This is a genomic window from Kineococcus xinjiangensis, from assembly GCF_002934625.1.
GTDB classification, from domain to species: Bacteria; Actinomycetota; Actinomycetes; order Actinomycetales; family Kineococcaceae; genus Kineococcus_A; species Kineococcus_A xinjiangensis.
The window spans coordinates 1-98,112 of sequence record NZ_PTJD01000017.1; the positions used below are offsets into that span (position 1 = coordinate 1).

The window sequence follows — 98,112 nt, forward strand, 5'->3', positions numbered from 1 at the left end:
CCCCCCCCGCACCACCCACCCGCACCGACCGGGCACGAGATGCCGCCGCGGGCGGGGACTGCGAGCATCCACGCTGTGCAGATCTTCGGACGACACCTCGTGAGTGCGACGTGAGCGAGCGCCCGGCCGGGCCCCTGACCGACGAGGACCCGCCCGTGCCCGTGGCGGCGACGGGCGAGCCCACCGCCACCGTGGTCGGGCGCAAGGTCGCCTCCTCCGCCCAGTGGGCGCTGCGCCTGCTCATCCTCGGCGTGGCCGCCTACGCGCTGCTGTGGCTGATCGGCAAGGGCTGGTCGCTGATCTTCCCGCTGCTGCTGGGCGTCCTGCTCGCGGCGGTGCTGTGGCCGCTCGCCCGGCTGCTGCGCCGCTTCCTGCCCGCCGCCGCAGCAGCAGGACTGTCGCTGCTGATCCTGCTGGGGGTGCTCGCCGGCGTCTTCGCCTCGATCATCCCCAGCGTGGCCGACCAGGCCCCGGCCGTGGCGGAGAGCGCCAGCGAGGGCCTCGACCAGGTCCAGCAGTGGGTCGCGGGACCCCCGCTGAACCTCGGCGACGAGCAGCTCGGCGGCCTCATCAACCAGGGCATCGAGAAGCTGCAGGCGAACGCCCAGACGATCGCCATCAGCCTCGCGGGGGGCCTCGGGACCCTGGGTTCAGGGCTCATCACCACCCTGCTCGTCCTCGTGCTGGCGTTCTTCTGCCTCAACGACGGCGACAAGCTGCTGCCCTGGTCGCGGCGCTGGCTGGACGAGCGCACCTGGCGCCACACCGACGCCCTGGGGCGGCGCCTCTGGACCGTGATGCGCGGCTACATCCTCGCCCAGGCGGCCGTGGCGCTGGCCGACGCCATCCTCATCGGGATCGGCCTGGTGATCGTCGGGGTGCCCTTCGCCCTGCCGCTCGCCGTGATCATCTTCTTCTCGGCGTTCATCCCGATCATCGGGGCGATCGTCTCCGGGCTGCTGGCCGTCCTGGTGGCCCTCGTCACCGGCGGCCTCACCTCCGCGCTGATCATCCTGGGGGTCGTGTTCGTCGTCCAGCAGATCGAGGGCAACGTCCTGCAGCCCCTGCTCGTGGGCCACACCATGAACCTCCACCCGGCCGTCGTCATCGCGGCCGTCACCATCGGCGGCACCCTCTACGGGATCACGGGGGCGTTCCTGGCGGTGCCGGTGGCCGCCGTGATCGCGGTGGTGCTGCGCTACGCCCGGCACACGCTGCACCCCGACGAGCCGGAGAACCCGGTGCGGGGCGAGCGGGAGCAGCAGCGGATCGAGCGCATCCGCCGGCTGCGGCGGGCGGAGCGGCCCCAGCCCGCGGAGACGCCGCAGGCACCCGCCTGACCCACCCCGGCGGTGGCCGCGGTCGCGGTCGCCGCCGGGCAGCGGTCAGGAAGCCTGCGGAACGACGAGGGCGGTGGCGATCGCCGCCAGACCCTCACCGCGGCCGGTGAACCCCAGCCCGTCCGTGGTCGTGCCCGCGACGCTCACGGGTGCGCCGCACGCCTCGCTGAGGGCGGCCTCCGCCTCCGCGCGCCGGGACCCGATCTTCGGCCGGTTGCCGATGACCTGCACCGACACGTTGCCGATGCGGAAGCCGGCGGCCCGCACCAGGCGGGCGGCCTCGGCGAGCAGCACCACGCCCTCCGCGCCGCGCCACTGCGGCCGGCCGGTGCCGAAGTGCAGGCCGAGGTCGCCGATGCCCGCGGCGGCGAAGAGGGCGTCCGCGGCCGCGTGGGCGGCCACGTCGCCGTCGGAGTGGCCCTCGAGCCCGGCCGGCTCGTGCGGCCACAGCAACCCGGCCACCCGGCAGGGGCGGCCACCGGAGAGCGCGTGGACGTCGACGCCCGTGCCCACCCGGGGCAGGGGCGCTGCGGCGGTCTGCGGCTCAGCGCTCACGGTCGGTGCCTCCCTCGGGGACGGGCGGGTCGGCGTTCCCCGCCGCCAGGAGCGCCCGGGCGAGCACGAGGTCCAGCGGGCGGGTCACCTTGAAGGCCTCCTCAGCGCCGGGCACCACGTGGACGCGGTGTCCCGCGGCCTCCAGGAGGCCTGCGTCGTCGGTGGCCGGCGCACCGCGGGCGGCGTCGTGCACGGCGCGCAGCACGGCGGTGCGGAAGCCCTGCGGGGTCTGCACCGCCTGGAGCTCCGCGCGGTCGACGGTCTCCACCACCCGGCCGCCGCGGACGCGCTTGACGGTGTCCGTGACGGGCAGGACCGGCACGACACCGGCGGCCCCCGCGCGCACCGCCCGGACGACGTCGGCGAAGACGGCGGGGGGCGTGAGGCAGCGGGCAGCGTCGTGGACGAGCACCACGTCGGCATCGGCGGGCAGCGCCGAGAGGGCCGCCCACACGGAGGCCTGCCGGTCACCGGCGCCCTCCACGAGCAGCGGCTCGACGGGCAGCGCGCCCTCCAGCAGGATGCGGACGTGCTCCACGGCGCCCGGCGGACACGCCACCGCGATCACGTCGATGACCCCGGAGGCGACCGCACGCTCGAGGGCGTGCACCAGCAGGGGCCGCCCGTCCAGCTCCACGAGCGCCTTGGGGCGCCCGGCCCCAAGCCGCTCACCACGACCGGCGGCGGGGACGACGAGGGCGGTCCTCAGGAGGCGAGGACCTCGTCCAGCAGGGACTCCGCCTTGTCCTCGTTGGTGTTCTCCGCGAGCGCCAGCTCGGACACCAGGATCTGGCGGGCCTTGGCGAGCATGCGCTTCTCACCGGCGGAGAGACCGCGGTCCTGGTCGCGGCGCCACAGGTCGCGGACGACCTCGGCGACCTTGATCACGTCACCAGAGGCGAGCTTCTCGAGGTTGGCCTTGTAGCGGCGCGACCAGTTGGTCGGCTCCTCCGCGTACGGGGTCCGCAGCACGGAGAAGACCCGCTCCAGGCCCTCGCGGCCGACGACGTCGCGCACGCCCACCAGGTCGACGTTCTCCGCCGGCACCTCGATGGTCAAGTCGCCCTGGGCGACCTTGAGGACGAGGTACAGCTTGTCCTCGCCCTTGATGGTCCGGGTCTTGATCTCCTCGATCAGTGCGGCCCCGTGGTGGGGGTAGACAACTGTTTCGCCGACCGTGAAAGCCATGGTTGATGAGACCCCTTTCGTAGCTCCAGATTACCATGCGAACCGCTTGCCGAACAGCCCCCGATGCCGCGTTTGCGCAGGTCAGAGGCCCTCTACCGACGGATCCCGCCTTGACAGCTCCGCAGTGACGTGCTCCCGGCGGCACCACGGGGCGCCTCGGTCGCCTCCCGTCCGGGGCCTCCCGGTAGGCTCGCGGGTGTGAAGCGCCGCCTCCGTGGACCCGCCGCCGTCGCGATCGCCGCCCTCGTCACGGCGGGCGCATCCGGCTGCGCGATCTTCTCCCCCGTGCAGACCGCCATCCCCTACGAGCCCAGCGACGGCTTCAGCGCCGAGGTGGGCGACGCGATGGTGAGCAACGCCGTCATCGTCTCCGAGGGCGAGGGCGCACCCGGCGTCCTCTCCGCGACGCTGATCAACACCACGCCCGAGGACGTCACCGTCACGATCCTCCCCGACGGCGGCCGCAGCACCGAGGTCACCGTGCCGTCCGGCGTCGCCGTGGTGCTCAGCGACCAGGACCCGCGTCCCAGCGCCACCGAGGGCCCGGGCGGCGGCGAACTCACGCCCGAGTCGGCCTTCATCCAGATCCCCTCCGTCGAGGCGATCCCCGGCGAGCTGGTGCTCGTCGGCTTCCAGTCGGGCGGCGAGGAGATCGAGCTCAGGGCCCCCGTGGTGCTCCCCCGCCACGAGTACGCGCCGTTCACGCCGACGCAGAGCCCGACGCCCACTCGCACGGCCACCCCCACCGCGACCCCCACCGCGACCCCCACCGCGACCCCCACGGCGACCGCTGAGCCGGCCGAGCCGCTCGAGGGCGCCGACGAGGGCCCCGCGGCGCCCGCCGGCTGACGACCCGAACGGTCCGCACGCACGGCACGGGCCGGGCGACCCTCCGGTCGCCCGGCCCGTGCCGTGCGTGGCGGCGGCGCCGCGGCTCAGGCCTCGTACTTGTAGCCCAGCCCCCGCACGGTGACGAGGTGCTTCGGGGAGGACGGGTCCGGCTCGATCTTCGCCCGCAGCCGCTTGACGTGGACGTCGAGGGTCTTGGTGTCGCCGACGTAGTCGGAGCCCCACACGCGGTCGATGAGCTGGACCCGGGTCAGGACCCGCCCCGCGTTGCGCAGCAGCATCTCCAGCAGCTCGAACTCCTTCAGGGGCAGGGAGACCTGCTCGCCGTTGACCGTGACGACGTGACGGTCGACGTCCATCCGCACCGGACCCGCCTCGATGGTGGCCTGCACCAGGTCCTCCGGCTCCGCACCCCGGCGCAGCACCGCCCGCACCCGGGCCAGCAGCTCCCGCGAGGAGTACGGCTTGGTCACGTAGTCGTCCGCGCCGATCTCGAGCCCCACGACCTTGTCGATCTCCGAATCCTTCGCCGTCAACATGATCACCGGGACGCTCGAGCGTGTGCGCAGCTGCCGGCACACCTCGGTGCCCGGGATGCCGGGGAGCATCAGGTCGAGCAGCACCAGGTCCGCACCCGTGCGGTCGAACTCCTCCAGGGCCGCCGGGCCGGTGCCGGCCACCGACACGTCGTAGCCCTCCCGCCGCAGCAGGTACGACAGCGGGTCGCTGAACGACTCCTCGTCCTCGACCAGCAGGATGCGGGTCACGGTGTGTTCTCCTCACTCACGGCGGGCTCCACGGCCCGGCTCTGGGGACGGCTCCCGGGACGGTTCTCGGCCCGGCTCCGGATGGTGGTCTCAGGGCTCACCGCGCGGCCCGTCCCGGCGCCGCGGCCGGTGCGGACACCCCCGCCGGGGAGACGGGGGAGGCGACGGTGTCGGTGGCGTCGGGCAGGCGCAGGGTGAAGGTCGACCCCTCCCCGACCACGCTCCACACCGTCACCTCGCCGCGGTGGTTGGCGGCGATGTGCTTGACGATGGACAGACCCAGGCCCGTGCCGCCCGTCAGACGGGAGCGCGCCGGGTCCACGCGGTAGAAGCGCTCGAAGATGCGGTCCAGGTCCGCGGCGGGGATCCCCACACCCCGGTCGATGACGGCGATCTCCACCGATCCGCCGACGCGTCGGGTCTCCACGACGACCTTGCTGCCCTCCGGGGAGTAGGCGACCGCGTTGTGCACCAGGTTGCGCACCGCCGTCACCAGCAGCTCGTGGTCCCCGACGACCTGCACCTGCTCCTCGCCCGCCACCACCACCTCGGCGTCGCGGGCCTTGACGACCGACCCCGTCCGGTCGACGGCCTCGGTGATCACGTCGTCCACCGACAGCAGCTTCGGCTGGACCACGCCCGGGGAGGACTGCAGCCGGGACAGGTCGATGATCTCCTTGACCAGGTCGGCCAGCCGGACCGACTCCCGCTGCATCTGCGAGGCGAAGTGGCGCACCGCCTCCGGGTCGTCCGCGGCGCCGTCCACCGCCTCCGCCAGCAGCGACAGCGCACCCACGGGCGTCTTCAGCTCGTGGCTGACGTTGACGAGGAAGTCGCGGCGGACCTCCTCCACCCGGCGCGCCTCGGTGTGGTCCTCCACCAGGAGCAGCACGTGGTGGGCGCCCAGCCAGGAGACCCGCGCCCGCACCACGCTGGCCCCGCGGCCCATCGGCCCGGCCGGCAGCTCCAGCTCCGCCTCGTGGACCTCGCCGTCGCGGCGGCACTGCCGGACCATCTGGCGCAGCGGGGCGTGGACGAGCTCGCGGCCGCTGACGATGCCCGTGGCGTAGGCGGCGGCGCTGGCGCGCACCACCTCGTCGGCATCGCCCATGACCACCGCGGAGGAGCGCAGCGCGGCGAGGACGTCACCGACGCCGGCGGGGAGGTCGGCCGGGCCCGGCTGAGCGCGCGGCGCCTCCTGCTGGTGCTCGCTGAACCAGAAGGCCAGCACCGCACCCGCTCCCACCACGGCACCGACGCAGCCTGCGAAGATGGCCAGGATCTCCGGTGTCACCGCTCCCCCACGGGCATGAGACTACGTGCGCGGCACGACGGCGAGGAGCACCCGAACCCCGGGAACCGGCGCGGAGGGGTCTCCTGGCAAGATGTTCATCCCTGCGCTGCGCTTCGTTCACTCCCGCCTGTGAGCGTACCGTTGGCCGGAGCACACTCATCGTGACGGGGCGGAAGGGGCGCACGTGCGCGAGCAGTTCCACGGCGAGCTCAACCTGGTGGTCGAGACCCTGCTGGAGATGGCCCACCTCGCCGAGTCGGCGATGTCCCGGGCCACCACCGCGCTGCTCGACGCCGACCGCGAGCTCGCCGAGAGCGTCATCGCCGCCGACCAGCGCATCGACGTCCTGCAGCACGAGCTCGAGCAGCGCTGCCTGCACATCCTCGCGCGGCAGCAGCCCGTGGCCACCGATCTGCGCATCGTCGTGACGGCCCTGCGCATGAGCCTCGACCTGGAGCGCATGGGCGACCTCGCCCGCCACGTCGCCAAGCTCGCCCGGCTGCGCCACCCCAACCCCGCGGTGCCGCCGGAGATGCGCGCAACCATCCGGCAGATGGGTCAGGTCGCCGAGCGCATCGTCGCCAAGGCCGGCAGCGTCATCGCCACCCGCGACCTCGACCTCGCCGGGGAGCTCGAGGTCGACGACGACGAGATGGACCAGCTGCACCGCAGCATCTTCGCGTTCCTCCTCTCCGGCGACCGCTCCCACCAGACGGAGTCCGCCGTCGACCTCACCCTCTGCGGGCGCTACTACGAGCGCTTCGCCGACCACGCCGTCTCCGTCGCGCGGCGGGTGGTGTTCCTCGTCACCGGTGAGTACGACGACGAGGCGTCGACGGCGGCGCCCACCACCGCCTCCACGCGCACCTCCACCACCGGCCGCGAACGGCGCGTCGCCGAGCGCGAGCAGGACCAGTCCACCGCACAGGTCTGAGACCGGCGCCCGGCCAGAGGGAGGCCCCGATGCTGCGACGACGCGGCGTCCTGCTGGCGCCCGCCCGGCTCCCCGCGCTCGCGCTGGCGCTGGTCCTCACCGGGTGCACCGGCTCCCCGGCTGTGCCCCCGGAGGGCCCCGGCACGTCGACGGGCGCCTCCCCCACCGCCACGGACGGGACGGCCGGCCCGTCGCCGTCGACGTCCGCCGGCGACCCGACGTCCACCCCCGCCACCGGCGTCGACTGCGAGCGCGTCGAAGCCGCCAAGGACGCCCTCGACGCGGCCGTCCGCGAGGAGATGGACCGCCTCGACGTCGGCCGCGACGACCCGCGCGCCCCCTCGGTCGCCGCGCTCGTCACCACGATGCGCGGGCAGGAGTACTACGCCGCACTCGTCGACGCCACCGACGGCGCCCTGCGCGCCGACGCCCGCCTGGCCATGGACTACTACGAGTCCCTCGCCGCGCAGGTCGGCTCCGTCGACGTCGGCACCGGCGGCGCCGCGGAGATCGCCGCCGCCCTGGAACGGGTGGACGCGCTCGGCGCCGACCCCGACGTGGTGGCCGCGCAGCAGCGGGTCGCGCAGGAGGTGGAACTCGCCTGCTCCGACGACGCCCCCGCCCCCGACGCCTCCGCCGGCACCGCGGCCGAGGCGGGCACGGGCGGCTGAACCGGCCACCTGCGGGCGCCGCCGCGACGGCGCCCGCAGGGTCCGATCAGCGACCCTGGTTCGCCACCGCCGCCGCGGCCGCGGCCGCCGCCTGCGGGTCCAGGTACTCCCCGCCGGGCTGCACCGGGCGCAGCTCGTCGTCCAGCCGGTAGAGCAGCGGGATGCCCGTGGGGATGTTCAGGCCGGCGATCGCCTCGTCGGAGATGCCGTCCAGGTGCTTCACCAGCGCCCGCAGGGAGTTGCCGTGCGCGGCGAGCAGCACCACCTTGCCCGCGCGCAGGTCGGGGACGACGGCCTCCTCCCAGTACGGCAGCATCCGGGCCACGACGTCCTTCAGGCACTCCGTGCGCGGCATGTCCCCGCCGAGGGCGGCGTAGCGCGGGTCGCCGTCCTGGGAGAACTCCGCGCCCTGCTCGATCTCCGGCGGGGGCGTGTCGTAGGAGCGGCGCCACAGCATGAACTGCTCCTCGCCGAACTCCGCCAGGGTCTGCTTCTTGTCCTTGCCCTGCAGGGCGCCGTAGTGGCGCTCGTTGAGGCGCCAGGAGCGGCGCACGTCGATCCAGTGCCGGTCGGCCGCGTCGAGCGCCAGGTGCGCAGTGGTGATCGCGCGGCGCAGCAGGGAGGTGTGCACGACGTCGGGGAGCACCCCGGCCTCGACGAGCAGCTCACCGCCGCGGGCGGCCTCCGTGCGGCCCTTCTCCGAGAGGGGGACGTCCACCCAGCCGGTGAAGAGGTTCAGCGCGTTCCACTCGCTCTCACCGTGGCGGAGCAGCACGAGGGTTGCAGTCATGGCCGACAACCTAGTGGGCGGCCCCTGCGGTGGCGGCGGCCCTCCCGCGGCCACCGGGTCGACCGCTCAGGTGCGCCGGCGGGCCCCGACGACCGAGCGGTACACCCGCGCGGTGGCCTCCGCCGTGGCCGCCCACCCGAACCCCGACGCGTGCGCCACCGCACCGGCCGCCAGCTCCCGCCGCCGCACCGGGTCGTCCAGCAGCGCCTCCAGCTGCAGCGCCCACACCGCCGGGTCGTGGGAGTCGACGAGCACGCCGGAGACCCCGTCGGCCACCGCGGTGCGCAGGCCGCCCACGCCGGCCGCCACGACCGGCGTCGCGCACGCCTGCGCCTCCAGGGCCACCAGGCCGAAGGACTCGCTGTACGAGGGCACCGCGACCAGGTCCGCGGCCCGGTACCACTCGGCCAGCTCGACGCGGGAGACCGGCGGGTGCAGGCGCACGACGCCCTCCAGGTCCTGCGACCGCACCAGGTCCGACAGGGCGCTGGGGCGGTTGCGTCCGGAGCCGCTGAGGCCGCCGAGGACCGCGACGAGCAGGCGCCCGCGCCGCCCCGGCTGCCGGGCGAGCAGGCGACCGGCCGCCCGCACGAGCACGTCGGGCGCCTTCAGCGGCTGGATGCGACCCACGAAGAGCAGCAGCTCCGCGTCCTGCGGCAGCCCCAGGCGCGCCCGCGCCGCCGCCCGCGGGTCCGGCTCCGGGCCCGGCGCGAAGGTCGCCAGGTCCACGCCCGGCGGCACCACCGACACCCGCTCCGGCGCCGCCCCGTACAGCTCGACGAGCTCCCGGCGCTCCTCCACGGTGTTGGCGACGAGGTGGTCGGCGGCGTCGACGACCTGCTGCTCGCCGATGACGCGCCCCGGCGGCTCCGGCACGTCGCCCTCGGCGAGGTTGGCGTTCTTCACCTTCGCCATCGTGTGCATGGTGTGCACCAGCGGAACGCCCCAGCGCTCTGCCGCGAGCCACCCCACCTGCCCGGACAGCCAGTAGTGGGAGTGCACGAGGTCGTAGTAGCCGGGCTCGCGGCGGGCCTCGGTGTGCAGCAGGCCGGCGGCGAAGGCGCACAGCTGCCCCGGCAGGTCCTCCTTCGCCAGGCCCTCGAACGGTCCGGCGGGGACGTGGTGGACCAGCACCCCCGGCACGTGCTCCACGACCGGCGGCTGCTCGGAGGAGGTGGCCCGGGTGAAGACCTCCACCTCGGTGCCCCGGCGGGCCAGCTCGGCGGCGAGCTCCAGGACGTAGACGTTCATGCCGCCCGCGTCGCCCGTGCCCGGCTGCTCGAGGGGGGAGGTGTGCAGCGACAGCACGGCGACCCGCCGGGGAGCCGCCGCGGCCGCCGGTGGGCGCGGCCGGGCCACCCGCGGGACGGGCCGGGTCGTCTTCGGGCTGCGCCCGCTCACCGCTGCACTCCGCCACCACATCCCGACGTCGTCCTGAATCCCCGGTCCCTGCCTGCCGGGGCCTGCCGCCGTCCCGACGTCGCTACGGTTCGCCGGTGCCCGCTGCCCCGCCCCCCGCCCCCCGCGGCCCCGGCCGCGGGGTCGAGCCGTCGGCAGCTGCGGGAGCCGGCCCGGAGCCGGTTCCCGCAGCGGCCGGCGCCGCTCCCCGCGGGCAGTCTGCCCCCCGCGGCGACCGGCGCGCACCAGCAGGGTCGCCGGGGCGCCCCTCCCGCCTGCGCCCCGTCGGCGCGATCACCCGGGGCACCACCGGGCCGGGACGGCTGCGCCGGGTCGAGCGCTGGCTGGCGGGACCCGCGGCGGGGGTGCTGCGCGCCGCCGCCGACCCCCTCGTGGTCGACCTCGGCTACGGCGCCGGCCCGGTCACGGTGCTCGACCTGCAGCGGTGGCTGCGCCGGGTCCGGCCCGACGTGCGCGTCGTCGGGCTGGAGATCGACCCGGCGCGGGTGGAGACCGCCCGCGCCCGGACCCGTCACCTCCCCGCCCCCCCGGAGTTCGCCCACGGCGGCTTCGAGCTGTCGGTGCCGGGCGGTGGGAGCCCGGTGCTGGTGCGGGCGTTCAACGTGCTGCGGCAGTACCCCGAGGCGGAGGTCGCCGCCGCGTGGGACCTGCTGCGCTCGCGGATGGCCCCGGGCGGGCTCCTCGTGGACGGCACCTGCGACGAGATCGGCCGCCGCGCGTCCTGGATCGCCGTGGACGCCGGGCGGGGGCCGCTGTCGCTGACCGTCTCCGTGCGCCTCGGCGGTCTCCAGCGGCCCTCGGACGTGGCGGAGCGGCTGCCGAAGGCGCTCATCCACCGCAACGTGCCCGGCGAGGGGGTCCACGCGTGGCTGCAGGCGCTGGACGCGGCCTGGGCCCGCGCGGCCCCGCTGGGCACGTTCGGGGCGCGGCAGCGGTGGCTGGCGACCTGCCGCGAGGTGGCGGGCGACTTCCCGCTGCTGGACTCCCCCGCCCGCTGGCGCCTCGGCGAGGTGACGGTGGCGTGGGCTGCCGTGGCCCCGGCGGGCGGGGCCCTCAGCGCCGGCTGAGGATCACTCCGCCGGGACGTCCACCTCGCGCAGCCGCCCGCCGCTGACGTCGACGACGAAACCGCGGACGTCGTCGTGCTGGGCCAGGAACGGCTCGGCGCGCAGGCGCCGCACCCCGCTGCGCACGCTGTCCTCCAGGTCGGCGAAGCCCCCGAGGCGCCACGACGGGCGCCGGCCGGTGTCGCGCTCGAGCTGCTCGGCGAACGCGTCGTCGTCGGCGGCGAGCATGCCGCAGCGCTCGTGCTGGACCAGCATCACCGAGCGCGTGCCCAGCAGCCGCTGACTGACCGACAGCGAGCGGACGACGTCGTCGGTGACGATGCCGCCGGCGTTGCGGATGACGTGCGCCTGCCCGCTGCTCAGCCCGAGCACGCGGTAGACGTCCAGCCTGGCGTCCATGCACGTCACGACGGCGACCCGGTCCGCGGGCGGGCTGGGCAGGTCGCGCGGCAGGAGGTCCTCGTGCGCCTGGTTGTGCGCGAGGTAGCGGTCGATCGGGGATCCGCCCTCGACGGTGGAGGGGGCGGCGGGCTGCTGCTCGGGGCTCACGCCGACAGGGTAGGCGCCCGGGCCGCCGGGGGCCTCACGCCTCCAGCAGGATCGTGACGGGCCCGTCGTTGACGAGGTCGACGGCCATGTCGGCCCCGAAGGCGCCCGTCTCCACCCGCAGTCCGCGCGCACGCAGCGCCGCGACGACGTCCGCCACCAGGGGCTCGGCCACGGGGCCGGGCGCGGCGGCGCTCCACGTCGGGCGGCGGCCCTTGGCGGTGTCGGCGTAGAGGGTGAACTGGCTGACCACGAGCACGGGCGCCCCGGCGTCGAGGACGGAGCGCTCCCCGCGGAGGACGCGCAGCTCGGCCACCTTGCGGGCGATCCGCTCCACCTGGGCGGACCCGTCGTCGTGGGTGACGCCGACGAGGACGAGCAGCCCGGGCTCCGCGATGGACCCGACCACCTCCCCCGCGACGGTGACGCCGGCCCGGGTGACGCGCTGCACGAGTGCCCTCACGCCGGGCAACTCTGCCGCACCCGGCGGGGGGAAGTGCGTGCAGGGACTACGGGGGACGGGTGAGCGCGGCCGGGTCCGGGACCGGCCCCGACCTACCCTGGCGGGGTGGTCCTCATCCCCGCGACGGCGCTCGCCGTCCTGCTCGCCTGCGCCGCAACCCTCGTGCGGCCCCGCTGGGACGTGGCCGTGCTCACGGGACTGCTGGCCGCCATCTGGTCACGGGTCAACGGCCCCGTGGAGGGTCGGGTGCTGCACGAGTTCACCCCCGGCCGCGGGTTCACCGAGGCCGACATCGTCTCCGTGGTGGCCCTCGCGATCGCCGTCACCGGCCTGCTCCGCTGCACCACCTCGGCGCTGCGGCGCTCGGACCCCCGCGGGGTTCACCAGGGGCCGTAGGGCCCCGCGGTGGTGCCGCGGCCGCCGCCGCGCCCCTTGTACGGGCGCAGGGCCGGACGGGCGTCGGTGAGGTAGACGACGGCCGCCACGACCGCGAGGGCGTCGAAGAACAGCATGCCCATCAGGTTGCCGAGGGAGATGACGCCGATGGCGGTGGCCACCCCCAGGATGGCGACCCACTTGGTCTTGGTCAGCTTGCCGGCCGCGGAGTAGGCCTCGGGCCGGTGCCGCACGGAGTCGACGAGGGCCCACGCCTGCAGGCCCAGTGCGCCCGCGGAGAGGGCGAACAGCAGCAGTCCCTGGACGGTGGCGAGGCCGGATGCGATCACAGCACGATCCTACGAGCCGCGGGCGCGTGACGGCGGGGCGTGCGCCGCGGTGTGGACGCGGGGTGGGCCGTCCGGGTCCGCTGCCACCCGCTCGGCGCAGGTCCGGGCGCCACCGCTGCGAGCCGCACCGCCTCGCCCGCGGGAACTCCGGCCGGCGCGGGGGTGCGCGCCGGGTGGACGCCGGTGCCCGTCAGCTGCCCGGGACGCCGAGGGTGTCCTCGACACTCACCACGCCCTCCCGGTAGCGGCGGGTGATCTCCTCCGTGCAGGCGTCCATGACGTGCTGCACGCGGTGGCGGTCGGCGCTGAGCTCGCGCTCCATGTCGCGCAGCGTCTCCTGGGCCTGCGCGAGCTCGTCGTCGCCGAGGGCCGCGAGGTCCGACAGCCGCGGGTCGGCGACGGCGGCCTCGGCCTGGCGGCGGTGCTCCCCCACGCGGCTGGGCTCGACGAGGCTGTGCCGGCCGTAGCCGTGGTTCATCCGGCGCGGCTCGGCGAGGACGTCGGTCAGCGCCTCGACCAGCTCCGCGTCCGAGCGCACCGACGGCAGGTCGACGGCCCCGTCCGCGCCGGCCCGGCGGGCGGTCTCGGCCTGCATGATGTCGAGGCGGCCCTGGAGGAGGCGGCGCGCGTACGAGAGGTCGGCCTCCTCCTGCTCGGCCAGCGTGCGCCGGCTGCGCAGGTCCTCCAGCGGGATGCCGTCGAGGTCCTCGAGGAAGGCCGGGGACAGGATCCGGTCGATCGCGCGCCGGCCGCCCTCCTGGTAGCCGCTGGACTCATCGCTCGCCATGTCCGCCCCCGATCAGCCGCACGCCCGGCAGTCGCCCGCTGCGATGCCTCTTCCACGCTCCGTACTGACCGAGACTATGCGATCCACCGCGCCGGAGAGCGGCGGACGGGCCGGTCCCGGCCTGCGGGACCTGTCGCGGGCGGCCGAGGGGCGCCCCGGCGCCGGTCAGGGGGCCACGACCGGCTCCTGCGCGGCGGCGATCCGGCGGACGGGAACCCCGTCCTCCCCCGCGCCGCCGACGACGACCAGGTCCGCCGCGGGGTCCGCGCTGCGCTTGAGCATGGCCAGCGCCACGGGACCGAGCTCGTGGTGGCGCGCGGCCGAGGTCACGAAGCCGATGCGCCGCTCCCCCAGCAGCACGTCGTCGCCGGGCACGGGCACGTCGTGGCCGGAGCCGTCGAGGTGCAGGAACGCCAGCCGGCGCGGCGGCCTGCCGAGGTTGTGCACCCGCGCCACGGTCTCCTGCCCGCGGTAGCAGCCCTTGTGCAGGTGGACGGCGGTGCGCAGCCAGTCCACCTCGTGCGCGATGGTGCGGTGGTCGGTCTCGAAGCCGGCGCGCGGACGCCAGGCCTCCACCCGCAGGGCCTCCGCCGCCCAGGTGCCCGCCAGGGGTTCCGCGCCCACCCGCTCGGCCAGCTCCGCCCGGGGCACGAGGAGTTCGCGCCACGGGCGGGCGCGACCGGGGTGCTCCGCGGTGCTGACCACGGCGTAGCTGGCGGTGTCGGCGCTGCCGCCCTCGGCCAGCGGCGCCTCGCCGGGCCAGGGGTCGCTCCACGCGAGCGGCTCCCCCGGCGCGGACTCCGCCCGCACGGGCTGCCCCAGCACCGCCCACTCCGCCGTCGCGTCGCGGACCTCCACGCGCAGCATGAACCGCATGGAGTGCAGCCAGTCGGCCAGGGCGCCGGCGGCACCGGGCTCGACGGTGATCCAGGTGGTGCTGCCGTCGTCGACGAGGTGCAGGTCGTGCTCGACGTGCCCCTTGGGGCTCAGCACGAGGGCCTCGGTGCTGCGGTGGGGCGGCAGGTCGCGCAGGTGCTGGGTGGTGAGGCTGTGCAGCCAGGACAGCCGGTCGGGTCCGGAGACGGTGACCACCCCGCGGTGGGACAGGTCCACCAGTCCGCGCCCGGCGGCCAGTGCGCGCTGCTCGGCGACGGGGTCGCCGTAGTGCCAGGCGACGCCGGCGTCGGGCCCGGAGCCGTCCACCGCCCCGCGCCGCGCGAGCAGTGGCGAACGCCACCGCGCCGTGTCGTCCTGCGCCGTGTCGCCCTGCGCCGTGGTCGTCGTGTCCTGCACCTGGTGCCTCCCCGTCCGGCCGCCCCGGCTCGCCGCGGCCCTGCACGCTGCAACCGCCGCGCCCGGGCCCATCATCCGCCGTCCGCGACCGCCCACCGTCCCGGCCCGTCGTCCCGCGGCCCGTCAGCTCCCGGGGGGCGACTCCCGGCAGGCCGGGCAGCGCCCGCGCAGCAGCAGGTGGCGCACGTCGACGGCGAAGCCGGACAGCTCCTCGATGCGCGCCGCCAGCGCCGACGCCTCCGCGCTGGAGACCTCGGCCATCGCGGCGCACCCCTCGCACAGCACGTGCAGGTGGTCGGCGTGCTCCACGAGGTGGTACGAGGCCGCCGCCCGGTCCAGGTGACCGCGTGCGACGAGCCCGACCTCCACCAGCGCGTCGAGGGCGCGGTAGACGGTGGAGAGGTTCACGTCGGGCGCCTGCCGCTGCACCCGCCCGGCGATGTCCTCGGGGGTCGCGTGCCCGAGGTCGGCGAGCGCGGCCAGCACCAGCTCCCGTTGCGCCGTCCGCCGCAGCCCGCGGGCGCGCAGCACCTCGCCGAAGCCCCTCGCCCGCTGCACCCGGTCAGGGTACGGCGGGCGGGGGGCCGGACGTGCGGCTCTCGCGGCGCGGACGTCGCGCTCCGCTGGCGGCAGCCGGCTCAGATGCCCGCGGTCTGCCCGGGGGCCGCGCCCTCGCGGTGGACGAGGGGCCCCTGCGCGGGGTCCACCTCCTCCGCGTAGCCGGGAGGGGTGTGCGTGCCGCCCGTGGTGGCGTCGTCGCCGGCGTCCTCTGCCGGGCCGCCCGCCCCGAGGTCGGTGGCCGCCTCGTCGGGCAGCGCCGCCCTGGGGTCGGCGGCGTCCTGCTGCGCGCCGCCCGCGCCCCCGTCGATCAGGGGCGCGTCCTGACCGGGACGGCCCGCTCCGGACTCCGTGCTGGAAGTGCTCACCGGGATCCCTCCTCCACTCGTCGGCGGCTGCCCCGTACCCGGGGCGCGGGGGCGCAAACGCCCGCGCGGTGCCTACCCGACGCGCTTGAGGCGCGCGGAGGCGTAGGACTGCAGGGGGTGCCCGCCCGCGGAGACGTCGAGCGCCCACAGCAGGTCGCCCTCGACGAGGCCGTACATGCGCTGCCCGGCGGTGTACTCGGCGGCGCCGGCGGTGCGGGCGACGACGTCGGTCGACACGTCGATCCGCGGACCCTTGGCGGTGCCGACGTAGACCTCCACCACCCCGGTGGGGTGGGCCAGCAGCACCTCCAGGCCCACGCCGGCGGGACCGGCGGCCCCCGGCTGCTGCACCGGCGGGCCGGTGGGCCGCCAGTAGCCCGTCTCGGCGTCCAGCGGCTCCTGGGGGGTGCCCGACTCGTCGAGGCGCCACATCCGGCTGGTGTAGTGCAGGAAGGGACGGCCGTCGGTGGAGAACTCGACCTCCTGCCCGAAGCGGACGTCCTCGCCGCGGGTGGGGTGGCCGACGACGCCGGCGCCCTCCCAGCGGCCGATCAGCCACGCCAGGGGGAGCAGCTCCGGCGGGGTGGAGGCGTCGATGGAGAGCACCACGACGTCAGCGCTGACCCTTGTAGAGCCGGTACACCACGAAGACGGAGAACCAGGCGATCACGATGCTCACCAGGACCAGCAGGACCAGGTAGAAGGTCTCGAGGGCTTCGATGGACATGTTCAGGACACTACAAGGGAAGGCGCGCCGTGCCCTGCCGCAGTGGCGGAGGTCGCACGCCGGGCCGGCACCTCAGGCGAGCAGCACCCTGGCCAGGACGTAGGCCCCCGGGCCGCACAGCGCGACGGGCGCGGCGGCCACGGCCAGCACCGCCCGGCGGCTGCCCACCGCGGGCAGCGGCGCGACGAGGGCGCGCCAGGTGGCGGTGACGACGCCGGCGAGCAGCCCGACCAGCGCCCCGGCCAGCAGGTGGGCGCGCGGCAGCACCGCGTCGTCCGGGCCCGCTGCGAGGGCCCACACCAGGGCCAGCACGCCGCCGCCGACGAGGACCGCCACCGCCACCGCCAGCGGCCCGGCGATCCGCAGCGGCAGCCGCACGGCGCAGGCCAGGGTGGCCGCGGCGACGGCCGCGGCGGCACCGGCCAGGAAGGGGCGCCCGTTCGCCGCGGCGGGCAGCGCCACCCAGGCCGCCGCCCCGATGACGAAGGCCTGCCCGGTGACGACGGCGGTCACCGACTCCACGAGCCGGGGGCGCCCGTCGCGGCGCAGCAGCTGGTGGCCGAAGGCCGCGAGCAGCGCGATCGCCATGGTGACGGGCAGGCGGGCGAGCAGGCCGCCGGGGCCGGCGGTCCCGGCGGTGGCCGCCTCGACGGCCACGACCGCGGCCGCCGCCAGCGCGGCGGCGGCGATGACGCCCGCGCTGCCCCGCGGCGTCGGGAGCGCCAGCAGCGCGGCCCAGCCCGAGGCGAGCAGCACGCCGAGCAGCGCGACGGCCGCGGCGAGCGCCACGACACCGGCGTGGGCGGAGAGGACGAGGAGCGCTGCCAGGGCGACCGTGGTGCCGGCCGTGGTGCCGGCCGTGGCGGGAGCGCTCACCGGGGCATCCTGGCAGAGTCCCCGCCGCGGCCCGGTGAGCGTCCTCGGGGCGGGTCCGCGACGAGGTGCGTCCGGCGCGGGAGCGGGCCCGGCTATCCTGGCCGCCCCGACGGCGGGCGCACGGTGGACGACCGGGGCAGCCGCCCGGACGCGCACCGGCCCGCCGCCCGGACACCCGGCGAGCGGAGGTCGAGACAGCCGGTGGCCCAGATCCTGCTGCTGACGAACGCGCTGTCCCCCTCCAGCGAGGTGCTGCCCGCGCTCGGCCTGCTGCTGCACTCGGTGCGGGTGCTGCCCGCGGAGGCGTCGGTGCTGGTGGACGCCCCCTCCGCGGACGCGGTGTTCGTGGACGGGCGCCGGGAGCTGGCGGCGGCGCGGTCCCTGTGCCGGCTGCTGCGGACGACGGGCCTGACCCAGCCGCTGATCCTGGTGCTCACGGAGGGCGGGATGGCGGCGGTGGCCGCGGACTGGGGCGCCGACGACGTCGTGCTGGACACCTGCGGGCCCGCGGAGCTGGAGGCGCGGCTGCGGCTGGCGACCGGGCGGCTGCGGCTGGCGGTGGAGGAGTCCGAGCACGCCGAGCCGAGCGAGATCCGCGCCGGCGACGTCACCATCGACGAGGCGTCGTACACGGCGCGGGTGCGGGGCCGGCCGCTGGACCTGACGTACAAGGAGTTCGAGCTGCTCAAGCACCTGGCGCAGCACCCGGGGCGCGTGTTCACGCGGGCCCAGCTGCTGCAGGAGGTGTGGGGCTACGACTACTTCGGCGGGACCCGCACCGTGGACGTGCACGTGCGGCGGCTGCGCGCGAAGCTCGGCGCCGAGCACGAGAGCGCGATCGGCACGGTGCGCAACGTGGGCTACCGCTTCGTCCGGCCGGGCCGGGAGGACCCCGCGGAGGCGCTGCCGGAGCCCGCTGCGGAGGCGGTGCCGGGCGCAGGTCCGGCCGGCGCGGCGGGCTCCCCCGGCGCGGCGGGCTCCCCCGGCGCGGGGGACGCCCGGTGACGGCTGCGGTGCCGGTGCGGGCCGTGGCGGCGGCGGACGTGGCCGCGGTGGAGGCGCTGGTGGCGGAGGCCGCCGCCGAGGACGGCACGGGACCGCTGTCCGAGGACGGAGCGCTGCGCCTGCGCGCACTGGCACCGGCGGAGGTCGTCCCCGGCGAGCTGGCCGCGGGCGTGGTGCACCTGGTGAGCACGGCGCACGGCGCCCCGGGCACCGTCACGGGCTACGTGCAGGTCGACACCTCCGCGCCGGGCGACGCGAGCGGTGAGCTGGTCGTCTCCCCGCGCCACCGCCGGGGCGGGGCGGGCCGCGCCCTGCTGGGGGCCGCGCGCGCCGCGGCGGGAGGGCCGCTGCGGCTGTGGGCGCACGGGGACCTGCCCCCGGCGCGCGCCCTGGCTGCGGCCGCGGGGCTGCGGCGGGTGCGGGAGCTGTCGCGGATGGCGCGGCCGCTGGGGGCGGGCGCGCAGCTGCCGCCGGCGGAGCCGCCCGCGGGCACCGCGCTGCGCACCTTCCGGCCGGGGGCCGACGACGCGGCGTGGCTGGCCCTCAACGCGGCGGCCTTCGCCCATCACCCGGAGCAGGGCCGCTGGAGCACGGCGGACCTCCTCGCCCGGCAGCGGGAGCCCTGGTTCGACCCGGCGGGGTTCTTCCTCGCCGAGGCGGACGGGGCGCTGGTGGGCTTCCACTGGACGAAGGTGGAGCCGGGTTCGCGCACGGGCGAGGTGTACGTGCTGGGCGTGGCCCCGGGCCGGGCGGGCCGCGGGCTGGGCCGGGTCCTGGCCGTGGCGGGGCTGCGGCACCTGGCGGCGCGGGGCTGCGCGGAGGTGGACCTCTACGTGGACGGGGACAACGCCGCGGCGGTGCGGCTGTACTCGGGGCTGGGGTTCGCGCGGGCCGCGCTCGACGTCCAGTACCGCAGCGGGGACTGAGCGCGACGGGCCGGGCGGGCGGGTGACGGGCGCGCCGCCGTTCACCGTCCCGACGTCCGGCGCTCATCCGCGCGTGGTCGGCCGGACGCTCCGGCAGCGTGCCGGGCGGGGTGGAACTGAGAAGATGCGGGCATGGCAGCGAGCACGCAGCAGGGTTCCCTCGTCCCCGTCCCGGCCGTGGGTCCCCGGCCGGCCGTCGCGCGCGACGAGGACGTGCCGGAGCTGCCGGCGGACCGCTTCGCGGACCGGGAGCTGTCCTGGCTCGCGTTCAACGAGCGCGTGCTGGAGATGGCCGAGGACCCGCAGATGCACCTGCTGGAGCGGGCCCGCTTCCTGGCGATCTTCGCGAACAACCTCGACGAGTTCTTCATGGTCCGGGTCGCCGGGCTCAAGCGCCGGATGGCGACGGGCCTGGCCGTCACCGCGGCCAGCGGGCTGGAGCCGCGGGAGGTCCTGGAGGCGATCAGCCGCCGCGCCCACGAGCTGACGACCCGGCACGCCGCCGTCTTCACCGACGCGGTGCGCCCGGCGCTGGCCGGGGCGGGCATCACGATCGTGCGCTGGGACGAGCTCGCGCCCGAGGAGCAGGTGCGCCTGCACGGCTTCTTCCGCGACCGGGTCTTCCCGGTGCTGACGCCGCTTGCGGTGGACCCGGCGCACCCGTTCCCCTACATCTCGGGTCTGTCGCTGAACCTGGCGGTGGTGGTGCGCAACCCCACGACCGACAAGGAGCACTTCGCGCGGGTGAAGGTGCCGCCGCTGCTGCCCCGCTTCGTGGAGGTGGAGCCGACGGCCGAGGAGGTGGAGGCCGACGGTCCCCGCCGGGCGCGCTTCGTGGCCCTGGAGGACGTCATCGCCGTCCACCTCGACCAGCTCTTCCCCGGCATGGAGATCGTGCAGCAGCACACGTTCCGGGTGACGCGCAACGAGGACCTGGAGGTGGAGGAGGACGACGCGGAGAACCTGCTCCAGGCCCTGGAGAAGGAGCTGCTGCGGCGCCGCTTCGGCCCGCCGGTGCGCCTGGAGGTCGCCTCCGACATCGACCCCCGCATCCGGGAGCTGCTGGTGCGGGAGCTGGGCGTGTCCGAGGCGGAGGTGTACGAGCTGCCGGAGCCGCTGGACCTGCGGGGGCTGTTCGGGATCGCCGACATCGACCGCCCGGAGCTGAAGTACCCGAAGTACGTCGCCCGCACCCACCGCGACCTCACCGACGGCGCGGAGACCGCCAAGCCGCGCGACGTCTTCGCGGCGATCCGCACCCACGACGTGCTGCTGCACCACCCCTACGACTCGTTCTCCACGAGCGTGCAGGCGTTCCTGGCGCAGGCGGCGGCGGACCCGAAGGTGCTGGCGATCAAGCAGACGCTCTACCGCACCAGCGGTGACTCCCCCATCGTCGACGCCCTCATCGACGCCGCGGAGGCCGGCAAGCAGGTGCTGGCGCTGGTGGAGATCAAGGCGCGCTTCGACGAGCAGGCCAACATCACGTGGGCGCGCAAGCTGGAGCAGGCGGGCGTGCACGTGGTCTACGGCCTGGTGGGGCTGAAGACGCACGCGAAGCTGAGCCTGGTGGTGCGGCAGGAGGCGGGCGGCCTGCGTCGCTACTGCCACGTCGGGACGGGCAACTACAACCCGAAGACCGCGCGGCTGTACGAGGACATGGGTCTGCTGACGGCGGACCCGAAGGTCGGCGAGGACCTGACGCGGCTGTTCAACCAGCTCTCCGGGTACGCGCCGAAGACGACGTACAAGCGGCTGCTGGTGGCGCCGCGGTCGCTGCGGACGGGGCTGATCGACCGGGTCGAGCGGGAGATCGACAACCACCTGCAGGGCCGGCCCGCCCGGGTCCGGATCAAGGTCAACTCGATCGTGGACGAGGCGCTCATCGACTCCCTGTACCGGGCCTCGCAGGCCGGGGTGGACGTCGACGTGGTGGTGCGCGGCATCTGCGCGCTGCGGCCGGGCGTGCCGGGGCTGTCGGAGCGGATCCGGGTGCGCAGCGTGCTGGGGCGCTTCCTGGAGCACAGCCGGATCTTCTGGTTCGCCAACGGCGGCGACCCCGTCGCCATGATCGGCAGCGCGGACATGATGCACCGCAACCTCGACCGCCGGGTCGAGGCGGTCGTGCGCCTGGGCGACGCCCGGCACGTGCGGGAGATCGAGGCGTTCCTGGACCTGTGCATGGACCCCGGGACGGCGTCCTGGCACCTGGGCCCCGACGGGGAGTGGGCGCGCCACGCCCTCGACGCCGAGGGGGAGCCGCTGCGGGACCTGCAGGAGCACATCATCGCCACCCGGCCGGGCCGCCGCCCGACGACACGGCGCCGGTGACGCCGGGGGCGAGGACCGTGCCCGAGGCTCGGGGCGGCCGCCCGGGTCGCGTCGAGGCCGCCGGGTGCGTGGTGCACCGGCGCCACCAGGGGCGGCTGCAGGTGCTGCTGGTGCACCGCCCCGCCCGCCGGGACCGCGGCGAGGACTGGTCGTGGCCGAAGGGGAAGCTGGACCCGGAGGAGCTGCCTGCGGTGGCGGCGGTGCGCGAGACGGCGGAGGAGTCGGGGCTGGCGGTGCGCCTGGGCCCGCGCCTGGGGTCGCTGCGCTACCCGCTCGCCGACGGCCGGCGCAAGCGGGTGCGGTACTGGGCGGCGTCCGCACTGGGGGGCACGGGCGTCTCGCCGCAGCCGCCGGAGGTGGACGACGTCGCGTGGGTGGACCTCGACGAGGCGGCGCGGCGGCTGACGCACCCGCAGGACTGCGAGCCGCTGACGGCGCTGCGCGCCCTCCTGGCGGACCACCCGCAGGGCACGTGGCCGCTGGTGGTGCTGCGGCACGGCAAGGCGCACCCGCGCTCGGAGTGGACGGCGCCGGACTTCCGCCGGCCGCTGGCGCCGGTGGGGGTGGCGCAGGCGGAGGTGCTGGTGGACCTGCTGGCCTGCTGGGGGCCGGGCCGGGTGCTGACGTCACCGTGGGTGCGCTGCTCGCAGACGGTGCGGCCGTTCGCGGCGGCGGCCGGGTTGCGGCTGGAGCCGGTGGACGAGGTGACGGAGGACGCGCACGAGCGCTCCCCGGAGGAGGCGGCGGGGGTGGTGGCGCGGCTGCTGGAGGGCGGGGAGGCGAGCGTGCTGTGCTCGCACCGGCCGGTGCTGCCGACGCTGCTGCGGGCGGTGGCGGCGCGGTCGGAGGAGTCGGTGGCGCAGCGCCTGCGGCGCACGGAGCTCGCGACGGGTGAGCTGGTCGTCACCCACGTGGACGGGGCGGGCGGAGCCGCACGGGTGGTTGCGGTGGAGCGTCACGCGACGTGACGGTCGTCACTTTCTGTGACTTTGTGCAACGCTTGACGACAGTGCGTCACGAGGTTCACCCGTTCACCTGAACGTTGCCGCTGCGCCGCCGAGGTGACGATCAACCGATGACCCCGATTCACCCCGCGTTCACCTGCGCCGGGCCGATGCGTCACTTGGCATCCTTACCTTCGAGACGTCGCCGACCCCTGCGCTGAGGGTCGCGGCCCCGGTGACCGTCCATCGTCACCGACGACCGCCCACCTCGTCGAAAGAGGACACTTTCGTGAAGCAGTCCCTCCTGCGCCGCGCCGCTCTGCCTGCCGCCCTCGTGCTCTCCCTCGGCCTCGGCGCCTGCGGCGCCGCCAACGAGACCACCACCCCCGCCGGCGAGAGCAGCGCCACCGGCGGCGCGGACAGCGGCGCCGAGGCCCTGAGCGGCGCGATCAACGGCGCGGGCTCGAGCGCCCAGCAGGCCGCCATGCAGGCCTGGATCGCCGGCTTCCAGGGCGAGCAGCCCGACGTGACCGTGAACTACGACCCCTCCGGCTCCGGCGCGGGCCGCGAGCAGTTCCTCAGCGGCGCGGTGGCCTTCGCCGGCTCCGACGCCTACCTGAAGGACGAGGAGCTCGAGGCCGCCAAGGAGCGCTGCAACGGCGGCGACGCCATCGACCTGCCGATCTACGTCTCCCCGATCGCCGTGGTCTACAACCTGCCGGGCGTGGCCGAGCTCAAGCTGAGCGGCCCCACCCTCGCCAAGATCTTCAACGGGTCGATCACCACCTGGAACGCCCCCGAGATCGCCGCCGAGAACCCCGACGCGCAGCTGCCCGCCACCGCCATCACGCCGGTGCACCGCTCCGACAAGTCGGGCACCACCGAGAACTTCACCGAGTACCTGGCCGCCGCCGGTGAGGGCGCCTGGACCGAGGAGCCCTCCGGCGAGTGGAAGCTCCCCGGCGGCGAGGCCGCCCAGGGCACCTCCGGCGTGGTCTCCGCCGTCAAGGCCGGCGAGGGCACCATCGGCTACGCCGACGCCAGCCAGGCCGGCGACCTCGGCATCGTCTCCGTCAAGGTCGGCGAGGAGTTCGTCCAGCCCACCGCCGAGGCGGCCGCCGCCGTCGTGGACGCCTCCTCCCAGGTGGAGGGCCGCCCCGAGGGCGACATCGCGATCGACCTGGCCCGCGACACCACCGAGGCCGGCGCCTACCCGATCGTCCTGGTCTCGTACCACATCGCCTGCACCAAGTACGAGGACGAGCAGACCGCCGAGCTCGTCAAGTCCTTCCTCGGCTACGTCGCCAGCGACGCGGGCCAGCAGGAGGCCGCCAAGGCCGCCGGCTCCGCCCCCATCTCGAAGAAGCTCGCCGCCACGGTGAGCGACTCCATCGAGTCGATCAGCGCCGGCAGCTGATCGACGCGACTCAGGGCTCGCTCCGAGCCCACGGAGCGGCCGCACCGACGGGGACGACCCTCGGTGCGGCCGCTCCGGCGCACCACCCGCCCGAGCGCACGACGCGGGCGGCACTCCCTCCAGCACGGACATCGAGAGGCAGCGCGTGACGACCACAGCTACCGCGGCCCGCGGCGAGGCCCGCCGCGAGGCGCGCGCCCGCGCGGGCGACCGCATCTTCAAGGGCACCTCGACCGCTGCGGGCATCCTCATCCTGCTCATCCTCGCCGCGGTGGCGATCTTCCTGCTGATCCAGGCGATCCCCGCGCTGCGCGCCCCGGCCGAGGAGGTCATGGGCGGGGAGGGTCTGCTCGGCTACATCGCCCCGCTGCTCTTCGGCACCATCCTCTCGTCGGTGATCGCGCTGGTGATCGCCACGCCGCTCGCCGTGGGCATCGCGCTGTTCATCTCGCACTACGCGCCCCGCCGGATGGCCCAGGGCCTCGGCTACGCGGTGGACCTGCTCGCCGCCGTGCCCAGCATCGTCTACGGCCTCTGGGGCTTCACCTGGCTGGCCCCGCGCCTGACGCCGCTGTACCGGTGGCTGTCGGACAACCTGGGGTTCATCCCGCTCTTCGCCGGTCCCGCCTCCCCCACCGGCCGGACCATGTTCACGGCGGGCGTCGTCCTCGCCGTCATGATCCTGCCGATCGTCACGGCCCTGTCGCGGGAGGTCTTCCTCCAGACCCCGCGCCTGCACGAGGAGGCCGCCCTCGCCCTCGGCGCCACCCGCTGGGAGACGATCCGCTACGCGGTCATCCCCTACGGCCGCTCGGGTGTCGTCAGCGCCGCGATGCTCGGCCTCGGGCGCGCCCTCGGCGAGACGATGGCGGTGGCGATCGTGCTCTCCGCGACCGGTGCCGTCACCTTCAACCTGATCGGCAGCACCAACCCGTCCACGATCCCCGCGAACATCGCCCTGACGTTCCCGGAGGCGACCGGCCTGGACGTCAGCGTGCTCATCGCCTCCGGTCTCGTGCTGTTCGTGATCACGTTTGGCGTCAACATGCTGGCCCGCTGGGTCGTCAACCGCCGCGCCGAGTTCTCCGGAGCCAACTGATGTCCGCACCCACCACCGACACCACCCGCACCGCGCAGCCCGCGGGCAGCAGCCGCGCGGGCATGCGCGAGCACCGGCTGCCGAAGTGGGCCCCGGCCGCGGTCGTCGGCGCCGCGCTCGTCGTCGCGGTCCTGCTGACCCTGCCGTTCGGCGCTCCCGTCGCGGGCGTGGCGGTCCTCACCGCGATCCTCGCGGTGGGCGGCATCTGGCTGGCCTCCCGCATCGTGGAGGGCAGCCGCAAGGCCACCGACCGCCTGGTGACCGCGCTGGTCACGGTGGCCTTCCTCATCGCGATGGTGCCGCTGGTCTCCGTGGTGTGGACGGTCGTCGCCAACGGCGCCGCGCGCCTGGACGTCCAGTTCTTCACCCACTCGATGTTCCGGGTCGTCGGCGAGGGCGGCGGCGCCCTGCACGCGCTGTGGGGCACGGTCATCGTCACCGGCCTCGCCACGCTGATCTCCGTGCCGATCGGCCTGCTGACCGCGATCTACCTGGTCGAGTACGGCCGGGGCCGCCTCGCCCGCTGGATCACCTTCCTCGTCGACGTCATGACCGGCATCCCCTCGATCGTCGCGGGCCTGTTCATCGTCGCGGTGTTCGCGCTCCTCTTCCGCCCGGGCCTGCAGCTGGGCCTCATGGGCGGGCTGGCGCTGTCCGTGCTGATGATCCCGGTCGTGGTGCGCTCCTGCGAGGAGATGCTGAAGCTCGTCCCCAACGAGCTGCGCGAGGCCTCCTACGCCCTCGGGGTGCCGAAGTGGCGCACGATCATCAAGGTCGTGCTGCGCACCGCCGTCGGCGGCATCGCCACCGGCATCACCCTGGCCGTGGCCCGCGTGACCGGCGAGACCGCCCCGCTGCTCCTCACGGTGGGCCTCACGGCCGGGCTGAACTTCAACCCCCTCGAGGGGAAGATGGCCACGCTGCCGGTGTACGCGTACTACCAGTACACGGCCCCCGGTGTGCCGCCGGAGTTCGCCATCGAGCGCGCGTGGACCGCCGTGCTCCTGCTCATCGCGCTGGTGATGGGCCTGAACCTCCTCGCCCGCGTCATCTCCCGGGTCTTCGCCCCCAAGGCCCGCTGACGGTCTCCCCCGTCCCCTCCGTCCGCACCCACCCGTACCACTCCCGAGGGAGCCAGCAGTGGCCAAGCTCATCGACGTCTCCGACCTGAACATCTACTACGGGGACTTCCTGGCGGTCGAAGACGTCACCATGACCATCGAGCCGCGTGCCGTGACCGCGCTCATCGGCCCCTCCGGCTGCGGCAAGTCGACCTTCCTGCGGTCGCTGAACCGCATGCACGAGGTCATCCCCGGCGCCCGCGTCGAGGGCAAGGTCGTCATGGACGGGCAGGACCTCTACGGCTCCGACATCGACCCGGTCACGGTGCGCCGCCAGATCGGCATGGTCTTCCAGCGGCCGAACCCGTTCCCGACGATGTCGATCTACGAGAACGTCGCCGCCGGCATCAAGCTCAACGCCAAGCGGATGAAGAAGAGCGACCTCGACGAGCTCGTGGAGCGCTCGCTGCGCGGGGCGAACCTGTGGAACGAGGTGAAGGACCGCCTCAACCGTCCGGGCGCGGGCCTCTCCGGCGGTCAGCAGCAGCGCCTGTGCATCGCGCGGGCCATCGCGATCCAGCCGGACGTCCTGCTGATGGACGAGCCCTGCTCGGCGCTGGACCCGATCTCCACCCTGGCGGTGGAGGACCTCATCGAGCAGCTGAAGCTGGAGTACACGATCGTGATCGTGACCCACAACATGCAGCAGGCCGCCCGCGTCAGCGACAAGACGGCCTTCTTCAACCTGGCCGCCGTGGGCAAGCCGGGCAAGGTCGTCGAGATCGACGACACCGCGACGATCTTCTCGAACCCGTCGCAGAAGGCCACCGAGGACTACATCTCCGGCCGCTTCGGCTGACCGGTCCCGGCCCCCGCGGACCGGACGCGACGAGGCCCCGGCGGGATTCCCGCCGGGGCCTCGTCGCGTCCGGTCTCAGATCAACGAGGCGAGCAGGAAGTAGACGAGGGCCGCCGTCGCCCCGGCGCCCGGGAAGGTCAGCACCCAGGCGATGACCATCGAGCGCGCCACGCCCCAGCGGACGGCGGTGAGGCGCCTCGTGGCCCCCACCCCCATGATCGTCGAGCTGATGGTGTGGGTCGTGGAGATCGGGGCGTGGAAGCCGATGGCCGCCACGTAGAGGACGCCCGCGGAGACGCTCTCGGCCGCGAAGCCCCGGGCGGGGTCGAGGTCGATGATGCGCCGGCCCAGGGTCCGCATGATCCGCCAGCCCCCGGCGTAGGTGCCGAGGCTGATGGCCAGCGCGGCGGCCACCTTCACCCACTGGGGGATGTCGTCGCCGGAGTGGTAGCCGCCGGCCACCAGCGCCAGGACGATCACGCCCATCGTCTTCTGCGCGTCCTGCAGCCCGTGCCCCAGCGACATCGCCGCCGCGGAGACGGTCTGCGCGATCCGGAAGCGGCGGTTCACCCGGCCGGGGTTGGCGTGGCGGAAGGTCCACATGATGGCCACCATGGCGAGGTAGGCCAGCACGAAGCCGCCCAGCGGCGAGACCACCATCGGGATGAGGACCTTGTCGAGGACGACGCCCCAGTGGACGCCCGTGCCGGCGGCCAGCCCGGCGCCGCCGAGCCCGCCGATGAGGGCGTGGGAGGAGGACGAGGGCAGGCCCCGCCACCAGGTGACCAGGTTCCAGGTGATGGCCCCGACGAGCGCCGCGAGGACGACCACGAGACCGGCGACCCCGCCCTCCGGGGTGATGATCCCGTTGCCGATCGTCCTGGCCACGCCCTCCCCGAGGAAGGCGCCGATGAGGTTGAAGACCGCGGCCATGAGCAGCGCCACCCGCGGGGTGAGCGCCCGCGTGGAGACGGAGGTGGCGATGGCGTTCGCGGCGTCGTGGAAGCCGTTGGTGTAGTCGAAGACGAGGGCGACGACGATGACGACGATGACCAGGAGGAGGGCCAGCTCCACCCTCAGGTCTCCTTGAGGGCGATCGCCTCGACGGTGTGGGCGACGTGCTCGAAGGCGTCGGCCGCCCGCTCCAGCGCCTCGACGACCTCCTTGTTCTTCATGATCTCGATGGCGTCGTACCCGCCGCCGAAGAGGGTCCCCAGCAGCTCGCGGTAGATCCCGTCGGCCTGGTTCTCCAGCCGGTTGACCTCGACCCAGTAGTCGCTGAGGCCCGCCAGCGAGCGCAGCCGGGGCATCGCGGCGGCCGTCAGCTCCGCCTGCCGCACCAGGACCTGCACCACCTGCGTCAGCGCCGCGGGCAGCTCCTGGAGCCGGTAGATGATGACGAGGTCGACGGCGGCCTGCATCTCGTCGAGGCAGTCGTCGAGCCGGGAGGCGAGCTGGTAGATGTCCTCGCGGTCGAAGGGCGTGACGAAGGAGGAGTTCACCCGGCGCAGGACGGCGTGGGTGGCCGCGTCACCCTCGTGCTCCAGGTCCTCCATCCGCCGGGCCAGCTCGTGCCGACGGGCCTCGTCGCTCCCGAGGAACTCGGCGAGCACGGTGGCCGCCTCCACGAGGATCCTGCCCGTCGACGCGAAGAGGTCGTAGAACGAGTTGTCCTGAGGGGTGAGACGCAGGCGCACTCAGCGCTCCCGGGCGGTCGTGGCTCCGAGCCGGAGGGATCCGGCCCCTCGCGATGCTAACGGCCCCCGGATCGCCGGCCGCGCCTCACTGCGCCGCCGCCGGCACGTCACCGTTCCGCGTCGCTGCCCTCCACGCCGAGCAGGCGGTCGAGGTCGGGCGGCTGGAGGGGGCCGTCGCTCTCGGAGGCTGCGAGCACCACGTCGGCGTAGAGCTCGATCTCGGCGGCGAGCTCGTCGTCGGCCAGCGCGTCGGACCCCGCGACCGGGCGCAGCGGCTCGCGGTCGCCGGGGCGGGGAGTCGCGCCTCGGGGGGTGGGGGCAGCACTCATGGTGCGCTCAATCTACGCCCGGACGCCTTCCGCCGAAGCTGATCGGCCGACTCTCTGCGCCACTCAGGGGGTTGCGCCATCGACGTCCCCCGTGGACGTGACGGCGGGTGCGGCCGAGGCCACCACCGCCGGCTCCTGCGCGCGGTCGACGACGGTGCGGCGCAGCTGGACCGACGCCAGGCCGAGGCCGCCGACGGTCACCTCGTCGTAGGCGACGAGCCGGCCGGCGCGCTCGCCGGAGCGGGCGAAGTGCAGCAGCGTGGCGCTCATCGGCAGCGGCTCGCCGTCGGAGAAGCGGACCAGCGCCGCGGAGCTGAGGCCGCCACCGCCGGTGGTGCCCTGGACCATCAGCCGCGTCCGGGTGTCCTCGTCCAGCGTCGTCGAGCGCTTGTGCAGGTGGCCGGCCAGCACGAGCGGCACGCGCCCGTGCAGCGGCTCGGGCGCGCTGGGGTTGTGCAGGACCGCCACGTCCACCGGGTCGTCGGGGTGGGCCTCGTCCCACTCCTCGATCGTCGCGGCGAAGCGCTCGGTCGCCTCCTGCATGACCTCCAGCTCGCCGCCCTCGGCCAGCTCCCCCTCCGAGGCGGGCGTGAAGCGCGGGTCCCCGATGCCGGCGAAGCGCAACCCCGCGACCTCCACCGGCTCCCCGCCGTCCAGCACCACGGCTCCGGGCTGCTGCGCCACGGCGTCCGCGGTGCCCTGGGAGTCGTGGTTGCCGCGGACGAAGACGTAGGGCACGCCGAGCGCGCCGATGCGCTGCAGCGTCGTCGACTCCAGCGCGCTCCCCCACGTCGTCACGTCGCCCGTGTCCACGACGGCGTCGACGTCGAACTGCCCCAGCAGGGACTGCGCGAGGTCGTAGGCCAGGGGGTTGAGGTGGACGTCGGAGATGTGCAGGACCGTGGTGACGTCCTGCCCGAGGCCCGCCTGCCCGGGGGTGGCGCCGCCCTGGACGGGCAGGTTGGCGGAGACGGCGTAGAGGCTGCTGACGTCGCGCACGATCTGGGAGAGGCCGCTGCGGTAGGACTCCAGCCGGTCCAGCGCGTTGCGCGTGTTGGTCACGATGTAGGGCGCCCGGGACAGCAGGCCCGTGAAGCGCGGCTGCGACAGGGCGGCGGCGTCGAAGGTGGCGGCCGTCACGGTGCCGAGGACGAGCACCACCGCCAGGGAGGCGCCCGTGGTCTGGGCGGTGCGGCGCGCCCCGCGGTAGACGAGCAGGCCGGCCGCGGCGGCTCCCGCGAGGCTGCACGCCCCGCTGTAGGCGGCCGCCCGCAGCGTGGCCGCGCGCACGGCGTCGGCCGCGGTGACCTCCAGCGCCAGGAACTGCTGCGGGGAGCGCAGCAGCCGGCTGGCGGCGTCGAGGTCGACCGAGGTGATCTGCGCGGTGACCAGGACGGGCGCCCAGTGGGTGTCGAAGGCCACCTGGCCGGCGGGCGGCAGGTCGATGTGGATGCCCGGGGAGAGGCTGGGGCGGACGTGGACCTGCGTCTGGAGGGGGCCGACGTAGGTGGTGGTGCCGGGGGCCAGCGCTGCACCGACGGCTGCGCCGAGGGCGCTGACGGCGATCAGCCCGCACCAGGCGAGGACGCGGCGCAGGCGGTGACGGGCGGGGCCGGCGGGGGCGGGCGGCGCGGCCACGTCCCCGGCCGCGGCGCCCTCCGCTGCCGCCGGCTGGTGCTCGCTCATCGCTCTCCCATCCTGGACTGTCCCGCTCCGGCGCACCCGCCGCGGTGCCGGCGCCCCTCTCCGGGGCGGATCGCGGGAACGGTCCCGTCTGGTTGTCGTCGGCATCCACTCCTTCGGACTAGAGCGAACGGGTGCCCGGATCGTGGCGGCACCGGCGGCGCGCGGGGGCCCGGGCCCCCGCGCGGACCATCCGAGACCACGCTTTCTTGACTCGTTCCAGAGAAGCTGGTGGAGTGGAGGACGTGCACCTCCCGGCAGCCGAGCGGATCCGTGCCCGCGGCCTGCGCGCCACGCGCCCGCGCGTCGCCGTCCTCGACGTCCTCGACGCCGCGACGGACGACCGCCACCTGGCCGTGGCCGACGTCTGCGCCCGCGTGCGCGCCGACCTGGGCGCCGTGTCCACCCAGGCGGTCTACGACTGCCTGGAGGCCCTCACCAGCGCCGGGCTCGCCCGTCGCATCGAACCCGCGGGCCACCCGGCCCGCTACGAGTCCCGCGTCGGCGACAACCACCACCACCTGGTCTGCCGCGGCTGCGGCCGGACCGTCGACGTGGACTGCGCCATCGGCGCGGCTCCGTGCCTCGAGCCCTCGTCGTCGCAGGGGTTCGTCGTGGACGAGGCCGAGGTGACCTTCTGGGGCCGCTGCCCCTCCTGCACCACCCGCGCGGAGGTGGACGACCCCGCCCCCGCCGCACGTCCGATCACCCCCCACCCCGGAGAGGACCCGCGATGACCGACGTCGCCAGCCAGCAGAGCGCACCGGACGACAACCGCCCCACGCTGACCAACCGCCAGGGCCACCCGGTCTACGACAACCAGAACCAGCGCACCGTCGGCGCGCGCGGCCCCGCCACGCTGGAGAACTACCAGTTCCTCGAGAAGATCAGCCACTTCGACCGCGAGCGGATCCCCGAGCGCGTCGTGCACGCGCGCGGCACCACCGCCTACGGCTACTTCGAGGCGTACGGGTCCCTCGGGGACGAGCCCATCTCCAAGTACACCCGCGCCAGGCTCTTCCAGGAGAAGGGCAAGCGCACCGACCTCGCGATCCGCTTCTCCACCGTGGCGGGTGGCCGCGACTCCTCCGAGTCGGCGCGCGACCCCCGCGGCTTCGCGGTGAAGTTCTACACCGAGGACGGCAACTGGGACCTCGTCGGCAACAACCTCGGCGTCTTCTTCATCCGCGACGCCATCAAGTTCCCCGACTTCATCCACTCCCAGAAGCCGGACCCCGTCACCTTCGAGGCGGGCGTCGCCAACCGGGCGTTCGACTTCTTCAGCCAGACGCCCGAGGCCATGCACATGGTCATGCTGGTCTTCAGCCCCCGCGGCCTGCCCGCGTCGTACCGCACGATGCAGGGCTTCGGCGTGAACACCTACAAGTGGGTCAACGCACAGGGCGAGTCCGTCCTCGTCAAGTACCACTGGCTGCCGAAGCAGGGCGTGAAGTCCTGGACCGCCGCCGACGCCGCCGCCGTGCAGGCGCAGACCCTCGGCGCCCACACCAAGGACCTCTACGACGCGATCGAGCGCGGCGACTTCCCCGAGTGGGAGCTGCACGTCCAGATCATGGAGGACCACGACCACCCCGAGCTGGACTTCGACCCGCTCGACGACACCAAGGTGTGGCCGGAGGAGGTCTTCCCGCTGCGCCCCGTCGGCCGGATGGTCCTCGACCGCAACGTGACGGACAACTTCGCCGAGAACGAGCAGATCGCGTTCGGCACCGGCGTGCTCGTGGACGGCCTGGACTTCTCCGACGACAAGATGCTCGTCGGCCGGACGTTCTCCTACTCCGACACCCAGCGCTACCGGGTGGGCCCGAACTACCTGCAGCTCCCGGTGAACCGGCCCAAGGTCCCGGTGAACACGAACCAGCAGGGCGGCCAGATGTCCTACGGCCGGGACGAGGTCGGGTCCAACCCGCACGTGAACTACGAGCCCTCCATCACCGGCGGCCTCAAGGAGGCCACCTACCCCACGCACGACGAGCAGGGCCCCGTCATCACCGGCCGCCTGACCCGCAAGCGCATCCCCCGCACCAACGACTACAAGCAGGCCGGCGAGCGCTACCTGCTGTCGGAGCAGTGGGAGAAGGACGACCTGGTGGCCAACCTCGTCGGCGCGCTGCAGCAGTGCGACCGGCCCATCCAGGAGCGGATGGTGTGGCACTTCCTGATGGTCGAGGACGAGCTGGGCCTGCGCGTCGGCGAGGGTCTCGGCATCACCCCGGACGACGTCCGCCACCTGCCGCCGCTGCAGTCGCAGACGCTGAACGAGGAGGAGCAGGCCCGCCTCGCCAACCTCGGCAAGAACGGCCCGCGCGACGTCGCCGGTCTCGTCATGACGCACTGCGTGCCCAACGAGCGGGTCGTCGTCGCCTGACGGACCCCTCCTCAGAACGCGGCGGCGCCGCCCCGGGAACGGCCGGGGCGGCGCCGCCGTGCTGTGCCGTGGTGCGGCGCGGGCGGGGCTCAGCCCTCGAGGGCCGCGTCGACGGTGATCTCGACGCCGGTCAGGGCCTTGGAGACGGGGCAGGTGGCCTTGGCGTCCTGCGCGGCCTTGGCGAAGCCCTCGGCGTCGAGGCCCTCCACCTCCCCGCGGACGGTGACCTTGATGCCGGTCAGACGGAAGCCGCCGTCCGGGTCCGGCCCGAGGGAGACGTCCTCGGAGATCTCCAGGCTCTGCGGGGTGCCGCCCGCCTCGGCGATGAGGTGGGACAGCTGCATCGCGAAGCAGGAGGAGTGCGCGGCGGCGATGAGCTCCTCGGGGCTGGTGGTGCCGCCCGCCTCGTCGGCGGCGCGCTTGGGGAACGAGACGTCGAAGGTGCCGACCTTCGAGCTGCTCAGCTCGACCTGGCCGGAGCCGTCCTCCAGGCCGCCGTTCCAGGCGGTGCGTGCGGTGCGGGTGGGCATGCCGTTCCTTCCTCGTCGCGGATCGCACCCGGGGTGCCGGGGCCCCGCCATCCTCCGCGCCCTCCCCCTCCCCCACCACCGGAACGCCGGACGCCCGGCCCCTCCGAGGAGGGACCGGGCGTCTCGGACGTGCGAGGTGCCTGCGGGAGTGCCGAGGTCAGTCGCGGGCGGGCTGGGCGCCGCCGTCGCGGGAGCCCCACGAACCACCCTGCGCGGGCCGGCGCGAGGGACCGCCCCGGTAGCCGCGGGAGTCGCGACCGCCGGAACCGGGACCGCGACGGCCGCGGCCGTCACGGGCGGGGCGGCCCTCGGAGGTGCGGCGCGGCTTGACGACGACCGGCTCCCCGGACTCCGCCACCGCCCGCACGATCTCGTCACCGGCGGCCACGTGCTCCGTGGTCGCGGTCACGCCCGCGTCGCGGTGCAGCCACCCGTAGCGGCGGACCTGGTCCGGCAGCGCGATCGCCAGGACCGTGCCCTTGTTCCCGGCGCGCGCGGTGCGGCCGGAGCGGTGCAGGTAGTCCTTGTGGTCGTTCGGCGGGTCCACGTGCACGACGAGGTCCACGTCGTCGACGTGGATGCCGCGCGCGGCGACGTCGGTGGCCACGAGCACGCGCGTCTCACCGGCGGCGAAGGCGTCGATGGCCTTCGAGCGCTGGCTCTGCCGCAGGTCGCCGTGGATGGCCTCGGCGGGGGCGCCCGCCTCGCGCAGCTGGTCGGCCAGGCGCTGGGCGCCCAGCTTCGTCCGCACGAAGAGGATGCTGCGGGCCGGGCGCATCGAGATCTCGGTGAGCACCGCCAGCTTGTCGTGCGGGCGCAGCGCGAAGACGCGGTGCTCCATGTTGGCGGCCGTCTCCGTCTCCTGCGGGACCGAGTGGAACGCCGGGTCCGTGAGGAAGTCCTTGACCAGCTGCTCGACACCGCGGTCGAGGGTCGCGGAGAAGAACATCCGCTGCCCGTTCGCACGGGTCTGCTCGAGGATCGCGCGCACCGCCGGCAGGAAGCCGAGGTCGGCCATGTGGTCGGCCTCGTCGAGGACGGCGACGCTCACCTCGGACAGCGAGCACGCCTGCCGCTCCACCAGGTCGGTGAGGCGCCCCGGCGTGGCGATGAGGATGTCGATGCCGCGCTGCAGCGCCGCGATCTGGCGGGCGTAGGGCACCCCGCCCACGACGCACGCCATGCGCAGGCCGAGGGAGTCCCCGAGCGGGCGCAGCGCGTCGGCGACCTGCATCGCCAGCTCGCGGGTCGGGACGAGGATGAGCCCGCGCGGGGCGTTGGCGTTGCGCACGCGGTCACCCGCGGCGAGGCGCGCGATCATCGGCAGGCCGAAGCCGAGGGTCTTGCCGGAGCCGGTCTTGGCGCGGCCGAGGATGTCGCGGCCGGCGATGCCGTCGACCAGCACGCGCGACTGGATCGCGAACGGCGCGGTCATGCCCCGGCGCTCCAGCGCGGCGACGAGCTCCTCGGGCAGGCCGAGCGCGGCGAACGTGGACTCCGGGACCTCGACGAGCTGGGCCGCGTCGAGGGCCTGCTCGATGGGCGAGGGCGCGAAGGAGCGGGGGCTGCGCGGCGGGCCGGAGCGGGAGCCGCGGTAGCCGTTGGAGCCGCCGTAGCTGCCGGAGGACGAGCCGCCGGAGGAACCACCGGAGCGGTAGCCGCTGCCGGAGCCGGCCGAGCGGTATCCGCCGGAGCGGGAGCCCGAGGGGCGGTCGGAGCGGAAGTCGGACGTGCGGGAGTCGCGGTAACCGCGGGACTCGGAGTTTCGTGCGTCGTACGAGGGCATGCGGGAAGGAACTCCACGTGGGATAGCAGGCCGCACGCGGTCGACCCCCGGCTGCAGGCACACCAGTGCGGCGCGCATCGTCGTCAGGGGATGAGACTCAAGCGACCTCGCGGGCGGCTCGCCCGCAGAGTGGACGGCGTCGACACCGTCACGATGAGCCTAACAGGCGGGCACCCCGCGCTGTTCCGGGGGCGCTCGGCCCACCCCGTCGGCCCTCCGCGGCGCACCCGGTCGGCCCCGCGCGGCCCGGAGGGCGGTGAGGGCGGTCGCGGAGACGACGTCCCCGACGACGGCCACCCCCACCGAGGCGCCGACGGGGTCGCCGGCCCGGGGCAGCCGCCCCGGGCCGGCGCCCGTCACGGGGTCACCGCAGCCAGCGGCGCAGGGACTTCGCGGAGGACCTGTCCCACACCTGGGCGAACTGCTGCTCGGCGCGCTCGCCGGAGGCCTCCTCCTGCGCGTGCAGGCGGCCGAGGGCGAAGGCGGCGGCCGGGGAGTCGGTGGTGGCGGCCAGGTCGCGGATGCGCTCGCGGGTGACGACGGAGTCCTGGTGCTCCCCCAGCACCTCCTGGACCTTGGTGACGGCCTTGGCGAAGGCGGTGGCCTCGGCGCCGAAGACGGAGGCGACGGACTCGGCGGCGTAGCGGGTCTGCTTAGCCGCCTTGCGGGCCTCGTGGAGCAGGAACTCCCGCTCCTCCTTCGAGGGGGCGGACTCGGCGCGCTCGACGAGCTTCGCCAGCGTCGCGTAGGTCTTGGCGACCCGGCCGGGGAGGATCTCGCGGGCCTTGCGCCGGGCGCGGCCGGTGAAGGGGGGCTCGGTGACGAGGGAGTGCAGGTCGACGAGGAGCTTGCGGTAGCGCTCCCCGTCGAGGGTCGCGACGACCTGGACGTGGGCCTCGGCGTAGGCCTTGGACAGGGGCGCGTCGATGCCCTGGCCGGCGGCGCCGAGCAGCAGGGCGGGGTCCTCGGCGGCGACGGCGCGCAGGAGGCGCTCGCGCATGACCTCGGCGTCGCGGGCGGCGCCCAGCTCGGCGGCGAGCCACTTCAGCTCGTCGCGCAGGGGCCGGGTGAGCTCGTCGGGCAGGAGCGGGCGGAACGTCCGCAGGGCGCTGCGCAGGCGGCGGGTGGCCACGCGCATCTTGTGGATGCTGTCGGGGGCGTCGAGGCGGACCTGGGGGTCCTGCACGGTGATCTGCTCGACCTGCTCGGCGAGGTGCGCCTGCACGACCGCGCCGGCGGTGGACTTGGGCGTGAGGGGCTTGCGGCGCTCGGGCGCGGGGGCGGGGCCGAGGACGCGGGCGAGCTTGGAGCCGGAGGCGGAGCGCTGCACGCCCGCTGCGCGCAGGGCGGCGTCCACGGCCTCCAGGAGGGCGGGCTCGCCGTCGACGAGCTCGACCTCCAGCTCGCGCCAGGACTGCGCGGCACCGGTGGCGGTCCCGGCGCCCTCCAGGGGAAGGACCCGGCGGGCCTCGACGCGGTCGTCGGCGACCTCGGCGACGACGCGGGCGTCGGCGTCGAGGAGCTTCTGCTCCCGGCGGCGGGTGGTGATGGTGGCGACGGGGACGAGCGGTGCGCCGAGGGTGCGCGACCACACCATGGCCTGCAGCGCGGCGGGCACGGTCCGGGCGACGCGCCCGAGCGGCAGCCGCACCTCCTGGCGCGCGCCGTCGGCGGCGGGCAGCTTCAGGTGCCAGCCGGCGTCGGAGCCGCCCTTGCGCCGGCGCAGGGTGATGCGGTGGGCGGCGAGGGTGTGCTCGGCGGTGTCGAAGTAGGTGGCCTCGAGGCGGTGCTCGGCCACGGCGCCGTCGAAGACCTGCCCGTCGAGCAGCGAGGACAGGTCGGGCAGCTCGGCGGTGTCGTCGAGGTCGTACTTCGCTTCGAGCTCTCGGTGCAGGGACGGCATCCCCCATAGTTACCAGCCCGGCCGGGGCTCCACGCGCGCATCCCCGGGGGCGGAGCCGGCTCGCCACTCCTTGACGCGGAGCCGCACGCCCCGTGACACTGGTAAGCGCTTACCGAGGCGTGGGCCCACCGCGCCGCCTGCAACGACGCTGGAGGCACCGTGACCACCGTCCCCGATCCCGCCGAGCCGCTGCGCGTCGTCGTCGTGGGAGCCGGCGCCATCGCCGAGGGCGGCCACCTGCCCGCCCTGCGCGACGCCGGTGACACCGAGGTCGTGGCGATCGTCGACGTCGACGCCGATCGCGCCCGGGGCCTGGCCGAGCGCTGGGGGGTGCCCGCCTCCGGCACCGACCTCGCCGCCGTCCTGCGCGAGCAGCGGCCCCACCTCGTCTGCGTCTGCACCCCGCCCGGCGCGCACCGCGACGCCGTCACCGCCGCGCTCGACGCCGGCGCCTGGGTCTGGTGCGAGAAGCCCCCGGCCCTCAGCCTCGCCGAGTACGACGAGATGGCCGCCCACGAGCGCGAGGGCGGCCCCTACGTCTCCTACGTCTTCCAGCAGCGCTCCGGTTCCGCCTCGCACGCGCTGCGCCGGCAGATCGCCCTCGGCGAGCTCGGCCGGCCGCTCGTGGCCGTCTGCCACACCCTCTGGTTCCGGGACGAGGAGTACTACGCCGTCCCCTGGCGCGGGCGCTGGGACACCGAGGGCGGCGGGCCCTCGATGGGCCACGGCATCCACCAGATGGACCTCATGCTCTGGCTGCTGGGCGACTGGAGCGAGGTGAGCGCCGCCACCGGCACCCTCGACCGCGACGTGGAGACCGAGGACGTCTCCATGGCCGTCGTCCGGTTCGAGTCCGGCGCGATGGCGTCGGTCGTCAACAGCGTCCTGTCGCCGCGGCAGGAGAGCTACCTGCGCTTCGACTTCTCCGACGCGACGGTGGAGGTCAGCCACCTCTACGGCCACGGCAACGACGACTGGACCTGGACCCCCGCCCCGCACGTCCCCGCCGGGAGGACGGCCGACTGGCGCCCCGCCGGCGACGAGCCGAGCTCCCACACCGCCGCGCTGCGCGACGTGCTGGACTCGCTGCGCAAGGGCGTGCGCCCGCCGGGCAGCGGCCACGACGGGCGGCGCAGCCTGGAGCTCGTCGCGGGCCTGTACCAGTCCGCGGCGCAGGGCCGGCCCGTCCGGCGCGCCGAACTGGTGGCGGGCAACCCGTTCTACGCGGCGATGCACGGGGGCCGGGCGTGAGCACCACCGCACCCTCCCCCGTGGACGTCGCCCTGCACCTCGACGACTCCACCCCCGGCCGCCTCGTCGTCCGGGCGGGATCGGTCGACCTGGCCACCTACGTCCACGACTGCGCCACCGACCCGGCCGTCGACCCCCTGGAGTCGCCCAAGCCGTACCTGCACCCGCTGCGCACCCTCACCGGGGCGCCCGTCTCCGGGTTCCGGCCCCACGACCACCGCTGGCACAAGGGCGTGCAGTTCACCGCCTCGGAGGTGTCGGGGCAGAACTTCTGGGGCGGGCCCACCTACGTGCACGGTCGCGGGTACGTGCAGCTCGGCAACGTCGGCACGATGCGGCACGACGGCTTCGCCCGGACCGACGCGGGCGAGGTGGCGGTGGGCACCACCGAGAACCTCACCTGGGTCACCTCCGCGGGCGAGGAGTGGGTGTCGGAGTCCCGCGAGCTGCGCTTCGGCGGCGTGGACCCCGTGCGGGGGCTGTGGGTGCTGGACGTGGCCACGGAACTGCGCAACGTCCGCGGGCGGGACCTGGAGTTCGGCAGCCCCACGACGCTCGGGCGGCCCGCCGCCGGGTACACGGGCCTGTTCTGGCGCGGGCCGCGCGCCTGGACGGGCGGCACGGTCCTCACCGCCGACACCGGCACCGACGCCGACACCGGGACCGAGCCGATGGGCTCCGCCTCCGCGTGGCTGGCGTACTCGGGACAGCACGACGAGGTGGACGGCGGCGGCACGCTGCTGTTCCTGGCGGGCACCTCCTCCGCGGACGTCCCCCTGCGCTGGTTCGTGCGCAGCGACCCGTTCCCCGCGGTGGCGCCGTCCTTCGCGTTCTCCGAGGAGGTGGTCCTGCCCGCGGGGGAGGTGCTGCGCCTGCGGCACCGGATCGTCGTCGGCGACCGCGCCTGGGACCGCGCCGAGACCGAGGCGGTGGCGGCGGAGCACGCGCTGTGACACCGAAACCGCCTGCGTGTCAACCGCTTGCGCGGGATCCCCATCTCGGGCGGTTCCCCGGGGCGGTCGGTCTGAGCGGCCTCGACGTGTACCCGTGGGAGGCGGCCGACGGCCTGCACGGCGGTTCCCCGCACCTGCACACCTGCTGCTCGGAGTGCTACGTCGTGGTCGGTGGCACCGGGGAACTGCACACCCTCACCGCCGAGGGCCCGCAGCGCGCCCCCCTGACCGCGGGGGACGTCGTGTGGTTCACCCCCGGCACGGTGCACCGGGCCGTGGACACCGGCGGGCTGCGGGTCGTCGTGGTGATGGAGAACGGCGGGCTGCCCGAGGCCGGGGACGCGGTGCTGACGTTCCCGCCGGAGCACCTGGCCGACGAGGAGAGCTACCGGCGGGCGGCGTCGATCCTCGGGCCGGACGGGCAGCCGTCGCCGGAGCGCGCCCGGGCCCGCCGCGACCTCGCCGTGGCCGGCTACACCGAGATCCTGCGGCGCACCGAGGCCGGGGACGCCTCGGCGCTGGCGGAGTTCCACGCCGCCGCGGCCCGGCTCGTCGCCCCGCGGCTGGCGGACTTCCGCAGCCGCTGGGAGGCCGGGGCCGCCGCGGCCGCGCGCCGCACGGGTGAGCTGCTCACGGCCCTGGCCGACGGGAACGCCTCCCACCTCGCCGGCGCGAGCGTGCGGCACCTGCCCCGGCCGGCGCCGACCCTGGGCATGTGCGGCACGCTCGCGGCCTACGACGGGCCGCGTCGTGCGCTGACGGAGACCGGCGGGCACTGACGGGGAACCGACGGGCGCCGACGGGGCTGGACGAACCGCGACGGGGCCGGACGAGCCGCGACGGGGGCGTGGGGGATGCTCGGGAGGTGACGACCTCGCCGACCCCCGCGACCGCAGCCCCCACCGCAGCCACGATCCGGATGCCGTCGAAGGACACGCGGCTGTGCATCTCCCTCGCCGCGCGGCCCAGCAACCTCGGCACCAGGTTCCACAACTTCCTCTACGCCGAACTCGGCCTGGACTTCCTCTACAAGGCGTTCACGACGAGCGACCTGACGGCGGCGGTCGCGGGGGTGCGGGCCCTGGGGATCCGCGGGTGCAGCGTCTCCATGCCCTTCAAGGAGGACTGCCTGGCGCTGGTGGACACCGTCGAGCGCTCCGCGGAGGTCATCCGCTCGGTCAACACGATCGTCAACGACGACGGCCACCTCACCGCCTCCAACACCGACTACGTGGCCGTGGCGCAACTCCTGCGGGAGCACGGGGTTGCGCAGGACTCCGACTTCGCGGTCTGCGGCAGCGGAGGGATGGCCAAGGCCGTCGTCGCGGCCCTGCGCGACGGCGGATTCGAACGGGGAACGGTGGTGGCGCGCAACGAGGCCACGGGCCGGGAACTGGCGGAGCGGTACGGCTACGCCTGGACCGCCTCCCTCGGAGCCGCGCGCCCGCGCCTCGTCGTCAACGCCACTCCGGTGGGGATGGCGGGCGGGGCGCACGACACAGCCGCGGCGGACGACCTGCCCGTGCCGGGCGAGGCCGTGGACGCGGCCGAGACGGTGTTCGAGGTGGTCGCGGTGCCGGCGGAGACGCCGCTGCTGCGCCGCGCCCGCGAGCGCGGCCTGCGGACCATCACGGGCGTGGAGGTGCAGGCCCTGCAGGCCGCCGCGCAGTTCGAGCGCTACACCGGGGTCCGGCCCACCACGGAGCAGGTGCGGCGGGCGTCGGAGTTCGCCCGGTCCTGACACCGGCCGCGGCGGCCGCGCCACCGCCCGCCCGGCGCACCGGACGGGCGGAGCCGGCCGTCAGACCGGGTGGTGCACGTCGATGCCCTCCAGCGGGTGGTCCCACGCCTCCAGGTCGAACGCGGACTTCCAGAACAGCAGCTCGTAGCGGGTGGCGATGGCGAACGCCCGCCGCATGGCGGCCCGCTCCTTCGGGGAGGCGTCGAGCGCGGCGGCGTCGACGAGGTCGCGGGCGGTGCGCACGGCCTCCTGGAACTCCTCCGCGTCGTAGGTGGCGACCCAGCGGGCGTAGGGGTGGTCGCGGTTCGCGGCGAGGACGTCCTTCGCGGTGCGGGCCAGGCGGCTGCCGACCTCGGCGTAGACCCAGTAGCAGGGCAGGATCGCCGCGGCCGCCACCGGGTACGGCTCCGTGGCCGCGGCGGCGATGAGGTAGGAGACGTAGGCCAGGCACGCCGGGGAGTGCTCCGGGGTCTCGCTCGTGGCCGGGGGCAGGCCGCCGCCGGTGAGGAGGTCCTCGTGCAGGGCGGCCTCCACGACGGTGGTGGTGCGCGCGGAGCCCGCCCAGAACGCGACCGCCTCCGTCTCGGGGGCGCGCACCGCGAGCATCGCCAGCGCCTTGCCGTACCCGGCGAGGTAGAGCGCGTCCTGCTCCAGGTACTGCCGGAACGCCTCCGGCGCGAGGCTGCCCTCGCCGAGCTGGGTGAGGAACTCCAGGTCGTCGATGGCCGCGCGCAGGTCCGCGGTGGCCTCCCAGAGCTCGTCGGTGAAACGCCCGCCCATGTCCGCTCCTCGCGTCGTCCGCTGCTGTGGCTGCTGCTGTGGGGTGGTGCCCGCGCTCACGCCGGCCACCACGGGTGGAAGTGGTGCACGGGCCCGTGCCCGCCGCCGACGTGCAGGTCGCGGCCGGCGAGGAGGGCGGCGTGCAGGTAGTCGCGCGCCTCCGCCACGAGGCCGTGCCAGTCGCCGCCCGCCGGCGCTCCCCGCACCGCCGCGAGCGCGGCGATCGCCGAGGACAGCGTGCAGCCGGTGCCGTGGGTGTGCGGGGTGTCGATGCGCTCGCGCTGCAGCAGCCGGGTGCCGCCGGCGTCGACGAGCACGTCGGTGCTGGTGGTGCCGCCGAAGTGACCGCCCTTGAGCAGCACCGCCTTCGCGCCGCGCCGGTGCAGCTCCTCGGCCTGGGCGACGGCGGCCTCGGCGTGCGGGGCGGTCGGCTCCCCCAGCAGCACCGCGGCCTCGGGGGCGTTGGGGGTGACGAGGTCGGCCAGGGGCAGCAGCTCGCGCGCGATGACCTCGACAGCGTCGTCGTCGAGGAGGCGGTCCCCGCTGGTGGCGACCATGACGGGGTCCAGCACGACCGGCCCGGCCTGCGCGCGCCGCAGCACCTCCGCGACCGTGCGGGCCAGCGGCGCGCTGCCGAGCATGCCGATCTTGACGGCGCGCACGTCGAGGTCGTCGAGGAGGACGTCGAGCTGCTGCCGCAGGAACTCCGGCGGCACCGGGTGCACCCCGAAGACCCCGCGCGTGCTCTGCGCGGTGAGGGCGGTGAGGACGGCGGTGCCGTACGCGCCGAGCGCGCTGAACGCCTTCAGGTCGGCCTGGATCCCGGCGCCGCCGCTGGGGTCGCTGCCCGCGATCGTCAGGGCGATGGAGGCGGTCACCGGGCGGTTCCGGCCGGAGCGTGCGCGAGCATCGGTGACATCCCTTCGTCAGCATGACCTGCTTCAGGTTCGACGGGTGTGATCTCAGCCCAGCACCGGCGGACCGGCCGGGGCACCCCGTGTCAGGGCGCGAACGCTAGCACCACGCTCGTCGCGGGCCGGTGGAACGGTTTCAGCGGGGCCGTCGCGGGCATCCAGGGAGCAGGGCACCGCCGGTGCCGGCGAACGGAGGGCGCTGTGAGTCTGAACATGTCCGGGCGGACCGCCACGACGACCCCCCGGCGGACCGCCGGGCAGTGGATGTCGCTGGCCGTGGGTGCCACCTTCCTGCTCGTGGGGGTGGCGGGGTTCTTCGTCACCGGGTTCTCCGACTGGACCCGCCACGACCCGGACCAGCAGCTCCTCGGGTTCGCCGTGAACCCGCTGCACAACGTCCTGCACGTGCTCGTCGGCGTCCTGGGCCTGGTCGCGTGGGCTCGCCGGGGCCTGGCCCGGTGGTTCGGGGTGCTGCTGTTCGTGGGCTACGGCGCGCTGATGTTCCACGGCATCGCCACCCGCGACGACCCCGCGGCGGACGTCCTCAACCTCAACCAGGCGGACGACGTGCTGCACGGCGTCACGGCGGCGCTGGGTCTGATCATCGCGCTGGTGCCGACGAAGACCCCGGTGCGCCCCTCCACCGCGCAGCTGGACTGAGCCGGCCGGATGCCGGGCCCGGTGTGACAGCCCGCCTGGGGGCAGACCGGAACACGCCGCTCCGCGCCGGGCGACGCACCGGGGCCGTGGCCCGGCCCGCAGGCCGGCTGTCGGGCCGGGACGCCCGCCGACGGTGAGTGGTCACCGGCGGAGGCTCAGCGCGGCGGCACGGCCACCTGCATCGCCTGCAGGTCGGCGCCCACCCGCAGGCCCTGCTGGGTGACCGTGACGGTCCGGGGGCGCACCTCCGGCGGCAGTCCGCGCAGCTCGACCGGCACCCCGTCGAGGGGCGACTCGATGCCGAAGCGGTCCGCCACGCGGCGCAGGGCGTCCAGGTCGAGCTCCCGGCCGGGCACCGACGCCGCCGTGGGGGTGAGCACGAGGGTCGAGCCGTCCAGCTCCACGGCGAGGACGACGGAGAGGCTCTGCTCGCGGCCGAGGACGGTGAACTCGCCGGTGACCTCCACCTCGGAACCCGCCTGGGAGATGGCGACCTTCCGCCAGTCGCGCTCCACCCGTTCCTCCAGCGAGGAGTACGGCACGAGGGCGCGCGCGCTGCCGCCGGCGGCGCTGATGGCGCCGCCGCGCCCGAGCAGGACGTCGCGCTCCACCTGCACGTCCTCGAGGCGGACGCTGACGTCCCGGCCGGTGATGCCCTCCCGCTCCGCCTCGGCGGCGGTGACGGTGATGAAGTCGAACGATCCGCGGGCCGCCTGCCACAGGAAGGAGCCACCGGGGAAGACGACCTCGGGGGCGCTCGGGAGCCCGGCTTCGCGCTGCACCTCGGCGGCCACCGCCTCGGCAGCGCGGGTGCGGGCGATCCGGTCCGCGACCACCGCCCCGACCACGAGGACTGCGAGCAGCACGAGCCCGACGGTCCACCCGATGCGCCCTCGACGTCCCACGCGATCTCCCTCCGACGGCCCCATGCTCGCCCAGGAACCCCGGGAGCGCCCCCGGGCGCCTGCGCAGCACGGCCCGGCGCTTCGTTCGCCCGGGGCGCAAGCATCACCACCCGTTCGGACCTGCCTACGCTGGGTGTCCATCTCCGGGGGATGAGAGCCTTCTCATGTCGTTCTCACGGAGGTCTCCGGCTCGATGGGGAGCTAGAGGACATGAGGAACTCGATGAAGCTGAGCCTGGTGGGTGCCGCGGCGGTCGCGCTGACCGCGGCGGGTGTGGGTGCGACGTGGGGTGATCCCCCGGACGTCGACCTCGGTGGCCCGGTGGTCATGAGCGGCGTCTCGACGACCCCGTCGACCACCGAGGTGGCGCCGCCGGACGAGGGCCCGGAGGAGGTGCCCGCGAGCCCGCCGGAGGAGCTCGAGGGCGCGGCGCCGGAGCCGACCCCGACGGAGAGCCCGACGGAGAGCCCCGCGGAAAGCCCCGCGCCCACGGACCCGCCGACGACGGCGGATCCGGACGGGACGTCGGGCGAGGCCCCCGACGAGACGACCGACGAGACCACCGACGGCCCGCCCGAGGGCAGGCCCGTCGGCCCGCCGGCCCACGTGCCGGTCGGCCCGCCCGAGGGCAGGCCCGCGCACGGCCACGGCCACGGCCACGGCCACGGCCACGGAGAGGGCGACGCCCGGCACGGCGGGAAGCACGAGGCGCGCCAGCAGGCCGGGCAGCAGTCCCGGCAGGACGCCGAGCCGCAGGCCCGCGCCGAGGAGCCGCGGACGGGCTCCGGCGCTCCGGCGGCACGCCGCGACGACCGGGGGCAGCACCGCCCGGACCGCGGCGAGGCAGCACGCGGGGATCGCCCCGGCGACGCGACCGAGAGCCGTGGGGGCGGCTCCGGCAACGGCTCCGCGGGCAAGGGCGGAGGTCCCCGGGAGCGATGACCGTCGAGCCCCTGCGCAGGCGGGCGCACGTGGTGGGGGCGGCACCGGCCGCCCCACCACCACCTGCTCCCGCCCGACCGCTCGGGGGCGCGCCGTGGGGGCGGCTGCGCGACGTGGCGGCGGGCGGGCGCGAGGTGGCGCGGCGCGCGCGGCGCGGGGTCCGGACGGTGCGCGTCAAGGTGCTGCTGGCGGTCGTCCTGACGGCGGCGGCGGGCACGGCGATGGAGGGGACCGTGTCACACGTCGTCCAGGTCGACGCCGCCGAGCGGAGGATGGACGCCTCCCTGCACCAGGAGGTGGAACAGCTGCGGACGCTGGCCCGCACCGGCGTGGACCCGGCCACCGGGGCCGGGTTCACGTCGGTGGACCAGCTGCTGCGGGCGACGGTGAGCGGGCACGTCGCCGAGGAGGGCGAGACGCGCCTGGCGGTGCTCGACGGGGTGCCCGCCTACCGCCCCGCCGGTCCCCGGCCGGTGGAGCTCGAGGAGGAGCCCGCCGTGATGCGGGTCGCGCGCTCCCTGCGCGCCGACTCCCCCGCCGCGCTGCGCACCGTGCCCAGCTCGGCGGGGGACCTGCGCCTGGCCGCGGTCCCGGTGACGCTGCCGGGGTCGTCGCAGCTGGGGGTGCTGGTCGTCACCCAGAGCGTCGACGTGCAGCTGCGCGGTGTCCGCGAGGGCTCCCGCACGTTCGCCACCGTCGCCCTCGGGGTGCTGCTGCTCGTCGCCCTCGTCGGCTGGGGCGTGACCGGGCACCTGCTGCGCCCGCTGCAGCGGCTGCGGGCGACGACGCAGGCCGTGGGGGCCGACGCCCTGACGGGCCGGACCGCGGCGCGCAGCCCCGTGCGGGGCGACGACGACGTCGCGGACCTCGCACGCAGCTTCAACGGGATGCTCGACCGCCTGGAGGAGGCCTTCACCACCCAGCGGCAGTTCCTGCAGGACGCCGGCCACGAGCTGCGCACGCCCCTGACGATCATCCGGGGGCACCTGGAGGTGATGGATCCCGCCGCCGCGGACGACGTCCGCGAGACCCGGGACCTGGTGCTGGACGAGGTGGAGCGCGTCAGCCGCCTCGTGGACGACCTGTCCGTGCTGGCCTCCGCGCGCCGGCCGGACTTCCTCGCGCCGCGCACGGTCGACGCGGGGCGGCTGCTGGAGGAGACGTTCGAGAAGGCGCTCGCCCTGGGGCGGCGGCGCTGGCTGGTCGACGCCCGGCCGGAGGTCCTGCTGCGGGCGGACCCGCAGCGGCTGGCGCAGGCGCTGCTGCAGCTGGCGTCCAACGCGGTGAGCTTCACCGACCCGGGTGACGTGGTGGCCCTGGGCGGCGCGGTGCGGGGCGGCGCGCTGGAGCTGTGGGTGCGCGACTGCGGCCCCGGGGTGGCGCCGGAGGACGCCGGGCGGATCTTCGAGCGGTTCGGCCGCTCCCGCGCCGGGCGCGCGGGTGAGGGTTCCGGGCTCGGCCTGGCGATCGTGTCCTCCATCGCCGAGGCGCACGGCGGCCGGGTGCGGCTGAGCAGCCGCCCGGGTGCGGGCGCCACCTTCACCCTCGTCCTCCCCCTGGACCCGGGCGTCGACGCCCCCGTCGGCGGGGAGGCGCGGTGACCAGCGTGCTCATCGCGGAGGACGAGGCGCGCATCGCCTCCTTCCTCGAGAAGGGGCTGCGGGCCAGCGGGTTCGCGACGACCGTCGCACCCACGGGCCGGCGCGCGCTGGACCTGCTGGCGGGGGGCGACTTCGACGTCGTCATCCTGGACCTGGGCCTGCCGGAGGTGGACGGGTTCACGGTGCTGCGCAGGCTGCGGCAGTCCCGCAACGACGTGCCCGTCGTCGTCCTCACCGCCCGCCACGAGGTGGCGGACGCGGTGGGGGCGCTGGAGGGCGGGGCCGACGACTACGTGACGAAGCCGTTCCGCTTCGAGGAGCTCCTGGCCCGGCTGCGGTTGCGGCTGCGCGAGCGCCGCGCCCCCGAGGCCACGGTGCTCAGCGCGGGCGACCTGCACCTGGACCTGCGGACCCGCTCGGCGAGCGTCGCGGGGCGGGACGTGGACCTGTCGGCGCGGGAGTTCGCCCTCGCCGAGACGTTCCTGCGCCATCCCGGGCAGGTCCTGACCCGGGAGCAGCTGCTGAGCGCCGTGTGGGGCTACGACTTCGACCCCGGCTCGAACGTGGTGGACGTCTACGTCCGCTACCTGCGCCGCAAGCTGGGTGCGGAACGGGTGGAGACGGTGCGCGGGATGGGCTACCGGCTGCGCCCCGGCTGAGCACCCCGGGTGAGCGTCCCGGCTGACGTGCGGCCACCGTGCCGGCCGGGGGTGGGACGGTGGTGCCGTGCGCGCCAGCCGGCTGCTGACCATGACGATGCTGCTGCAGACCCGGCAGCGGATGACGGCGCGCGAGCTCGCGGAGCACCTGGAGGTCTCCGAGCGCACGGTGCAGCGCGACGTCGAGGCGCTGCAGGCTGCGGGGATCCCGGTGGTCTCGACGCGGGGCGTCGCGGGCGGCTACCGCCTCGCACCGGGGTACCGCACGAGGCTGAGCGGGCTGTCCCCGCGGGAGGCGGAGGCGGTGGCGTTCCTCGGGCTGGCCGGCCCGGCCGGGGAGCTGGGGCTGGCCGACGTGCTGGGCGGCGCGCGGCTGAAGGTGCTGGCGGGGCTGACGGCGGAGGGGCGGGAACGGGCCGAGCGGGTCTCGGGGCGGTTCCTGCTGGACACCGACCGGTGGTTCGGCAGCCCGGAGCCGACGCCGGCGCTGGGGACGCTGGCGGAGGCGCTGTGGGAGGACCGCCGGGTGCGGGTGCGCCACCACCGCCGTGGGGAGGTCGTGGAGCGGGTGCTGGATCCGCTGGGCCTGGTCCTGAAGTCGGAGTGGTACCTGCTGGCGCTGCGCGACGGCCAGCAGCGCACCTACCGGGTGTCACGGCTGGAGGCGGTGGAGGTGCTGGCGGAGCGGGTGCGGCGCCCGGCGGGCTTCGACCTGGAGGGGGCGTGGCGGGCGCACCGCGCGGAGCTGGAGCGGCGGCGGGTGCGGGTCCGGGTGCGGGTGCGGGCCGATCCGGAGCTGCTGCCGTCGCTGCGGCGGGTGAGCGCGGCCGCGGCGCAGGCGGAGGTGCCGGTGCTGGCGGAGGACCTGCCCCGCGACGGGGACGGCCGGGTGGTGGTGGAGGTCGGCTTCGACGGGGAGCGGTGGGCGGTGATGGCTCTGCTGGGCCTCGGCGCGGGGGTGGAGGTGCTGGACCCGCCGCACCTGCGGGGGCAGCTGGCCGCGGAGGTCGCCGCCCTCGCCGCCCTGTACGCGGGGTCCGGCGAAGTCGTCGCGAATCACGACAGGATCTGACGGGAAGGGCTCCTAGCGTGGGCCGCACCGGCCGCCCGGCCGGCGAACCCACCGACGTTGGAGGAGCCATGACCCAGACCCAGGGCGCTCAGGACCTGTCCGTCAGCACCTCGCAGGCGCCGGACCCGCGCCCGCTCGCCGTGCTCGCCGTCGAGACCCTCGTGCGGGTGGTGCGGCAGGTCCCGGACCCCGCGTGGGACCGCAGCACCGCCCCGCACGTGACGACGATGGACCCGTCCCGGGACCGGACGCTTCGGGAGATCCTGAGCTACCACGCCTACGACGACGCGTGGATCCCGGACATGCTCGCTGGGCGCACGATGGCGGAGGCCGGGGAGGACGTCCACGGCGCCGACCCCTTCGACCGCGACCGGCTGGGCGAGGACCCGGCCGGACGCTTCGCGGAGATCGCCGCCACCGGCGTCGCCGCGATCCGCGACCTCGACGACCTCACCCGCACCGTGCACTGCTCCTTCGGGGACTTCTCCGCCGGGGACTACCTGTGGCAGGTCGTCACGTTCCGAGCGCTGCGGGCCGTGGAGATCGCCCGGCTGGTCGGCGCCGACGACCGGCTCCCGGCGGAGCTGGTGGCGGGGATGCTCGCCTACTTCGAGGTGCACGCGGAGCAGTGGCGGCAGTGGGGCGTCTTCGGCCCGGCGGTCGAGGCCCCGGCCGACGCGGACCCGCAGGAACGGCTGCTGGCGCTGACGGGGCGCGCACCCCGCTGAGGCGTCCCGTCCGGACTCGCTGGCCGCGCCTCCCGTCCGGCCTCCGCTGGCCGCGCCTCCCGTCCGGCCCCCGCTGGGCGGGGACGTTCGGCACGCGACACACAGGCGTGTCGCGGCCGGACGTCCCCGCCCCGGCCCGGTCCCGCTCCCGTGGGGCCCCGGGGCGGGAACGCATCGGCAGCCCCGTAGGTTGTCCCCACCATGACGACCAAGGCCCTGACACTGGAGACGCACGACGAGACCGTGCGCGACGGCATCGTGCTCATCGACTTCTGGGCTTCGTGGTGCGGGCCCTGCCGGCAGTTCGCGCCCGTCTTCGAGCAGGCGTCGGAGACCCACCCGGACATCACGTTCGCCAAGGTGGACACCGAGGACCAGCAGGAGCTCGCGGCGCGCTACAGCATCACGTCGATCCCGACGCTGGTCGCCTACCGCGACGGCATCCCCGTCTTCGGCCAGCCCGGCGCCCTCCCCGCCCCGGCGCTGGAGGAGCTCATCACCGCGGTCCGCAGCCTCGACATGGAGCAGGTCCGCGCCCAGTACATCCAGGCGCAGCAGCAGGCCGCGGTGCAGCGCGCGGCCGCCCAGCAGCCGATGCGCGCCCCCGGCGTGCGCGCGGGGACGGACCCGGCGGTCTTCTGACCCCCGGGCGCCCCACCCCTGCCCGGCTGCGCGCCGGTCAGCGGGCCCCGGTCTCGCGGAGCCGCTCCGCGAGACCGGTCAGCCCGTCGGCGACGACGTCGGCGTGGCGCATGTGCGCCGGGTAGGGCGCGCCGTTCCGGTCGATCCAGGCGGTGGACATGCCCGCCCGCTCCGCCCCGTCGATGTCCCAGGGGTGCACGGCCACGAGCATGCACTCGGCGGGCGTGACCCCGCAGGTGGCGGCGGCGTACTCGTAGGCGCGCAGCGTCGGCTTCCACGTGCCCGCGCTCTCCACGGACAGCAGGTGCTCGAACTCGTCCCGCAGGCCGGCGCGCTCCAGCAGCCCCTCCGTGATGGACGTGCTGCCGTTGGTCAGGGTCACCAGCCGCAGCCCCTGGGCGCGCAGGGCGCGGACGCCCTCGGGCACGTCGGGGTGGACGCTCAGCTGCTGGAAGCCGGACATCACGTGCTCCACGGCCTCGTCGACGCCGACGCCGAGGTCCACGCCGTGCAGCACGCCGCGCAGGACCGACTCCCCGATGACGGCGAACGGCACAGCCGTGCCGGCGGCCGCCAGCGCGAAGCCGTCGCGCAGCAGCGAGGCGAACCAGGTGGTGGCGAGGTGGCCCGGAGCTCCGACGTCGGCGAAGCGACCGGCCATCGGGGCCATGTCCGACAGTGTCTCGTTGACGTCGAAGACCAGCACGCTGGGGCGGGGCACGTCAGCATCCATGCCGCTGCAGTGCCCACCCGCGCCGCCGCCATGCGGATCAGCTCGCCCCGGGCCCGCCGCCCCGTGCTCACGGGCTCGGCGCGAGGCGGGACGGGCGGTGCCGTGAGAACGTGAGCCTCAGCGCTGAAGGTTCGCCGCCCGGCTGCCGATGACGGAGAACGTGACAGCTCTGGTGGAGGCCTCCGTGAAGTACCGCCTGGTGACCCGAAGTGACTTCGACGGGCTGGTGTGCGCCGTGCTGCTGCGGCACCTCGACCTGATCGACGAGATCACCTTCGTCCACCCCAAGGACGTCCAGGACGGCGTGGTGGAGGTCAGCGACCGCGACATCCTCACCAACCTCCCCTACGCCCCCGCCGCGCACCTGGTCTTCGACCACCACCACTCCGAGACCCTGCGCACCGGCGGCGAGAAGACCAACCACGTCATCGACGCCGACGCCCCCTCGGCCGCGCGCGTCGTCTACGACTACTACGGGGGCGCGGCGCGCTTCCCGAAGGTGTCCGAGGAGCTCATGCGGGCCGTCGACCAGGGCGACTCCGCGGCGTACTCGGAGGAGGAGATCCTCAACCCCGAGGGCTGGACCCTCATGAACTTCCTCATGGACAGCCGCACCGGCCTCGGCCGCTTCCGCGACTTCCGGATCTCCAACTACCAGCTGATGATGCAGCTCATCGACGCCTGCATCGAGCACGACGACGTGACGGGCATCCTCGCCCTGCCCGACGTCGCCGAGCGCGTCGAGCTGTACAACGCCCAGTCCGAGCAGTTCGTGGAGCAGCTCAAGCGGGTCACCACCCTGCACGGCGACGTCGTCGTCGTCGACCTGCGCGACGAGGAGACCATCCACGCCGGCAACCGGTTCATGGTCTACGCCCTCTACCCGCAGGCCCGCGTCTCCGTGCACGTCATCTGGGGCCGCGCCAAGCAGAACACCGTCTTCGCCATCGGGAAGTCGATCATCGACCGCAGCTCCCCCGTCGACATCGGCTCCGTGTGCCTGCGCTACGGCGGCGGCGGCCACCTCGCCGCCGGCACCTGCCAGGTCTCCCACGAGATCTCCGAGCAGGTCATGGGCGAGATCATCGAGTCGGTCCGCACCCCCCGCTGACCCCACCCGCAGCGCCGGCACCTCCCGAGGAGGTGCCGGCGCTGTGGTGTTGGTGGGGGGCTGTGGGCGGCGGGCCGTCGGCGGCTTGCTGTCGGCGCTCAGGCGGGGGCGGCGGGCCGTGGCGGCGGGAGGCCGCGGCGGTAGGCTCCCCGCGGGACGGCGGGAACCACCTCCGGCGCCCCGGGCCTCTAGCTCAACTGGCAGAGCAGCGGACTTTTAATCCGCGGGTTGTGGGTTCGAGTCCCACGGGGCCTACCGGCTTGACCCTCCCCCGCCCCGGATCGCCAGCAACGCGCAGTCGTCGTCCGGGTGCGCGCCGACGAGCGCCACCACGAGCTCGTCCAGCAGCTCGTCGAGCCCCTTCCCCGCGAGGCGGCTGAGGACGTCCCGCAGTTCCTCGATGCCGTCGGTGAGGCTGCGCCCGCGGCGTTCGACGAGCCCGTCGGTGTAGAGCAGCACGGTGGCGCCGGCGGGCAGGTCGAGGTCGTGGTCGCTGCGGGTGCTGCCGGTGAGCAGCCCGATGAGCAGTTCGGGTTCGGTCTCGAGCAGTTCGGTGCTGCCGTCGGGGCGCAGCAGGAGCGGCGGCGGGTGCCCAGCGTTGGTCCAGCGCAGCCGGAACCCGCTGCCGGGGCCGGCCTCGGCAGCAGCGGGGGGCTCGGCAGCAGCAAGGGGCTCGGCCCGCAGGACGACGAGCGTCACGAGGACGTCGAGGTCGAGGCTGACCATGGCCCGTTCGAGGCGGTGCACGAGGTCGCCGGGCCCCTCGTCGCGGTCGACGGCGAAGGCGCGGAGGAGGCCGCGGACCTGGCCCATCGCGGCGGCGGCCGCCATGTCGTGACCGGCGACGTCGCCGATGACGCAGGCGGCGCTGCCGTCGGGCAGGCGGACGACGTCGTACCAGTCGCCGCCGACCTCCTCGCCGTAGGCGGCGGGGACGTAGCGGGCGCTGAGCTCCAGCCCGTCCACGACGGGCAGGTGCGTGAGGAGGGAGCGCTGCAGCGTCTCGGCGGAGGAGCGGCGCTGCTCGATCATCTGGATGCGGGCAACGGCCTGGGCGATGAATCCGCCGAGGGCCTGCATCACGTCGTGCTCGAGGCGGCCGAGGGGGCGCGGCTCGCGCCAGGCGACGTCGAGGACACCGACGACGCTGCCGGCGGTCACGAGCGGCACGTGGGCGGTGGTCTCCAGCCCCGCCGCGACCAGTTCGTCGCGGGAGGTGGGGTGGGCGTGGACGGCGTCGGCGAGGCGGGCGAAGACGACGGGGCGCCGGGTGCGGACGGCGTCGGCCACCGGGGAGGGCACCGCGAGGGGGACCTGCCGGCCGGGGCGGGGCGGGTCCTCGGGCAGCCCGTCGGGGTCGAGGTACTGGAGGTGGTCGCCGTCGGGTTCGCTGAGGCCGACGGCGGCGTGGTCGGCGTCGAGGGCCGCGCGTGCGACCTCGGGCACCTGCTCGGCCAGCGCGCCGAGGGTCTCGGTGCGGGAGAGCACGTCCGAGAGCCGCAGCAGCGCCGCCACCGAACGCGGCTGCAGGCCGGACCGCAGGTCCGACGCCAGTTCCTCGACGTCCTCCTGCAGGCGGTCTGCGCTGCCCTGCTGCTCCACGCTCACGGGAGGGCGGTCTTCCGGGCCGCGCGGGGTGCGGCGCGGTCCGCGGTCAGGTCGCGCACCGGCCGCTACACCAGCCCGTTGAGCCCGACGATCGCCTCGGTGAGCATCTGGTCGTGCTGCTGCTCGCTGAGGGAGCCCTCGACGAGGCGGTGGTCGAGGATGCGGCGCACGAGCTCGGTGGCGTCGTCCCGCGCGACGGTCAGGCCGCGCTCGCCCACGGGCGGGTAGACGGCGAGGGCGCGCCCGTCACCGTGGCCGGCGCCCGCCAGCCCGGGCCCGCCCTCGGTGCCGGCGGTCAGCCGGTGGACGTCGGCGGGGTCCATGGCCAGGACCATCCGGGCGATGCGGTCGAGGTCGTAGACGTCGGGCTGCTCGTCGGACATGTCCACAATCCTGGCACCGCGGGCAGCCCGGCGCCTGGGGGGGAGGCGCAGCCCGCCCCGCGCGGTCCCGCGGGCCCCGCCCCGCGCGCGGTTCGGGAATGTCGAACCCGGTCCCTTGCCCGTCCCGCGACCCCCTCCTACGGTCCGTTGCTCCAGGACACGTCGAGGTGCCCTGCGGCGGGACATCCGCCGACGGAGGACGGACAGGAGCCACCCATGCCCCCGGCCCACCCCAGCCCCGCACGCCGCCCCGCCCTCGCGCCGGGCCGCGCGCTGCGCGGAGCCACCGCCCTCGCCTGCGCGGCGCTGCTCGCCGCGAGCGTTCCCGCCCAGGCCGCGCCGGGAGCGGCGGGAGCAGGTGGCGGCGCGCAGGACCCCGCCGCCGCGAACCCGGCGGCCGTCCCCGCGCTCCCGGAGGTGACCGGCCCGCTGCCGGTGACGGCCACGTCGCACCCCTTCGGCGGTGCGCTGCACCAGCGCATCCCGCAGGACCTGCGCCGCTCCGGCTACGTCGAGGAGGAGTTCCTCGTCAGCGGCCGTGCCAACGTCTACGACTGGCCGCAGCCGGGGCCCGCCGTGGTCCGCACCGAGGACGCGCCCTACACGACCCGCATCCTCGTGCGCCGCCCCGCGGACCGCGCCGACTTCAGCGGCAACGTGGTCGTGGAGGTGCTCAACCCCTCCAACCTCTTCGACCTCAACATCGGCTGGGCGCTGAGCGGCCCGCAGATGATGCGCGACGGCGACGTGTGGGTCGGCATCACCGGCAAGCCCGTCGCCATCGAGGCGCTGAAGACCTTCGACCCCGAGCGCTACGGCTCCCTGTCCTTCGCGAACCCCCTGCCGCTGGACGACCCGCGCAACTGCACCGACCTGCAGACCCTCATCCGCGGCGACAGCAAGCGCACCACGGAGAACGGCCTCGTCTGGGACGTCAACAGCCAGGTCGCGGCATGGCTGCGCAGCGACGCGCCGTCCAACCCGCTGCGCTACGGAACCCCCGCGGGCGGGCGGTCCCCCGTCGAGAAGCTCTACGCGTTCGGCTACTCCCAGACGGGCGGCTTCCTCTACACCTACGTCAACGCCATCGCGCCGCTCGACGTGCGCCGCTACGGCCGGCACCTGTTCGACGGCTACGTCATCGGGGTGGCCGGCGGCGCCTTCGCGGGGGCGTCGTCCATCAACCAGTGCTCCCCGCGCCCGGCCGCGGACGACCCGCGCAACCAGATCCGCGACGCGGGCGTGCCGGTCATCCACGTCATGTCCCAGTCGGACTTCCTGCTGGGCATCGCCTCCCGCCGCGAGGACGGGAACTCGCCGCGCGACCCGTTCCGCCACTACGAGGTGCCCGGCATGGGGCACGCCACCCCGGAGGAGCTGCACTACTCCGCGGCGCCGGAGGACATCGTGAAGGCGGGGCGCACCATCCCGGCGATGAGCTGCGCCGACGGCCCCCGCAGCCGCTTCCCGTCCTCGCTGGTGTTCGACGCCGCGCTGCGCAACCTGGACCGGTGGTCGCGCGACCGGGTGGCGCCCCCGCGCGGCACCGTCATCGACGTGCGCGACGCCGAGCCGGTCGCCGACGAGTTCGGCAACCTCGTCGGCGGCTACCGCACCCCCTACGTCGACGTGCCGACCAGCACCTGGCACGGCCGTTCCGCGGGCGGGGGGTTCTGCTTCATCGCCGGGCACGAGGACCCGTTCGACGAGGAGCGGCTGCGGGCGCTGTACCCGAGCCACGACGCCTACGTCGACGCGGTGCGCCGCGACACCCGCCGGCTCGTGGCCCGGCGCTACCTCACCGCGGAGGACGGCCGGGCCGTGGTCGAGCAGGCGGAGGCCTCCGGGGTTCCGGGCTCCCCCGTCTACCACCCCCTGACCCCCTGAGGCGCCGCGAGCACGGGGGCACCGCCGCCCGCGACGCCTCAGCGGGCGGCGGTCCCCCGGCGCAGCGTCGCCGCGATGCAGGCCCCCACCGCGCCGGGCACGGCGATGTAGGAGACGAGCAGCGCGGTGCCCAGCACGGTCGGCTCCAGCCAGCCGTTCACCAGGAGGGCGGCGGCCGTGACGGCGTAGACGACGTTGATGACGAGCAGCGTGGACAGCCGCCCGGTGCGGGCGGTGCGGCCGCGCCCGGTCTGCAGCGCCCGCACCGCGTACGGCAGCAGCCCCACCGAGGCGGCGAGGTGCAGCTCGGGCGGCAGGCCCGTCCACTGCGCCTGCAGGTGCCCGGTGAGCAGGCCGCCGAGGCCGAGGACGGTGGCGAGCGCGCCGTCGCCGAGCAGCGCCCAGCGGACGCGCTGGTCGAGGGCGACGACGGGCTCCGCCGCCGGCGGCGACAGCACGGGGGACGTGGTGTGCGTGCTCATGGCTCCTCCTGGGGTGGTGTGGGGAGCGCCAGGCTGGCAGCGGCGGAGCTCGTGAGTCGATGACCTCGCAGGTCATGGCCGCCGTGTGCGGCTGCCCGTACCGTGGACGGATGCGCGTGGACCGCAGCGACGGGCCCGCGGCCCCGCCCACCCTCCCGGCGCCGCGGCCGGCCGCGGCCGAGCGCCCGCCCGGCGTGGGGGACCTGCTGCGCGAGTGGCGGCGGCGGCGCGGCCTGAGCCAGCTCGCCCTGTCCGAGCGCACGGGCATCTCCACCCGGCACCTTTCCTACGTGGAGAACGGCCGCGCGGGCGCGAGCCGGGACCTGGTGCGCCGCCTCGCCGACGGCCTGGACCTGCCGGACGCGGCGCACGACGCCCTCCTCGTCGCCGCCGGGTTCGTGGTGCACCCCGACCCGGGCCCCGCCCCGGACCGGCGGGAACTGCAGGCCGTCGTGGACGCCCACCTGCCGGTGCCCGCCCTGGTGTTCGACGAGGACTGGAACCTCGTCGCGGCCAACGCCCCCGTGCGGGAACTGCTCGAAGGGCTTCCCGAGCGCCTGCGCCGGGAACCCGTGAACATGCTGCGGCTCACCCTGGACCCCGACGGCCTCGCCCCGTCGATCGAGGACCTGCCGCGGGTACGGGCGGCGCTGCTGGCCCGCGTGGACGCGCAGTTGCGGCAGCGCGCGCGGCCGGTGCTCGCCGCGGTGCGGGCGGAGGTGGGCGCGACCGGGGTGGACGCGCCGCCGGCGAGCGCGCCCGAGCCCGCGGCCGGGCCGGGCGGGGTGCTCATCCCCCTCGTCCTGCAGACCCCGCGAGGCGTCGTCCGGCTGGTGAGCACCACCACGCTGCTGGCCCTGCCCTCGGGCGCGGGCGGCCCCGTGCTGGCGCTGGAGACGTTCAGCCCCGCCGACGCCGCCAGCGCCGCACTGCTGGCGGAGCCGGGCTGACCCGTCGCCGCACCACGCTCTCGCCCCCCACCCGCCCGTCGGCGGGGACGTTGCGCCGACGACACGCCGGTGTCATCCGGCCGAACGTCCCCGCACCCCGCCCCGACCAACCCGCCGGGCCGGGCCGCCGCGCATCACCAGGGCAGGTAGTACGTGAGCAGGTCGGCCGACAGTGGCGGGAAGAGCGCGTCGAACAGTTCCGCGTCCGGGCCGGGGTAGACGTCGGGGCGCCGGCGCGCCAGTCCGTGCATGCCCAGCGGCCCGAGCAGCAGGGCGGGCAACTGGTCCGGCGCGACCCCCGCACCGCCCGCCGCGCCCGGCGACTGCAGGCGCCCACCCGCCCGGACCGGGCCGAGGCCACCGGGTTCCACCGCCATCCGGTAGGAGGCGCGGAACGTGGAGAGCAGGACGTCACCGGTGCGGTCCAGTCCCGCCGCCACCAGGCGCCGGTGCAGCACCGGGCGCAGGGCGTCCAGCACCGGCGCGGGATCCGCGATGCGGGCGTAGTACTGCTCCGCCAGGTCGTCCGGCGCGGCCAGCAGGTGCTCCCACGCGGTGCCGGTGGCGGTGCCGGGGCGGTGGACCGCGGTGAGGGCCTCGCCGGGGAACTGCGCGGCGAGCGCCCGCAGCAGGTCCTCCGCCGCCGCCCGGTCCAGGGCGGCGGGCTCCGCGACGAGCACGCCGTCGTCGGGGTCGCCGGTGCGCGCGGAGGCGACGACGGCCCCGTCGCGCTCCAGCACCCACGTCGTGCTGGTGTCGTGGGCCAGCAGCCAGCGCCGGCGGGGCGCGGAGTGCGGGACGGCGACGTCGAAACCCGCCTGGGCCGACTCCTGCAGGCTCGCCAGCGCGGGCACGTCCCGCTCCCCCGCCCTGCGCAGCAGCGGTTCCGCCGCGGCGGGCGGCGGCTCCCGGAACTCCCGGGCCCGCGGGACGTCCACGGCGTACTCGTAGCCGAAGAGGCGGTAGAAGTACGGGATCCCGATCATGACCTGGAGCAGGTGCCCGCGCTCGGCGGAGCGCTCGTGCAGCCAGCCCATCAGGGACCGCACCAGCCCGCGGCCCTCGTGGGACTCCGCCGTGGCGACGAGCTCGATCTGACCGGCGGGCAGGTGCACGTCGGCCACCCGGACCGTCTCGTCGAGCAGCAGGCCCGTGCAGATGACGCGGTCCCCGTCGGTGACGACGGCGCAGCTCCCCCAGCCGGCGGCGGGGTCCTCCACGACGAGCCGGTGGTCCGTCGCGTCGCCCGGCTCGCCGCGGGCCTCGAGCAGGGCGCCGACCTGCTCCAGGTCAGCCGGCCGCCCCGCGCGCAGCTCGAGGCCGCCGCCGAGGTGCACGACCGGGGTGCTCGTCGTCGAGGCGGTCACGGGGCCACGCTCGCGCAACGGCAGGGGCGCCGTCCACCGGTTTCCCGGCGGGCGGCGCCCCTGGTCGTGCAGCGGATCGAGCGGTCAGGAGGCGGCGCCGTCCTGCACCAGCTCGTTGCGGCCGCGGCCGCCCAGCAGGTCGTCCGCGCCCGGACCGCCGGTCAGCACGTCGTCGCCGTTGCCGCCGAGCAGCTTGTCCGCGCCGAACCCGCCCAGCAGCACGTCGTCGCCGTTGCCGCCGAGGATGCGGTCGTCGCCCGCACCGCCGCAGAGCACGTCGTCGTCGTTGCCGCCGTCCAGCACGTCGTCGCCACCGAGGCCCATGACCACGTCACGGCCGTTGGTGCCCGTCAGCCGGTCGTCACCAGCGGTGCCGCGCAGGGTCGGGACGAGGCCGGCGCAGCGCTCGTCGAGGTCCACGCCGAAGATCAGCGGGTCGTGGTCGCTGGCGCGGTAGGGGTCCGCCGCGAACAGCGCCGGGTCACCGGAGTACTGGTACGCGACGGACTCCGCCGAGTTGATGTTCCAGTGCGCCGCGTCGGTGACCTTCGCGGTCAGCTCCGCCGTGGCCAGGGCGTGGTCGAGCGAACCCGACAGCCCGTCGAAGACGTAGCTGTGGTGCCCGGGGTCGAACCGCTCCCCCAGGTCGGTCAGGCCGGCCTCGCGCAGCACCTCCATCGGGTCCTCGCGGGTGTAGGCGTTGAAGTCGCCCATCGCCACGACGTCGGGGTCGACCGCGCGCAGCCGCTCGACGAAGCCGGCCAGGGAGCGGGCCTGCCGGACCCGGTCGCCGTTCCAGGCGGCCTGCCCGTCGCGCTGGTCGGCGTTGTCGCCGGTCCCGTTGCCGCCCTTGGACTTGAAGTGGTTCGCGATGACGGTGAACGCGTCGCCGTCCTTGGTGAAGGTCTGCGCGATCGGCTCGCGGGCGTTCGACCACACCTCCTCGTCGACGAGCGCCACGGGGGCGCCGACCGGCTCCACCACGTCGCGGCGGTAGATGATCGCGTTGCGGATCACGTCGCGCCGCACGCCCTCGGCCAGCAGCTCCGCCGGCATCGGCGAGTACGCCCACACCTCGGCCCCCTCGGCGGCGTTGAGGCGTGCCACCAGGTCGGCGAGCGCCTGGTCCGGGCTGCCGTCGCCGTAGCCGGTGGAGGCGGTGTCCTCCACCTCCATCAGGGTCACGACGTCCGCCCCGAGGCCCCGGATCGCCGGGATCGTCTTGGCGACCTGCTCCTGGAACTCCTCCTCCGTGTCGGCTCCGCGGCCGACGCCGCCGCGGGTGAGGAAGTAGTTCAGGACGTTGAAGGCGCCGATGCGCACGTCGCCACCGACGGCCTCCGGAGCCTGCGGCCGGGTGTTCTGCGGCGCGAACACCCCCTCGGCGGTGCCGTCCGCCGGCTGCAGCCGCCACGCGCCGAAGCCGAAGCCCAGGACCACCGGCTCGGTGAAGGTCAGCACGTCACCGACGCGCACCGGCGTCTGCGGGGACAGGTAGGGCCGGTCCGTGATGCCCGTGCGGCTGCTGCTCGCGTCGTCCAGGACGATGCGGCGCAGCGCGTTGGCGGCCGCGACCGCCTGCGCCTCGGGGCCGGGGCGCGCCACGTCGGTGGGCTGCACCAGCACGCCGCCCTCGGAGAGCAGCAGCTCACCGAAGCGGGTCAGGCCGTACACCTCGCTGACGGTGAGCGGGTCGGCGCTGCGCACGAGCATGCCCTCCAGCCGCTCGCGGTCGGCGGCGTCGGCGGGCAGGTCCAGCACGGCGGCCGCGGGCAGCTCCGCGCCCTGCGCGCAGACGGCGAGGGCGTTCCCGGCGACCTGCGTCTGCCCGAACGCCTCGCTCACCCCGCCGCCGACCGCGACGACGTCCCCGAGGGTCACGTCGACGGTGGCGCCGGCCGGGACGGAGACGAAGACCGCGTCGGACGTGGCGGGGTCGCCGTCACCGTCGGCGTCCTGCAGGTGGAAGCCGCCGAGGCCGGGCAGGTCCGCGACGACCACGCCGCGCAGGCTGACGTCGCGCCCCGCCAGCGGGCTGCGGTCACCGCTGCCCTGGACCTGGCCCACCTCGTGGGAGGGGGTGGCGGCACAGTCGGCCGTCGCCCCCGTGTCGCCGCCGCTGCCGCCGGCCCCCGGGTTCGGGTCGCCCGCGGTGAAGTCGGTGGCGTTGTCGTCGGTGTCCGCACCGGCGCGGGAGACGCTGGCGGTGTTGGACGCGCCCTTCGCGGGGCCGCTGCCCTCGAACCCGTCGGCGTCGGCGCCGTAGCCGACCAGGTCGCGCAGGGCGGGGTCCGCGCAGGCGGCGCCGCCGCAGGGCTGCGAGCCCGCGACGAGCGCCACCTTGCCCCCGGTGCCACCCATGGCGACCGTCCCCGTGGCGTCGGGGGTGGGCAGGGGCGTGGTGCCGCCGCTGCCCCGCCCCTGCTGCACGAGGTAGCGCGCGCCCGGGGCGATGGTCCCCGACAGCTGTGTGCGCTGCCAGCTGGTGCCGGTCGCCGAGGCGTACTGCACCGTCCAGCCGCTGACGTCCACGGCCGTGCTGCCGCGGTTCTCGAGCTCGACGAAGTCGTGGGTGTAGGTGGCGCCGCGGTTGCCGCCACCGCCGTAGACCTCGGAGATCACCACGTCCGGGGAGGCGGCGGCGGCGGGAGTGGCGGCGAGGGCCGCCGCGGCCACCGCGGACACGACGGCCGCGGAGGTGAGGCGGGCGGCGCCCCGCGAGGAGGGAGAAGGGGACATGGTGATCTGGATCCTCTGAACGTTCGGTCGGTTGCGGCGGACGGTACGTGCATCCCCGCCGCGCGTCCATCCCCCCTGCACCGCACGACCGGAACACGAGCATCCGGGAACGGGGAGGTGAGCACTGGATGACGGGGACGCTCCGCCCGGCCCCCGGGCTCAGGGGCCGGGCTCCGCTGCCGATGGACGGGCCGACGCCGGGGCCCTTCCCACCCCGCGGAGGAGGGACGATGCAGGACGATGAACGCAGGCGGGTCGCCGCGCTGCGCGAGTACCGCATCCTCGACGCCCCCGCCGACGCCGAGGTCGAGGCCGTCGTCCGGCTCGCCGCCGCGATCGCCGGGGTGCCCACCGCGACGCTGAACCTCCTGGACGACCGCCGGCAGCACCAGCACAGCACCGTGGGGTTCGAGGCCGCCGACTGCGCCCGCGAGGACTCCATGTGCCACGTGCGGTTCGCGGAGAAGAGCTTCGTGCACCTGCCCGACGCCACCCTGGAGCCCGAGTACGCCGACGGCCCCTTCGTCAGCGGGGAGCTGGGCAGCATCCGCTTCTACGCCGCCGCCCCGCTCATCACCCCCGCAGGCCACTCCCTGGGCACCCTCTGCGTCTTCGACGGCGCCCCCCGCTCCCTCGACGAGGAGCAGATCGCGCGGCTGGAGGACCTCGCCGGCATCGTCGTCGGCCTCTTCGAGCGCCGCCGCGAGGCCCGCCGCAGCGAGGCCCTGGCCGCCGAGTCGCAGGAGCAGCACCTCCTCTTCGAGCTCACCATGCGGGAGCTGGAGCTGCGGCAGGAGTTCACCGACGCCGTCCTCGACACCATCGACGTCGGCGTGGTCGCCTCCGACGCCCGCGGCCGGCTCACCATGTCCAACCGCGCCGCCCGCGACCTGCACGGCCTCGACGCCGACGACTCCGTCGAGCCGTCCGAGCACGCCGAGCGCTACTCGCTCTTCGACGCCGACGGCATCACCCTCCTCAAGCCGGAGCAGGTGCCCCTGCACCGCGCCCTGCACGAGGGCCGGGTCGACGCCGTGGAGATGGTCGTCGCGCCCCCGGGGCGGCGCCCCGCGACGGTGCTGGCGTCCGGGCGGGCCCTGCACCGCCACGACGGCAGCCTCCTCGGCGCCGTCGCCGTGCTCAGCGACGTGACCGCCGCCCGCGCCCACCAGGCGGCGATCGAGGCGACCTCCGCGCAGCTCACCCGGCGCACCGCCGAGCTGGAGCGCTCCAACCGGGACCTGGAGCAGTTCGCGGCCATCACCAGCCACGACCTGGCCTCCCCGCTCACGGTCGTCGGCGGCTACGTGGAGATGGTCCGCGACATCTACGCCGGCTCCCTCGACGAGCAGGCCCTCGACTGGCTCACCACCGCCCACAACGGCGTGCACCGCATGAAGGGCCTCATCGGGGCGCTGCTGACCTACGCGCGCGCCGGCGGAGCCGTCTGCGAGCGGGAGGTCACCGACTCCCGCGAGGTCTTCGACCAGGCCGTCGTCGACCTGCGCACCTCCGTCAAGGATGCGGCCGCGCGGGTCACCGCACCCGCCGCGCTGCCCGTGCTCTTCTGCGACCCGACGCTGCTGCGCCAGCTCCTGCAGAACCTCATCGGCAACTCGATCAAGTACCGGCACCCGGAGCGCCCCTGCCGGGTCGTCGTCACGGCCGCCGCCACCGACGACGGCTGGGAGTTCGCCGTGGCCGACAACGGCCGCGGCATCCCCGCCGAGCGCCGCGAGGACGTCTTCGGGATGTTCTCGATGGTGCGGCCCGGCGAGCGCACCGGGCACGGCATCGGCCTGGCCACCTGCCAGCGCATCGTGGAGCGCCACGGCGGTCGCATCTGGGTGGACCCCGCCCCGGCGACGGGCACGGTGGTGCGCTTCACCCTCCCCCAGCGCACCCAGCCGAGGGACTGAGGGCGCCCGCGGCACCGCCGGAGACGAGTCGGCGCGCGGGAGTCGGTACCGTGCAGGGCATGGACGATCGTGCTGCCGTCGCCGCCGCCCCGACCACCCACGGCCCCAGCCCGCTGCGCACCGCGGCCCGGCTGGTGGGCGCCGTCTTCCTGATCGTCGGGGTGCTCGGCTTCGTCCCGGGGATCACCGTGGGCCACGAGCACCTGCGCTTCGCCGGGGTCGAGTCGGAGGCGTTCCTCCTCGGGCTCTTCCAGGTCTCGGTGCTGCACAACAGCCTGCACCTGCTCTACGGGATCGCCGGCTTCATCTTCGCGTCGACGGCCAGCGCGGCGCACAAGTACCTGATCCTCGGCGGCATGGGCTACCTGATCCTCGCGATCATCGGCATGTCGTGGAACTTCAACAGGGACCCCAACTTCATCCCGGTCAACGGCTGGGACGACGCGCTGCACACCGTCCTCGGCATCGGGATGATCGGCCTCGGCTACCTCGCCTACCGCAAGCACCGCTCGGTGTACGGCCCCTTCTGATCCCCTCCCTCACGTCCGACGGGGGCGGTGCCGCGACCGGCACCGCCCCCGTCTGCGTCCCGGCCCCTCCCGCGCGGGCCGGCCGGCCGGCCGGGATCAGCGGACCGCCCCGCCGGTGCCCACCTCGCCGGGGACCTCAGCGGGGACCGCAGTCCCCGGCAGGGCCGCACCGCGCATCTCCGGCAGCAGGACGGTGGCGAGGGCCCCGAGCGCGAAGGCCGCCCCCAGCACCGCGAAGACGAGCAGCGTGCCCCCGAGGGCCAGCAGCGGCGGCACCGACAGCGGCGCGAGGATCGACGCGATCCGCCCGAAGCCCGCGGCGGCACCGGCACCCGAGGCCCGCACGTGCGTCGGGTACACCTCCGGCGTCGCGGCGTACAGCGCCCCCCAGGCGCCCAGGTTCGCGAAGGACAGCAGCATGCCGGTCGCCACGATGCCCGTGGCGGTCTCCGCGGAGCCGAAGAGGACCGCCGCCACCGCCGAGCCCAGCAGGAACGTGGCCAGCGTGGGCCGCCGGCCCCAGCGCTCCACGAGGACCGCCGCGACGGCGTAGCCGGGCAGCTGCGCCAGCGTGATGAGGAGGGTGTACTCGAAGGACTTCACCAGGTCGAAGCCCTGCGCCACCAGCAGCGTCGGGATCCAGATGAACGCACCGTAGTAGGCGAAGTTGATGCAGAACCAGACCGCCCACAGTCCGGCCGTGCGGCGGCGCATCGCCGGGGCGAAGATCCCCGACCGCCCCGGCGCGGCGGGGCTGGTGGCGGGGCTGGTGGTGGCCGGCTGGACGGGGACGTCCTCGGGGCGGAAGCCCACGGAGTCCTCGAAGGCGCGCACCGTCGCCTCGGCCTCCTCCAGCCGTCCCTTCGCCTGCAGGAACCGCACCGACTCCGGCAGTCCGCGGCGCACCACGACGGCGTAGACGGCGGGAACCGCACCCAGGGCGAACGCCCACCGCCACCCGTCGGGACCGGAGGCCACGACGAAGTAGCCGATCAGCGCCGCGAGCATCCAGCCCACCGCCCAGAACGCCTCCAGGATCACGACGACCCGGCCGCGGATCCGGGCGGGGGCGAACTCGCTCACCAGCGTCGAGGCCACCGGCAGCTCCGCCCCCAGGCCCAGGCCGATGACGAAGCGGAACACCAGCAGGGCCGTCACGGACCACGACAGCGCCGCCGCCCCGGTCGCCAGCCCGTACACCAGCAGCGTCAGCGCGAACACCTGACGGCGGCCCAGCCGGTCGGCGAGCAGCCCGCCGAGGCTCGCGCCGATCGCCATGCCGACGAAGCCGATCGACCCGATCCAGCCCAGCTGCCCCGCCGAGAGCTGCCACTGCGTCGCCAGCGCCGCCATCACGAAGGAGATGAGGCCGACGTCCATGGCGTCCAGCGCCCAGCCCACACCCGAGCCCAGCAGGAGCCGGCGGTGGCGGGACGTGAAGGGCAGGCGGTCGAGGCGCTCGTCGAGCGTGGGGGCGGCTGGCACGGGTGAGACCGTAACCGCCGCCCCGGCATCCGCCAGTCCGCGCGGATCCGCCGGTCCGGGCGGACCGCCTGGCTCAGATGGTGGCGACGGAGCCCGCGTCCACCCGGTAGTTGCTGCCGTTGACGAAGGCGGCCCGCTCCGAGCAGAGGAACGCCACGACCGCCGCGACCTCCTCCGCCCGTCCCCGGCGGCCCACCTCGATGCCGGGGCGCTCCTGCTCGAGGAACCCCGCGACGGCCTCGTCGAAACCGACTCCCTGCTCCTCGGCGCGCTTGCGCATCATCACGTCCGTCATCGGGGTGGCGATGAAGGCGGGCGAGACGGCGTTCACGAGCACGCCCTCGGCGGCGTAGGTCTTCGACAGCCCCTTCGCCAGGCTCAGCAGCGCCGCCTTCGCCGCGCAGTAGGGCAGCTCGTCGGGGTAGGGCTGCACGGCGTCCTCCGAGGCCATCAGCACGATGCGCCCCCAGCCGGAGCGGCGCATGCCGCCGACGAAGGCCCGCACCACCCGCACGGCGCTGAGGAAGTCGGTGTCCAGGGTGCTGCGCCAGCCCTCCTCGTCGATCTCGTGGAAGGCACCGGTCGCGCCGGTGGTGCCGGCGCTGTGGACGAGGATGTCCGGCTCGCCGAGGCGGGAGGTGACCTCCGCGTGCAGCCGCTCCACGTCAGCGGGCACCGTGAGGTCGGCGGCGACGGTGACGACCTCACCGGGCAGGCCGGACGCGGCCGCCTCCAGGGCGCCGGCGTCGACGTCGGTGAGGGCGACGCGCACGCCCTCCTGGGCCAGGAGGTGGGCGCTGGCCAGCCCGATGCCGGAGTCCGCGCCCGTGACCAGCGCCGTGCGCCCAGCGATGCCGAGGTCCACCTGTCGTCCTCCTCCTGCCGTCGGGCCGGCGCGGGGGCCCGCACCGGCGCCGGCCACGCTAGGCCCGCCGGCCCCCGCCCGCAGCCCGCCGTCAGCGGCGGGTGCGGCGCCACACGGCCCGCGGGGTGACGTGCATGGCGGCGGCCACCAGCCGCAGCACGCCCGGCACCCACACCACGTCGCGCCCGCGCCGCAGGCCCTCCAGGACGGCGTCGGCCACCACGCCGGGGGTGGTGGCGAAGGGGGCGGGGCTCATGCCCTCGGTCATGCGGCCGACGACGAACCCGGGCCGCACGAGCAGCAGGTGCACGCCGCTGCCCGCCAGGGCGTCCGCCAGGCCGCTGGCGAAGCCGTCCAGACCGGCCTTCGCGGAGCCGTAGACGTAGTTCGCCCGCCGCACCCGGGCACCGGCGATGGAGGAGAACACGACGATCCGTCCGCTCCCCTGCGCCCGCAGCAGCCGCGCCAGGTGGGTGAGGACGCTGACGTGGGCGACGTAGTCGGTGTGGACCACCGCGACGGCGTGGGCGGCGTCGGACTCGGCGCGCTGCTGGTCGCCGAGGATGCCGAAGGAGACGACGACCGTGCCGAGCGGGCCGTGCTCGGCGAACACCGAGTCCAGGAACCGCTCGTGCCGGGCGAGGTCGTCGGCGTCGAACTCCAGCGCCACGACGCGCTCGGCGCCGGCGGCGCGCAGCTCCGCCTCCTGCCGGCCGAGGTCGGCGCCGGGGCGGGCGGCGAGCAGCACGGTGCGGGCGCCGGCGCGAACCAGCCGCAGGGCCACCTCGTGGCCGATCTCGCTGCGGCCGCCGAGGACGAGGACGGGGCGGGGGTCTGCGCTCACGCGGGTCATCCTGCCGTCAGGGCACCGGCACACCTCGCCGGGCACGGAGCAGGCGCACCGCCGCCGCACCAGCGGAGATCAGCAGGGCCAGGTGGACGGGGCCCGAGGGGATGAGCACCCCCGGCCACCAGAGGGGGGAGAGCGGGTTCTCCGCCGGCGGAACCCCGGAGGCGCCGGTGAGGTAGTGGGCGGCCAGCACGGCGTGCACCACCGCCGCCGCACAGGCGAACCGCCGCAGCGCCCGCGAGCCGCCCAGCCCAGCGGCCCCCACAGCCGCCGCGAGCATCACGGCGACCCCTACGACGAGGCCCGCGCCGCCGACGAGGTGGTCATCGCGGTCCGCGGTGTCACCGAAGAAGTGGATGTTGACGAGGGCCCAGGCATGGACCACGGGGCCGAGCGCGGCCACCACGGTCACGATCCACCACGGCACTGCGACGGCGCGGGGCAGCGAGAACGCTCGGCCCTCCTCCGGCACCTGCCGGCCGACGGCGGCCCGGGTCCGTCGGCGCAGCAGCACCGCCACACCGGTCAGGGCGCTCCACGCGAGCGCCGCGACGGCGAGGGATTCCGGCAGGTCGCCCCAGTCCAGGAAGTCGCCGTCCTCCACGGGAGTGCGCGCCCCCTGCCGGACGGCGGCCGCCGCGGCACCCACCAGCGCCGCGACACCGACCAGCGCCGCCCGACGCGGCGCGCGCCAGCCGGATCCACCGTCGAAGAGCACCGCGGCGCACCCGAGGACGACGGCCGAGTGCAGGAGGCGCTCCACCGTCCCGATCCAGAGGGAGCGGGTGTCGGGGAGTCCGACCTCGGCCCACAGCAGTGCGTGCGAGGCGGCGATCGAGACGAGCAGCGCTGCCACGACGATCCAGCCCAGGCACGTCCAGCCGGCAGCCGGCACCCGCCCGCGGCCGGACAGCCCTCGCTCGCTCACCTCCCCAGGGTGGACGCCGCGCACGGGGCGCGACGGTGACAGGGGTCCGGCCCACCCTCCCGGCGCAACGCGGTTCGCCCCGGTGGGCGCGGCAGGTGCCGCGCCCACCGGGGCGAAGGGCCGGGGCGACGGTCACGCCCGGCCGGTTCCCTGCTGCGACAGGCTCAGAGGAAGTTGACGTCCTGCGCGAGGAGGAGCTCCCCGGAGTAGTTGACGGTGTTCGTGGCCCGGCGCATGTACGCCTGCCACGAGTCGGAGCCGGACTCGCGGCCGCCGCCGGTCTCCTTCTCGCCGCCGAAGGCGCCACCGATCTCCGCGCCGGAGGTGCCGATGTTGACGTTGACGATGCCGCAGTCGGAGCCGTCGGCGGCGATGAAGCGCTCCGCCTCGCGCTGGTCGGCGGTGAAGATACCCGACGAGAGTCCCTGCGGGACACCGTTGTGCAGCTCGATCGCCTCGTCGAGGGTGTCGTAGGTGAGGACGTAGAGGATCGGCGCGAAGGTCTCCTCCCGCACCACGTCGGTCTGCGCGGGCATCCGCACGATGGCGGGCTCCACGTAGTAGCCGTCCTCGGCGCCCTCGACGTCGCGGCGGCCACCGCCGACGAGGACCTCACCGCCGGCCTCGCGGGCGCGCTCCAGCGCCTCGGTGAAGCGCTGGTGGGAGCCGGCGTCGACGAGCGGACCGACGAGCGTGCCCTGCTCCAGGGGGCTGCCGATGGGCAGGCGGCCGTAGGCGGCGACGAGGCGCTCCAGCAGGGGCTCCACCACCGAGGAGTGCACGATCAGGCGGCGCAGCGTGGTGCAGCGCTGCCCGGCGGTCCCCGCGGCGGAGAACACGATCGCGCGGGTCGCCAGCTCCAGGTCGGCGGAGGCGGTGACGACGGCGGCGTTGTTGCCGCCCAGCTCCAGCAGGCTGCGGCCGAAGCGGGCCGCCACCCGGGGGCCGACCTCGCGGCCCATGCGGGTGGAGCCGGTGGCGCTGACGAGCGGGACCCGCGGGGAGTCCACCAGCGCCTCGCCGACCTCGCGCCCGCCCAGCAGCAGACCGTGCAGACCCGCGGGCGCGCCGGTCTCGGCGATCGCGCGGTCCAGCAGGGCGGAGCAGGCCAGCGCGGTCAGCGGGGTCTTCTCCGACGGCTTCCACACCACGGAGTCGCCGCAGACGAGGGCGATCGCGGAGTTCCACGACCACACCGCCACGGGGAAGTTGAAGGCGGAGATGACGCCGACGACGCCGAGCGGGTGCCAGGTCTCCATGAGGCGGTGGCCCGGGCGCTCCGACGGCATCGTCTTGCCGTAGAGCTGGCGGGAGATGCCGACGGCGTAGTCGCAGACGTCGATCATCTCCTGGACCTCGCCGAGGGCCTCGGAGCGGATCTTGCCCGCCTCGAGGGTGACGAGGTCGGCGAGGACCTCCTTGTGCTCGCTGAGGAGCTGGCCCAGGCGCTTGACGAGGCCGCCGCGCACCGGGGCGGGCGTCGTGCGCCAGGTGGTGAACGCCTCGTGCGCGGCGTCGACGACGCCCTCGACGTCGTCCGCGCCCACGGCGGGCACGCGCAGCAGCTCGGCCCCGGTGAGGCAGGTGACGGCGCTCAGGCTCGCGGCGCCGTCGGCGACCCGCAGGGCCTCCTCGGCGACGCCGCAGGCCCGCAGCGCGCGCAGCGCGGTCTCGCGCAGCGCCTCCTGGCCGGGCACGGGCGCCGCCGCGGTGGTCGGGCGATCGCTCGTGGTGGTCATGCGTCCTCCAGCTGACGGTGCGGTCGGGTGTCCAGGTCGGCGGGGGCCGGGGTCGAGGGGTCGAGCGCCACGGCGCCCAGGTGGGCGGCGTCCAGGCCGAAGTGGGCGGCCACGGCTGCCAGGGAGCGCTCCCGCTGCTCTGCGCACAGGGCGATGGGGTCGGCCACCGGACGCGCGAGCACCCCGGAGATCCACGCCGCGTCGCGGTCGCTGCCGGTGAGGGTGGCGTCCTTGGAGCCCTCGTCGGTGAGGTTCGACTGGAAGATGCCCGCGGCGGAGCGCGGCAGGAAGTCCTCGTAGACGACCGGGTTGCGCTCGACCAGGCCGGCGTCGACCAGGGCGTGGACGTCCGCGCCGCCCAGGTCGCGCCCCGCGGCCCGCGCGCCCTCGACCACGGCGTAGGTGAAGGCCCCCAGCCCGCGACGGTCCAGGTCGGCCTCCGTGCGGGGCAGGCGCTCCGCCCAGACCTGCGCCGCCACGTCCACGCGGGTGCGCGAGGGTTCCTCCGCGAGCCGGCGGTCCACCTCGGCGACGGCGTCGTCGTAGACCGCGCGACCCGCGGCGGTGAGGGCGATGCCGCGTGCCTCGACCTCGCCGAAGCGCACGCGCAGCGCGCCGGTGGTGACGCTGCCGTCGGGCTCGCGGAACCGGCGCGGCTCCGACAGGGCGCGGAAGGACGTCTGCCGCAGCAGGACGTCCGGCCCGTCCCAGCGCGGCGGGCCCTGGATCTCGTCGATCATCTCGATGCCGCGCGCCTCCATCCGCCGGTAGAGCTCGTCGATGTCGAGCACCCGCGGGGTGAGGTGGTTGATGTGCGTGGAGGAGACGCCGCCGATGTCGGCCGCCACCCCGGAGACCTTCGCCAGCTCCTCGTACCAGGCGCGGTCCACCGGCTCCGGGGACAGCTCGAACGCGGCCGTCGCCAGCGCCAGGAACTCCTCGGCGTCCTCGGCGGAGAGGGCCCCGTCCGCCTCGGCGCGGGCGGCCAGTTCCAGCAGCCGCGGCGGGAAGAGCGTCCGCCGGGCCAGGAACTCCTCCAGCCGCGCCTGCAGGTCGGCGTCGAAGAAGCGCCGGTCGTCGGTGACGAGGACGGAGGTGAAGACCCGGAAGGGGTTGCGGGCCAGCTCCTCCGCATCGATCGGGCGGAACGCCGTGGAGACGACGGGGACGGAGCTGGAGGAGGCGTCGCGCAGGTCGTAGAAGCCGACGGGGTGCATCCCGAACCCGGCGAACACCTGCCCGACCTGGAACAGCTCCTCGGGGGTGCCCACCCGGATCGCGCCGTGGCGCTCGGCGGTGACGCGCTCGGGGCTGCCGAGTCGTTCCGCGGCGCTGCCCTCGCGGGCCAGGACGTCGGTGTTCACCCCCCGCGACACCTCGACGAGCGTGGTGTAGGCCGGGACCTCCCTGCCGTACATCGTGGACAGCGACCGCGCGAACGCGGCCCGGAGCTCCCACTGGGCGACGCTGCTCACCGTGATCTCCTCCTCGTCGTCTCTGTCGTCGTCTCGGTCGTCCCCGTCGTCGTCCGCGTCGCTCAGGCGTCGAGCGCCGTGAGGACGCGCTCCACGGCGGCGACGCCCGCGTCGAGCTGCTCGACCTCGATGGTGAGGGCGGGGCGGAAGCGCACGCTGCGGGTGCCGCAGCCGAGCATGAGGATGCGCTCGTCGGTGCGCAGCCGCTCGACGACCGCGTCGCGCAGCGCGGTGTCGCGCAGGGTGAAGGCGCACATCAGGCCGCGGCCGCGCACGTCGGCGACGCCGTCGTGGCGGGCGGCGAGCTCGGTCAGCTTCCCGCGCAGGTGCTCCCCGAGGGTCGCGGCGCGCTCGACGAGCCGCTCGGACTCGATGACCTCGAGGATGCGGCGCGAGCGCACCATGTCGGTGAGGTTGCCGCCCCAGGTGGAGTTGATGCGGGAGCTGACGGCGAAGACGTTGTCCGGCACCTCGTCGACGCGGCCGCCGGCCATCACGCCGCAGACCTGGGTCTTCTTGCCGAAGGAGACGACGTCCGGGGTGATGTCGAGCTGCTGGAACGCCCAGGCGGTGCCGGTCATGCCGCAGCCGGTCTGCACCTCGTCGACGACGAACAGGGCGTCGAACTCGTGGCACAGCTCCTGCAGGGCGCGCAGGAAGGCGGGGCGGAAGTGGTGGTCGCCGCCCTCGCCCTGGATGGGCTCGACGATGGCGCAGGCGATGTCGTGGGGGTTGGCCTCGAAGGCGGCGCGGGCCGCGGCCAGGGCGGCGCGCTCGCGCTCCTCGACGTCCACGCCGGAGGCGATGTACGGGGAGGGGATGCGCGGCCAGGCGAACTTCGGGAAGCGCGCGACCTTGTTCGGGTCGGTGTTGGTCAGCGACATGGTGTAGCCGCTGCGGCCGTGGAAGGCGTGCTCGAGGTGGAGCACCTGGGTGCCGAGGGCCGGGTCGATGCCGTGGGCCTCGTTCCAGCGGCTCTTCCAGTCGAAGGCGACCTTGAGGGCGTTCTCGACGGCGAGCGCGCCGCCCTCGACGAAGAACAGGTGGGGCAGGCGGGGGTCGCCGAGGACGCGGGCGAAGGTGTCGACGAACCGGGCCATCTCGACGGTGTAGACGTCGGAGTTGCTCGGCTTGTTCAGCGCCGCGCGCAGCAGCTCGGCCTTGAAGTCCTCGTCCTCGGTGAGCGCGGGGTGGTTCATCCCGAGCGCGGAGGAGGCGAAGAAGGTGAAGAGGTCGAGGTAGCTGCGGCCGTCACGGGCGTCCACGAGGGTGGCGCCGCGGGAGGCGTCGAGGTCGAGGACGAACTCGAACCCGTCGGCGAGGAGGTGGCGGCCGATGACGTCGTGCACCTCGGTGGCGGCGAGGGCCGCGCTGCGGGGCGTCACCACGTCGGCGGGGTGCTCGGCGATCTGCGTCATGCCCGCAGCGTAGGGGGAGGACTTCCGGTGTTTCAAGCGAAGGGCCGGAACATCTACGGCGATGTCACTCCACTGCCGGGATACGGTCGGCGTAGGCGACGCTGCGCCGCTCGAAGGCGGTGCTCAGGACGACGGTCGTGCGGGTCCGGACGTTGGCCGTGGCGCGGATCGCGGCCAGCAGCTCCTCCAGCGCCCGCGGCGAGGCCACCCGCACCAGCAGCAGGTAGCTCTCGTCCCCCGCCACGGAGTAGCAGGCCTCGATCGCCGGCAGGGACATCAGCCGCTCCGGGGCGTCGTCGGGCTGCGCCGGGTCCAGCGGCGTGATCGCGACGAACGCCGCCAGCGGCAGCCCCAGCGCCTCGGGGTCCACGTCGGCGGAGTAGGCCCGGATCACCCCCTTCGCCTCCAGGCGGCGCACCCGCGCCTGCACGGCCGAGACCGACAGGCCCGCCGCAGCGGCGAGCGTGGTCAGGGTGGCGCGCCCGTCCTCCGCGAGGAGATGCACCAGGAGGCGGTCGATGCCGTCGTCGAGGACCTCAGTCACGAGCGTCAAGCTAGCGGTCCGGAGCCCCGCGGAGCGGAAGATTTCCGGTTTCGCGGCGGGCCGACGCCGCATTGTGATCTCCGGTGGGGGCCCCGGGTCGGCGCCCCCACCGGAGGCGGCGTCAGCCCCGGCTGGAGAAGGCCGCGTCGAAGGCCGCGGCCGGCGGCTGGATCAGCTCGCCGAGTCGGCGCACGAAGGCCAGCGCGTCGGGCGCACCCCGCAGCCGGTCCACGCCCGCGTCCTCCCACTCCACGCTCGTCGGCCCCGCGTAGCCGATGACGTTGAGCTGGCGGAAGATCGCCTCCCACGGCACGTCGCCGTGCCCGACGGAGACGAAGTCCCAGCCGCGGCGGGTGTCCGCCCACGGCAGGTGCGAGCCGAGCCGGCCCGCGCGGCCGTCGAGCTGCTTCTTCGAGTCCTTGCAGTGCACGTGGTAGATGCGCTCGGCGAAGTCCCGCAGGAACCCGACCGGGTCGAGGTCCTGCCACACGAAGTGGCTCGGGTCGAAGTTCAGCCCGAACGCCGGGCGGTGCCCGATGGCCTCCAGCGCCCGCTTCGTCGTCCAGTAGTCGTAGGCGATCTCCGAGGGGTGCACCTCGTGGGCGAAGCGGACACCCACCTCGTCGAAGACGTCGAGGACGGGGTTCCAGCGCTCTGCGAAGTCCTGGTAGCCGCGCTCGACCATCGACTCCGGCACGGGCGGGAACATCGCCACGGTGTGCCAGATGGAGGAGCCCGTGAACCCGGTGACCGTCTGCACGCCGAGCGCGGCGGCGGTGCGGGCGGCGTCCTTCACGTACTCCGCGGCGCGCTGCCGCACGCCCTCGGGCTCACCGTCGCCCCACACGTGCTCGGGGAGGATCGCCCGGTGGCGCTCGTCGACGAGGTCGCACACCGCCTGCCCGGCCAGGTGCGCGGAGATCGTCCACACCTGCAGCCCGAACTCCTCCAGCGTCGCCTTCTTCTCCGCGACGTAGTCCGCGTCGCGGGCACCGCGGGTGGCGTCGAGGTGGTCGCCCCAGGTGGCGATCTCCAGGCCGTCGTAGCCCCACTCCGAGGCCAGCCTGCACACCTCCACGAAGGGCAGGTCGGCCCACTGGCCGGTGAAGAGCGTGACGGGTCGTGCGCTGGGCTGGGGCACCTGGTCCTCCTCGGCGGGTCGGGCGGGGGTCGTCAGACGGGGGTGTGGGTGGAACCGTTGGCGGCACTGCGCTCCACGGCGGCGAGCACCCGCTGCACCTGCAGGCCGTCGGCGAACGACGGCGCGGGGTCGCGGCCCTCGGCGACGGCGGTGAGGAAGTCCTGCAGCTCGTGCACGAACGCGTGGTCGTAGCCGAGGCCGTGCCCGGGCGGCCACCAGTTGCCCACGTGCGGGTGGGTGGGCTCGGTGGCGAGGATGCGCCGGAACCCGCCCTCGGCGTCCGGCAGCGTCGCGTCGTGGAACGACAGCTCGTTCATCGACTCGAAGTCGAACGCGAGACTGCCCTTCGAGCCGTTGACCTCCAGCCGCATCGCGTTCTTCCGGCCCGTGGCGAAGCGGGTGGCCTCGAACGTCATGAGGGCGCCGCCGTCACCGCGGGCGATGAAGGCCGCCGCGTCGTCCACGGTGACCTCGCCGTACTCGGTGGACGCACTGGCCCCCAGGCCCGTTCCGCGACCGGCGGGGCCGGCCTCCAGCGGCCGCTGCTTCACGAACGTCTCCAGCACCCCCGTCACCCCCTGGATGACCTGTCCGGTGACGAACTGCGCCGCGTCGACGATGTGGGAGCCGATGTCGCCCAGCGCCCCGGCGCCCGCGGTCTCCTTGCGCAGCCGCCACGTGAGGGGGAACTCCGGGTCGACGATCCAGTCCTGCAGGTAGACCGCGCGGACGTGGCGGACGTCCCCGAGCCGGCCGGCCGCGACCAGTTCTCGGGCCAGCGCGAGCGCGGGGACGCGGCGGTAGTTGAAGGCCACCATGCTGCGCACGCCGCGCCGCGCGGCCTCGGCGGCGGCGGCGGCCATCTCCTCCGCCTCCTCCACCGTCGTCGCCAGCGGCTTCTCGCAGAGGACGTGCTTGCCGGCGCGCAGCGCCGCGACGGCGATCTCGGCGTGGCTGTCGCCGGGCGTGCAGACGTCGACGACGTGGACGTCGTCGCGCTCCAGCACCTCGCGCCAGTCGGTGCTGGAGCCCTCCCAGCCCAGCTGCTGCGCGGCCTCGGCGGTCCGCTGCGCGTCGCGGCCGACGAGGACCGCGCGGCGGGTCCGCACGGCGGGCGTCCCGACGTGGTCGACGGTGCGCCAGGCGTGGGAGTGCACCGCCCCCATGAAGGAGTGGCCGACGAGGGCGACGCCGAGGGGGCCGGGGGTCTCGGAGCGGTCGGGCACGGTTCCTCCTGGCTGGGGCGTCCTGATCGGCTGGGGCGTGCGGGTGGGCTCGTTCGGCGGGACGGAGGGGGTCATCGGAGCACCGCACCGCCGGCCGCGGCGAGCGCCGGGCGCACCGACGTCCACGACCGCAGGACCTCGGCGACCTCGGGGCGGTCCTCCTCGCGCAGCGCCTCGGCGTGGGCGCGCTCCAGGGCGTCGTCGATGCGCACCCGCGCGCCCGTGGCCGCGGACTCCACGGCCGCCTCCACCATCGCGAGGCTCAGGACGTTGGCGTGGACCTCCCCCATGGGCGCGGGGCCGCCGCGCAGCGCGTGCAGGAACTCCCGCAACGCCCCGGCGATCTCCCGGCCCGGGTCCTGCGCCGCGGCCACGGTGACCGCCGCCCCGTCCGCGAGCCCCAGCACGGGAGGGTTCTCACCGTCCCAGGTGGCGCTGCCGCGCTCGGCGCTGAGGCGCCAGGAGCCGTTCCAGGAGGTCTCCAGCCCCGGACTGCACCAGCTCCCGGTGTAGGAGTACCGGGTTCCGCCGCTCATCTCGAACACCGCCGCGGCGCCCGCGTCCCCGGCGTACCAGCTCCACGGCGGGTTGAACTCCTCGCAGTAGACGGAGACCGGCTCGGCGCCGAGGAGGAAGCGGGCCGTGTCGAACGGGTGGATCGCCATGTCCAGCAGGAGCGGGTGGGCCATCTCGTCGCGGAACCCGCCGAAGCGCGGGGCCCGGAAGAACTCCGTCGTCAGCGCGCCCGCGGTGCCCAGCGCCCGCGCCTGCTCGCGGAAGGCGAACAGGTGCGGGTGGTACCGGCGTGACTGGCTGACCGCGAACAGCACCCCCGTCGCCTCCGACGCCGCCACCAGCGACAGGGTGCGCGCCAGCGTGTCCGCCGCCGGCTTCTCCCCCAGCACGGGCAGGCCCGCGAAGAGCGCCGCAGTGGTGACCGGGTGGTGCGCCGCGGGCACGGTGACGTCGACCACGGCGTGCGCGCCGGTGGCCTGCGCGAGTTCCACGGCGTCGGTGCCCACCGGCACCCCGGGAACCCCGCCCTCCTCCACCGCGCGCCGGGCGGCGGCCGCGTCCAGGTCCACGACGGCCGCGAGTTCCGCCCCGGGCTCGGCGAGGATCGCCGCCAGCCACGCCCGGCCCATCACCCCGGCGCCGACCAGCACGAGCCGCACCGGCTCCACGCCGCTCACCCCCGCCCCGGCCCGGGTGCCCCGCCGGGCTCGTGGCCGGGAGCGGACCCGACGGGCGCGGAGCGCAGCAGGGCGGGGCGCTCCCGCCGCGGCCGGTCCGAGCGGGCCCAGCGCACCCCGTTGGCGATGACCCGGCGCACGTCCGGGTGGTGGTAGACGGGGTAGTCCTGGTCGCCGGGGCTGAAGTAGAAGATCCGGCCGTGGCCGCGGCGGAAGGTGCAGCCGCTGCGGAACACCTCCCCGCCGGAGAAGGAGCTGATGAAGACCAGTTCGTCCGGTGCCGGGATGTCGAAGAACTCCCCGTACATCTCCTGCTCGTCGATGACGATCGGGTGCGGCACTCCCTGCGCGATGGGGTGGGTGGGATCGACCGTCCACACCAGCTCCCGGTCCCGCTCGCTGCGCCAGCGCAGGGTGCAGGTGGTGCCCATCAGCTTCTGGAAGACCTTCGACCAGTGCCCGGAGTGCAGGACGACGAGGCCCATGCCGTCCAGCACGTGGCCGTGGACGCGGTCGGCGACCTCGTCGGAGACCTCGGCGTGGGCGGCGTGCCCCCACCAGGTGAGGACGTCGGTGGCCGCCAGGACCTCTTCGCCCAGCCCGTGCTCCGGCTCGTCGAGGGTGGCGGTGCGCACGACGGCACCGGCGCCCAGGTTGTCCGCGATGCCCTCGGCGACGGCGCCGTGCATGCCGCGGGGGTAGCGCTCGGCCACGGCGGGCTCGTGCTGCTCGTGGCGGTTCTCCCCCCACACCGTGACGCGGACGGGGCCGGGCGCGCTCATCGGGTCTCCTCGGCGGTGCGGGCGGGCGTCGGCCTGCGCCGCTCCCGCCCACCGTCGATGCGGTTCGACGCGGACTCTAACGACGCGCCCAGCGGCGTGACAACGCTCTCACGGGCTCGGCGCGCCGCCCGCCGCCCCGGGCTGCGGGGCCTCACCCCAGGGGCCTCACCCCAGGGGCCTCACCCCAGGGGCCTCACCCCAGGGGCCTCACTCCCAGGGCCGCAGGGGCACGTCCTCCCCGAGGTGGCGCAGGAGCTGCGCGCGGTGCTCCCCGTCCAGCGGCTGCGGCTGTCCCGTCGCCCGGTCCACGCACACCATCCGCGAGCGCGAGCGGGCGTAGACCACGCCGGCCGCCGGGTCGAGCACCTCGTGGCCGAGGTCGACACTGCTGCGGCCCACCCGCAGCACCCACGTGTCCACCGCCACCCCGCTGATGCCCGCGGGGCCGGCCACGAACCCGCAGCGCGGCAGCAGCGGCCGCAGGTACTCGATCTCCTGCCGCGCCATCACCAGCACCCGCGGCAGGACGGTGCCGTCCGCGCACAGGCCGGCCGCCTCGAAGGAGGCGAAGCGTGCGTCCTCCAGGTAGCGCAGGTAGGCGGCGTTGTTGACGTGGCCGAAGACGTCGACGTCGGAGAACCGGACCTGGACCGCCACGCGCACCGGCCCGGCGGCCGGGCCCTGCCCGGGAGATGGCTGCGCTGCCTCGCTCACACCCCCACCCTGCCGCAGTGCCCCCGCTCCCCCCGGCACCGGGGGCACGAGGACCGCAGGAGGCACGAGGAGCGCAGGGGGCCGCGGCCCACCGGCGTCCTGCTCGATCGCAGGACGGGAGCCGCGCCCACCACGGCAGACTGCCCCCATGCGCGAACCCGCCCCCGTCGTCCGCCAGGTCGAGCTGCACTTCCACCAGGAGTCCCGGGAGGGCGCGACCCACACCAACCTCTCCGCCGTCCGGGAGGACGGGGAGCACCTGTGGCTCGCGGGCGACGAGACGGCCACGGTCGAGCGCCTCAGCGCCGAGGTCCGCGACGGGGTCGTCAGCGGCTACGGCGACCAGCGCACCGTCCACCTCGCCGAGCTGGTGGAGCTGCCCTCCCCGGAGGACGAGGAGGTCGACGTCGAGGGGCTGGCGCGCTCCGGCCCGTGGTTGTGGGCGGTGGGCTCGCACAGCCTCAAGCGCAAGAAGATCCGCCCCGAGGACTCCGACGAGAAGGCCCGCAAGCGCCTGGGGAAGCTCGTGCGGGAGGAGAACCGCTACGTCCTGGTCCGGCTGCCCGTCGACCCCGCCACGGGCCTGCCCGCCCGCGAGGTGCAGGGGCCGGACGGCGAGGTGCTGACGTCGGCCGTCCTCGGCGGGCACGGCGACTCCCTCGCGGAGGTGCTCGCCGACGACAAGCTGCTCGCGCCGTTCTTCGCGATCCCCAGCAAGGACAACGGCGTCGACGTCGAGGGTCTCGCCGCGCACGGGGAGCGCCTCTACGTCGGCTTCCGCGGGCCGGTGCTGCGCGGCTGGGCCGTCGTCGTGGAGGTGCTGCCCGAGACGCATCCGAAGCACGCGCACCGGCTGGAGCTGCGGGAGTTCCCGGAGGGCGGGACGTACCGCCTGCACCTGCTGGACCTCGGCGGGCTCGGCATCCGCGACCTGTGCCCCGACGGCGACGACCTGCTGGTGCTCGCCGGGCCCAGCATGAGCCTGTCCGGCCCGGTGCGCGTGCACCGCTGGGTCGGCGGCTGCGCGAACGACGCCCCCGCCGTGCTGCGCGCGGAGGACCTCCCCGTCGCGCTGGTCCTCGCCCACGGGGAGGGCGAGGACCACGCCGAGGGCATCGCCGTGCTCGACGAGACCGGCGAGGGCGGGGGGCGACGGATGCTCGTCGTGCACGACTCCCCCGCCGCGTGCCGGCACACCGGGTCCGGGGCGATCCTCGCCGACGTGGTGGACCTGCCGGGCTGAGCGGCGTCAGCCGGGGAGGACGCGCGTCACCACGTGCGGGATCCCGCCCCGCCCGCGCACGGCGGTGCGCCAGCCGTCCCCGTCCCGGGCCGCGACGTGCTGCACGGTCGAGCCGAGCAGCAGCGGCTTGGCGAACTGCACGTCCACCGTCAGCGCCTGCGGCAGGCGGGCGTCGAGGGTGGCGAGGCTGCGCGCGGCCGTCCACATGCCGTGGGCGATGGCCCGCTTGAAGCCCAGCAGCCGGGCGCTCGCGGTGGACAGGTGGATGGGGTTCACGTCACCGCTGACTCCGGCGTAGCGGCGGCCGGTGTCGGCGGGCACCCGCCACAGGGCGGGCTGGCCGGCGTCGGGCATCGGCAGGTCCACCGCGTCGTCGGCCACCGCCCCGGCGGGCGCGCTCGCGCCGCGGGCGAGGTAGGTGCTCACACCCCGCCACACCGGCTCCCCGTCACCCGTGCCGACTTCGGCGACCAGGTCCACGACGGCACCGCTGCGGTGGCTGCGCACCGGTGCGGCGCTCGCCCGCACGGTGAGCTCTTCCCCCAGGCGCAGCGGACGGGACTGCTCGATGCGCTGCCGGACGTGGACGAGGCCCACCAGCCGGAACGGGAACGGCTCCGTCACCATCAGGGCCATCTGCGCGCCGAAGCCCAGGATGTGCGGGAACGTCGGCGGCAGGTCGTCGCGCAGCGGGAAGCCGCACACCCGGTCGTAGGCGGCGAGCCGGTCCGCGTCCACTCGCACGCCCCGCTGCTCCAGCGCGGTACGGGTGGGGTCGGCCGACGGGTCGGGCCGGGAGGTGACGGCGCGCGGGTACAGCCGGGCGAGGACGGGCGGGGCGTCGAGGACGCGGACGAAGGGTGCCACGGTGCTCACGCCCCCAGCAGGCTCTGCCCGCACACGCGGACGACCTGCCCGTTCACGCCGCGGCTGCGCGGGTCCGCGAGCCACGCCACCGTCTCGGCGACGTCCTCGGGGCGCCCGCCCTGCTGCAGGCTGTTGGCGCGCCGGCCCATCTCCCGCGTCGCCACGGGCATCCGGGCGGTCATGGCGGTCTCGATGAAGCCGGGCGCGACGGCGTTGGCGGTCATGCCGCGCTTCGCCAGCAGCGGGGCCATCGCCCGCACCGCGCCGATGACGCCGGCCTTGCTGGTGGAGTAGTTCACCTGCCCGCGGTTGCCCGCGATGCCCGACAGCGACGACAGGCACACGAACCGGGCCCCGGCGTGGAGCGCCCCCTCGGTCTCCAGCAGGGCGTCGTCGATGCGCAGCTCGGCGGCGAGGTTCACCTCCAGCACGCTCGCCCACCGGTCGGCGTCGGTGTTGACGAGCAGCTTGTCGCGGGTGATGCCGGCGTTGTGCACGATCACGTCGGCGCCGCCGTGGCGGGTGCGCAGGTGCTCGGCGAGCGCCGCGGGGGCGCTCGCGGAGGTGATGTCGAGGTGCAGCGCCGTTCCGCCGACGCGGTTGGCGACCTGCGCCAGGGCCTCGCCCTGGGCGGCGATGTCGACGCACACCACGTGCGCGCCGCCGCGGGCGAGGGCCTCGGCGATGGCTGCGCCGATGCCCTGCGCGGCTCCGGTGACGACCGCGACGGGACGCTCGCGCTCCTGGGCCGGGGCGGCGGCGGGGGCCGGGCCGACGGTGACGACCTGCCCGTCGACGTAGGCGGAGCGCCCGGAGCAGAAGAACTCCACCGTGGAGGCCCAGTCGGCGGCGCTCGCCCCGGCGCGCACCCGCACCAGGTTCGCGGTCGCACCGGCGCGGGCCTCCTTGGCGGCGGAGCGCACGAAGCCCTCCAGCCCCTGCTGGACGGCGGCGGCGGCCACGGTGGCGGCCTCGTCGACCGCCGCGGCGACGACGAGGAGGCGCCCGCTGGGCGCGAGGCGGCGGAACGCGGGGACGACGGCGGCGCGCACCTGCTCCAGCTCCGCGACCTCCCGCAGGCCGGTGGCGTCGACGACGATGGCTGCGAGGCGCCCGCCGTGGTCGGCGGCCTCCTCGGGCAGCTCGTCGAGCACGTCGGTCCCGGCGGCGCGCAGCAGGTCCGCGAGGTCGGCGCGCAGCGGCGCGAGGCCGGTGCCGACGACCAGGGCGGGGCCGTCCAGCACCCGCTTCCCCGGCTGGGCGCGGCGCAGCTCCGCCGGGCGGGGCAGGCCGAGCTGGGAGCTCAGCCAGGTGCCCGGGGCGGTGCCGACGAACTGGGCGTAGCGGTCGGTGGGCTGGGTGGGCATGGGCTCAGGCCTCCACGATCGCGGTGACGCCCTGGCCGCCGGCGGCGCAGATGGAGATCAGCGCCCGCCCGCCGCCGCGCTCGGACAGCAGCTTCGCGGTGCTCGCGAGGATGCGCGCGCCGGTGGCGGCGAAGGGGTGGCCGGTGGCCAGCGAGGACCCCGCCACGTTGAGCTTCGAGCGGTCGATCGTGCCCAGCGCGGCGGGCAGGCCGAGGCGCTCGCGGCAGTACTCCTCGTCGTTCCAGACGTCGAGGACGGCGAGGACCGTGGCGGCGAAGGCCTCGTGGATCTCGTAGAGGTCGAAGTCCTGCAGGGTGAGGCCGTTGCGCTCCAGCAGCCGCGGCACGGCGTGGGCGCCCGCCATCAGCAGGCCGTCGCCGCCGTGCACGTAGTCCACGGCGGCGGTCTCGGCGTCGACGAGGTGCGCGAGCACGGGCAGGCGGCGCTGCTCGGCCCACTCGTCGCTGGCGAGCAGCACGACCGCGGCGCCGTCGGTGAGGGGGGTGGAGTTGCCCGCCGTCATGGTCGGCTCGGCCAGGTCCGCGGCGCGCCCGGAGCGGCCGAACACCGGCTGCAGGGAGGAGAGCTTCTCCAGGGTGGAGTCGGGGCGCAGGTTGTCGTCGCGCTTCAGCCCCAGGTACGGGGTCACGAGGTCGTCGAAGAAGCCGCGGTCGTAGGCGGCGGTGAGGTTGCGGTGGCTGGCCAGCGCCAGCTCGTCCTGCGCCTGCCGGGGGATCCGGCGCTCCGCGGCCGTGATCGCCATGTGCTCGCCCATGGACAGGCCGGTGCGCGGCTCGGAGTTGCGCGGCGGGGCGGGCACGAGGTTGCCGGGGCGCAGGCGGGAGATCGCCTTGAGCTTCTGCTGCGGGGTGCGGGCGTGGCCGAGGTCCAGCAGGACGCGGCGCAGGCCCTCGTCGACGGCGATCGGGGCGTCGGACGCGGAGTCGGTGCCGCCGGCGATGGCGGAGTCGACCTGGCCGAGGGCGATCTTGTTGGCGACGAGGACGGCGGCCTCCAGGCCGGTGCCGCACGCCTGCTGCACGTCGTAGGCGGGGGTGGTGGGCGCCAGCGCCGTGGAGAGGACGGCCTCACGGGTGAGGTTGAGGTCCCGGCTGTGCTTGAGGACGGCCCCGGCGGCGACCTCGCCGACACGCTCGCCCTGCAGGCCGTAGCGGGCGACGAGACCGTCGATCGCGGCGGTGAGCATGTCCTGGGTGGAGGCCTGCGCGTAGCGCTTGCCGGAACGGGCGAACGGGATGCGGTTGCCGCCCACGATCGCGGCCCGGCGGAGTGCGGGAGCCATCGGATCTCCTCGTCGACATTCGAGTGAACTACTCTGTACGCAAGGTAGCAGGTACTCCGAGTACCGGGTACTGTGAAGCCGTGGACACCGCCGTTCCCCCGCCCGCCGAGCCGCTGCCGGCTGACACCGGGGGCTCCCCTGCCGACGCGGCGCTCCCGGCCCCCGCCCGGCCGGACCGTCGGCGCACGCGCTGGGCCGAGCACCGCCGCACCCGCCGGGAGGAGCTCGTCGAGGCCGCCCTGCGCGCCATCACCCGCCACGGCGCCGGCGTCGGCATGGACGAGATCGCCGCCACCGCGGGCACCAGCAAGACGGCCCTCTACCGGCACTTCACCGACAAGGAGGCCCTCTACCTCGCCGTCGTCGCCCGCGTGAACCGCCTCATCGTCCGCGAGCTCAAGGCGGCCGTCGCCCGCGCCACCACCCCCCGCGAGGCCCTCGCCGGGATCATCGAGACCTACCTGCGGCTCGTCGAGCAGGACCCCGAGGTCTACCGCTTCGTGGTCAAGCACCCGTTCCTCGACCGGGAGGTCTCCTCCGACCCCGTCGGCGGCCTCACCGCCGCCATCGGCGACGAGACCGCCCGCACCCTCACGGCCCAGCTGCGCGCCGCCGGAGCCGGCTCCGAGGCCACCGACGCCCTCGCCCACGGTCTCGTCGGCCTCATCCGGGCCGCCGCCGACCGGTGGATGGCCGCCCCCGAGCGCCTGCCCGCCGAGGTCCTGGCGCGCCACCTGACCACGCTCGCCTGGGGAGGGCTCACGGCCGTCCTCCCGGTGACCGATGACATACCTGGCGGCCCCGGCACCCCGGGCGAACCCAGCACCCCCGGCGGACCCCGAACCGGGGCCACCGCCGTCAGCGCAGCACCGCAGCACGAGGAGGAGCGATGACCGCGACCGACGTCCACGCACCGGAGCGCACCCCGGCCGGCGGCCAGGCACCCGCACGGGCAGCGGAGGAGAGCACCGTCCCCGCCGGCCCCGTCGACACCGAGGCCCTGCGCCGCTTCGTCGACGGCACCTTCCGCGAGCTGCGGGAGAAGTGCCGCGCCGAGCTGCCCCTCGACCTCTTCGAGCCCGCCGACCACCTCACGACGGCCGAGCACCGCGACCGCACCCGCGACCAGCTCCGCCGCATCGTCGCCATGGGCGGCCACGAGCTGGGCTTCTCCTCCCGCTACGGCGGTGGCGACGACCCCGGCGGCCAGGTCAGCCAGTTCGAGATGCTCGGCTTCGGCGACGCCTCCCTGATGATCAAGTCCGGGGTGCAGTTCGGCCTCTTCGCCGGCTCCGTCCAGGCGCTGGGCACCGAGCGCCACCACACCGAGGTCCTCCCCCGCGCGCTGAAGCTCGACCTCGTCGGCTGCTTCGCGATGACCGAGTCCGGGCACGGCTCCGACGTCGCCAGCCTCAGCACCACCGCCACCTACGACGCGGCGACGCAGGAGTTCGTCATCCACTCCCCCGACGCCATGGCGCAGAAGGAGTACATCGGCGGCGCCGCCGAGGACGCCGAGATGGCCGTCGTCTTCGCCCAGCTGGAGACGAAGGGTGAGCGCCACGGCGTGCACGCCCTCCTCGTGCCGATCCGCCGCGACGGGCAGGCGCTGCCCGGCATCACCCTGTCCGACTGCGGCCGCAAGGCCGGCCTCAACGGCGTCGACAACGGCCGGATCATGTTCGACCAGGTACGGGTCCCCCGTACGGCGCTGCTCGACCGCTACGCGCAGGTCGCCGAGGACGGCACCTACTCCAGCCTCATCAAGAGCGCCAACGCCCGCTTCTTCACCATGCTCGGCGCCCTCGTCAAGGGCCGCGTCAGCATCTCCGGCGGGGCGCTGAGCCAGACCAAGATCGCCCTCGCCATCGCCCTGCGCCACGCCCTCAACCGCCGCCAGTTCGGCCGCCCCGGCACCGACGAGGAGGTGCTGCTCCTGGACTACCTCAGCCACCAGCGGCGCCTCCTCATCCCGCTGGCCACCACCTACGCGCTGACCTTCGCCCAGGACGAGCTCCTGCAGGCCATGCACGAGGTCGTCGGCGCCCAGCTGCGCGGCAGGGAGGTCGACACCGTCAAGCAGCGCGCCTTCGAGGCGCAGGCCGCCGGCATGAAGGCCGCCTCCAGCTGGCACGCCACCGCCACCATCCAGACCTGCCGCGAGGCCTGCGGCGGGGCGGGCTACCTCTCCGAGAACCGCCTGCCGCAGCTGAAGGCCGACAGCGACATCTTCACCACCTTCGAGGGCGACAACACCGTCCTGCTCCAGCTCGTCGCCAAGAGCCTGCTGACGCAGTACAAGCAGCAGTTCTCCGACCTCGACACCCTGGGCATGGCGAAGTTCGCCACCCTCGACTTCGTGAGCACCGTGGCCGGGCGCAGCCCCGCCCGCCTGCTCGTGCAGGAGATCATCGACTCCGCCCCGCGCCGCGGCGACGGCGAGGAGGAGCTGCACAGCCGCGCCTGGCAGCTGCAGCTCGTGCAGTACCGCGAGAAGCACGTCGTGGAGACGCTGGCCAAGCGGGCCCGCAGGGCGCAGTCGAAGTCCGAGGGGCGCTCCTTCGAGGCGCTCAACGCCCTGCAGGACCACATGATCATGGCGGGGCGCGCCCACGTGGACCGCGTCGTGCTGGAGGCCTTCACCGCCGCCGTCGCCCGCTGCGAGGACCCGGGCGTCAAGGCGCTGCTGGAGCAGGTGTGCGACCTGCACGCCCTGGCCCTGCTGGAGGCGGAGAAGGGCTGGTACCTGCAGCACCGCCGCATCAGCCCGGTGCGCGCCAAGCAGATCACCCACGCGGTCAACGACGCCCTCGCGAAGCTGCGCCCCCGCACGGAGGAGCTGCTCGCCGGGTTCGGCATCCCCGAGGCGTGGCTGCAGGCCTCCGTGCTGCAGCGCTGAGCCGGCCCGACGTCACGCGAGGAGGGGCCCCGCCACGGTCGTGGCGGGGCCCCTCCTCGTCGTCACCGGCGCGGCGCGCCTCGACCCGCTCGGCGCGACCCGCTCAGGCGGCGGTGGCCCTGGCCGGTCGCAGGGTGAGCCGCACCAGCACCGAGGCCGTGAGCAGCGTCCCCGCGATCGCCAGCGCCATCGGCACCGCGGAGCCCGGCGTGCCGAGCCCCGTCAGCGGCGCCACCGCCGCCCCCACGCCGAACTGCGCCGAGCCCAGCAGCGCGGCCGCCGCCCCCGCCCGCTCGCCGTGGCGGGACAGCGCCACCGCCGCGGCGTTCGGCCCGCACAGCGCCACCACCGCGAGGACCACCCACAGCGGCAGCAGGATCCCGTAGATGCCGCCCAGCCCGGTCAGCGCCGTGACCACCAGCACCAGGCCGGCGACGGCCCCCGCGGTCAGCGCCGCCGTGAGGATCCGCTCCGGCGCGAACCGCCCCAGCAGGACCACGTTCACCTGCGAAGCCGCGACCAGGCCCACCGCCCCCGCCCCGAACACCAGCGCGAACGTGCGCTCGTCGAGGCCGAAGCCCTGCTGCAGCACGAACGGGGAGCCGGAGACGTAGGCGAAGACCGCCGCCATCGTCAGCCCCGCGACCAGCATCATCCCCACGAGCGTCCGGTCGCGCAGCAGCTCGCGGTAGCCGCGCAGGGTCGGGCGCAGGCCGGCGGCGACGCGGCGCTGCGGCGGCAGCGTCTCCCGCAGCGCGAACACCGCCACGGCCATCAGTCCCAGCCCGAAGCAGGCCAGCACCAGGAACACCGTGCGCCAGGAACCGACCTCCAGCACCGCACCGCCCAGCGACGGCGCGAGGACCGGCGCGAGGCCCATCACGAGGATGAGCCGGGACAGCACCGCCGCGGCCGCGCTGCCGCTGAACAGGTCGCGCACCACGGCCATCGCCACGACGCTCGCCGCGGCCACCCCCACGCCCTGCAGGACGCGCAGGGCACCGAGCACCGTGATCGACGGCGCCAGCGCGCACAGCACCGACGTGACGACGTGCAGGGCGATGCCCGCGACGAGGGGCCGCTTGCGGCCGTAGGCGTCGGACAACGGGCCGATGAGGAGCTGCCCCAGGGCCAGGCCGACGAGGGTCCCTGTGAGTGTGAGCTGCACGGCGGACGCGCTGGCGTCCAGGTCCCCGGTCAGGGCCGGCAGCGCCGGCAGGTACATGTCGATGCTCAGCGGGCCCAGCGCGATCAGGCTGCCCAGCACCAGGACGGCGCGCCAGCGCTGGGCGGTCGTCAGGGGTGCGCGCTCCCCGGCCGCCAGGACCGGAACGGTGGCCTCCGGCACCCCGGCGGCACTCGCCTGCTCCGCCTCCTCCTGCGACAGGTGCTGCGGTCTCACGGTCCCCCCTCCCGGCAACCGCCTTCCGGTCGCCCTCCCCCCGACAAGACTCGGGGGCCGCGACGTGTTCCCGCCAGGGGTTTCCCGCGCGTGTCCCAGGCGCGCCCCGCGGGTCCGGGCGCGACGCGCCCCGGTGCGACGGGAGGCCCGTCCGGGTCCCTGCCGGGCCTCCCGTCTGGACGCGGTCGCGGGCGCAGGCGCAGACTCCGTGCGTGGCTGTGGCACCGGTGCCGTCGCGGGCGAGCGTCCTCGTGGGGCGCGACCGCGCGGGCCGCGCGCTGCGCGTGTCCAGCCACCCCGAGATCGACCGCGTCGTCCTCAGCGTCTGGCAGGGTTCCACGTGCGTGGCCACGTTCCGCCTCGCGAGCGCCGACGTCCCCGACCTGGTGCGCGCGCTGACCGCCGCCCTCGTCGACGGCGACGGGTGCGGCGCAGCGGACGCCGAGGACGTGCACGACCGCGCCTGCTGACCCCCACCAGACGGCCTCGGGGCCGCCCGGGAGGGCTCAGCTCGCGACGACCTCCTGCTCGGCGAGACCGCCGCTGACGCCCTGGGAGCGCAGCAGCTCCACGAGCTCCGCGTCCGGGCGCGCCGGGCTCCACAGGAAGCCCTGCGCGCTGTCGCAGCCGTGCCGGCGCAGGAAGTCCTGCTGCCCGGCCGTCTCCACGCCCTCGGCGACCACCGACAGCCCCAGCGCCCCGCCGATGCCGATGACGGCGCGCACGACGGCCGCCGCCGAGGGGTCGTCGGCGATGTCGCGCACGAAGCTGCGGTCCACCTTCAGCACGTCCACGGGGAGCTCGGTGATGCTCGTCAGCGCGCTGTAGCCGGTGCCGAGGTCGTCGACCGCGAGCCGCACCCCGCGCGCCCGCAGCCGCGCCAGGTCCGCCCGCAGCGCGTCGTCGATGACGGCCACGTGGGTCTCGGTGAGCTCCACCACGAGGTTGCGCCCGGGCAGGCCGTGGCGCTCCAGCGCGGCCTCCACGTCGGCGGCGAGGGTGCCCGTCTCCAGCTGCCGGCCCGAGACGTTGACGTGCACGGCCGGCGCGTCCGGGCCGAGGGTCTCCAGCCAGCCCGCCGCCATCCGGCACGAGGCGTCCAGCACCCAGCGCCCGAGCGGGATCATCAGCCAGCTGTGCTCCACCGTCTCCAGGAACGCTCCCGGGAACAGCAGGCCGCGGGTGGGGTGCTGCCAGCGGATCAGCGTCTCCACGGCCGTCGCGCGGCCGGTGACGATGTCCACGACCGGCTGCCCGTACAGGACGAACTCCTCCCGCTCCAGGCCCGCGGCGGCCTCCGCCAGCAGGGCCGAGGCGCGGATCGCGGCCGCGCGGACCTCGACGTCGAAGAGGTGGCTGCGGCCCTTGCCGGAGCGCTTGGCGGTGTACATGGCGTCGTCGGCCTCACCGAGCAGCAGCTCGGCAGTGGTGGCGCGCGTGGACAGCGCCAGGCCGACGCTGACGCCCAGCAGGTGCGCGCCGCTGGGCAGCTGGAACGGCTCGGCGAGGATCGACACGACGCGGTCGGCGATGGCGCGGGCGTCGTTCTCGTCGGTGATGTCCGGGCACAGCAGCGCGAACTCGTCCCCGCCGAGGCGGGCGACGGTGTCACCCGGACGCAGGACGCGCTGCAGGCGGGTGGCGACCTCGCGCAGGAGCGCGTCACCGGCGGCGTGCCCGGCGGCGCCGTTGACCTCCTTGAAGCCGTCGAGGTCGCAGGACAGCAGGGCGAGGCGGGAGTCGTCGCGGCGCGCGGTGGACAGCGCGTGCTGGACGCGGTCCAGCAGCAGCGTGCGGTTGGGCAGGCCCGTCAGGGCGTCGCGCAGCGCCACCTCCCGCAGCTGCTCCTCCAGCGCGAGGCGCTCGGAGACGTCGGTCATGGTGACCAGCGCCCCGAGGGGAGAACCGCCGTCACCGGTCACAGGACGGGCAGAGCAACGCAGTGCTCGCAGGGCCTGCCCGGGCACGGCCAGGACGACGTCGGCGTCCTCGACGCACTCCCCCGCGAGGGCGCGCGCCAGGGGCGTCCGCTGCGCAGGGAGAGCGGTGCGGGCGTCGCCGTCGCGCAGCGGGACGTCCAGGACGGCCTGAGCGTCGGTGTCCGGTGCGAGGCCGAACCACTGGCGCGCGGCGGCGTTGACGGCCGTCACCGCACCGTCGGCACCGGCGGTGATCACACCCACGGGGAGGGTCTCGAGCAGCGCGTGCAGGAAGGCGGGGGCGGCGGGTGCGGGCGTGCCGGTCGTTGCGGCTCGCGCCTCCGGTCGCTGCTGCGGCACGGGGTCCTCCGGATGATCGGGCGCTCCGGATGAGTCGCCGCCACGGAAGGCATCGTCAGCCCGGTGGGGCGCCTTGAGCACCGGGGCGGCGGCTTCCCCCGCGCCGCCCCGTCCACTCCAGCAGCCGCTCCACGGGCCAGGTGTTGACGACCCGCTCCGCGGGCACCCCGCACTCGGCGGCGCGGGCGCAGCCGAGGGCCTGCCAGTCGAGCTGGCCGGGGGCGTGCGCGTCGGTGTCGATCGCGAACAGGCAGCCCGCGGCCACGGCGCGCCGCAGCAGGTCCCGCGGGGGGTCGAGGCGGTCGGGGCGGCAGTTCACCTCCACGGCGACGCCGTGCTCGGCGCAGGCGGCGAACACCGCCTCGGCGTCGAAGGTGCTCTGCGGGCGCGGCTTCGACCCCAGCAGGCGGCCGGTGCAGTGCCCGAGCACGTCCATCCGGCCGCCGCCGACCGCGGCCAGCATCCGCTCCGTCATGGCGTCGGCGTCCATGCGCAGCTTGGAGTGCACGGAGGCGACGACCACGTCCAGGCGGGCGAGGAGGTCGTCGTCGCAGTCCAGGGAGCCGTCGTCGAGGACGTCGACCTCGATGCCCGCGAGCAGCCGGAACGGCGCCAGGCGGGGCGCGAGCGCCGCGATCGCGTCGAGCTGGCGCTCCCGGCGCTCGCGGGAGAGGCCGTTGGCCACGCGCAGCCGGGCGGAGTGGTCGGTCAGGGCGGCGTACTCGTGCCCCAGCTCCGCGGCGGTGCGCGCCATCTCCTCCAGCGGGCTGCCGCCGTCGGAGTCGTCGGAGTGCAGGTGCAGGTCCCCGCGCAGGGCCGCCCGCAGCTCCTCCCCACCGGTGGCCAGCGGGACGGCGTCCGCCTCCAGCCACCGCAGGTACTCGGGCACCGCGTCGGCGAGGGCCTCGGCGACGACCCCGGCGGTCGTGGACCCGAGCCCCGGCAGCTCGGTCAGGGTCCCCTCCTCGGCGCGGCGGCGCACCTCCCCCGCCGCCAGCCCGTCGACGACGGCCGCGGCACGGCGGAAGGCCCGCACCCGGTGCGTCGCGGCGCCGGCCCGCTCCAGCAGGAACGCGCAGCGCCGCAGGGCGGATCCGGGGTCCACGGTGGCCTCCTCCGGCGCTCGGCGTGCGGGTCCGGCCGCCACTGTGCACGATCTGGAGGTGCCGCGCCTGCGCCGCTCCTCGTGCTCCACCCCCGGCTTCACCCGCCGCCGGGCCGGTCGCGGCTGGGTCTACCTCGACACGGACGGCACGCGGATCACCGACCCCGACGTGGTCCGGCGCATCGAGGAGCTCGCGATCCCCCCGGCCTACCGCGACGTGTGGATCTGCCCCTGGCCCAACGGCCACCTGCAGGCCGTGGGCACCGACGAGCGCGGCCGGCGGCAGTACCGCTACCACGAGCAGTGGCGCGCCCAGCGGGACCGGCTCAAGCACGAGCGGGTCCTGCAGGTCGCCGACGAACTGCCCCGCGCCCGCCAGGTCGTCGCGCAGCACCTGGCGCTGCCCGGGATGCCGCGGGAGCGGGCACTGGCCACGGCGTTCCGGCTGCTCGACCTGGGCTTCTTCCGGGTGGGCGGGGAGACCTACGCGGAGGAGAACGGCTCCTACGGCCTGGCGACCCTGCGCCGCGAGCACGTGCGGGAGCACGACGGGGAGCTGGTGTTCTCCTACGTCGCCAAGTCCGGCAAGGACCGCAGGGCCGTCATCGCCGATCCCGCGGTGCGGGCGGCGGTGCGGGCGATGAAGCGCCGCCGCGGCGGCGGTGACGACCTGCTGGCCTGGAAGGAGCGTGCGGGGCGCTGGCACGACGTGACCAGCACGGACGTCAACGAGTACCTGCACGAGGTGATCGGCCCCGAGGTGTCCGCGAAGGACTTCCGCACCTGGCACGCCACCGTGCTGGCGGCGGTCGCACTGGCGGTGTCGGCGTCGGTGTGCGGCAGCCCCACGGCGCGCGCCCGGGCGGTCGCCCGCGCCTGCCGGGAGGTCTCGGAGTATCTCGGCAACACCCCCGCCGTCGCCCGCAGCAGCTACATCGACCCGCGGGTGGTCGACCTCTTCCACGACGGGGTCACCATCGAGCCGGTGCTGCGCGACCTGGGGGCCGAGGCCGAGTTCGGCCACCCCGCCACGCACGGGGCGATCGAGCTGGCGGTGCAATGCCTGCTGCGGGACGAGCCGGTCGCGCCGCAGCGGCGGGCGGCCTGAGGGGAGCGTCACCCGCGCTGCGGGGTACCGCCTTGGTCACCGTGGACGCATACCCCTATGCTGGACCACGTCCTCCGACGGGTCCTGGCGTTGACGGACGCGAGCATCCTCCGGAAGCTGGCGCCCTCATCGTCTAGCGGCCTAGGACTCCGCCCTTTCAAGGCGGCAGCACGGGTTCGAATCCCGTTGGGGGCACGTCCGGGCCACCACGGTCGGAAGCACCACCCAGCACCTAGTACGATCGGGTGCAGCACGAAGCCTCACCACGAGGCCCCGTAGCGCAGTTGGTTAGCGCGCCGCCCTGTCACGGCGGAGGTCGCGGGTTCGAGTCCCGTCGGGGTCGCTCGCCGTACCGGAGTTCCGGTCGCGGCTGGGCCAGGTAGCTCAGTTGGTACGAGCGTCCGACTGAAAATCGGAAGGTCGGCGGTTCGACCCCGCCCCTGGCCACCACAACGAGACATCGCGAAGGGCCCCTGAGCTGCAGAGATGCAGGCGGGGGCCCTTCGCGTGGGCGGGGCGGACCGTCCGGCCGCAGGCGCCTGTCAGGGCTGTGTCAGCAGCGGCCTGCCGAGGTCCTTGCCATTCCATGATCGGCCGCGCCATGATCGTGCTCCATCAGCGGCACGGGCGGGCGCGCGTGGGAAACGGCCAGTCCGCAGCGCGGCCTCAAGTCGCGATCATCAAATGTCGACCTCTGGAGCATGCGTCGCCTGCGACCCGCCCTTGCCGCCTGCCTCGCCGTCGTCGCGGTGGGGGGCGTCGCGGCGGTGACGGTCCCCCGGGTACAGGAGCACGTCGACAACCAGAACCTGCAGCAGGCGGTGGCTGCAGCTCGCGCCATCCCCACCCCAGCGGGGGCCGCTGACTCGCCGATCTGCCGAGATGACCTGCTCGTCGCCTGCTGGGAGGTCGACAAGCCGTTCCAGCAGATCGCCACGTCACTGGCAGACGCCCTCAGTGATCAGGCAGGGCAGCCGGTCGACCAAGAGTGCCGGCCTGAGCCACCCGCCGCCGGGCAGGCAGTGGAGAGTGCCCGGGAAGGCCGGGGGCAGTGCTCCCTCAAGGTCAGCTTCGGCGACCGTGGCGTCAACCTTGTCATCAGCTCCCTCACCGCGGCCAACTCCAAGGTCATCACTGATGTGGGGACCTTGGTGAGTGTGACGCCCTACTGACCCACGGGTCGGAAGCCCTGCGCATCCTCTGACGTCGCCGGCGGGTCGTGATCGCGCCCGCAGCGCGGCATCAGACCGCCAGCAGGAAGAGTCTGCGCAGTGAGCGCGCAGTGGGTCAGTGGACCCTTTTCAGCAGCGGCTCGCGCTGCTGACGCATGTTGAGTGGCTGGCCACCGGCTCAAGATCAGGTGCTCGAAGCCGATTGAAGGACATGACCAGCGAGCAGCCTGCCTCCCGGCGTCTACGCATGCCCTACGTCCTGGGTCTGGCTGGCGCTCTGGCGGTGGCCGGGACGGTGACCTGGGTGCAGTCCCAGCCGACCGCCGAGGAGCGGGAGCTGGCCCGTCAGCAGCGCAGCACGGTGGCCATGCAGAGCATCCAGTGGCCCAGCGACTTCAAGACCGTCTCCTACGTCGACGGCTGCGCCACCGGCCAGGGCATGATCTGCTTTCTCACCGACCGCAGCCCCAGCGAAGCCGCCGCAGTGGTCGCCGAGCTGATCGCCGCCGCTCCAGGAGACATCGAGGCGCGCAGGGGCATGCCCGGCGCCCCGGAGGACAGCCTGGTGATGAGCGGCACCCACCAGGGCGAGGCCGTCTCCGCCGCCATCGCCGCCCACCGCCTCACCCCGATGGACGTCTCACCCGGCAAGTTCAGCGGCGGCTCGACCGTCAACGTGGCGCACAGCCACCACTGATCAACCTGGCGTCCGGGTCTCCTCGCAGTGCGGCACCTGCGACGGCCTGAGGCCGACGCGGCCGCCCGCTCCTCGGCATGGTCGGGCGTCACTGGCCGCTCATGATCGCGCTCCATCAGCGACACGAGCGCGCATCTGAGGCGTTCAGGCAACGGGCCTGCCTGCTCAGCGGGTGAGGCCCGAGATGGATTTCGCCTCCACCGGGAGCTGGATGGGCGCGGGCTGGAAGTGAGGGAAGGGGTCGGAGCCGTAGTTGAGTGGGTCGCGATCGACGTCCGCCCGAGCGGTCCTCATCTCGACTGGCGCCTGGCCGTTGTCGTGCGCGCCGCTGTCCGTGGGGTCGGGCAGGTAGTCGAGGTCGTCCACGACGCTCACCGAGGACTCCGGCCAGAAGCTGCGTCCTTCCGGCGCGGGCCCCTCCCCGATTGAGACGGCGGCGAGCTGGGGCGCCGAGGAGGGGGGCTCTTCACCGTGCAGGTGAAGGCCTCCGAGGGTGAGGGCGGAGCCTGCGACCACGGCCAGGGCGAGGAAGGCGGAACGCGAGCGGTGTGCGTGCATGGAGCGCCCCTACGGCCATGTGGGTGATGTGGTCGTTGCCCGTATCGGCATCCCGCACCCTCGGCTTGAGGCACGGCCGCACCGGCACGATCGATGTTGAACGGCCGCCATGATCGCGCCCGCAGTGCGGCGGAGTCGGATGTTCGTCCGGCGCTGCGTAAGTGCCTTCAGTGCCTCGGGGTCGTGACGGGCGTGCGGGTTGGCTCGACGCTGATGATGTCGCCCGGCTGGCAGCCCAGGACGTCGCAGATGGCGGTCAGGGTGGAGAACCGGATGGCCTTGGCGCGGTTGTTCTTCAGGATCGAGACGTTGGCCAGGGTCATCCCCACTGCTTCGGCCAGGGCGGTAAGGGTCATGCCGCGGGCGCTGAGCACGTCGTCGAGGTGGATGCGGATGCGGTGGGTCTCGGTGTCCGGGGCCATCAGACGAGCCCGTCGACGTCCTGGCGCATTCGCACGCCCTGGCTCCACACCAGGGCCAGCACCGCGAGCAGCACGCCGGTCAGGGCGGGGAAGACCCCCGGGATGCGACTCATGGTGATCTCGTTGGCGGCCCGCGAGGTCGGCGTCAGCAGCGGTTCGGCGAACAGGGACCAGGCCGGGCCCAGGAGGCTGCCACCCAGGCCGACGAGAAGGGCAAGGGCGACCAGTCGGCGGGTGTTGGCGGCGGTGAAGGGGCCCTCGGGCATACGCACGGAACGGACCAGGCGCCACAGCAGCCAGATGCCGGCGGTGACAAGCGCGGCCCAGGCGACGTCCTTGCTGAGGAAGAGGGCCCAGTCGCGCCACTCCCCGTCGAGGGGGTAGGGCCCGGGACGCCACAGGGAGGCACCACTGATCACCGAGGCCCAGAGTGCGACCGCGGTGAGCAGGAGCAGTACCTCGGTCGAGCGCAGCAGGGTCTTGCGCCCCGCGGCTCGCCTGATGGGCAGAGCGACGTGCACGAGCACCATCCTTATCGTCAATCGATGTTATCGAGGAACGATAGCGCAAGCCTGTGACGTCATCCGCTCTTCGGCATGGTCGGACGTCGCCCGCCGCCATGATCGCGCCCCATCAGCGTCAAAGGCGGATGTGTCGGGGAGCTCAGTCGACGTAGCGGAGTCGGATGTCTGCCGCTTCAGCGAGCCGCTCGGCGGACGCGGCGAAGGAGGTGCCCTCAGCGCGCATGACGAAGGTGATGACGTCTCCGCCCTCGCCGCAGCCGAAGCAGTGCCACCGGCCGATGCGCGCTCTGACGGCCAGGTTCGCCGCCTGGTCGTCATGGAAGGGGCACTGGCCCCGGAGCTGTTCATTGGGCCCCGCCGCGAGGGGGGTGTGCTCAGCGATGACGGCCGCCAGGTCCGTCTCCTGCTCGATGCGCCTCAGGTCGTCAGGATGAATGTGGCCTGTCACGGCCGCAGGGTAGGTCGCGAGCCGGGAAGGGCGACGAGGAGGACCGTCCGCTCGTCGCCGGTGAGGACGCTGGGGGTCCCCATGATCGCGCACTGAGGGCGGCGTGAGCGTGTGGCCGGACCACTGCTTCGTTGCAGCCGACGTGCCGGCGGAGCGGCCGCCGGTGCTCACTGTCCGAAGGTGTAGCGCAGGTTGGCGTTGATGAGCTGGTTGAGTCGCCGGCACATGTGGCCCAGCAGCGAGGCGTCTGGCATCTCGCCGTCGACGAGGAGCGTCCAACGCAGCTCGGTGCCTTGCCCTGAACCATCAGGAGGCAGGTCGAAGCGGACCTGGGCGTCAGGTCGGCGCGGCCACAACGAGGACCAGACGACGAGGTGGGGCTCGTCGGCGACCAGCAGGTGAGGGCGCTGCTCGTCGTCGAGCAAGTCCAACCAGGGTCGCGCGGAATCACGGTCGGGGTGAGTGAGGGCCTCGAAGACGATCCGCGGCGGCGCGGGCTGCCTCTTGCGGCGGCTACCGACTTCGAGCATCCGAGGATCGTAGGAACGACCGCAGCAGCACGGCGAATCGCGCCCGCAGCGCGTCAAATGCGGATGTTCGCGTGGCGGCTGGGTGTGCTCTCCACGTGTGTGGCCGGAGCGGTGCCCGGGCAGGGCTAGTCCAGGTGCTCGCCCCAGCGGACCGGGGACTTCACGAGCAGCAGGGAGCCGCCATCATCGCTGCGCAGGTGGGTGATGGCACCGTCCCAGTTCCTCTTGTGCAGGATCTTGGGTCTGCCGGCGGCGACCATGCGGGCGACGTCGGCCTCGTCGAACCAGCGGTAGCCGCAGTCACCATTACAGCCGCAGGCGTCCCACCCCAGGATGGCCCCGCCCTGTGCGACCACGAAGGCGTCCTCAGCGCTCACGCCCTTGGTGACCAGACGGAAGCCACGGCCGCCGGGACCCAGCAGGTCGAAGGGCGGTGGGTCGGCGGGAGCTGCCTTGACTGCCTCGACGACCTCGGCGAAGGAGGGAGGACGGCGCCGCGCTGCCATGACTCAGTATCTGCCGAGAACCAGCGGGAGGACAGGGCGCAGCCACGCCCTCAGCGCGGCAGGGTCGGATGTTGGGCACTTGTCTCAAGGTCCGCGGCGTTGCCGCAGAGGCCGGTCGTCGCCGTCGTGGCCGTAGCTGATCTCAATGTCGGATAGCTCGTTCTGCAGCTGGTAGGCCAGGCGCAGGCCCTCCTGCTGCCAGGCTCGCTCCTGCTCGGCATCGGGCCAGCGGTAGTCGGTCCACCCCAGAGCGTGGAAGCGCTTGTTCCATGCCCGCAGCTGCTCGACGAGCCCGGGACTGGCGCCGAGCTCGGTCGGGTCGACCGTGCCCATGTGGTCCAGGTCGCTGTCCCATACCGGGTCCTGATCGCTCCACTCAGCGAAGACGCGCAGGGCGACGGGGCGGTAGGACTCCTCCACCGGCTGAGCGTCTCACCTGCACCTCGGTTCGAGGCAGGGCCCTGCTGCAGCTGCTCGTTGCCCCCTGTCCGACCGCTCGCTCTTCGGCAAAGGTGTGCGTCTGGCGGTCGTCACGATCACGCCCTCAGGGCGGCCTGCGCGGATGTTCGGCGAGGTGGGTGCTGCCTCAGCCCGGTGGATGTGGGCGCTGCCAGCTGAGGGTGTCGAGGTGGGGGTGCCGGCGCACGGCGTCGATGAGGTCACGCGGGCCGCTGACGTGGCTGGCCCACAGGTCGTAGTCGGTCCACACCAGCCAGGAGCGGTCGGCGGGCCAGAGGTTGCTCGGGGTGAAGTCGTAGGGGCCGCGCGGGGACAGGATCTGCTCCAGGTCGCCGAGGCGGCACCGGTAGGTGACGGGGTGGTCGTAGTCGCCGGTGATGAGGGGGCAGTAGTAGGCGTAGACCTCGGTGCTCGCCCCGTCGCCGCAGTGCTGCAGGAGCACCTGCAGCAGGGCGCGGAAGGACACCTCATCCAGCGTCCCTTCGCAGGGGCCGTGGAGCGTCTGGGGCCAGGGGCCGGGAGAGAACCAGCGGAAGCACGGCGGCACGTCCAGGCTCGCCGGCTCGCGCATGCCGGGCAGCTCCGCCCAGCGTCGCCGGAGCCAGCCCGGCGCCGGGTGTTGGCTGTCCGGCGAGCCGGCCCCGCCGACGTCGTCTGCGCCGCGGTCCGGGCCCAGAGCCGGGCGGTCGGCCTCGCCCGGATCGAGGTAGGCGGCGTGCAGGATCCAGGTGCTGGTCTCACCGACAGCGTGCTCGAAGCCCGTCAGGCCCTCCTGGGCGGGGGACTCGCCCAGCCAGGTGAGGGTCGAGGCGTCGCGCAGCAGCGTCATGCCGGAGACCTCGATCACCTGTCCAGCATCTCCTGCGACAGCCAGCTGGGGCTTGACGAACATCCTCAATTCGGCAGAAGAGTGCGTTCGGGGCCGATCATGATTGGGTCTGGTGTGCAACTACTTGTCCACTTGACGTTCGGGCCAGTTGTCCTGCCTGAGCTGGGGTGGAAGTGCTCAGACGACGCTGCGCCCGCGTGCCGGGGTGAACCGCCCCGGCGAGTCCGGAGACTCCGTTCCTTGGGAAGGATGGAGTCATGTCAGGGAGCACGTCCAAGCGTTACCCCGCGGAGTTGCGTGA

Annotated in this window: 98 protein-coding genes, 4 tRNA genes and 1 riboswitch; of the genes, 43 read left to right on the forward strand and 59 right to left on the reverse strand. The window is 74.9% G+C overall.

Annotated elements, in window-relative coordinates; genetic code table 11:
- Window positions 1-110: 110 nt before the first annotated feature.
- Window positions 111-1,340 (forward strand): AI-2E family transporter, encoded by a 1,230-nt coding sequence (locus tag CLV92_RS18400; protein WP_104435207.1) that lies wholly within the window; start codon window positions 111-113, stop codon window positions 1,338-1,340.
- Between the two features lie 45 nt (window positions 1,341-1,385).
- Here the strand turns inward: CLV92_RS18400 and ispF are convergent, their stop codons facing one another.
- From ispF to CLV92_RS18415, 3 genes are read right to left on the reverse strand one after another with little or no spacing between them, the layout of a single operon-like run.
- Window positions 1,386-1,895, reverse strand: a complete 510-nt coding sequence (ispF, locus tag CLV92_RS18405) for a 2-C-methyl-D-erythritol 2,4-cyclodiphosphate synthase (RefSeq protein ID WP_104435209.1) — start codon at window positions 1,893-1,895, stop codon at window positions 1,386-1,388.
- Complete coding sequence (gene ispD / locus CLV92_RS18410; RefSeq protein ID WP_104435210.1) at window positions 1,885-2,604, reverse strand: 2-C-methyl-D-erythritol 4-phosphate cytidylyltransferase; 720 nt, start codon at window positions 2,602-2,604, stop codon at window positions 1,885-1,887. Before ispD ends, ispF begins: the two co-directional genes overlap by 11 nt.
- A complete protein-coding gene (locus CLV92_RS18415; RefSeq protein ID WP_104435212.1) occupies window positions 2,601-3,083 on the reverse strand; it encodes a CarD family transcriptional regulator in 483 nt (160 codons plus the stop codon). The genes ispD and CLV92_RS18415 overlap by 4 nt, the downstream gene beginning before the upstream one ends.
- 198 nt (window positions 3,084-3,281) lie before the next feature.
- Between CLV92_RS18415 and CLV92_RS21660 the strand changes: the two genes are divergently transcribed.
- Complete coding sequence (locus CLV92_RS21660) at window positions 3,282-3,932, forward strand: hypothetical protein (RefSeq protein WP_158257330.1); 651 nt, start codon at window positions 3,282-3,284, stop codon at window positions 3,930-3,932.
- Between the two features lie 86 nt (window positions 3,933-4,018).
- Here the strand turns inward: CLV92_RS21660 and CLV92_RS18425 are convergent, their stop codons facing one another.
- Both CLV92_RS18425 and CLV92_RS18430 read right to left on the reverse strand, forming a co-directional pair.
- Window positions 4,019-4,699, reverse strand: a complete 681-nt coding sequence (locus CLV92_RS18425; RefSeq protein WP_104435216.1) for a response regulator transcription factor — start codon at window positions 4,697-4,699, stop codon at window positions 4,019-4,021.
- Window positions 4,700-4,796: 97 nt separating this feature from the next.
- Window positions 4,797-5,993: a sensor histidine kinase gene (locus CLV92_RS18430; protein WP_245886965.1), complete on the reverse strand. Its 1,197-nt coding sequence runs from the start codon at window positions 5,991-5,993 to the stop codon at window positions 4,797-4,799.
- 184 nt (window positions 5,994-6,177) lie between these two features.
- Here CLV92_RS18430 and phoU point away from each other — a divergent pair, with 184 nt between their 5' ends.
- Window positions 6,178-6,927 carry a phosphate signaling complex protein PhoU gene (gene phoU / locus CLV92_RS18435; RefSeq protein ID WP_104435218.1) on the forward strand — a complete coding sequence of 250 codons (750 nt, stop codon included), beginning with the start codon at window positions 6,178-6,180 and terminating at the stop codon, window positions 6,925-6,927.
- A gap of 29 nt (window positions 6,928-6,956) precedes the next feature.
- Window positions 6,957-7,598: a hypothetical protein gene (locus CLV92_RS18440; protein WP_104435220.1), complete on the forward strand. Its 642-nt coding sequence runs from the start codon at window positions 6,957-6,959 to the stop codon at window positions 7,596-7,598.
- A 46-nt stretch (window positions 7,599-7,644) separates the two neighbouring features.
- Here CLV92_RS18440 and CLV92_RS18445 read toward each other — a convergent pair whose 3' ends face one another.
- Together CLV92_RS18445 and mshA are read right to left on the reverse strand one after the other, a co-directional pair.
- Entirely contained in the window at window positions 7,645-8,388 is a 744-nt protein-coding gene (locus tag CLV92_RS18445; protein WP_104435222.1) for a phosphoglyceromutase, read from the reverse strand.
- 66 nt (window positions 8,389-8,454) lie between these two features.
- Entirely contained in the window at window positions 8,455-9,810 is a 1,356-nt protein-coding gene (gene mshA / locus CLV92_RS18450; RefSeq protein ID WP_104435224.1) for a D-inositol-3-phosphate glycosyltransferase, read from the reverse strand.
- Between the two features lie 251 nt (window positions 9,811-10,061).
- Between mshA and CLV92_RS18455 the strand changes: the two genes are divergently transcribed.
- A complete protein-coding gene (locus CLV92_RS18455) occupies window positions 10,062-10,874 on the forward strand; it encodes a class I SAM-dependent methyltransferase (protein WP_104435346.1) in 813 nt (270 codons plus the stop codon).
- Window positions 10,875-10,877: 3 nt separating this feature from the next.
- Here the strand turns inward: CLV92_RS18455 and CLV92_RS18460 are convergent, their stop codons facing one another.
- Both CLV92_RS18460 and dtd read right to left on the reverse strand, forming a co-directional pair.
- Window positions 10,878-11,423, reverse strand: a complete 546-nt coding sequence (locus tag CLV92_RS18460; RefSeq protein WP_245886968.1) for a beta-class carbonic anhydrase — start codon at window positions 11,421-11,423, stop codon at window positions 10,878-10,880.
- 34 nt (window positions 11,424-11,457) lie between these two features.
- A complete protein-coding gene (gene dtd / locus CLV92_RS18465; RefSeq protein WP_104435226.1) occupies window positions 11,458-11,883 on the reverse strand; it encodes a D-aminoacyl-tRNA deacylase in 426 nt (141 codons plus the stop codon).
- Between the two features lie 105 nt (window positions 11,884-11,988).
- Between dtd and CLV92_RS18470 the strand changes: the two genes are divergently transcribed.
- Window positions 11,989-12,279 carry a hypothetical protein gene (locus CLV92_RS18470; RefSeq protein WP_104435228.1) on the forward strand — a complete coding sequence of 97 codons (291 nt, stop codon included), beginning with the start codon at window positions 11,989-11,991 and terminating at the stop codon, window positions 12,277-12,279.
- On the opposite strand, the gene CLV92_RS18475 is transcribed toward CLV92_RS18470, so the two are convergent.
- From CLV92_RS18475 to CLV92_RS18505, 7 genes are all read right to left on the reverse strand, one after another.
- On the reverse strand, window positions 12,264-12,608 hold the full coding sequence (locus CLV92_RS18475; RefSeq protein ID WP_104435230.1) for a DUF2516 family protein: 345 nt from the start codon (window positions 12,606-12,608) through the stop codon (window positions 12,264-12,266). The two genes, CLV92_RS18470 and CLV92_RS18475, sit on opposite strands and share 16 nt — an antisense overlap.
- Before the next feature lie 190 nt (window positions 12,609-12,798).
- On the reverse strand, window positions 12,799-13,395 hold the full coding sequence (locus tag CLV92_RS18480) for an RsiG family protein (protein ID WP_104435231.1): 597 nt from the start codon (window positions 13,393-13,395) through the stop codon (window positions 12,799-12,801).
- Between the two features lie 165 nt (window positions 13,396-13,560).
- Complete coding sequence (gene ygfZ / locus CLV92_RS18485) at window positions 13,561-14,688, reverse strand: CAF17-like 4Fe-4S cluster assembly/insertion protein YgfZ (RefSeq protein WP_245886970.1); 1,128 nt, start codon at window positions 14,686-14,688, stop codon at window positions 13,561-13,563.
- Between the two features lie 123 nt (window positions 14,689-14,811).
- Window positions 14,812-15,246, reverse strand: coding sequence for a Fur family transcriptional regulator (locus CLV92_RS18490; RefSeq protein WP_104435233.1), 435 nt, complete (start codon window positions 15,244-15,246; stop codon window positions 14,812-14,814).
- Between the two features lie 80 nt (window positions 15,247-15,326).
- On the reverse strand, window positions 15,327-15,614 hold the full coding sequence (locus CLV92_RS18495) for a hypothetical protein (RefSeq protein ID WP_104435235.1): 288 nt from the start codon (window positions 15,612-15,614) through the stop codon (window positions 15,327-15,329).
- A 72-nt stretch (window positions 15,615-15,686) separates the two neighbouring features.
- Window positions 15,687-16,223, reverse strand: a complete 537-nt coding sequence (locus CLV92_RS18500) for a heme-binding beta-barrel domain-containing protein (protein WP_104435237.1) — start codon at window positions 16,221-16,223, stop codon at window positions 15,687-15,689.
- A 190-nt stretch (window positions 16,224-16,413) separates the two neighbouring features.
- The gene (locus tag CLV92_RS18505; RefSeq protein WP_104435239.1) at window positions 16,414-17,217 is read right to left on the reverse strand and encodes a hypothetical protein; all 804 of its coding nucleotides are present in this window, start codon (window positions 17,215-17,217) and stop codon (window positions 16,414-16,416) included.
- Between the two features lie 201 nt (window positions 17,218-17,418).
- Here CLV92_RS18505 and CLV92_RS18510 point away from each other — a divergent pair, with 201 nt between their 5' ends.
- From CLV92_RS18510 to pstB, 8 genes are all read left to right on the forward strand, one after another.
- A complete protein-coding gene (locus CLV92_RS18510; RefSeq protein ID WP_104435241.1) occupies window positions 17,419-18,222 on the forward strand; it encodes a winged helix-turn-helix transcriptional regulator in 804 nt (267 codons plus the stop codon).
- The gene (gene mshD, locus CLV92_RS18515) at window positions 18,219-19,148 is read left to right on the forward strand and encodes a mycothiol synthase (RefSeq protein WP_104435243.1); all 930 of its coding nucleotides are present in this window, start codon (window positions 18,219-18,221) and stop codon (window positions 19,146-19,148) included. Before CLV92_RS18510 ends, mshD begins: the two co-directional genes overlap by 4 nt.
- Window positions 19,149-19,280: 132 nt before the next feature.
- Window positions 19,281-21,479: an RNA degradosome polyphosphate kinase gene (locus tag CLV92_RS18520; RefSeq protein WP_104435245.1), complete on the forward strand. Its 2,199-nt coding sequence runs from the start codon at window positions 19,281-19,283 to the stop codon at window positions 21,477-21,479.
- A 17-nt stretch (window positions 21,480-21,496) separates the two neighbouring features.
- Window positions 21,497-22,447, forward strand: coding sequence for an NUDIX hydrolase (locus CLV92_RS18525; RefSeq protein ID WP_104435247.1), 951 nt, complete (start codon window positions 21,497-21,499; stop codon window positions 22,445-22,447).
- A 265-nt stretch (window positions 22,448-22,712) separates the two neighbouring features.
- The gene (gene pstS / locus CLV92_RS18530; protein WP_104435249.1) at window positions 22,713-23,840 is read left to right on the forward strand and encodes a phosphate ABC transporter substrate-binding protein PstS; all 1,128 of its coding nucleotides are present in this window, start codon (window positions 22,713-22,715) and stop codon (window positions 23,838-23,840) included.
- A 145-nt stretch (window positions 23,841-23,985) separates the two neighbouring features.
- Window positions 23,986-24,939, forward strand: a complete 954-nt coding sequence (pstC, locus tag CLV92_RS18535) for a phosphate ABC transporter permease subunit PstC (RefSeq protein ID WP_104435251.1) — start codon at window positions 23,986-23,988, stop codon at window positions 24,937-24,939.
- Window positions 24,939-26,021 carry a phosphate ABC transporter permease PstA gene (pstA, locus tag CLV92_RS18540; protein ID WP_104435252.1) on the forward strand — a complete coding sequence of 361 codons (1,083 nt, stop codon included), beginning with the start codon at window positions 24,939-24,941 and terminating at the stop codon, window positions 26,019-26,021. Before pstC ends, pstA begins: the two co-directional genes overlap by 1 nt.
- A 58-nt stretch (window positions 26,022-26,079) precedes the next feature.
- Complete coding sequence (pstB, locus tag CLV92_RS18545; protein WP_104435254.1) at window positions 26,080-26,859, forward strand: phosphate ABC transporter ATP-binding protein PstB; 780 nt, start codon at window positions 26,080-26,082, stop codon at window positions 26,857-26,859.
- A gap of 75 nt (window positions 26,860-26,934) precedes the next feature.
- Here the strand turns inward: pstB and CLV92_RS18550 are convergent, their stop codons facing one another.
- The 4 genes from CLV92_RS18550 to CLV92_RS18565 all read right to left on the reverse strand — a co-directional run bounded on the left by CLV92_RS18550 (window position 26,935) and on the right by CLV92_RS18565 (window position 30,571).
- Window positions 26,935-27,927 (reverse strand): inorganic phosphate transporter, encoded by a 993-nt coding sequence (locus CLV92_RS18550; protein WP_104435352.1) that lies wholly within the window; start codon window positions 27,925-27,927, stop codon window positions 26,935-26,937.
- A gap of 8 nt (window positions 27,928-27,935) precedes the next feature.
- The gene (locus CLV92_RS18555) at window positions 27,936-28,556 is read right to left on the reverse strand and encodes a DUF47 domain-containing protein (protein ID WP_104435256.1); all 621 of its coding nucleotides are present in this window, start codon (window positions 28,554-28,556) and stop codon (window positions 27,936-27,938) included.
- Window positions 28,557-28,663: 107 nt separating this feature from the next.
- Window positions 28,664-28,885, reverse strand: coding sequence for a hypothetical protein (locus CLV92_RS21130; protein WP_146099647.1), 222 nt, complete (start codon window positions 28,883-28,885; stop codon window positions 28,664-28,666).
- Between the two features lie 63 nt (window positions 28,886-28,948).
- On the reverse strand, window positions 28,949-30,571 hold the full coding sequence (locus CLV92_RS18565; protein ID WP_146099648.1) for a metallophosphoesterase family protein: 1,623 nt from the start codon (window positions 30,569-30,571) through the stop codon (window positions 28,949-28,951).
- A 242-nt stretch (window positions 30,572-30,813) separates the two neighbouring features.
- Between CLV92_RS18565 and CLV92_RS18570 the strand changes: the two genes are divergently transcribed.
- Together CLV92_RS18570 and CLV92_RS18575 are read left to right on the forward strand one after the other, a co-directional pair.
- A complete protein-coding gene (locus CLV92_RS18570) occupies window positions 30,814-31,305 on the forward strand; it encodes a Fur family transcriptional regulator (protein ID WP_104435354.1) in 492 nt (163 codons plus the stop codon).
- The gene (locus CLV92_RS18575; RefSeq protein WP_104435262.1) at window positions 31,302-32,957 is read left to right on the forward strand and encodes a catalase; all 1,656 of its coding nucleotides are present in this window, start codon (window positions 31,302-31,304) and stop codon (window positions 32,955-32,957) included. Before CLV92_RS18570 ends, CLV92_RS18575 begins: the two co-directional genes overlap by 4 nt.
- An 89-nt stretch (window positions 32,958-33,046) precedes the next feature.
- Here CLV92_RS18575 and CLV92_RS18580 read toward each other — a convergent pair whose 3' ends face one another.
- The 3 genes from CLV92_RS18580 to CLV92_RS18595 form a co-directional block, all read right to left on the reverse strand.
- Window positions 33,047-33,487, reverse strand: a complete 441-nt coding sequence (locus CLV92_RS18580) for an OsmC family peroxiredoxin (RefSeq protein ID WP_104435264.1) — start codon at window positions 33,485-33,487, stop codon at window positions 33,047-33,049.
- A gap of 157 nt (window positions 33,488-33,644) precedes the next feature.
- The gene (locus CLV92_RS18585) at window positions 33,645-35,273 is read right to left on the reverse strand and encodes a DEAD/DEAH box helicase (RefSeq protein WP_104435265.1); all 1,629 of its coding nucleotides are present in this window, start codon (window positions 35,271-35,273) and stop codon (window positions 33,645-33,647) included.
- A 364-nt stretch (window positions 35,274-35,637) separates the two neighbouring features.
- The gene (locus tag CLV92_RS18595; RefSeq protein ID WP_104435270.1) at window positions 35,638-37,176 is read right to left on the reverse strand and encodes a CYTH and CHAD domain-containing protein; all 1,539 of its coding nucleotides are present in this window, start codon (window positions 37,174-37,176) and stop codon (window positions 35,638-35,640) included.
- A 159-nt stretch (window positions 37,177-37,335) separates the two neighbouring features.
- On the opposite strand from CLV92_RS18595, the gene CLV92_RS18600 reads away from it, so the two are divergent.
- The 4 genes from CLV92_RS18600 to CLV92_RS18615 all read left to right on the forward strand — a co-directional run bounded on the left by CLV92_RS18600 (window position 37,336) and on the right by CLV92_RS18615 (window position 41,121).
- Complete coding sequence (locus CLV92_RS18600) at window positions 37,336-38,427, forward strand: Gfo/Idh/MocA family protein (protein WP_211291269.1); 1,092 nt, start codon at window positions 37,336-37,338, stop codon at window positions 38,425-38,427.
- A gap of 32 nt (window positions 38,428-38,459) precedes the next feature.
- On the forward strand, window positions 38,460-39,380 hold the full coding sequence (locus CLV92_RS18605; RefSeq protein ID WP_104435357.1) for a DUF6807 domain-containing protein: 921 nt from the start codon (window positions 38,460-38,462) through the stop codon (window positions 39,378-39,380).
- A gap of 86 nt (window positions 39,381-39,466) precedes the next feature.
- Window positions 39,467-40,159, forward strand: a complete 693-nt coding sequence (locus CLV92_RS18610; RefSeq protein ID WP_211291271.1) for a cupin domain-containing protein — start codon at window positions 39,467-39,469, stop codon at window positions 40,157-40,159.
- Between the two features lie 140 nt (window positions 40,160-40,299).
- Window positions 40,300-41,121, forward strand: a complete 822-nt coding sequence (locus tag CLV92_RS18615) for a shikimate 5-dehydrogenase (protein ID WP_104435359.1) — start codon at window positions 40,300-40,302, stop codon at window positions 41,119-41,121.
- A 60-nt stretch (window positions 41,122-41,181) separates the two neighbouring features.
- Here the strand turns inward: CLV92_RS18615 and CLV92_RS18620 are convergent, their stop codons facing one another.
- Together CLV92_RS18620 and thiD are read right to left on the reverse strand one after the other, a co-directional pair.
- Window positions 41,182-41,901, reverse strand: coding sequence for a TenA family protein (locus CLV92_RS18620; RefSeq protein ID WP_104435273.1), 720 nt, complete (start codon window positions 41,899-41,901; stop codon window positions 41,182-41,184).
- Window positions 41,902-41,957: 56 nt separating this feature from the next.
- Window positions 41,958-42,779, reverse strand: coding sequence for a bifunctional hydroxymethylpyrimidine kinase/phosphomethylpyrimidine kinase (thiD, locus tag CLV92_RS18625; RefSeq protein ID WP_104435275.1), 822 nt, complete (start codon window positions 42,777-42,779; stop codon window positions 41,958-41,960).
- 23 nt (window positions 42,780-42,802) lie between these two features.
- A riboswitch (TPP riboswitch) is annotated at window positions 42,803-42,909 on the reverse strand.
- A 107-nt stretch (window positions 42,910-43,016) separates the two neighbouring features.
- Between thiD and CLV92_RS18630 the strand changes: the two genes are divergently transcribed.
- Complete coding sequence (locus CLV92_RS18630) at window positions 43,017-43,475, forward strand: DUF4383 domain-containing protein (protein WP_104435277.1); 459 nt, start codon at window positions 43,017-43,019, stop codon at window positions 43,473-43,475.
- 155 nt (window positions 43,476-43,630) lie between these two features.
- Here CLV92_RS18630 and CLV92_RS18635 read toward each other — a convergent pair whose 3' ends face one another.
- Window positions 43,631-44,341, reverse strand: a complete 711-nt coding sequence (locus CLV92_RS18635) for an LmeA family phospholipid-binding protein (protein WP_158257331.1) — start codon at window positions 44,339-44,341, stop codon at window positions 43,631-43,633.
- 249 nt (window positions 44,342-44,590) lie between these two features.
- Between CLV92_RS18635 and CLV92_RS18640 the strand changes: the two genes are divergently transcribed.
- The 6 genes from CLV92_RS18640 (at window position 44,591) to trxA (ending at window position 50,024) form a co-directional block, all read left to right on the forward strand.
- Entirely contained in the window at window positions 44,591-45,322 is a 732-nt protein-coding gene (locus CLV92_RS18640) for a hypothetical protein (RefSeq protein WP_146099649.1), read from the forward strand.
- Complete coding sequence (locus tag CLV92_RS18645) at window positions 45,319-46,923, forward strand: sensor histidine kinase (protein WP_104435282.1); 1,605 nt, start codon at window positions 45,319-45,321, stop codon at window positions 46,921-46,923. The genes CLV92_RS18640 and CLV92_RS18645 overlap by 4 nt, the downstream gene beginning before the upstream one ends.
- Complete coding sequence (locus CLV92_RS18650) at window positions 46,920-47,582, forward strand: response regulator transcription factor (protein ID WP_104435284.1); 663 nt, start codon at window positions 46,920-46,922, stop codon at window positions 47,580-47,582. The genes CLV92_RS18645 and CLV92_RS18650 overlap by 4 nt, the downstream gene beginning before the upstream one ends.
- A gap of 67 nt (window positions 47,583-47,649) precedes the next feature.
- On the forward strand, window positions 47,650-48,654 hold the full coding sequence (locus CLV92_RS18655; RefSeq protein WP_104435286.1) for a helix-turn-helix transcriptional regulator: 1,005 nt from the start codon (window positions 47,650-47,652) through the stop codon (window positions 48,652-48,654).
- A gap of 68 nt (window positions 48,655-48,722) precedes the next feature.
- Window positions 48,723-49,382 carry a DinB family protein gene (locus tag CLV92_RS18660; protein WP_104435288.1) on the forward strand — a complete coding sequence of 220 codons (660 nt, stop codon included), beginning with the start codon at window positions 48,723-48,725 and terminating at the stop codon, window positions 49,380-49,382.
- A 201-nt stretch (window positions 49,383-49,583) separates the two neighbouring features.
- The gene (gene trxA, locus CLV92_RS18665) at window positions 49,584-50,024 is read left to right on the forward strand and encodes a thioredoxin (RefSeq protein WP_104435290.1); all 441 of its coding nucleotides are present in this window, start codon (window positions 49,584-49,586) and stop codon (window positions 50,022-50,024) included.
- Between the two features lie 37 nt (window positions 50,025-50,061).
- Here trxA and CLV92_RS18670 read toward each other — a convergent pair whose 3' ends face one another.
- On the reverse strand, window positions 50,062-50,745 hold the full coding sequence (locus CLV92_RS18670) for a haloacid dehalogenase type II (RefSeq protein ID WP_211291272.1): 684 nt from the start codon (window positions 50,743-50,745) through the stop codon (window positions 50,062-50,064).
- A gap of 196 nt (window positions 50,746-50,941) precedes the next feature.
- Here CLV92_RS18670 and CLV92_RS18675 point away from each other — a divergent pair, with 196 nt between their 5' ends.
- Both CLV92_RS18675 and CLV92_RS18680 read left to right on the forward strand, forming a co-directional pair.
- Window positions 50,942-51,868, forward strand: coding sequence for a DHH family phosphoesterase (locus CLV92_RS18675; protein ID WP_104435360.1), 927 nt, complete (start codon window positions 50,942-50,944; stop codon window positions 51,866-51,868).
- 182 nt (window positions 51,869-52,050) lie between these two features.
- Window positions 52,051-52,123: transfer RNA gene (locus CLV92_RS18680), tRNA-Lys, on the forward strand.
- On the opposite strand, the gene CLV92_RS18685 is transcribed toward CLV92_RS18680, so the two are convergent.
- Together CLV92_RS18685 and CLV92_RS18690 are read right to left on the reverse strand one after the other, a co-directional pair.
- Window positions 52,121-53,476 (reverse strand): PP2C family protein-serine/threonine phosphatase, encoded by a 1,356-nt coding sequence (locus tag CLV92_RS18685; RefSeq protein ID WP_104435293.1) that lies wholly within the window; start codon window positions 53,474-53,476, stop codon window positions 52,121-52,123. The genes CLV92_RS18680 and CLV92_RS18685 overlap by 3 nt on opposite strands.
- A gap of 65 nt (window positions 53,477-53,541) precedes the next feature.
- On the reverse strand, window positions 53,542-53,859 hold the full coding sequence (locus CLV92_RS18690; RefSeq protein ID WP_104435294.1) for a hypothetical protein: 318 nt from the start codon (window positions 53,857-53,859) through the stop codon (window positions 53,542-53,544).
- Between the two features lie 216 nt (window positions 53,860-54,075).
- Here CLV92_RS18690 and CLV92_RS18695 point away from each other — a divergent pair, with 216 nt between their 5' ends.
- Window positions 54,076-55,746, forward strand: a complete 1,671-nt coding sequence (locus CLV92_RS18695) for an alpha/beta hydrolase domain-containing protein (RefSeq protein ID WP_104435296.1) — start codon at window positions 54,076-54,078, stop codon at window positions 55,744-55,746.
- Between the two features lie 38 nt (window positions 55,747-55,784).
- Here the strand turns inward: CLV92_RS18695 and CLV92_RS18700 are convergent, their stop codons facing one another.
- Entirely contained in the window at window positions 55,785-56,228 is a 444-nt protein-coding gene (locus CLV92_RS18700) for a hypothetical protein (RefSeq protein WP_104435297.1), read from the reverse strand.
- A gap of 110 nt (window positions 56,229-56,338) precedes the next feature.
- Between CLV92_RS18700 and CLV92_RS18705 the strand changes: the two genes are divergently transcribed.
- The gene (locus CLV92_RS18705; protein WP_158257332.1) at window positions 56,339-57,178 is read left to right on the forward strand and encodes a helix-turn-helix domain-containing protein; all 840 of its coding nucleotides are present in this window, start codon (window positions 56,339-56,341) and stop codon (window positions 57,176-57,178) included.
- A gap of 134 nt (window positions 57,179-57,312) precedes the next feature.
- Here CLV92_RS18705 and CLV92_RS18710 read toward each other — a convergent pair whose 3' ends face one another.
- Window positions 57,313-58,545, reverse strand: a complete 1,233-nt coding sequence (locus CLV92_RS18710; protein ID WP_211291273.1) for a GNAT family N-acetyltransferase — start codon at window positions 58,543-58,545, stop codon at window positions 57,313-57,315.
- Between the two features lie 84 nt (window positions 58,546-58,629).
- Window positions 58,630-61,284 (reverse strand): ExeM/NucH family extracellular endonuclease, encoded by a 2,655-nt coding sequence (locus CLV92_RS18715; protein WP_104435300.1) that lies wholly within the window; start codon window positions 61,282-61,284, stop codon window positions 58,630-58,632.
- 230 nt (window positions 61,285-61,514) lie between these two features.
- Here CLV92_RS18715 and CLV92_RS18720 point away from each other — a divergent pair, with 230 nt between their 5' ends.
- On the forward strand, window positions 61,515-63,203 hold the full coding sequence (locus tag CLV92_RS18720; protein ID WP_104435302.1) for a sensor histidine kinase: 1,689 nt from the start codon (window positions 61,515-61,517) through the stop codon (window positions 63,201-63,203).
- A gap of 59 nt (window positions 63,204-63,262) precedes the next feature.
- The gene (locus tag CLV92_RS18725) at window positions 63,263-63,733 is read left to right on the forward strand and encodes a DUF4383 domain-containing protein (RefSeq protein WP_211291274.1); all 471 of its coding nucleotides are present in this window, start codon (window positions 63,263-63,265) and stop codon (window positions 63,731-63,733) included.
- A gap of 96 nt (window positions 63,734-63,829) precedes the next feature.
- On the opposite strand, the gene CLV92_RS18730 is transcribed toward CLV92_RS18725, so the two are convergent.
- From CLV92_RS18730 to CLV92_RS18790, 13 genes are all read right to left on the reverse strand, one after another.
- Window positions 63,830-65,218, reverse strand: coding sequence for an MFS transporter (locus CLV92_RS18730; RefSeq protein ID WP_245886973.1), 1,389 nt, complete (start codon window positions 65,216-65,218; stop codon window positions 63,830-63,832).
- A gap of 73 nt (window positions 65,219-65,291) precedes the next feature.
- A complete protein-coding gene (locus tag CLV92_RS18735) occupies window positions 65,292-66,083 on the reverse strand; it encodes an SDR family NAD(P)-dependent oxidoreductase (RefSeq protein ID WP_104435303.1) in 792 nt (263 codons plus the stop codon).
- A 91-nt stretch (window positions 66,084-66,174) separates the two neighbouring features.
- A complete protein-coding gene (dprE2, locus tag CLV92_RS18740) occupies window positions 66,175-66,927 on the reverse strand; it encodes a decaprenylphospho-beta-D-erythro-pentofuranosid-2-ulose 2-reductase (RefSeq protein WP_342762364.1) in 753 nt (250 codons plus the stop codon).
- Between the two features lie 16 nt (window positions 66,928-66,943).
- Window positions 66,944-67,861, reverse strand: coding sequence for a hypothetical protein (locus CLV92_RS18745; protein ID WP_146099650.1), 918 nt, complete (start codon window positions 67,859-67,861; stop codon window positions 66,944-66,946).
- 164 nt (window positions 67,862-68,025) lie between these two features.
- Window positions 68,026-69,600, reverse strand: coding sequence for an L-piperidine-6-carboxylate dehydrogenase (amaB, locus tag CLV92_RS18750; protein WP_104435308.1), 1,575 nt, complete (start codon window positions 69,598-69,600; stop codon window positions 68,026-68,028).
- On the reverse strand, window positions 69,597-71,018 hold the full coding sequence (gene hglS / locus CLV92_RS18755; RefSeq protein WP_425433591.1) for a 2-oxoadipate dioxygenase/decarboxylase: 1,422 nt from the start codon (window positions 71,016-71,018) through the stop codon (window positions 69,597-69,599). The genes amaB and hglS overlap by 4 nt, the downstream gene beginning before the upstream one ends.
- A 119-nt stretch (window positions 71,019-71,137) precedes the next feature.
- Complete coding sequence (gene lat, locus CLV92_RS18760; protein WP_104435311.1) at window positions 71,138-72,493, reverse strand: L-lysine 6-transaminase; 1,356 nt, start codon at window positions 72,491-72,493, stop codon at window positions 71,138-71,140.
- 64 nt (window positions 72,494-72,557) lie between these two features.
- A complete protein-coding gene (locus tag CLV92_RS18765; RefSeq protein WP_211291275.1) occupies window positions 72,558-73,037 on the reverse strand; it encodes an Lrp/AsnC family transcriptional regulator in 480 nt (159 codons plus the stop codon).
- 121 nt (window positions 73,038-73,158) lie between these two features.
- The gene (locus CLV92_RS18770) at window positions 73,159-74,178 is read right to left on the reverse strand and encodes a sugar phosphate isomerase/epimerase family protein (protein ID WP_104435314.1); all 1,020 of its coding nucleotides are present in this window, start codon (window positions 74,176-74,178) and stop codon (window positions 73,159-73,161) included.
- Between the two features lie 32 nt (window positions 74,179-74,210).
- On the reverse strand, window positions 74,211-75,344 hold the full coding sequence (locus CLV92_RS18775) for a Gfo/Idh/MocA family protein (protein ID WP_425433592.1): 1,134 nt from the start codon (window positions 75,342-75,344) through the stop codon (window positions 74,211-74,213).
- A gap of 131 nt (window positions 75,345-75,475) precedes the next feature.
- The gene (locus CLV92_RS18780; RefSeq protein ID WP_245886977.1) at window positions 75,476-76,597 is read right to left on the reverse strand and encodes a Gfo/Idh/MocA family protein; all 1,122 of its coding nucleotides are present in this window, start codon (window positions 76,595-76,597) and stop codon (window positions 75,476-75,478) included.
- Window positions 76,594-77,379, reverse strand: a complete 786-nt coding sequence (locus CLV92_RS18785; protein ID WP_104435316.1) for a ThuA domain-containing protein — start codon at window positions 77,377-77,379, stop codon at window positions 76,594-76,596. Before CLV92_RS18785 ends, CLV92_RS18780 begins: the two co-directional genes overlap by 4 nt.
- A gap of 207 nt (window positions 77,380-77,586) precedes the next feature.
- Window positions 77,587-78,093 (reverse strand): acyl-CoA thioesterase, encoded by a 507-nt coding sequence (locus CLV92_RS18790; protein ID WP_158257333.1) that lies wholly within the window; start codon window positions 78,091-78,093, stop codon window positions 77,587-77,589.
- A gap of 148 nt (window positions 78,094-78,241) precedes the next feature.
- On the opposite strand from CLV92_RS18790, the gene CLV92_RS18795 reads away from it, so the two are divergent.
- Window positions 78,242-79,336 (forward strand): DUF3616 domain-containing protein, encoded by a 1,095-nt coding sequence (locus tag CLV92_RS18795; protein ID WP_104435319.1) that lies wholly within the window; start codon window positions 78,242-78,244, stop codon window positions 79,334-79,336.
- Window positions 79,337-79,342: 6 nt separating this feature from the next.
- Here CLV92_RS18795 and CLV92_RS23140 read toward each other — a convergent pair whose 3' ends face one another.
- Genes CLV92_RS23140 through CLV92_RS18810 form a run of 3 tightly spaced genes read right to left on the reverse strand, consistent with a single transcriptional unit; the run spans window position 79,343 to window position 82,873 of the window.
- A complete protein-coding gene (locus CLV92_RS23140; protein ID WP_211291276.1) occupies window positions 79,343-80,212 on the reverse strand; it encodes a MaoC/PaaZ C-terminal domain-containing protein in 870 nt (289 codons plus the stop codon).
- A complete protein-coding gene (locus CLV92_RS18805) occupies window positions 80,209-81,570 on the reverse strand; it encodes a 3-oxoacyl-ACP reductase (protein ID WP_104435320.1) in 1,362 nt (453 codons plus the stop codon). The genes CLV92_RS23140 and CLV92_RS18805 overlap by 4 nt, the downstream gene beginning before the upstream one ends.
- A 4-nt stretch (window positions 81,571-81,574) precedes the next feature.
- Entirely contained in the window at window positions 81,575-82,873 is a 1,299-nt protein-coding gene (locus tag CLV92_RS18810; protein WP_104435322.1) for an acetyl-CoA C-acetyltransferase, read from the reverse strand.
- A gap of 80 nt (window positions 82,874-82,953) precedes the next feature.
- On the opposite strand from CLV92_RS18810, the gene CLV92_RS18815 reads away from it, so the two are divergent.
- Both CLV92_RS18815 and CLV92_RS18820 read left to right on the forward strand, forming a co-directional pair.
- The gene (locus tag CLV92_RS18815) at window positions 82,954-83,766 is read left to right on the forward strand and encodes a TetR/AcrR family transcriptional regulator (protein WP_211291277.1); all 813 of its coding nucleotides are present in this window, start codon (window positions 82,954-82,956) and stop codon (window positions 83,764-83,766) included.
- Window positions 83,763-85,772: an acyl-CoA dehydrogenase family protein gene (locus tag CLV92_RS18820; RefSeq protein WP_104435323.1), complete on the forward strand. Its 2,010-nt coding sequence runs from the start codon at window positions 83,763-83,765 to the stop codon at window positions 85,770-85,772. Before CLV92_RS18815 ends, CLV92_RS18820 begins: the two co-directional genes overlap by 4 nt.
- 103 nt (window positions 85,773-85,875) lie before the next feature.
- Here the strand turns inward: CLV92_RS18820 and CLV92_RS18825 are convergent, their stop codons facing one another.
- The gene (locus CLV92_RS18825) at window positions 85,876-87,159 is read right to left on the reverse strand and encodes a multidrug effflux MFS transporter (protein ID WP_483867480.1); all 1,284 of its coding nucleotides are present in this window, start codon (window positions 87,157-87,159) and stop codon (window positions 85,876-85,878) included.
- A gap of 227 nt (window positions 87,160-87,386) precedes the next feature.
- On the opposite strand from CLV92_RS18825, the gene CLV92_RS18830 reads away from it, so the two are divergent.
- Window positions 87,387-87,644, forward strand: a complete 258-nt coding sequence (locus CLV92_RS18830; RefSeq protein WP_146099651.1) for a hypothetical protein — start codon at window positions 87,387-87,389, stop codon at window positions 87,642-87,644.
- 36 nt (window positions 87,645-87,680) lie between these two features.
- On the opposite strand, the gene CLV92_RS18835 is transcribed toward CLV92_RS18830, so the two are convergent.
- Together CLV92_RS18835 and CLV92_RS18840 are read right to left on the reverse strand one after the other, a co-directional pair.
- Window positions 87,681-89,453: a putative bifunctional diguanylate cyclase/phosphodiesterase gene (locus tag CLV92_RS18835; protein ID WP_158257334.1), complete on the reverse strand. Its 1,773-nt coding sequence runs from the start codon at window positions 89,451-89,453 to the stop codon at window positions 87,681-87,683.
- Window positions 89,454-89,508: 55 nt separating this feature from the next.
- Entirely contained in the window at window positions 89,509-90,558 is a 1,050-nt protein-coding gene (locus CLV92_RS18840) for a PHP domain-containing protein (RefSeq protein WP_104435376.1), read from the reverse strand.
- Window positions 90,559-90,616: 58 nt separating this feature from the next.
- Between CLV92_RS18840 and CLV92_RS18845 the strand changes: the two genes are divergently transcribed.
- The 6 genes from CLV92_RS18845 (at window position 90,617) to CLV92_RS18870 (ending at window position 93,535) form a co-directional block, all read left to right on the forward strand.
- On the forward strand, window positions 90,617-91,666 hold the full coding sequence (locus CLV92_RS18845; protein ID WP_104435377.1) for a DNA topoisomerase IB: 1,050 nt from the start codon (window positions 90,617-90,619) through the stop codon (window positions 91,664-91,666).
- A 122-nt stretch (window positions 91,667-91,788) separates the two neighbouring features.
- Window positions 91,789-91,861: transfer RNA gene (locus CLV92_RS18850), tRNA-Glu, on the forward strand.
- Between the two features lie 74 nt (window positions 91,862-91,935).
- A tRNA-Asp gene (locus CLV92_RS18855) sits at window positions 91,936-92,009 on the forward strand.
- A gap of 30 nt (window positions 92,010-92,039) precedes the next feature.
- Window positions 92,040-92,116, forward strand: a tRNA-Phe gene (locus tag CLV92_RS18860).
- Window positions 92,117-92,367: 251 nt separating this feature from the next.
- Window positions 92,368-92,838 (forward strand): hypothetical protein, encoded by a 471-nt coding sequence (locus CLV92_RS18865; protein WP_104435328.1) that lies wholly within the window; start codon window positions 92,368-92,370, stop codon window positions 92,836-92,838.
- A 247-nt stretch (window positions 92,839-93,085) separates the two neighbouring features.
- Window positions 93,086-93,535 carry a hypothetical protein gene (locus CLV92_RS18870; protein ID WP_104435329.1) on the forward strand — a complete coding sequence of 150 codons (450 nt, stop codon included), beginning with the start codon at window positions 93,086-93,088 and terminating at the stop codon, window positions 93,533-93,535.
- Window positions 93,536-93,700: 165 nt separating this feature from the next.
- On the opposite strand, the gene CLV92_RS21135 is transcribed toward CLV92_RS18870, so the two are convergent.
- The 8 genes from CLV92_RS21135 to CLV92_RS18910 form a co-directional block, all read right to left on the reverse strand.
- Entirely contained in the window at window positions 93,701-93,910 is a 210-nt protein-coding gene (locus tag CLV92_RS21135) for a hypothetical protein (protein WP_146099652.1), read from the reverse strand.
- A 350-nt stretch (window positions 93,911-94,260) separates the two neighbouring features.
- On the reverse strand, window positions 94,261-94,515 hold the full coding sequence (locus CLV92_RS18880; protein WP_104435333.1) for a helix-turn-helix domain-containing protein: 255 nt from the start codon (window positions 94,513-94,515) through the stop codon (window positions 94,261-94,263).
- Window positions 94,515-95,036: a DUF2975 domain-containing protein gene (locus CLV92_RS18885; protein ID WP_158257335.1), complete on the reverse strand. Its 522-nt coding sequence runs from the start codon at window positions 95,034-95,036 to the stop codon at window positions 94,515-94,517. Before CLV92_RS18885 ends, CLV92_RS18880 begins: the two co-directional genes overlap by 1 nt.
- A 142-nt stretch (window positions 95,037-95,178) precedes the next feature.
- Window positions 95,179-95,487: a CHC2 zinc finger domain-containing protein gene (locus CLV92_RS21665; protein ID WP_158257336.1), complete on the reverse strand. Its 309-nt coding sequence runs from the start codon at window positions 95,485-95,487 to the stop codon at window positions 95,179-95,181.
- A gap of 167 nt (window positions 95,488-95,654) precedes the next feature.
- Window positions 95,655-96,017 (reverse strand): hypothetical protein, encoded by a 363-nt coding sequence (locus tag CLV92_RS18895; RefSeq protein WP_104435339.1) that lies wholly within the window; start codon window positions 96,015-96,017, stop codon window positions 95,655-95,657.
- 125 nt (window positions 96,018-96,142) lie between these two features.
- Entirely contained in the window at window positions 96,143-96,523 is a 381-nt protein-coding gene (locus CLV92_RS18900) for a hypothetical protein (protein WP_104435341.1), read from the reverse strand.
- A gap of 84 nt (window positions 96,524-96,607) precedes the next feature.
- On the reverse strand, window positions 96,608-96,943 hold the full coding sequence (locus CLV92_RS18905) for a hypothetical protein (RefSeq protein ID WP_104435140.1): 336 nt from the start codon (window positions 96,941-96,943) through the stop codon (window positions 96,608-96,610).
- 166 nt (window positions 96,944-97,109) lie between these two features.
- The gene (locus tag CLV92_RS18910; protein ID WP_104435343.1) at window positions 97,110-97,829 is read right to left on the reverse strand and encodes a hypothetical protein; all 720 of its coding nucleotides are present in this window, start codon (window positions 97,827-97,829) and stop codon (window positions 97,110-97,112) included.
- Window positions 97,830-98,112 lie beyond the last annotated feature (283 nt).

Coding starts and splice junctions, on each gene's coding strand:
- CLV92_RS18575 (WP_104435262.1), top strand. CDS start 31,302: ATGACCGACGTCGCCAGCCAGCAGAGCGCACCGGACGACAACCGCCCC.
- CLV92_RS18480 (WP_104435231.1), bottom strand. CDS start 13,395: ATGGCGAGCGATGAGTCCAGCGGCTACCAGGAGGGCGGCCGGCGCGCG.
- CLV92_RS18880 (WP_104435333.1), bottom strand. CDS start 94,515: ATGGCCCCGGACACCGAGACCCACCGCATCCGCATCCACCTCGACGAC.
- mshA (WP_104435224.1), bottom strand. CDS start 9,810: ATGTGGTGGCGGAGTGCAGCGGTGAGCGGGCGCAGCCCGAAGACGACC.
- CLV92_RS18805 (WP_104435320.1), bottom strand. CDS start 81,570: ATGCCCACCCAGCCCACCGACCGCTACGCCCAGTTCGTCGGCACCGCC.
- CLV92_RS18865 (WP_104435328.1), top strand. CDS start 92,368: ATGCGTCGCCTGCGACCCGCCCTTGCCGCCTGCCTCGCCGTCGTCGCG.
- CLV92_RS18565 (WP_146099648.1), bottom strand. CDS start 30,571: ATGAGCGAGCACCAGCCGGCGGCAGCGGAGGGCGCCGCGGCCGGGGAC.
- CLV92_RS18585 (WP_104435265.1), bottom strand. CDS start 35,273: ATGCCCTCGTACGACGCACGAAACTCCGAGTCCCGCGGTTACCGCGAC.
- CLV92_RS18895 (WP_104435339.1), bottom strand. CDS start 96,017: ATGCTCGAAGTCGGTAGCCGCCGCAAGAGGCAGCCCGCGCCGCCGCGG.
- hglS (WP_425433591.1), bottom strand. CDS start 71,018: ATGTACGGCAGGGAGGTCCCGGCCTACACCACGCTCGTCGAGGTGTCG.
- CLV92_RS18445 (WP_104435222.1), bottom strand. CDS start 8,388: ATGACTGCAACCCTCGTGCTGCTCCGCCACGGTGAGAGCGAGTGGAAC.
- CLV92_RS18870 (WP_104435329.1), top strand. CDS start 93,086: ATGCCCTACGTCCTGGGTCTGGCTGGCGCTCTGGCGGTGGCCGGGACG.
- CLV92_RS18580 (WP_104435264.1), bottom strand. CDS start 33,487: ATGCCCACCCGCACCGCACGCACCGCCTGGAACGGCGGCCTGGAGGAC.
- CLV92_RS18660 (WP_104435288.1), top strand. CDS start 48,723: ATGACCCAGACCCAGGGCGCTCAGGACCTGTCCGTCAGCACCTCGCAG.
- CLV92_RS21130 (WP_146099647.1), bottom strand. CDS start 28,885: ATGAGTGCTGCCCCCACCCCCCGAGGCGCGACTCCCCGCCCCGGCGAC.
- CLV92_RS18695 (WP_104435296.1), top strand. CDS start 54,076: ATGCCCCCGGCCCACCCCAGCCCCGCACGCCGCCCCGCCCTCGCGCCG.
- CLV92_RS18795 (WP_104435319.1), top strand. CDS start 78,242: ATGCGCGAACCCGCCCCCGTCGTCCGCCAGGTCGAGCTGCACTTCCAC.
- CLV92_RS18615 (WP_104435359.1), top strand. CDS start 40,300: ATGCCGTCGAAGGACACGCGGCTGTGCATCTCCCTCGCCGCGCGGCCC.
- CLV92_RS18785 (WP_104435316.1), bottom strand. CDS start 77,379: ATGAGCGCGCCCGGCCCCGTCCGCGTCACGGTGTGGGGGGAGAACCGC.
- CLV92_RS18440 (WP_104435220.1), top strand. CDS start 6,957: ATGCTGCGACGACGCGGCGTCCTGCTGGCGCCCGCCCGGCTCCCCGCG.
- CLV92_RS18810 (WP_104435322.1), bottom strand. CDS start 82,873: ATGGCTCCCGCACTCCGCCGGGCCGCGATCGTGGGCGGCAACCGCATC.
- CLV92_RS18900 (WP_104435341.1), bottom strand. CDS start 96,523: ATGGCAGCGCGGCGCCGTCCTCCCTCCTTCGCCGAGGTCGTCGAGGCA.
- amaB (WP_104435308.1), bottom strand. CDS start 69,600: ATGACCACCACGAGCGATCGCCCGACCACCGCGGCGGCGCCCGTGCCC.
- CLV92_RS18705 (WP_158257332.1), top strand. CDS start 56,339: ATGCGCGTGGACCGCAGCGACGGGCCCGCGGCCCCGCCCACCCTCCCG.
- CLV92_RS18520 (WP_104435245.1), top strand. CDS start 19,281: ATGGCAGCGAGCACGCAGCAGGGTTCCCTCGTCCCCGTCCCGGCCGTG.
- CLV92_RS18690 (WP_104435294.1), bottom strand. CDS start 53,859: ATGTCCGACGAGCAGCCCGACGTCTACGACCTCGACCGCATCGCCCGG.
- CLV92_RS18620 (WP_104435273.1), bottom strand. CDS start 41,901: ATGGGCGGGCGTTTCACCGACGAGCTCTGGGAGGCCACCGCGGACCTG.
- CLV92_RS18715 (WP_104435300.1), bottom strand. CDS start 61,284: ATGTCCCCTTCTCCCTCCTCGCGGGGCGCCGCCCGCCTCACCTCCGCG.
- CLV92_RS18645 (WP_104435282.1), top strand. CDS start 45,319: ATGACCGTCGAGCCCCTGCGCAGGCGGGCGCACGTGGTGGGGGCGGCA.
- CLV92_RS18595 (WP_104435270.1), bottom strand. CDS start 37,176: ATGCCGTCCCTGCACCGAGAGCTCGAAGCGAAGTACGACCTCGACGAC.
- CLV92_RS18720 (WP_104435302.1), top strand. CDS start 61,515: ATGCAGGACGATGAACGCAGGCGGGTCGCCGCGCTGCGCGAGTACCGC.
- CLV92_RS18775 (WP_425433592.1), bottom strand. CDS start 75,344: ATGGGGGCGGTGCACTCCCACGCCTGGCGCACCGTCGACCACGTCGGG.
- CLV92_RS18415 (WP_104435212.1), bottom strand. CDS start 3,083: ATGGCTTTCACGGTCGGCGAAACAGTTGTCTACCCCCACCACGGGGCC.
- CLV92_RS18640 (WP_146099649.1), top strand. CDS start 44,591: ATGAGGAACTCGATGAAGCTGAGCCTGGTGGGTGCCGCGGCGGTCGCG.
- lat (WP_104435311.1), bottom strand. CDS start 72,493: ATGACGCAGATCGCCGAGCACCCCGCCGACGTGGTGACGCCCCGCAGC.
- trxA (WP_104435290.1), top strand. CDS start 49,584: ATGACGACCAAGGCCCTGACACTGGAGACGCACGACGAGACCGTGCGC.
- pstA (WP_104435252.1), top strand. CDS start 24,939: ATGTCCGCACCCACCACCGACACCACCCGCACCGCGCAGCCCGCGGGC.
- CLV92_RS18725 (WP_211291274.1), top strand. CDS start 63,263: ATGGACGATCGTGCTGCCGTCGCCGCCGCCCCGACCACCCACGGCCCC.
- CLV92_RS18820 (WP_104435323.1), top strand. CDS start 83,763: ATGACCGCGACCGACGTCCACGCACCGGAGCGCACCCCGGCCGGCGGC.
- CLV92_RS18700 (WP_104435297.1), bottom strand. CDS start 56,228: ATGAGCACGCACACCACGTCCCCCGTGCTGTCGCCGCCGGCGGCGGAG.